Raw genomic sequence first — 115,343 nt, 5'->3', positions numbered from 1 at the left:
CCATCTGCGGGGCGGCGTCGAACAGGCCAGGGGACATGTCGCCGACCTCGGTCTCGACGTGATCATCCCGATCGGCGGAGAGGGCACGCTGAAGGCGGCCAATCTGCTCTCCGAGGCGGGCCTGCCGATCGTCGGGGTACCGAAGACGATCGACAACGACATCGCCTCCACCGATGTGACCTTCGGCTTCGACACCGCCGTCGGCGTCGCCACCGAGGCACTCGACCGGCTGAAGACGACCGCCGAATCGCACCAGCGGGTGCTGATCGTCGAGGTGATGGGCCGCCACACCGGCTGGATCGCCCTGCACTCGGGCATGGCCGCCGGTGCGCACGCCATCGTCGTACCGGAGCGCCCCTTCGACATCGACGAACTGACCGAGGTGGTCGGCAGGCGATTCTCGGCCGGCAAGAAGTTCGCGATCGTCGTCGTCGCCGAGGGCGCCAAGCCGCGCGAGGGCTCCATGCAGTTCGAGCAGGGCACCAAGGACATCTACGGCCACGAGCGCTTCGCCGGCGTGGCGACGCAGCTCTCCACCGAGCTGGAGCAGCGCCTCGGCAAGGAGGCCCGCCCGGTGATCCTCGGCCATGTGCAGCGCGGCGGCACCCCGACCGCGTACGACCGCGTGCTCGCCACCCGCTTCGGCTGGCACGCGGTGGAGGCCGCGCACCGCGGCGAGTTCGGCATGATGACGGCGCTGCGCGGGACGGACATCGCGATGGTGCCGCTGGGCGAGGCCGTGGAGACCCTGAAGACGGTCCCGGCCGAGCGGTACGACGAGGCGGAGTGCGTGCTCTGAGCGACACCCCTGTCCGACGAACCGCCCCCGGTCGCAGCCGCGGCCGGGGGCGGTTCTAGTCTGGTCGGGACAACCGGCACGAAACGGGGATGTCCCCAGCGGGAGTGAACAGATGGATCACAGCGGGCACGGCATGAACATGGATATGCCGCCGTTCACGCTGGGACGTGGGCTCCAGTTCTCCGCGGAGCCGTTCTTCCTCATCGGCTGCGTCCTCGCCATCGGGCTGTACGGGTACGCCGTGCTCCGTCTGCGCGGGCGCGGCGACAGCTGGCCGGTCGCCCGGACCGCCTTCTTCGTCGTCGGCGTGCTGAGCATCGCCCTGGTCATGTGCACCAAGCTCAATGACTACGGCATGGTCATGTTCAGCGTGCACATGGTGCAGCACATGGTGATCAGCATGTTGTCACCGATCCTGCTGCTGCTGGGCGCCCCGGTGACGCTGGCACTGCGCGCGCTCCCGGTCGCGGGGCGTGGCCGGACCGGCCCGCGCGAGCTGCTGCTCATGCTGCTGCACAGCCGCTACATGAGGGTCATCACGCATCCGGTCTTCACGATCCCGATCTTCATCGCCAGCCTGTACGCGCTGTACTTCACCCCGCTCTTCGACTTCCTGATGGGTTCGAAGACCGGGCACATCGCGATGATGGTGCACTTCCTGGCGGTCGGCCTGGTGTTCTTCTGGCCGATCATGGGCGTCGACCCGGGACCGCACCGGCCCGGCTATGTCATGCGGATGCTGGAGCTGTTCGCCGGGATGCCGTTCCACGCCTTCTTCGGCATCGCGCTCATGATGGCGTCGACGCCGATGGTGGAGACCTACAAGCATCCGCCGGCCTCGCTCGGCATCGACGCGCTGAGCGATCAGAACTGGGCGGGCGGCATCGCCTGGGCCTTCAGCGAGATCCCGTCGGTGCTGGTACTGATCGCGCTGGTCTTCCAGTGGTACCGCTCCGAGCAACGGACGGCGAAGCGCTCCGACCGGGCGGCCGACCGGGACGGGGACCAGGAGCTGCAGGCGTACAACGCCTATCTCGCCTCGTTGCAGGCACGCGGGCAGTAGCGGCGGGCATGCCTCCCGGGTGACGATGGCATCCACGGCCGCGTGGCCGACGAGGAGGGTGCGGGCATGTCCGGATCCACGAAGACCATGGGAATGATCACCGTGGTGGCCCTGGTCGTGGTCACCTGCTACACGGTGGCGCTGGGCAGCAGCGGCTGGCTCTGGTTCGGGTGGGTGGTGCTCGGTCTGATCACCCTCGCCATGGCCACGACGCGCGAGTCCTGAGCCGGCCCTCCCACCCGGTTCGGGACGAGCGGAGTCAGAAGCGGAAGACCGGCCCGGTGAGCGTGTCCGCCTCACAGGCGCTGGGGAACGTCTTCCGCCAGATGACGGGGCGCCCGTCCCACGCGCCGATGGCCGTGACCGTCACCGGGTCGTACTCCTTGGTGCACAGGTGCGGGTCGCCGGGCAGACGGTCCAGGTCGCCGGACGCCGCCACGAGCGCCGCGCAGGCGGTTGCCGCGTGAGGATGGCGCGCGTCCGGGGCGGGCGGGCAGGACAGCGCGACACCACGGATCCAGGTGTTCTCACTGCCCGAGACCGTGAGGAAGAGACCGCGGTCCGACGTGGGTTCCTCGGACCGGGCAGCCGCGGCGGGCACCGCGGTGGTCAGGGTGAGCAGGGCAGCGACGGCAAGGCTCGCGCGCAGGCGCATCGGGGATCTCCTGTGTCTCGGGAGGCGGGGTGGTCCGGGCTCGGGCCGGGTGCGTCTCAGCCGCGCGTCCCGGCCACCCCGGGATCCCGCTTCGGGACCCCCGCAAGGTGATCCCGGAAGTCCGTGCCGGGCAAGCAGCCGCGCCGCCGGTCCCACGGTCCAAGGCCGTCGGCGGGTCCGGCTGGAGTACCGCCCGGAGAAAGTGCCGCACCCGGACGGTTTCGGCCGGTGGGGCCCCGGGCGTCTTCCCGTTCTCCTGCCGTGCGACTCCTGACGTTCGGCCGAGGTGTCGCCGGACCGGCGGCCGGATCCGAGGAGCTCTTGTGACGCGGAACCATGTCAGGCCGGCCGCCGCCGTGATCGAGACGGTCCTGTTCGCCGCCGTCGCCGGCGGTTGTTCGAACAGTGGCGGCGGCAGCTCGTCGCCCTCCGGTGCCACACCGCCCGAGGCAGGCACGTACCCCTGCACCTGCACCCTCCACCCGTACATGACGGGTTCATTCGTCGTCCGGTGACGCGTATCTGTCCCCGCGCGGGCGCAACACAGGGGCCGGGCCCCGACGCACCCCTTCCCACCTGCGGTCGTACGCCGGGGGGCCGATCCCCCCGCCGGGCCTTCACGTTGCCGAACCCGTAGAGCAGTTGTGATTTGACTCTTGACAGGTGCGCATCATCACGCCACCTTGGGAGCGCTCCCACAATCAAGACTTGCACACAACGGCCGTCGCGCACCACGACGGTGAACCCTTCCCACGGCATCGGGTCCCGCACACCGCCCGGCTCCGCTCTGCATCACCGCGCCTCGACCTCCTCCACCCCACCCCTCCCCCACGACACCCGTCACTGGAGGATTTGTGTCGATATCTCGTAGAACGTTCAGCAGCGCCCCGGGCGGTGGTCTGCTCGCCATGGGCCTGTCCCAGGGACCGACCGGTCCGGCTTCGACGAGACCGACGACTGCAGCCACGCCACCAACACCGCCTGCGCCGACGCCTCGAAGGTCCCGGCGTACCTCGGTGACCCCCTTGCCTGGGGCGTCGAGCCCTGAACGGCCGCCCCGGGACCGGCGCACCGGGGCTCACCGTCCGCGTCGCCGTGGACCTGGCGGCGGGCATCGCGCCCGACCGGGCCGCCACGCCGCGCAACACCCCCACGAACCCGTCTGCGGGGCACCTCCGCGGACGTACGAGAGGAGCACGGAGCCGCAATGAGAATCAGAGGCACCACCCTGCACGGAGTACGCCGAAAACTGGCCGCGCTCTCCGCCCTGGCGATGGGCGCGGCGCTGGCGGTGGCCATACCCTCGCCGGCGTCGGCGGCAGCCCGGGTCGACAACCCGTACGTGGGTGCCACCGCGTACGTGAACCCCGACTGGTCCGCCAAGGCGGCGGCCGAACCGGGCGGCAGCGTGATCGCCGACGAGCCCTCCTTCGTCTGGATGGACCGCATCGCGGCCATCGAGGGCGCGGGCGGCGCGATGAGCCTGCGCGAGCACCTCGACACGGCCCTGGACCAGGGCGCGAACCTCTTCCAAGTGGTCATCTACGACCTGCCGGGGCGGGACTGCGCCGCGCTGGCGTCCAACGGCGAGCTCGGCCCCACCGAGCTCGGCCGGTACAAGACCGAGTACATCGACCCGATCGCCGCGATTCTCGCCGACCCGGCCTACGCGAGCCTGCGCATCGTCACCGTCATCGAGCCGGACTCGCTGCCGAACCTCGTCACCAACGCGGGCGGCACGGCCGGGTCGACCGAGGCGTGCGCGACGATGAAGGCGAACGGCAACTACGAGAAGGGCGTCGGCTACGCCCTGCACACCCTCGGTGCCATTCCCAACGTCTACAACTACATCGACGCCGCCCACCACGGCTGGCTGGGCTGGGACTCCAACTTCGTCCCGGCGGCCCAGGAGTTCAAGAAGGCCGCGACATCCGAGGGCGCCACGGTCGCCGATGTCCAGGGCTTCATCGTGAACACGGCCAACTACTCGGCCCTGAAGGAGCCGTACTTCAAGGTCACCGACACGGTGAACGGCACCACGGTGCGCCAGTCCAAGTGGGTGGACTGGAACTACTACGTCGACGAGCTCTCCTTCGCGCAGGCCCTGCGCACGGAATTGGTGAGCCAGGGATTCGCCTCCGACATCGGCATGCTGATCGACACCGCCCGCAACGGCTGGGGCGGTTCCGCCCGGCCCACCGGCGCGGGTCCGCTGACCGGCGTGGACGACTATGTCAACGGGGGCCGCGTCGACCGGCGCATCCACGCGGGCAACTGGTGCAACCAGAGCGGCGCGGGCATCGGCGAGCGGCCGGCCAGTGCCCCCGAGCCCGGCATCGACGCCTATGTCTGGGCGAAGCCGCCGGGCGAGTCGGACGGCAACAGCCAGCCCGTCGACAACGACGAGGGCAAGGGCTTCGACCGGATGTGCGACCCCACGTACACCGGTAACGGCCGCAACGGCAACAACCTGACCGGCGCCCTGCCGAACTCCCCGCTCGCGGGGCACTGGTTCTCAGCGCAGTTCCAGGAACTGGTGCGCAACGCCTACCCGCCGCTGAACGGCAGCGGCGGTGGCGACGACACCCAGGCCCCGAGCGCACCCACGGGTCTGAAGGTCACGGGCAGGACGAGTGGCAGTGTCTCGCTGTCCTGGACGGCGTCGACCGACAACGTCGGTGTGACCGCGTACGACGTCTACCGCGCGGGAGTCCGGGTGGGCTCCTCCGCGTCGCCCTCCTACACGGACACGGGTCTGACGGCCTCGACCACGTACAGCTACACGGTCAGGGCCCGGGACGCGGCCGGTAATGTCTCGGCGGCCTCCGCGGCGGTCTCGGCCACGACCGACCAGGGCGGCTCCACCGACGGCGGCACGCTCAAGGTCCAGTACAAGAACACCGACTCCTCGGCCACCGACAACCAGATCCGGATGGGTCTGCAGCTGGTCAACACCGGGACGGGTGCGGTGGATCTGTCGACGGTGAAGGTGCGGTACTGGTTCACGCCCGAGGCCGGTGCGAGCACCTTCGGCACCGCGTGCGACTACGCGGTGCTCGGCTGCGGCAATGTGACCCACGGCGTGTCCTCCTCGGGCGGTGCGGCCCCGGGGGCGAGCCACTACCTGGAGGTCGGCTTCGGCAGCGGCACGCTGGCCGCGGGCGCCTCGACCGGGGAGATCCAGCTGCGGCTCAACAAGAGCGACTGGTCGAACTTCGACGAGACCGACGACTACAGCCACGCCACCAACACCGCCTACGCCGACGCCTCGAGGATCGCCGTCTACACGGCCGGCACCCTCGTCTGGGGCACCGCTCCCTGACCCGGTCCCCCGTCGCCGTCCGGACGGACGGCGACGGGGCCGGGGCACCGGGCCGGGGACGGGCCCGGCACGGTCGCCCCCTGCCGCTCCCCCGGCAGGGGGCGACCGGCTCTCAGGCGGACTGGATCCCGGGCCGCCCCGCCTCGGTCACGAGCGAGGTGCGGGTCGAGACGGGGGCTCCGGGGGTGGTGACGTACGGAAGCACCCGGAAGTCCGCACGACAGCGCTCCGGGGTCAGCGAGCAGCGCACGTAGCCGCGCTGGAAGTTGGTGAACTTGATGTGCTCGTTGGCCGCGAGCAGTCGGGCGCCGGAGGGGTCCAGATCCATCCCGTCCTTCGTGGTGGAGATGGAGGAGCCGACGAACTCGACGCCGAGCGTGGGCGATCCGGGGTCGTCGAAGTCCTGTTTGAGATCGGCGGCGAGGTGGCGGTGCATGTCACCGGTGAGTACGACGGGGTTGCTCACGCTGCGGTCGGTGATCTCCTTGAACAGCCGTCGGCGCGCGTCCACGTAGCCGTCCCAGAAGTCCATCACGAAGGCCTGGCCGGGGCCGGGGTCGGTGTCGACCTGGGTCACGGGAATCTGCTGGGAGATCATGTTCCAGGTCGTGTCGGAACGTCCGAGGCCGTTGTAGAGCCACCGCTCCTGTTCGGGGCCGAGGATCGTACGGCCGGGTTCGAGCCGTTCGTCGCAGCCGCTCTTCGTTCCGTCGCCGCAGGGCTGGTCGTCGCGGAAGAGCCTCGTGTCGAGGATGTGGAACGTGGCCATGCGGCCGTAGCGCAGACGGCGGTACATCCGGGCCTCGAAGCCGTTCGGTTTGTTCGGCAGTCGCAGCGGCAGGTGCTCGTAGTACGCCTGGAAGGCAGCCGCGGCGCGTTGCCGGAAGACCGCCGGGTCCTGGTCGGGTTCGTTGTCGGCCTTGGACTTGTCGCGCGCCCAGTTGTCCTCGACCTCGTGGTCGTCCCAGACGACGGCGAACGGGTGGACCCGGTGGGCGGCGATGAGATCGGGGTCGAAGCGGTGCAGGGCGTGACGGTTGCGGTACTGGACGAGGTCCATCGGCTCGGGGCGCAGTTCGGCGGCGACGGGGACGTTGCGTACACCGCCCATGGCGTCGATGGCGTTCTCGTAGATGTAGTCGCCCAGGTGCAGGACCAGGTCGACGTCCTCCTCGGCGAGGTGCCGGTAGGCCGTGTAGAAGCCCTCGAACCACGCCTGGCAGGAGACGAAGGCGAAGTCGAGCTCCTTGGGGCGGCTGTGCGGCGGGGGTGCGGTGCGGGTGCGGCCGACGGGGCTGTGCACGCCGCCGGCGCGGAAGCGGTAGTAGTAGTGCCGGCCCGGCTGGAGTCCGGAGATCTCGACGTGGACGGAGTGGGCGAGTTCGGGCACCGCGCGGACGCGGCCCCGGCGTACGACGGACCGGAAGCGTTCGTCGCGGGCGACCTCCCACTGGACGTCGACGGAGTACGGCGGCATGCCTCCGGCGCCGTCGGGAGCCAGGGGCTGGGGAGCGAGGCGGGTCCACAGCACGAATCCGTCGGGCCAGGGGTCGCCGGAGGCGACTCCCAGGGTGAACGGGTCCTCGTGGAAGGGCGTGTCGCCCCGGGCGCTGCCTGCCGACAGGCCGGCAGCGGCAAGTGCCATCCCGACCGTTCCACCGAGCATCGCCCGTCTCTTGAATCCTCCGACGCCGCCTGACCCACTGTTCATTGGCATGAGACTCGTCCCTTCGTCGGGCGGGATCCCGTCCGGTACGAGGTGGGATCGGCACGTGATTTCACGTCCACCCATGTGGTAATCACAGGCTGAATATCACAGGGGAATCGCACGCCACAAGACCGCACACAGGTGGTCACAATGCCGTTCACAGTGGTTAGTTGGGGATACATCACCCCTTCCTTGAGACGACCGAGGGAGGGATCGGCAACACCCTTGACACCCCTGAGGGGGCCTCATAGTCTCCACGCCACAGAATTAACGTTAGATTTCACATGAGGAAAATCGGGGCGACGGAAGGACGTGCTCGTGTCCGGTTCCTCGGCGGCGGACGTGTCCGCCCCCGGCCCCGCCGGGGGCACGGCGGCCGACACTCCCGAAGACCGGGCGCTGCGGCCGTTCGGTCTGCGGTGCGAGCACCGCGCCACCCCGCTCGGGATCGACGAACCCGCGCCCCGGCTCTCCTGGCGGCTGGCCTCCGAGTACCGCGGGGACGACCCCGTGGCCTATCGGGTCCGTGTCGCCGAACACCCCGAGGACCTGGACGAAGGCGGTCAACTCCTCTGGGACACGGGACGGGTGTCCGATCCCGGCGCGCTCGCCGTCCAGTACGCCGGCCTCGCGCTCCGGGGCCGCACGCGCTATCACTGGCGGGTCTCCGTCTGGCCGGACGGGCCCTCCGCGCCCACCGAGGCGACGTCCTGGTTCGAGACGGCCTTCACCGACGCGGGGGCATGGCGGGCGTCGTGGATCGCTCACGACCCGCATCGGGTAGACGTCATGGACGCCCCCACCGAGGGCGAGTTCGCCCTCGACGACCACGGGCTCTCCCCGTGCCCCGTGCTGCGGCGCACCTTCACCGCCTCGCCCGGCACACACGCGCGGCTCCATGTCAGTGCGCGCGGCCTGTACGAGGTCCGGCTCAACGGCGTTCGGGTCGGCGACGCCGAACTCGCCCCCGGCTGGACCGATTACCGCAGACGCGTCCAGTACCAGACGTACGACGTGGGCGAGTTGCTGCGTGAGGGCGAGAACGTTCTCGCCGCGACCCTCGCCGACGGCTGGTGGAGCGGATTCGTCGGCTTCGAACCACGCAGGGCCGGAGCCCACTACGGCTCGTTCCCCCAGTTCCTGGCCGAACTCCACCTCACCGGCCCGGACGGCCGCAGCACCGCGATCGTCACCGACGACAGCTGGCGCACCGGCACGGGAGTCGTCCGTCACGCGGATCTGCTGATGGGTGAGTGTCATGACCTGCGGCACGCGGCCGACGGCTGGGAGCTGCCCGGGTTCGACGACTCCGGATGGCCCCCGGCCCTGATCACGGACACCGATCACCGATTGCTCGTGGCGTCCGTGGACGAGCCCGTACGGGCGATGGCCGAGTTGCGCCCGCGCTCGGTCACCCGAACGTCGGCGGACACCCATCTCGTCGACTTCGGCCAGAACCTCGCCGGACGGGTGCGGCTGCGGATCGCCCGACTGGCCCCCGGGGCCCGGGTGGTGATCCGGCATGCCGAGGCGCTGGACGCCTCGCACCGTCTGTACACGGCCAATCTGCGCACCGCCGCCGCGACCGATGTGCTCGTCGGGGACGGACGCCGCGACATCGTGTTCGAACCACGCTTCACGTACCACGGCTTCCGTTATGCCGAGATCAGTGGCGTCCCCGAGCTGGCCGAGTCCGATGTCGTCGCCGTGGCACTGCACAGCGACACCCCGTGGGCCGGGGAGTTCGACTGCTCGGACGCCGAGCTCCGACAACTCCACGACTGCGTGGCGTGGGGGCAGCGCTCGAACTTCGTCAGTGTGCCCACCGACTGTCCGCAACGTGACGAGCGGCTCGGCTGGCTGGCCGACGCGCAGGTGTTCCTGCCCACGGCCGCGCTGAACGCCGACGTCGCCGCGTTCTTCACGAAGTGGCTGCGCGATGTCGATGACGCCCGTACGCCCGACGGCGGCTTCACCAATGTCGCCCCGCGCCTCGTGGGGGTCGCCGACGAGGGAGCGCCCGGCTGGGGCGATGCGGGTGTCATCATCCCGTGGCACCTCTACCGCACCTACGACGACCCGCGGTTCCTCGAACGGGCGCTGGCCGGCATGTGCGCCTGGGTCGATCTGATTCATCGTCATAACCCGGAACTGGTCTGGCGCAAGCGGGTGGGGCCGCACTTCTCCGACTGGCTCGCCCCCGGCACCCCCACCCCGCGCGATGTCGTCGCCACGGCCTGCTTCGCGCACAGTGCCCGTCTCACGGCGCGGGCGGCCGATGTCCTGGGGCGGAACGAGACCGGGAACCACTACCACCGGCTGGCCGCCGACATCCGCCGCGCGTTCACCGAGCATTTCGTCACCGTCGGCCGGGGCGCCGACGGGCTCCCTGTCGTGCGTGTCGAAGGAGACACCCAGAGCGGCTATCTCCTCGCGCTGGGCTACGAGTTGCTGCCCGCGGAGCTGGTCGATCCCGCCGCGCACCGCCTCGCCGAACTCGTCGAGTCGGCCGGACCCGCCCTGCTGACCGGCTTTCTCGGGGTCGCGCTCGCCGCGCCCGTCCTCGACGCGCACGGCCGGGCCGATCTCGCCCATGCCCTTCTGCGCCGCGACGAAGTCCCCTCGTGGCGGTTCCCGCTGCGGCACGGCGCCACCACGATCTGGGAACGCTGGGACGGGTGGACACCCGGGGCGGGGTTCCGTGCTCCGTCGATGAACTCCTTCAACCACTACGCGCTCGGCTCGATCGGCGAATGGCTCTACCGCGGTGTCGCGGGCCTGGACCAGGTACCGGACTCCACCGGATACCGCCATCTGCGAGTACGGCCCCGCCCCGGCTCCCTGCGACACGCGAGCGCCCGTCACGCATCGGTCCGCGGCACCGTCGAGGTGGCCTGGGAAAGGAACGGCGGCCTGCTCGCGCTGCGCGTACGGGTGCCGCCCGGCGCCCTCGCCGACGTGCACGTGCCGACCACGGACCCCTGCTCGGTCCAGGAATCGGGGGCGGTCCCGAGCGCCGACGACCCCCACGTCACGTTGATCGCGACCCGCCCCGACCACGTTCTCTACCGCGTGTCCTCGGGCGTCTACCGCTTCTCCGCGGCCTGTCCGCCGGCCGACGACCCCGCCGGGACGCCGCACGCGGAATCTCTTCGGCCGTCGCCCACCCCGATCCCACGTACACCGGGAACGGCGGCGAAACCATCGTTCGCCCGTTCGCACGAGGAGGACACACCATGACGACGGGTTCTCACAGCCAAGCGGGCCGGAGCACGGTCGGACGCCGGGGATTCCTCCGGATCGGGGGCGGGGTCGCGGCACTCGCCGCTCTTCCCCCCGCGCTGACAGCCTGCTCCGATTCGAGCGGAGCCTCCGGCAAGCTGCGCATCGTCGGCGTCGCCGACCAGCAGAAGCCGATCGAGGAGCTCGTCGGGCTGTACCGCAAGTCCCGTCCCGGCGACGGGTTCTCCACCTCCTTCGCGCCCACGGACCAGGTGCAGACGGTGGTGCGCACCCAGCTCGCCGGGGGCAACGCCCCCGATGTGCATGTGCTCTATCCCGGCAGCGGCAGTGCCATGTCCATGGTCGAGCTGGCCAAGGCCGGGCTGCTCGCCGACCTGAGCGGCCAGTCGTGGACCAAGGAGGTCCCGGCGAACTTCCATCCGGCGTACCGGTACCAGGACAAGACGTATCTGTATTCGGCGGGCAGCAGCGTCATCGGCGCCATCTACAACAAGAAGGCCTTCGCCAAGGCCGGGGTCCGGCCGCCCGGGACGTGGGGCGAACTGCTCGACGTCTGCGCCGGGTTGAAGGCCAAGGGCGTGATCCCGATCGCGCTCGGCGCACAGACTGCCTGGGTCACCCAGCTGATCACCTACGCACTGGTGCCCAACGCGGTCTACGCGAAGAACCCCGGCTTCGACGCCGAGATGGCCGCGGGAAGGGCTCATTTCCGCGGCTCCGGGTGGGCCGACGCGATGGGCAAGTACAAGGAGTTGCAGCGCCGGGGCTTCTTCAACGACAACCCCAACGGGACGACGTACGAGCAGCAGACCTCGATGGTCGCGAGCGGCAAGGCGGCCATGGCCGTCCAGGTCTCCGCCGTGCTCGCCAACTTCCGGCAGGCCGCCGGGACACCGGACGATCTCGGCATGTTCCCGTTCCCCGGCGGTGACGACGCGGCGCGTCTGTGGATCCCGGCCGGCATCGTCGTCGGTCTCGGCGTCTCCGCGCGGTCCGAGAAGGCAGCCGGGGCGAAGGCCTTCATCGAATTCCTCGGGGAACAGAAGAACGTCGACCGCTGGGCGCAGTCCGTGGCCGCGATCCCGTTCAAGCGCGACGCGTCCACCAGGATCGACCCCGTCCTCGACGGCTTCCTGCCCGTCATCGACGACAACCGGGCCGTCCCGTTCATGGACCAGAGCTGGCCCAACGCCGAGGTCCAGCCCGCCCATTTCGCCGCCGTACAGAATCTGCTCGCGGGCAGGACGGATGTCGACGGCGCACTGGGACAGATGGACGAGGCCTACGGGAAGAAGTCGTGACGAGGACCTCCCGGAGGCCGGTCCCCGGCACGGCCGGCAAGGTCGCGGGCCCGTCCGCCGACCCGGTCCGCCGCGTCCGGCGCCGCGATCACACCACCCCGCCGTGGATCTTCGTGGTCCCGGCGCTCGTCGTGTACGGCGTCGTCGTCCTGTACCCCAGCCTCGCCGGGGTGATGTACGCCTTCACCGACTGGTCCGGCATCGGCGGCTTCTCCTTCACCGGGCTGGACAACTTCCGCACCCTGCTGGACGACAGCCGGGCCCTGGAGTCCGTCAGCAACACCCTGCTGCTCACCATCGCCGTGGTCGTCGTCCAGAACGGCGTCGGCCTGTTGCTCGCGCTCGGCGTCCACACCAACATCAGGTCCCGCGCCCTGCTGCGGCTGGTCTTCTTCGCGCCCGCCGTCGTCAGCCCCGTCATGGTCGCGATCCTGTGGAAGTACGTCTACAACCCCGACAACGGCGCGGGCCTCAACGGCGTCCTCGGTGCGATCGGACTCGGCGGTCTGCGCCAGGACTGGCTCGGAGATCCCTCGCTCGCCCTGTGGTCCGTCGCGGCGATGGTCGTGTGGCAGTACGCCGGCTACTCGATGGTCGTCTTCCTCGCCGGTCTCCAGGGCGTCCCGGCCGAACTCCACGAGGCCGCGAGGATCGACGGCGCCGATTCCTGGCAGCGCTTCCGCCATGTCACCTGGCCGCTGCTGGCCCCGGCCCTGACGATCAATCTCATGCTGTCCACCATCGGTGGTCTCAAGCTCTTCGACCAGGTCTACGCCGCCACCAACGGCGGCCCCGGCACCGCGAGCGAGACGCTGTCGACCGTGCTGTACAAGGAAGCGTTCGTGTACGGGAAGTTCGGCTACAGCACCGCCGTCGCCCTCGTCCTCGCGTTGTTCGTCGCCGCGGTCTCCCTGGTCCAGCTCCATCACCTGCGCGCGAGGGAGGTCACCGCGTGAGCACCGCACCGCCCCGAGGTCCCGTGGGACGGAAACCCGAGCACGCGGGGCGCCGACCGCGCTACGGGCGATACGTCCTCGAACTGGTCATGATCGCGGTCGCCGTGGTGTTCCTGTTCCCGGTGTACGCCCTGATCACCCTGGCGATGAAGGACCCCCGGCAGATCTCGGAGTCCCCCCTCTCGCTCCCCTCCCCGCCCACTTTCGCCAACTTCGGCCATGCCTGGTCCTCCGCGTCCCTGGGGCCCGCCCTGCTCAACAGCACGATCATCACCGTCGCGAGTCTGCTGCTCCTGGTCGTCCTGGGCTCCACGGGGGCCTACTGCCTCGCGCGGCGTGCCCGCGGCCTCGGCTACGGGGTGTACATCCTCTTCCTGCTGGGCATCGTGCTGCCGTTCCAGCTCGGCATGATCCCGCTCTACGAACTCGTCGACGATCTGGGCTGGCTGGGCACCTACCAGGGCATGGTGTTCTTCTACACGGGCATCCAACTGCCCTTCACCGTCTTCCTCTACACCGGATTCATCCGGGCCCTGCCGCAGGACTACGCACAGGCCGCGCTCATCGACGGCTGCAACCACCGGCAGGCGTTCACCCGGATCGTCTTTCCCCTGCTGCGCCCGATCACCGGCACCGTGATCATCCTGAACGCCGTGTTCGTCTGGAACGACTTCTTCACCCCGCTGCTGTACCTGGGCGGCTCGGGCAAGGAGACCGTGCCCGTCGGTGTGTTCGCGTTCGTCGGCCAGTACGTCTCCGACTACGGACTCGTCTTCGCCGGACTGGTACTGGCGGCGCTGCCGATCCTGGTGGTGTTCGTACTTCTCCAGCGCTATGTGATCAAGGGCTTGGCGGGCGGTCTCAAGGGCTGAGGACATCTCATGACACACCCGGTGCATCCGTCGCTTCCCCCGAGCATCGCCGCGATCCTCGCGGAACCCCCGCGTGCCTTCTCGCCCACGGCCATCTGGTGGTGGAGCGGGGAACGGCTCGACCGCACACGGCTGCGGTCCCAGCTGGAACGGTTCGCGGAAGGCGGCGTGCACAACCTCGTGCTCCTCAATCTGGCGCCGTCGGGTCCCCTGTTCGGCTCCGACGCCGACGACCCGCCTTTCATGTCCGACGCGTGGTGGGATCTGCTCGACGGCGTGTGCGACGACGCCGGCGAACTCGGCGTCAGCCTGTGGTTCTACGACCAGCTCGGCTTCTCCGGCGCGGACCTCCAGGCGCGTCTGGTCGACGAGCACCCCGCGCACGCCGGCCGCCGGCTCGTCCGGCTGTGTGCCGTCGTCGATTCCGCGGCGATGCCGACCGGTGAGCTGCGGTGTCCCCCGGACGGACGCCCGCTGGCGGGCCGCGCCGAACCGGTCGACGCCGTCGGCCGGACCGTCGGCCCGGCGGTCCCGGTCGCGGTGGACGACGGGGTGGTGCGGGCGCCGGGCGCGGGCCGCTGGCGCCTGACGCTCCATCATCACGTGCCGCTCGGCTTCGACTACCTCGGCACCCGGGCGTGTGCGGCGCTGCTGGACCGGGTGCACGGCGAGTTCGAGCGCCGGCTGGGCGACCGGCTGGGTACCGTCGTCGTGGGCTCGTTCCAGGACGAGCTGCCGTCCCTGCCCACCTGGTCCCCCGGTTTCACCGACGCCTTTCTCCGTCTGCGCGGTTACGACATCACCGCACGGCTCGACGCCCTGTACGACGACAGCACGGATGCGGACGCCCACCGGGTCCGGCGCGACTACCAGGTGACCCGGGCCGAACTGGCCGAGGAGGCGTTCTTCCGGCCGCTGGCGGCCTGGCACGACCGGCACGGCCTGCTCATCGGCTGCGACCAGCAGGACCCGGCGCGTGCCGGACACCCCGTCGCAGGTGTGGAGCTGTACGCCGACTACGCGCGCACCCACCGTTGGTTCTCGGCCCCCGGCTCCGACCACCACGGGGACGCCCGCATCCACTCCTCGCTCGCCCATCTCCACGGCCGCCCCCGCACCTGGATCGAGGCCTTCCACTCCACCGGCTGGGGCGGCACACCGGAGGAGACGTTCGACTGGCTGCTGCCGTGGCTCCGCGCCGGAGCGACCCTCTACAACCCGCATGCCGTCTACTACACGACCAAGGGCGGCTGGTGGGAGTGGGCACCGCCCGCGACGGACTGGCGTCAGCCGTACTGGCGCCACCATCGTGTCTTCGCCGATGCCGTGACCCGGCTGTGCGCGATCCTGAGCCTCGGCCGCCATCTGTGCGACACCGCGATCCTGCTGCCGACCACCACGGCCCAGGCCGGTACCGCGCCGGACGGAATCACGGGCGCGGCGAGGCGGGCCCAGGCGACGTATCTGGAACTCGTCGGCGACATGGCCTGGTTCCGCACCCGTCCGGGTCTCATGGACCGACTCGGCCTCGACGCCGACGTCATCGACGACGCGTCCCTGGCACGCGCCCGGGTCGCGGCATGTGACGGCGACGTGCGGCTGAGGGTCGCGAACGAGGCGTACGCCACGGTCGTGCTGCCCGCGTGCACGGTCCTGGAACAGGAGACGGCACGGCGTCTCGTCGAATTCGTGCGGGCCGGTGGGAAGTTGATCGCGGTCGGCGCCCTCCCCGAGCACGTCGTGGGCCCCGGCCCGGACACGGTGCCGGCCGAGCTGCGCGCGTGCTTCGCGGACGGCAGGGCCCTCTTCGTCGCCGGAACGGACGATCCGACGGGTTCACTGGCCGCCGCGCTCACGGGACCGCACCCGGTGGTCCGGGCCCCGGTCCCCGCGCTCGCGCGTCGAGCGGAGGGCGCCACGGTGGTGTTCCTGACCGCGGGATCCCCACGGGCCACCCGGGCGGCCGTCGCGGCACCCGACGAGCGCGGTGCCGCACTGGGCTGGCTGGATGCCCGGTACGACTTCGACCCCGACCGCTACGCGCGCCGCGCACGGGTACGGGTGCGGGTGCCGGACGCGGTGGGCCCGGCCCTCCTCGTCGACCCCTTCGGCGGCGCGCCCCGGACGTTGCCGGTACGGCCCGTCGACGACGCCGGATACGCCGAGGTCGATGTGCCCTTCGACCGGGGGCCCGCGGCGTTGCTGGTGATTCCGGACCGCGCCGGGGAGGCGGCCCCGACCGAGGTGTCCGGGACGCCCGGTGTCGCGTCGGCCGTCACCACCGTCGGGATCCCTCCGGAGGCGGAGTGGGACATGACACTCGTCCCGACCCTCGACAACACCTGGGGCGACTTCGCCCGACCCGCCACCGGCCCGCCCGGCGGCCCGGCCGTCACCGAGTACCGGACCTTCCGGCACCGGGTGGAAGCGGCCGGGGAGGACGGCGTACGGGACGGCTGGGCCCTGCCGGACCGAGCCGACCAGCAGGCCGGGGACACGGTCCACGCGACCTTCGGTCCGCACGCGCTGCTGCTCCGCGACGACGCCGGAACCGACGGCGCGTCGACCCTCGTATGGTCCGACACCCTGGGAGTGCGCAAGGACCCTGTCCACCGTGCCGTGCTGGGGCCCAAAGGGCATGTGCCGGAGGAGTTCGTCCACATCGGCCCCTCGGCCGCCGGACGGACGGCGCTGCTGTGCACGGAGTTGTTCCTCGACAAGGACTTCGACGGACATCTCGCGGTCGGTGCCGCGGCGGCGAAGCGGGTCCGGATCGACGGTGCGCCCGTCGCGCTGGACGACGGGGGCCACCTCGCGATGGGGCCGCTGCGGCTGGAGTCGGGCCGCCACCTGCTCGAACTGGAACTGACGCCCGATCAGGACTGTGCGCTGCGGGCGCATGTGGCACTCGTACGCGATCCGGGGCGCTACCGGCGCCCGGAGTGGATTCACGCTGCCGGACCGATGCGCACGACGCTGCGTCTGGCGGCCCTCCCCGTCCGGGCCGTCGTCCAGGTCGCCGCGCGGGTGCCATGTCTCCTGCGCGTCAATGGACATGTCGTGGGCAGACAGGGCGGGTTCGATCCGTACGCCGAACACGCGGTGCCCCGCGTGCGACGGCATGACGTGACGGCGGCCCTGCGCATCGGTGACAACGACATCACGGTCGATGCGTCGGGCGGCGGCGACCGCGCGGTCCTGGTGGACGCGGCCTTCGACGACGGGAACGGCGACCGGGTCGCGACCCTGCACAGCGATGCCCGGTGGTGGGCCGGGAGCGGGCGGGGACGCGTGCCGGTCGCGGTGCGTCGCGAGCCGGTGGGTGACCCGGCCGCCCTGTATCTGCGTCGCCGCCCTCATCCGCTGCCGGGCGCCGCGTGGCTGGACCCGGATGCGGACGACGGCACGGTGGTGCCGGTCCGGTTCGCCGTACCGGGGCGCCGGGGAGCGGTCGAGTGGCTGTGGTGGGAACTGCCGCCCGGGGCGGTCGGGCTGACGGTCCGCGTGTACGGCGAGGCGACGGTCTTCGTGGACGGCTGCGAGTGCGATGCGGCGGTCACCGCCATCGACGCCCGGGGCATGCGGACCGTCACGGTCGGCCTCGCGACCGGTGCACCCTGCGGCCCTCGGACCGCGGCCCTGCGTGTCCGGACGCTTCCCGGTCGTGAGGGAGGCGCCGCCCTGGCCGGTCCGGTGCGCTGCGAGGTCGGCCCCGGGAGGATTCGCCTCGGCGACTGGGAGACGCGCGGCCTCGCCGAGTACAGCGGCGGCGTGCGGTACCGCCGGTCGGTGAACGTCCCCGCAGGCGTCGCGGAGGGTCCCGTGTCGCTGGATCTCGGCCGGGTCCGGGGGACGGCGGAGGTGCGCGTCGGTGACGTCGGGGCCGGGGTGCGGGTGTGTTCCCCGTACGTGTTCGATCTGACGGGTCTGGTCGGGCCCGGGGCCAATACCCTCGACATCACCGTGTTCGGGACGCTGGCACCTCACCTGGACGCGGCGAGCCCGACCCACTTCGTCTTCCCGGGACAGCGGGTCAGCGGACTGCTGGGTCCCGTCCGGCTGCGAACCGGTGGTGGCGAGGGGGGCGAGGTGCGGGTGTGACGCCGTCGTGGTCGCCGGCCCGGAGCGGAGGGCCGAGCTCCGGGGATGTCAGCGGCGGCCACTACGGTCGTGTCCATGGAACAAAAACCTGCCCGGCGCTTCGATCCTCCGCCCGGCCGGATCGCCCATGTCGGCGGTATCGAGTCCCTCGTGCTCGACGGGCATCACCACTGCTTCGGCTTCGAGTGCGGCAGCGACACCGTCCTGTCGCCGCTGATCGACGGCCCGGAGGCGATGGCGGCCTTCGCGAGCGAACACATGCGGCAGACGACCGCTCCGCGGCCCGCGGCCCGTACCGGGGCAGGGCGCTTGCGTTCGTCCTGTTCAGCGGAACCACGTTCAGTCATGATGAAGCGTCAGCAGCCGGCCCGCTCCCCAGTTCCTGAGGGCTGTCCCGTAGAACCGCGCAGAAGCCGCCGCTCGCCGAGGAAGCCGGGCCCGGCGTGATCCGAACGAGAGGCCCCAGGAGCCGCCCCGTGTTCTATTACGTGCTCAAATACGTCATCCTCGGGCCGCTGCTACGGCTGTTCTTCCGGCCCAGGATCGAGGGCCTGGAACACATTCCGAAGGACGGCGCGGCCATCGTCGCCGGGAACCATCTGTCGTTCTCCGACCATTTCCTGATGCCCGCGATCCTGAAACGGCGCATCACGTTTCTCGCCAAGGCCGAGTACTTCACCGGACCGGGGGTGAAGGGGCGGCTGACCGCCGCCTTCTTCCGGAGCATCGGGCAGATTCCGGTGGACCGGTCCGGCAAGGACGCGGGGAAGGCGGCTATCCGTGAAGGGCTCGGGGTTCTGGCCAGGGGCGAGTTGCTGGGGATCTATCCGGAGGGCACCCGCTCGCACGACGGACGGCTCTACAAGGGCAAGGTCGGCGTGGCCGTGATGGCGATCACCGCGCAGGTGCCGGTGGTGCCGTGCGCGATGGTCGGTACGTTCGAGATCCAGCCGCCGGGACAGGTCGTCCCGCGGATCAGGCGGGTCACCATCCGCTTCGGCGAACCGTTGGACTTCTCGCGCTACGCCGGTCTGGAGAACCAGAAGGCGGCGATCCGGGCCGTCACCGACGAGATCATGTACGCGATCCTCGGCCTCTCCGGACAGGAGTACGTCGACGAGTACGCAGCCAAGGTGAAGGCCGCACAGGACGAGCAGGACGCGCAGCCGCAGAAGTTCCCGAAGCTGCGACGCCGACGGCGAATCCGCGCTCGGTGAACTCCGCTGGTCCGGGCTCCGGCCTCGGCCTAGCGTGCTCCTCATGAGCAAGGGAAGCGCATGGGTTCTGGGAGCGACGGGACAGATCGGGCGGGCCGCCGTGCAGGCGCTCGTCGAGGACGGCTGGGAGGTGACGGCCGCTTCGCGGGGCGGCGGGCGGGACGCGGGGTGGGACGACGCGGTGCGCGCGACGGCTCTCGACCGGGACGCGGACGGGGCGCTCGCGGCGGCACTGGGTGAGGGCTGTGACGTACTGGTCGACATGGTGGCCTACGGCGGGGGCCACGCCCGTCAGCTGACCGGTCTCGCGGACCGGATCGGTTCGGCGGTGGTCATCTCCAGCGGCGCGGTGTACGAGGACGACCGGGGCCGCGGCTTCGACACCCAGGACGAACCCGACGGGTCTCCGCGATACCCCGTGCCGATCCCGGAGACCCAGCGCACCGTGGCGGCCGGCGACGCCACCTACGGGACCCGGAAGATACGACTGGAGCAGGATCTGCTGGCGGCGGGGGACGCGCTGCCGGTGACGCTGTTGCGGGCCGGCGCGATTCACGGGGTGCACTGCCGGTCGCCGCGCGAGCTGTACTTCGTGAAGCGGCTTCTGGACGGCCGCGGGCGGCGGGTGCTCTCGTACGACGGGACGTCCAGGTTCCACCCGGTCCATGTCTCCAATCTGGCCGAGCTGATCCGGCTCGCGGCCGGCCGGCCCGGTTCGCGGGTGCTCAACGCCGGGGACCCGCAGGCGCCGACGGTCTCGGAGATCGGCGAGGCCGTCGACGCGGTGTTCGGCCGGAGGACCGAGACCGTGCTGATGGCGGGCGCGCCCGGTGAGGACGGCGTCGGCTCGACGCCGTGGAGCGCCGCCCATCCCATCGTGTACGACATGACGGCCGCGGAGCAGGAGCTCGGATACCGGCCGGTGACGGGCTATGCGCAGTCGCTTCCGGCGACGGTCGAGTGGATCTGCGCGCAGTTGGAGGGAAGGGACTGGAGGGAGGCCTATCCCGTCATGCTGCGGGCGTACGGGGAGAAGCTCTTCGACTACGCGGCGGAGGACGCCTGGCTGGCGACGTACGACCGGAAGGGATGAGACGGACCCCGCACACGGGAACGGGCGGCCGGGGGTTCGAGACCACCGGCCGCCCGTTTCCGTCGGCTGTGAGTGCTACGGCTTCGGCGTGGCGTGCGGGGCGCACGTCACATCGTCGCGGTCGGTCCCACCCGTGAGCAGGTAGGTGTCCACCCGCTCGTTGATGCAGGGGTTGACCAGACCGGTGACGCCGTGCGAACCGGCGTCCCGCTCCGTGATGAGGCGCGAGCCCTTGAAGCGCTTGTGCAGTTCGACGGCGCCCTCGTACGGGGTGGCGGCGTCACGCGTGGACTGCACGATCAGCACCGGCGGCAGACCCTTGCCGGTCTTCACGTTCAGCGGGGTCTGCTGCTTCGCCGACCAGGTCGCACAGGGCAGGTTCATCCAGGCGTTGGCCCAGGTCATGAACGGGTATTCCTTGTGCAGCCGGCTGTTGTCGCGGTCCCACTTCTGCCAGCTGGTGGGCCACTTGGCGTCCGTGCACTCGACCGCCGTGTACACGGCGTTGCCGTTCTCCGAGGAGATGTTCCCGGCGGTGTCGGACATGTCCGGGCCCGCCGCGTCGACCAGAGCCTGGGTGTCGCCGCCCCGGTAGGCGCTCCAGATCCGGGCGACGGGCGCCCAGGAGGAGTCGTAGTACGGCGCGCTCTGGAAGAAGCCGATGAGCTCGGCGGGGCCGACGACGCCGCCGATCGGGTTCTTCTTCGCGGCGGCGCGCAGTTCCAGCCACGCCTGCTCGACCTTCGCGGGGGTGTCGCCGATGTGGAAGACGGAGTCGTTCTTGGCGACCCATGCCTTCCAGTCGTCCCAGCGCTTCTGGAAGGCGATGTCCTGGTTCAGGTTGGCCTGGTACCAGATGTTGTCCTTCGCCGGGTTGACGACACTGTCGACCACCATGCGACGGACGTGGGTCGGGAAGAGCGTGCCGTAGACCGCTCCCAGGTAGGTGCCGTAGGAGACGCCCAGGTAGTTGAGCTTCTCCTCACCGAGAGCGGCGCGGATGACATCCAGGTCGCGAGCGGTGTTCGGCGTGGTCATGTGCGGCAGCATGTCGCCGCTGCGCTGGGCGCAACCGTCCGCGTATTCGGCGGCGAGCTTGCGCTGGGCGCGCTTGTCGGCCTCGGAGTCGGGTACGGGGTCGGCCTTGGGTGCCTTGACGAACTCCTGGGGGTCGACACAGGAGATCGGCGCGGAGTGGCCGACGCCGCGAGGGTCGAAGCCGACGAAGTCGTACGCCTTCGCCGTGTTCGCCCAGATCGGGTTCTTGTTGGTGATCCGGGTCGGGAACCGCATCCCCGAACCGCCGGGGCCGCCAGGGTTGTACAGCAGGGCGCCCTGTCGCTCGTCCTTCGTGCCGGTGCTGACGTGCCGGTCGACGGCGATCTTGATCTGCTTGCCGTCGGGCCTGGCGTAGTCGAGCGGCACGGTCACCCAGCCGCACTGGATCGGCTTGGCCAGGGCCCAGTCGGCCGGACAGTCCTTCCAGTCGATGCCGGACCTGGCCGCCCGTGCCGCGGCGACCTGTACGCCACGCGCCTCGGAACCGTTGTGATGACGGCCTTCGGCCGTGGCCGCCGGTGCGGTCACCGCGCCCGCTATGAGCGTGCCCGCGATCAGAGCGCCGGCTGAGCCGAGCACTGCTGTGCGTCTCAAGTGGAACCTCCCCCACATCTGAAGCGCCGCCGGTGGCGGCGCGTTTCGTTACATGACCTCCCGCGGATCCTGTCGTCTGTGAGGTTCCTGAGAACAGGCCGTACGCACACTTCTTTACCGAATCGATAACCGGACACCCGTGTCCCGCTGAGCGGTGTTCATTCCGCTGAGGCACCGAGTACGTCGTTCATCGCGCTGTCCAGGGTGGCGCGCAGCAGACGGGCGTCGGGAGCGAGGGCCGTCACCAGCACGGCCGGTCCGGCGAGCGGGGTGAGGACGGCGGTCGCTCCCAGCAGGCGCACTTCGGGGCATTTGTCGTCGAACGACGGGTCGACGAGCAGAAGTTGACCGACAGCACGGTGCCCGCCCAGGACGGCCGGACCGTCCCAGCCGCCGGGCGCTCCTGGACCGTACGCCGTCTGCTGGTCGATCAGCGGGCGGCCGGCGCGGTGCACGGTGAGACGGCTGGTGAGGGTGCCGCTGCTCTCGCCGTGGCGGCCGAGGATCTGCTCGTCGCGCAGCACCAACCGTGCGGTGGGGGCGAGTTCGACCCGTGTGGTCATGCGCAGGGAGCTGCCGTGCGCCGAGACGAGCTGCTCCGGCAGCCAGCGGAGCCGGCCCCGCTCCCCCACGCTCAACTCGATGTCGTAGGTGGCGGGTTCGGCAGCCTTGCCCGTCCCCGGCAGGGCTACGGTCGCCGCCGCCGAGTCGACGGTGAGCCATGCGTCCTCCTCCACCCGGGCCTCGATGGCGAGCCGGTCGCCGCCGAGCGGCGCGCTCATGGCCCCGACGACGGTGACCCGGGCGTACGGCCGGCGCGGGGCCCTGGTCCGGCGCAGGGCGAGCGGTCCGTCGCTCTCCAGCACGGGGAGCGAGGTGGCGCCCCGGCTGTCGACGGCCGCGCCGATCCTGGCGACGGCCCGGACGCTCACGCGGTCCAGGCGGCGAGCCGCCCCCGTACCCAGTCCGCGACGGGCCCCACGCCCTTGCCGGAGGTGAGCGAGGTGAGGACCACGGGGAGCGGGCCACGCTGCCGAGCGGCATCGTGGGCCATCCGGTCCAGATCGGAGCCGACGTACGGGGCGAGGTCGGTCTTGTTGATGACGAGCAGGTCCGAGGTGGTGACACCGGGGCCGCCCTTGCGCGGGACGTCGTCGCCGCCTGCGACGTCGATGACGAAGATCTGGGCGTCGACCAGTCCCTTGGAGAAGGTGGCGGTGAGGTTGTCGCCGCCGGATTCGACCAGGATCAGATCGAGCGGCCCGACGGTGTCCTCCAGGTCCTCGACGGCTTCGAGGTTGGCGGAGATGTCGTCCCGGATGGCGGTGTGCGGACAGGCGCCGGTCTCCACCGCCTGGATGCGTTCGGGCGGCAGGACGGCATGGCGCAGCAGGAAGGCGGCGTCCTCCCTGGTGTAGATGTCGTTGGTGACCACGGCGAGGGAGAGCTGGTCGCGCAGGGCGCGGCAGAGGGCGGCGACGGTCGCGGTCTTGCCGGAGCCGACCGGTCCGCCGAGCCCGATGCGCAGGGCGCGGTGGGTGCCGTCGGGTCGGGCGGCATCGGTACTCACGGCGGCGGGTCCGTGCTGGGTGTGGTCGAGGTGCATGTGCGGCTCCTGGTCGTTGCGGGGCTACGAGGCGAACAGGCGGACCGGCCAGGCCGCGTGTGCCTCGGCGGTGATGTCGAGGAGGGGGGCGGAGAGGGCGGGGAGCGCGTCGACGGGTCCGTGCGCCGCGGCGGCGGCCTGTTGGGCGATGTGGTCGAGTTCGGGCGCGAGTCGGGCGAGGACGGCGGTGGCCTCGAAGGGGTCGAGGGAGAGCAGGCGGACGACGGCGGTGGCGGGTCCGCTGACGGTTTCGTGGGCGACGCAGTAGGCGGCGTCCTCGGGCCCGAGTCCCGCCGCGCGGGCGGTGAGGCCGAGCACGACGGGCTGGTGGGCCCCACGCGGCCTGCACCTGGCGAGCGCGGCGAGTTCCGGACTCGGCCAGATGGCACCGGCCGCCCGCATCAGTTGCCGTCCGAGCCTGCGCGCGACGGCACGCAGCGCGGGCGACGGGGTGCGGGCGTCGGCGGCTTCGTCGAGCAGGAGCGGGTCGTGGCCGTGGGCGGCCGCCGCGGCGAGTGCGGCGGCCGTGAGTGCGGTGGTGTGCAATCGGCCCCGGCAGAACTCCGCAAGGTCCTCGGCGTCACGGATGCGTCCTTCCTTCACGGCCGGCTCGGCGCCTCCGGAGTGGGCGTGGCCACCGGCGGGGAACCGGCCGTCGGCGAGGACGAGCAGGGCTGCACGGGTCATCGCACGGTCCGCATCAGAAGAGGAAGTAACGCTGGGCCATGGGCAGTTCGGCGGCCGGTTCCGGCTCGACGGGTTCGCCGTCGATCGTCACGGCGAAGCTGTCGGGATCCACATGGACCTGCGGCAGCGCGTCGTTCTCCCGCATGTCGGCCTTCGTCACACCACGCGTGCTGGTGATCGGCACGAACCGCTTCCCGAGAGCGAGGCGCTCGGGAAGCCCGCCCTCGATGGCCGCGTGCGCGACGAAGTTGAACGAGTTGGCCGCGGGGGAACGGCCCACCGCTCCGAACATCGGGCGGGGCAGCACCGGCTGCGGGGTCGGGATGGAGGCGTTGGCGTCGCCCATTTGCGCGTACGCGATCTGGCCGCCCTTGATGACGGTCTGCGGCCTGACGCCGAAGAACGCCGGTTCCCAGAGAACCAGATCCGCGAGTTTTCCCGTCTCCACCGACCCGATCTCCTGGTCCAGGCCCTGGGCGACCGCCGGATTGATGGTGTACTTGGCGACGTAGCGACGCACCCGGTGGTTGTCGGCCCGCCCGTCGCCGGGCAGTGCGCCACGGCGCCGCTTCATGACATGGGCGGTCTGCCAGGTACGCAGGACGACTTCGCCGATGCGCCCCATCGCCTGGGAGTCGGACGAGATGATCGAGACGGCCCCCAGGTCGTGGAGGATGTCCTCGGCCGCGATGGTGGACGGCCGGATCCGCGACTCGGCGAAGGCGAGGTCCTCGGGCACGGCCGGGTTGAGGTGGTGACAGACCATCAGCATGTCGAGGTGTTCCTCGATGGTGTTGACGGTGTGCGGCCGGGTCGGGTTGGTCGAGCTGGGCAGGACGTTCGGCTGGGAGACGACGCCGATGATGTCGGGGGCGTGCCCGCCGCCGGCGCCCTCGGTGTGGTAGGCGTGGATGCAGCGCCCGGCGATGGCCGCGAGGGTGTCGGCGACGAATCCGGCCTCGTTGAGGGTGTCGGTGTGAATGGCGAGCTGGGCGCCGGTCTCCTCGCAGACGCTCAGGCAGGCGTCGATGACGGCAGGGGTGGCGCCCCAGTCCTCATGGATCTTGAATCCGAGTGCACCGGAGCGCAGTTGGGAGTGCATGGCCTCGCGCGACATCGTGCTGCCCTTGCCGAGCAGACCGATGTTGACGGGGTAGGCCTCCAGAGCCTCGAACATGCGGGCGAGGTGCCACGGGCCCGGGGTGATGGTGGTGGCCCTGGTTCCCTCGGCCGGTCCGGTTCCGCCGCCGACCAGGGTCGTGACGCCGGAGGAGAGCGCCTGGTCGATCAGGGTGGGCGAGATGAAGTGGACATGGGCGTCGATGGCGCCCGCAGTGAGGAACTTGCCGTTGCCCGCGATGATTTCGGTCTCGGGGCCGATGACCAGATCGGGATGGACACCGTCCATGGTGTCGGGGTTGCCGGCCTTGCCGATCCCGGTGATCCGGCCGTCCCGGATGCCGAGGTCCGCCTTGACGATGCCCCAGTGGTCGATGAGCACGGCTCCGGTGATGACGGTGTCCGGAGCTCCTTCCGCGCGGGTCGTGCGCGCCTGGCCCATCGACTCGCGGAGCACCTTGCCGCCTCCGAACACGGCCTCGTCGCCCGCGAGTCCGGGGCCGCCCGAGCGGTCCTCGTCGATCTCGACGAGCAGATCGGTGTCGGCCAGCCGGATGCGGTCCCCTGTCGTGGGGCCGAACAGATCGGCGTGGACGGCGCGGTCGAGTTCAGCCATCGAGGGCACCTCCGGTCTCGCCGCGCAGGCCGGGCACGATGCGCCGCCCGGCGAGCGGAACGAGTTCGATGTCGACGGGGATACCGGGTTCGAAGCGCACTGCGGTCCCGGCGGCGATGTTCAGTCGCAGGCCGTGGGCGGCCGGACGGTCGAAGTCCAGACCCGGATTGGCTTCGGCGAAGTGGTAGTGCGAGCCGACCTGGACGGGCCGGTCGGCGGTGTTGAGAACAGTGAGGCGGGTGACGGCACGGCCCTCGTTGAACGGCACGGGCCCGTCCCCGTAGAGGATCTCTCCGGGAATCATCGTCGCCACGCCCGGTCAGACGATCGGTTCGTGGACGGTGACGAGCTTCGTGCCGTCGGGAAAGGTGGCCTCGACCTGGACGTCATGGATCATCTCGGGCACTCCGTCCATGACGTCGTCGCGGGAGACCACCGTGCGGCCCGACGCCATCAACTGGGAGACCGTGCGGCCGTCGCGGGCGCCCTCCAGCAGATGTGCGGTGATCAACGCGACCGCCTCGGGATGGTTCAGCCGCAGGCCGCGCACACGGCGCCGATGAGCCACGTCGGCAGCCACATGGATGAGCAGGCGTTCCTGTTCATGCGGGGTCAGTTGCATGCCTCCACCTCACAGTCCTGTGCCAGGTACCGGCCCTGGGCGCGGCGGACACGAGCCGCCGTCGGCGGACTCCTGAACGCCGAACGGGTGCCTCGCGGCGAGGTATGCACGCTAGAGCCGAAGTTTTTCCGGCGCGTTAACTGAGGGCTGCCTCGTAGCCCCTGGCGGGCGCACGACGACAGCCACGGCGCTTGGCCGCGTCGTCGGAACGTCCGCATCCATCCAGCATGCGGGCATCCCTGCATCTTGCGATGCACCGCATCCGACGCCGCGGTCGGCGGGGCAGCGCCTTCGGCGCGACCCTCCTGCCGTCGGGCGGCCATCGGTGTCCTCCCCGGAGCATGGGGATCGCGGCCACGTACCGGCCACCCTCGCGGCGCCCACGCGCCGCGGACCTCGGCCGACGCTCAGCGGCCCGGCTCGTCAGGCCCCCGGTGCTCCGCCGCGATACCGAAGCGCCGCCGTTCGCCGGGAGCGGACACCGAGGAGCCGATCGAGGAGACGGAGCTGATCACCTGCTCCTCCGCGGCCGCCTCATCGTTCTCCAGTCGCTCCAGGTCAGCGGCCGATACGAGGGCCACGAGCGGCTTGCCGTGCCGCGTCACGACCACTCGCTCACCGCCGTAGACGACGCGGTTGATCAGTTCGGCGAGCTCAGCTCGGGCTTGCGTCACCGGAATCTCGTAGGCCATGCTCCCCAGCCTATGTAATGTCCACCAGGTCCGCCGTGGTCCGTGGCGACAGCGATCATCCAGGCCGGAGTCGCTCGCGTGCTCCCGTGCGCTCTCGTCTGCGAGAGATGTGGGAGACGAGGTGAGACGAAGCGTGTTCCGGTCGCCCTGAATCCTGGCGGGTCTCAGCGGGGATCGACGCCTCACATGACGCGATCGGGCCGGTGCAGCCGGATGTCCTGGCCGTGAGGTCTCCCGGCCGGCCCGAAGGCGTCGGCGGGCGGCTCACCGAGGCCGACATACCGGGCGCACATGGCGGGCGATCTCCGAGGCGAGCGCGGGTGGCGGCCGGGGCGGCACCCCACCGGGCAGGCTGGACAGCGCAGTCTCGAGCTCCGCCGGTACGGGGCGTTCGGCCGGGTCCCAGGCCGGACAAGCACGCAGCAGGCCGGCCACGGGCGGATCGAGGCCCTGCTGCACCGGGTCAGCCCCCTGGTCCGGGCCGACCATCGGCGACTTCACCGTGCGGACGGAGGCGAAGGGCTTGAACCGACCCCTCAGTCGGTCGGCAACGACCTGTGCCGCTGTGCTGCGCGATCGTTACGGGACAGCCTTCTCTTGCTGACCTGGCCCCGGGGCAGGTGACCTGTCAGCGGTCGAAGTCGATGGGAAGTCGTCCCGGTCGAAGCCTTCGTTCCTGCGGCGCCGGCGGGTGGGGTTGCCCGGCAGTGGCCCGCTGACGGTGTTCTGGTGTTCGCGGGCGGCTCGTTCCAGGTGGACCAGAGAGGTGTAGCCGCCGTCGACCAGGTGTTCGGCAGGCAGCAGCCCGCGACGCGCCAGACGGGTGTGGATTCCGGGCAGGGCCTGGCCGTCGTTCGCGGCAGCCGAGGTGGTGGCCACGTCCGTGATCACGTTGACGCTGTCGGAAGCACATGTCTCGGTGACATGCGCGGAAACCCCCTTCCATCTGATGATGTGCCCGCCGGTCAGCGGGTGCGAAGCGGTGCGGGCCACCTCTTCCAGCACGGCACGGACAGCTTCGGTGACCAGTTCCGGCCGGGTCAGGTCGCGCACCGCGGCCGGAACGTGGGTGGAGTCGGTGCGCCGCGTGGTGCGCTCGCGCACGAGTCCGGCCTCCTTCAGGCGCGCGAGCGCCAGATCGAACAGGCGGTCGGCGCGGTCGCACGGGCGAGGCGATCACAGAGGTCGGCCGGCACGCTGCGGTGGAAGCCGGGATCGGCCGGCTCCGTGGCCAGGGCGTACTTGAAATCGATGCGGCAGCGGGCCGCTTCCGCTGCCTGACGGTCCCGCAGGCCGCGCTGGAACTGCAGCACACAGACGGTGGCCGGTGGGGCGGGCAAGATGCCGGGGAGTCCGTCACGCGGGTACCAGCCCGCGAAGTCCTCGTCGGACCACAGCCCGTCCAGCCGGTCTCCCACCCACATCGCCGTCGTACCGGCTGGGTTGCTCGCCCGCGCGATCTGCGCGGTCGGAGAGGGGACCTGCTCACCGGAACGAGGACAGGGCGACAACTGACGCCTCGACAACTGCATCGAACTTCGAAACAGCCACGGGCACGCCCGCTGATCAGGCCGGCGCACCGGGAAACTCCGAGGTTCCCGACAGAGTCAAGTCGGCGCCGGGTCCCAGCCCTTGCGACCGGGTGGCGAACGGCATGGGAAAGGGCTGATCCACATCGAAATGGTGCAGGCCCGTGGCCGTCCGGCGGTACCGAGCCGCCATCCGCTCGCACAAGACGGGCCACTACTACCTTCGGGTGATACGCGGTTATGAGCCTTGCTCCTCAAATCTCCCTGTGGGTCACTGAAATGGTGAACGGGCGGGGTGCACATCCCTAGCCGAGGAAGTTGAGAATAGACAGCGCTTGCCGGTACTTTTTCGTGCCCGGGAAGAAGTTCCGGCAACCGGGGCCCGGGGCCGGGTCCCAGCCTTATGCGCCCGCTCCCCCCGGACTCTCGGCAGTGCCGACAATTGCGTGCTACCACACGTGGCGTCACTTGACTTCGTCGACATCCGACCTTTCCGGCGGAAGCCGAATGCTTGGGCCGGGCGCGCTCCGCCGGTCCCCTTACGTTCCATCGGAGAACAAGGAGCGTTGTACATGTCTCTCTCCCAACCAGGGCGACACCGGCGGCGGAACCATGGTGACCATCACGGCAACGAACCTGCCCAACACGACCAAGGTGGAATTCGGCAGCAAACCGGCCGCCGGTTTCACCCAGGTATCCCCGACCCGGGTCACGGCTGTCTCCCCCTCGGGCATGGGCACGGTCGGGGCCACCGTCACCGCCCCATACCCCGGCGCAACTCCTCCCGGATCAGGAACGGACCACTCGCATGCAGCACGGCGAGTCGCACGCGCAACTCATCACCGTCCCGCCGGGCAGGATCCTGAGCGAGGAGTGAACCGGGAGGGCCACTACGGGGCCATGCGACCGAGTTCGAGTGGCAGCCCGACGGTGGACAGCCAGGACCGAGGCAGCGGTTCGGGATCCGGACGGCAGACCCCGACCTCGTGATTCCCGGACCACTCGCTCCAGCCATCGAAAATCGCGAGTACGAAGCGCCCACCATAATGGCGACGGTACTCGACAGTTCCTCAAGGAGCTCTGCATGGAGGAGAAATCCCACGACGTCCTGACGTCCGGGCCGGATGAATCCGCAATCGATACAAGCAGATTCACCGGTCCGGAGACCGGCATCGAGGAAAGCCTCGCCCAGGTGCTGGCCGACGTCATGTGCGTCGAACAGGTGTCGATCGACAGCCATTTCTTCGACGACCTCGGCGCCAACTCATTGGTGATGGCTCATTTCTGCGCACGGGTCAGAAAGCGAGCAGACCTTCCCTCGGCGTCGATGAAGGACATCTACCGGCACCCGACGATCCGCAGTCTGGCGACGGGGCTCGCGAAAGCAGCTCCCGTCGAGCCGTCGGTCCCGACGCCGTCCGAGGTGGTGACCCCAGTCGGCACGGTGCGGTACGCCCTCTGCGGAACCCTGCAGTTCCTGCTTTTCCTGGGATACTTATTCCTCGCCGGACTTGTTGCCAACCAAGGCTACACATGGGTCTCCGCCGGGTCGGATGTGATCGATGTCTACCTGCGGTCGTTCGTTTTCGGAGGCATCGGCTTCGTCGGTCTGTGCACCTTCCCCATCGCAGCCAAATGGCTCCTCGTCGGCCGGTGGACACCACGAAGTTTCCCGGTCTGGGGTCTGACCTATCTGCGCTTCTGGACCGTCAAAGTGCTGATCCACGCCAACCCGATGATCTTCTTCGTCGGCAATCCCTTGTACGTGCTGTACCTGCGAGCGCTGGGCGCACGGATCGGCAAAGGGGTCACGATCCTCTCCCGCAACGTTCCGGTGTGCACCGACCTCCTCACGGTCGGCGCCGGCACCGTGATCCGCAAAGACTCGTTCTTCCTCTGCTACCGGGCACACGCCGGGCGTATCCAGACCGGCCGGGTCACCCTCGGCCGGGACGTGTTCATCGGCGAGAAGACCGTGCTCGACATCGACACGTCGATGGGCGACGGGGCCCAGCTCGGCCACACGTCCACGCTGTACAGCGGCCAGGCGGTCCCGGACGGTCAGAGCTGGCACGGGTCCCCGGCACAGGTCACGCAGCACGACTACCTGAGGATCGGGCCGGCCGCATGCGGCACGCTGCGCCGGGCCGGCTTCGGCCTCATCACCGTGCTGCAGCTGCTCTTCGTCTACGTGCCACTGTTCGTCGGGGGCGCGTACATGCTGGTGCCCCTCCTCCCGGCGCTGCACAACCGGCTGGGCTCAGGCACGGTGGAGCTCACGTCACTGGATTTCTACATCGACGCGCTGCTCCTTTCCCTGCTGCTGTTCTTCGGCTTCGTCGTCGTGGGCCTGGCCGTGATGTTCACCGTTCCGCGCCTGCTGAACCTGGTTGTCAAGCCGAACAAGATCTATCCGCTGTACGGGTTTCATTACTCGGTGCACCGGGCGATCGGGCGCATGACCAACATCAAGTTCTTCACATGGCTGTTGGGTGACAGCTCCTACATCGTCCACTACTTGCGCGGCATCGGATACGACTTGTCCCGGGTCGAGCAGACGGGGTCGAACTTCGGCACGGAAGTGCAGCACGACACCCCGTTTCTGTGCTCGGTCGGGAGCGGAACGATGGTCGCCGACGGGCTCTCCATCATCAACGCCGACTATTCGAGCACGTCCTTCCGGGTGTCCCGGGCCTCGATCGGGTCACACAACTTCCTCGGGAACAACATCGCCTTTCCCTCGGGGGCGAGGACAGGTGAGAACTGTCTCCTCGCGACGAAGGTGATGGTTCCGCTCGAAGGCGAGGTGCGCGAGGGGGTGGGCCTGCTCGGCTCGCCGTGTTTCGAGATTCCCCGGTCGGTCGAGCGCGATTCCCGGTTCGACCATCTCCGCGCCGGCGACAAGTTGCGCCGCAACCTCGCTGCGAAGAACCGCTACAACATCCGCTCGATGATCTTCTTCCTGCTCGTGCGGTGGCTGCACTTCTTCGTGCTCACGATGCTCGGCCTGGCGAACGCCGAGCTGTACGACTCCTACGGGCATGTGCTGATCGCCGCGTTCCTGGTGCTCAGCCTCGGGTTCACCGCTGTCTACTTCGTACTGGTGGAGCGCGGCATCGCGGCATTCCGCGCGCTGCAACCGCAGGTGTGCTCCATCTACGAACCGTACTTCTGGTGGCACGAGCGCCTCTGGAAGGTGCCCGACACCTACCTGGACATCTTCAACGGCACCCCTTTCAAGAACGTGATCTGGCGGATGCTGGGGGTTCGGATCGGCAGCAGGGTCTTCGATGACGGTTGCTATGTGACGGAGCGGACGCTCACCACCATCGGGAACGACTGCACGCTCAATGCGGGAAGCAAGATCCAGTGCCATTCGCAGGAGGACGGCACCTTCAAATCCGATCGCAGCACCCTCGGCGCCGGTTGCACCATCGGCGTGGGAGCCCACGTCCATTACGGCGTGACGATGGGCACGGGCGCGGTGCTCGCACCCGACTCCTTCCTCATGAAGGGCGAGGAGGTCCCGCAGCACGCACGCTGGGGAGGAAACCCCGCCACGGAGATGCGAGACGCCCCTGATCAGCCCGAGGCGCTGACGCGGACGAAATAGCAGCTCCGCCCTTGTCGGCGCTGAACAGCACGATGGCGAAGGCGAATGGAGAGGTACGACCAGATGGGAATGCAAGCGCAGGCCGACCGGGAGTTCTGGCGCGATGTGCTCGTCGCCGGAGGATCCACCGAAATCCCGCGGTGGACGCTCAATCCGGAGAAGGGTATCGGCGAACACGAGGCGCCGATCCCGGACGACGTCGTCGCGGCGTTGGGCCGACTGGCCGAGGACCTGGCGGTACCACTCGACTCGGTGCTGCTGGCAGCGCACTCCAAGGTGCTCGCCGCGCTGTCCGGCGAGCACGAGGTCGCAACCGGATACGTCACCGCTGAGGGCGGCCGACCGCTGCTCTGCCGGCTGACGACCGAGCCCGACTCGTGGCGGACGCTGCTGCTGGACGCTCATCGAGTCGCGTCGGACCTGGTGTGTCACAAGGACTACCCGGTCGATGAGCTCAGATGCGAACTGGGCCTGGCAGAGCCGTCGATCGAGGCTGTGTTCGATCCGCACGGCGTGGGCGGCGAAGTCGCCGGTAGCACCATGCTGTGGGTGGGATTCTCGCAACGTGGCCGCCGCCTCGTGCTGCGGCTGCGCTATCGGACCGACGCGCTCGACGAGGACTGCGCCGTCAGGATCGCCGGTTATCACCTCACCGCACTCGCGTTGATCGCCGCCGATCCGGACGCCGAGCACGGGCGGCAGAACCTGCTCTCCGCCGGGGAACTCCATTTCCAGCTCGAATCACTCGCCGGCCCACGCCGGGAACTGCCGGACCACCGGTTCCACGAACTGTTCGAGCAGCGGGTGGCGGCACACCCGGACGCCGTCGCCGCGGTGCATGGGGAGCGGCAACTGACGTATCGGGAACTCAACGCACACGCCAACCGGGTGGGACGAGCCCTGCTGGCGCGGGGGCTGCGCCCCGAAGGTGTCGTCGCAGTGGTGACCGAGCGCAACCTGGACTGGATGGCCGCCGTCCTCGCGGTCTTCAAGGCCGGCGGCGTGTATCTGCCCATCGAGCCGCATTTCCCGGCCGACCGTCTCGCGACCATGCTGTCCCGCGCCGCGTGCGGGCTCGTGCTGACCGAACCCGGCAGCACTACCACGCTCGACCAGGCCCTCGACTCGCTGTCCGGAGTCCAAAAACTCTTCGTCCGCGCGGCCTACGAGGAAGACCACGCCGACGATGATCTGGGCCTCCGCATCGCACCGGACCAGCTCGCCTACATCTACTTCACCTCCGGCTCCACAGGTGAGCCCAAGGGTGCGATGTGCGAGCACGCGGGCATGCTGAACCACCTCTACGCCAAGATCGACGATCTGGGGATCGGCGAGGGACAGGTGGTCGCCCAGACCGCACCCCAGTGCTTCGACATCTCGCTGTGGCAGTTGGTGTCCGGACTCCTGGTCGGGGGGCGGACCCTACTGGTGGAGCAGGAGGTGATCCTGAACGTCCAGCGGTTCGTCGACAAGATCGTCGACGGCCGGGTCGCCGTCCTCCAGGTCGTACCCTCCTACCTGGACGTGGTCGTGTCCTGGCTGAAGCAGCACCCCCGCGAGCTGCCGGACCTGCGGTGCGTGTCGGTCACGGGCGAGGCGCTGAAGAAGGAGCTCGTGCAGCGCTGGTTCGCCGCCCAGCCCGGGATCAAGCTGGTCAACGCCTACGGGCTGACCGAGACCTCGGACGACACCAATCACGAGGTCATGGAATGCGTGCCCGACGGAGACCGGGTCCTGCTGGGTCCCGCGGTCAACAACGTGCATGTCTACGTCGTCGACGAGCACCTGATCCCGGTGCCGCTCGGTGCCCCCGGCCTGATTGTCTTCTCCGGCGTCTGCGTCGGCCGCGGATACGTCAACGACCCCGAGCGCACCCGGCAGGCCTACCTGGCCGATCCGCACCGTGAGGGCGCCCGCCTCTACCGGGGCGGCGACTACGGCCGCTGGACGCCCGAGGGAAAGCTGGAGTTCCTCGGCCGCCGCGACACCCAGGTGAAGATCCGTGGCTTCCGGATCGAGATCGGCGAGATCGAGAACGCCCTGTTGAAGGTGCCCGGTGTTCGCGACGGTGCGGTCGTGGTCACCGAGCGGGCCGACCGGAGCAAGCACCTGGTGGCGTTCTACTCCGGTCGGCGGCCGCTCGATGCCGACGTCCTGCCGGACCGGCTCGGTGAGTCGCTGCCCGCGTACATGGTCCCGTCGGCCTTTCACTGGCGGGAGGCTCTGCCACTGACGGCCAACAGCAAGATCGACAGAAGGACCCTGCAGGCACTGGCCGGGGAACTCGACGTCGTCCGGGACGACTACCGCGCGCCGGATACGCCGACCGAACAGCAGTTGGCGGCCGCATGGGCGCAGGTCCTCGGCATCCCGCAGGACCAGGTCGGACGGCGGGACCACTTCTTCGACCGGGGGGGCACGTCGCTGTCGGCAGTAAAGCTGGCCATCGTCCTGGACCGTGCGGTGTCCCTCAAGGATGTCACCGGTCACCCGATCCTCGCCGATCTGGCCGGGCTGATCGACGGCAGGTCCGTTCGGCGTACCGGGCTGCTTCAGCCGCTGTCGGAACCGGACGGTGCGCAGACCGCAGCCCTGGTGTGCTTCCCCTACGCCGGCGGCAACGCGGTGAACTTCCAGCAGATGGCCGGAGCGCTGCCGGACGGTGGGCCGGCGGTCTACGCCGTCGAGCTGCCCGGTCACGACGTGACCGCCGACAGCGAGTCGCTCGTGCCGATGACGCAGGTGGTCGAGCAGGTCGTCGACGAGATCACCGAGCGTGGCCTGACCCGGGTCCTGCTGTGGGGCCACTCCTCGGGAACCGCGCCGGCCGTGGAGACTGCCAGAAAGCTGCGGGAGCGCGGGGTGGACGTCCAACGGGTGTTCCTCGGCGCGCAACTGCTCGGTGACGCCGACGACCGGCGCGCCACCATCGCCGAGCTGACCGGACGGAGCAACGCCGAGATCGCCGCGAGCCTGAGCACGCACGGCGGCCACACCTCGCTCGGTGAGCTGAGTGCGCAGCACGCCGAGCACGTCGGCGCCGCCTACCGGCACGACTGCCTGTCCGCGCACCACTACTTCGCCGACGTCCTGGAGCACCCGCCGGCGCAGAAGCTCTCCGCGCCGGTCACCGTGGTCGTCGCCGCGGACGACCCGCACACGGCGGAGTACCTGCGCCGGTACCTCGACTGGCTGCTTCTTGCCGAGCAGGTCGACCTGCACGAGCTCCCCGACGGCGGCCACTACTTCCTGCGTACCCGTCCGGCCGAGGCAGCAAAGGCCGTGCTGCAAGCCGCCGAATTGTCCGCTTCTTCCTGAATATCAGCTGAAAGGAAAACGAGATGCCGTTCACATCCACGGCGTTGCTGGCCGACGTGGAACTGAATTCCGGCGCACCCCCACGGGTGCGGGCCGAGGCCACCGGCGACGCGCCGGCCTGGGCGGCCGAGCACCGGAACGCGCTGCGCGCAGTCGTCGCCGAGCATGGTTCGGTCCTGGTCCGTGGCCTCGGACTGCGCGATGCGGCCGAGACCGGAGCCGTCTTCTCAAAGCTGGCCACCGGACTGATGACCGAACAGGAGGCCTTCGCACCCCGGCAGGCCTACTCCGACGGGCTGTACTCCTCATCGAAGTGGCCGTCGAACCAGCCCATGTGTATGCACCACGAACTGAGCTACACGCTCGAGTTCCCCGGCCTGATGATGTTCGCCTGCCTCAGCGCGCCCACCGACGGCGGGGCGACCGCGGTGGCCGACTCACCGACCGTGCTGAACGCGCTTCCCACCGAGTTGACCGAGCGGTTCGGGCGCGAGGGCTGGCTGCTCACCCGCAGCTACAACGACGAGATCGGCGCGTCCGTCGCCGAGGCCTTCGGCACTGACGACCGGGGCGCCGTCGAGCGCTACTGCCGCGCCAACGCAATCGCGTTCGAATGGCAGCCCGACGGTGGACTGCGCACCAGACAGCACCGTAGCGCCGTGGTCCGCCACCCGGTCACCGGCCGACGCTGCTGGTTCAACCAGATCGCGTTCCTCAACGAGTGGACGATGGCCCCCGAGGTGCACGAGTACTTGGTGGACGTCTACGGCGCCGACGGGTTGCCGTTCAACACCCGATTCGGCAACGGCGACCCGATCGGCGAGGACGTCGTCCAACTGCTCAACAGCGTCTACGAGACGAACACCGCACGCGAACCGTGGCAGGCCGGCGATCTGATGCTCGTCGACAACGTCCGCACCGCACACAGCAGGGAGCCCTTCGAGGGACCGCGCGAGGTGCTCGTCGCCATGGCCGAACCCGTGCGTCTGGCCGACTGCTCACCGACCGTGGAGGTGACCACGCGATGACCACTGTCGATTCCACCGCGAGTGAGTCCGCAAGCGTCGCACCGATCACCGTGCCACCGTTCGCGGTGATCTCCGGTGCCCAGGTCCGGCGCACGCTGCACGGATGCGAGAAGCGGATCACGGAGTTGGTCGAGGCCACCTACCGGGTGCACGGCGCCGGTGATTCGGTGAACCCGCCGTCGTACTTCCTGCGTTTCCCCGACCGCCCGTCCTCCCGGATCATCGCGCTGCCCGCCTCGATCGGTGGGGACACACGGGTGGACGGCCTGAAGTGGATCTCCAGCTTCCCGAAGAACGTGACGGCCGGCATCCCAAGGGCATCGGCCGTGCTGATCCTCAACGACCATGACACCGGCTACCCGTTCGCCTGCCTGGAGAGTTCGATCATCAGCGCCACCCGGACGGCCGCGTCGGCGGCGTCGGCGGCCGACTGGCTCAGCCGCGACCGGTCGCGACCGACGCGTGTCGGGTTCTTCGGGGTGGGCCTGATCGCCCGCTACATCCACACCTTCCTGGTCGGTACCGGCTGGTCGTTCGACGAGATCGGCGTACACGACCTCTCCGCCGACAGCTCGGCAGGCTTCCGCTGCTACCTGGAGCAGTCGGGCACCAGCGGCCGAATCACCGTGCACGACAGCGCCGAGCAGTTGATCCGAAACAGCGACCTGGTGGTCTTCGCCACGGTCGCCGGTCAGCCGCACGTCAGTGACCTGTCATGGTTCGCACACAACCCGCTGGTGCTGCATGTGTCGCTGCGCGACCTCGCGCCGGAGATCCTGCTCGCCTCGACCAACATCGTCGATGACGTCGAGCACTGTCTCAAGGCCGACACGTCGCCGCATCTGGCCGAGCAACTCACGGGCAACCGGGACTTTCTGCACGGCACGCTGGACGACGTGATGGCCGGGCGGGTGACGGTGCCGACGGACCGGCCGGTGGTGTTCTCGCCCTTCGGCCTCGGGGTGCTAGACCTCGCGGTGGGCAAGTACGTGTACACCGAAGTGGCTCGCCGCGGCGAGTTGCACGTCGTCGACAACTTCTTCCACGAACTGCGCCGGTACGGATGAGCAGGCCGAGAGTCCAGGAGGCTCCTTCAAGGCTGATCCCAGGAGAGACCGCCGGTCACGTCGCGGCAGGTCCTGACACATGAGACAGCGACCGCTGACGCAGGGCCCCTTCCCGCCTGGTTGGACACGGGGTCTCGCCCGCGCAAGCGAGGAACGCGCCCACGGCCGGATGGAAGTTCCGATAGTGCTCTGCTCCAGACAGAGGAGACCATCGTGCCTGTCATTACCGCTCCCTACGCCTTCAACGAAGAGGATCTCTATGTCGACCTCCGGTCGATCTTCGGGCACTCGCTCTTCCTGAAGTGTGAGGGCTTCAACTTCGCCGGCTCGATCAAGTTGAAGGCCGCGACCGAGATGGTGGAGGACGCTGAGCGGGATGGAATCCTGACGCCGGAATCGATCCTGGTCGAGTCCTCGTCCGGAAACCTCGGCGTGGCGCTGAGCGTGATCGCGGCGAGCAAGGGCTACCGGTTCCTGTGTGTGACGGACGCCCGCGTCAATCTGTCCAACAGAATGATGATGGAGGCGTTGGGCAGTCAGGTGCACGTGATCGCCGAACAGGAGGCCAACGGCGGATTTCTCGGCGCACGGCTGGACTACGTCCGCGCGCTGTGCGCCTCCGACGACCGGTATGTGTGGCTCAGCCAGTACACCAATCCGAGCAACTGGAAGGCGCACTACCGCACGACCGCGCCGGAGATCGCACGTCAGTTCCCACAGCTGGACGTGCTGTTCGTCGGAGCCGGCACCACAGGGACCCTGATGGGCTGTGCGCGCTACTTCCGGAAATGGCATCGTCGGGTGCGGATCATCGCGGTGGACAGCGTCGGCTCGGTATCCTTCGGCGGTTCGCCGGGCCGCCGGATGATTCCCGGCCTGGGCACGAGCATGCGCCCACCGCTGCTCGACGAGTCCTATGTCGACGAGGTGATTCGTGTCGAGGAGGCGGACACCATACGTGCCTGCCATCGTCTGGCCAGGCGCGGATTCCTGTTCGGCGGCTCCACCGGCACGGTGATCAGCGCCGCAACGGACTGGATGGCCCGGCATGACGCGCGCGAACTCACCGCAGTGGCCATCGGCCCGGACCTCGGCGAGCGCTACCTCGACACCATCTACCAGACCAAATGGCTGCAGGGTCTCTACGGCGAGAACGTGCTCGACTCCGACAAGGGGGCCGCCGATTCCTGGGCAGCCGCCCCCTCGCCGGTGACACCGTAGGGCCGCCGGCCGGACCCCGTTATGAGCTGTCCCGTAATCCGCGGTGGATCAGCGCGCGGCGTCGGATGCGGTGCATCACAAGGCGGAGGGATGTCCACATACTGGATTTATGTGGACGTTCCGACAACGCGGCGAGGTGCCGTAGCTGTCGTCGCGTGCCCGCCGGGGATTACGGGACAGCCCTTGGTCTTCCGAGTCAGGAATTCTGTTCAGACAGCTGGCGAGGCGTTCGAGGATCTCGTCTGCGGTCTTGGTCCGGACGTAGGGCCTGGGGTCGGTGTTCCGGGCGGCGCTCCAGGTCCGGATGTCCTTCTCCAGGGACTGGAGAGATCTGTGGACGCCTCGCCATATCTGCTTGTTCGTCAGTTCGGCGAACCATCGCTCCGCCAGGTTGAGCCAGGACGATCCGGTGGGTGTGAAGTGCAGGTGGAACGCGGGTGTGCAGCAGCCGGGTGTTGATGGCCGGGGCCTTGTGGGTGGCGTGGTTGTCCGGCACCAGGTGGGCCTCGAGGCCGACCGGGACTTCCTTGTCGAGCTTGATGAGGAACTTCTTGAACTCCTCGGCACGGTGGCGGCAGTACGGGGAACCGATCACCTTGCCGATGACGACGGGCCCTGACCCCGGATCGGTGCTCGCGAGGCAGAGGGCGAAGCCCCAGGTAGCTGGCGGATCCGCCGTAGCTCGGGCGTATCTGTTCGCCGTCATTCAATCGAGGCGTTCGACAGTGAACCCAGTCGTTCAGGCTTCCTTGTCATTGAACCTGGTCGTTCTTGGGTCCGATGCCTTCGATCCTGGTCAAAGTTCCCTCCGGGTCGAACGAGTGGTGGAAGGTGAAGGCGTGCGGCGCGGAGCCGTGGTCGTGGAGGTGTTCCAGCCTGGAAACCCCGTCCTGCCAGGTGGGTGTCACGCCGTCGGAGACCCACCAGAACACGTGACTCGGGTGTCCTGTCCTCTCGAACCAGTCGTAACGCCTGTTCAGCGCCTCACGGTGCAGACCGGTGTAGATGGCGTCGAAGGCGGGGCGCAGGTCGGTCCAGAGTGAGAGGGTCGCGGCCAGGGCGGTGGTTTCCACCGTATGGCCCTTGCCGTACCAGGTCGGTACGGCGAACTCTCCCCATGCACCCCAGTCCAAGTCGAAGTGTGTGCCCGTGTCGCCGTCTGCCGCTTCGGCACGAGCGACGTATCCGGGGTGCTGGCTGATCTTCCGGTAGATGGCCTCGCCGCTGTCGTGGAGTTCGCGCGTGAGAGGTGCGGGATCGGCGAGAGGTGACTTCAGGACGCCGAATGTGTACAGCGCAAGTTGGGGCATGCGTCTCTCCCTGGTCGGGGGGCTTGGTGTGGACCCTGTTCGGTGGCTTACGCATGGGGGGCCGAGGATTCGTGGGGCGTCACCAACTCGTCCCGTCGCGCGTGGCTCAGCCTGAAGGAACTCCTGTGCGACCGTGGGCGATCGCCGAGGACCAGGTGAAGGTAGCTGCCTCCGCGGGCCCTGTCGAAGTTGCGTTTTCCCTGTCCAAGTGGCCTCTTGCTCCGGTCATTGCGGGGGTCGGTGCAGGGTGATGCGCCGTGCGGCGCGGGCGATCCGGGCCGGGACGTGGATCAGGTGGGCACGAAGGGTCGCGATGGTGGCCCTGCTCCCACGCTCCAGGCGGAGTCGGCTGCCTTGCCGCGGCGCGTCCGCACTCCGGCGATCATCGGCCGGGACTGTGGAGTGCAGATCGTGGCCAGCAGCGGGTGGAGGGTGCGGATGCCTTTGAACCGGCCGTACTCGGCGCTCTGCTTGGTCCGGCCGTAGACGCGTTTGTGGGTGGAATCGACATCGATGAACGCAATCTGATCGGCCCCGGCCAGCAGCGGGGTATGCGCGGCCGGCGCGCACCCTGGAACCTCCTGTGCGGGGCGTGAAGTTGGAGGGCATGGCCGCGGGTGAACGCGCGCAGGAAAGTGCCGAGCGTGGAGGCGGCACGGATACCGCCGAACATGGCCGGCATCGCACCGTGCCGCGGGACGTCGAGGTCACCGATGCTGTCCTCGCCTGCGGCCCACAGGCATCAGCCGTGGATCGAGGTTAAGACCGACCGGCAAATGGGGGGCGGCGTCGCAGGGCTGGGCACGCGCATCTGCGGCGTTGTCGTCGGTCGACAACTCCCCCATAGCCCGAAAGGCATGGGAGGGGCCCCCTCCGCGTTGCCTCCCTCCTCCGCCTTGCAGCCGCACGCACCCGGCGCCGCTCCTTCTTCCACCCCCCATGTGCCGGTCGGTCTTAGTCTCAGGAGAGTTGATGCTCCTCGGCTTCGGGAGGATGACCCATGGCAGCCGTGCACGTGACCGTGTGGGACGACCGCGATCGGGTCAAAGGAGGCCGGGCCCCGACAGCTTCGGGGGCCCCGGTGACCCCGGCGGCCGCTGCTGCCCCCGCCCTCTTCATCCACAACATCTTCACCTGGGGCAGCGACTCCACGTACGGGTTTGCCGGGCAGCGGCCCCTCGCGGACAGCCGGCGGCTCCTCCTGGTGGATCGCCGGGGCTACGGCGACAGTCCGGACACCGCGCGCAGCGATTTCGACGTCGACGCCGAGGACATCGTGGAGGTTCTCGGCGACGAGGCCTCCGCCGTGGGGCTCGGCGGAGCCCACCTCGTGGGGCACGGGAACGGCGCCGTTGCCGCGCTCATCGCCGCCGCGCGCCGACCCGACCTCGTCCGCTCCCTTGCCCTCATCCAGCCCTCCGCCTTCACCGCCGCCGCGCACCATCCAGTCGTCGCCGACCTCCTCGACCGGGTGCGCGACGGTGCCCCGGGCATCCCGCACGGCGTCACGCCGGAGCAGTATCTACGTGCGTCCACCGAGGGGTTGGGGATGACCATGCCCGAGCCCACGTCGCGCCGGCTCCGTGCCGTTGCCACATCCATGAGGGAGCGGCCCGTCTGGGAGGCGGAGATCCCGCTGGAAGTGGTCCGGGGCGCCGCCCTGCCGATTCTGGTGATCTGCGGAACCTGGGAGCGCGCGCCGGCCACGTATCGCGAGCACGTGGGGCTCCCCCTCATGGCCGTGGCCGAGTCCCTCACGGACTCCCTCGGGGGCCGCTTCCTGCGGGTGCCCGGTTACTACCCGCACACCCAGGAGCACGCCGCCGTCAACGCCGCCCTGCGGGAGTTCTGGGGCTGACCCGGTTCCGCATCGGCTGTCGGTCCCGCGCGGCCCACCCTTGCCCGGCGGTCCGTCTCACAAGAGCGTCCGCCAGTAGGCGTGGTGTCCGGGGTGTGTGATGGCGCAGTGGCAACGGGGGTGATCTCTTCCCCGCCCTGGCCGCCGCCGTCATCACCGTCCGCAGCCTGACCCGCCGCGCTTGGTTCACTCACCGCCGGCATACCCGCCCCCGCAGCCACCGCATCCGATGGTCTCGCCCCGCCCTCCAGGCGGGGGTTATGGACACGATCGGCAACGGGACTCCACGATGGTGCGCATGCTGAGCACCCTCTTCGCCTTTCTCGGCGCCTGCACCCTGATCGCGGCCTCGCCCGGCCCGAGCACGATGCTGATCATCCGGCAGTCCCTGCACAGCCGGCGTGCCGGTTTCCTCACTGTGCTGGGCAACGAGACCGGCGTCTTCCTTTGGGGTGCCATTGCGGCACTCGGGCTCACCGCACTGCTCGCGGCCTCCCAGTTGGCGTACGACATCATGCGGATCGCCGGTGCCGTGACTCTGGTCGGCTTCGGTGTCAAGATTCTGCTGGACGCCCGTGGCGAGCGGGGACAAGAGGAGAGCCAGGATGCACGGGCCGTGCGCTCGGGGTGGGCTTCCTACCGCTCGGGCCTGCTGCTGAACCTCGCCAACCCCAAGGCCGCAGTGTTCGCGATGTCCTTCCTGCCACAGTTCGTGCCCGCAGGCGCCCCTCATCTGCCCACCATGATCGGCCTGGCGGCTGTCTGGGCCGTCTACGAGGTCGGCTACTACGGACTATATGTATGGTTCGTCGGCCGAATGAAGAAGATCATCTCCCGAGCCGAGGTACGCCGGCGCCTCGAGCGGGTCTCCGGCAGTGTGCTGGTCCTTCTCGGTGTTCGGATGGCTGTCGAGAGCTGACGACGGCTGACGCAGTGGTCAAGTCTGACCGGACCGCCGAGGCGTGACGTGCTCAACCGTTCTTTCCGCCACTACCTACTGTTGGAAGCTCTGAGGTGCAAAGCGCATGTGGAGCATGGGCTATCTGACGCCCGGACAGATTGCCTCGGTGAGAGGCCGGGATGCGGATGCCGCACAGGTTTCCGCCGGGGCTGCTGCTCCACGGGATGCAGCTGCCCACCCGGTCGCAGAGCTCCCCCAACGCGGAGGGGTGGGAGGCGGACGCCACCGCCGACGACCTCGCCGCGATCGCCCGCACATCGTGACCTGGGCGTCCGCCGCCGCACCCGCGCCGTTCCTCACCCCGGTCGACTCGGCCTTCTCCGTCACCGGTCGCGGCAGACCACACTTCGCCGTCTCACGCGCTCTCTCACCGATCTGTGACGGGAGCACGGCCGTACGGGCCTGACCAGGCGGAAGACTTCCCGGGCAGGAGGAATCGCGGCTTAGCGTAGGCACTTCAGGAAGCCTGCTGAAGCAGGCCGGTCAAGGGGGGTGCATGCCGCAGATCAAGAAGGTCACGTTGCAGAGCGGCAAGGTCCGTTACCGCGCCGTCGTCGACATGGGCCATGACGCCCAGGGCAAGCGCAAGCAGCGCACCGTCACGATGGACACTGCCACAGAGGTGCGTGACGAGATCGCCCGCATCCGCAATCAGCGGGCGACGGGCATGTCCGTCATTCCGAGCAGGATCACGGTGTCCGAGTGGCTCGACATCTGGCTGGCCAAGAAGGCCGAGGACCTGGAGGAGAGCACGGTCCAGGGGTACAGGAACGCTTTGGTCCACGTGCATTCCTACCTCGGCTGTATGCGCCTGCAGGAACTGACGGAGGAACACGTCGAATCCATGGTCGCCTGGCTGCTCGTCGGCGCCCGCAGGCGCGGCGGCCAAGCCGGCACGGGACTGCGCCCCTCGACGGCCCAAGGGGTGCTCAGTCGCCTGAAAGAGGCCCTCGGTCGGGCCGTCGTGCGGAAGTTGGTGCATGTCAACGTCGCCGCGTACGTGAAGATCCCTCGCCGCGCCCGCAAGGAGGACAAGCGCACCAACAAGCGTCCCGCCCCGTGGAACGTCGTCGAGGTCAAGGAATTCCTTCTCGGCATCAAGGACGAACGCCTGTCAGCTCCGCTGGTACTCAGCCTCATGGGCCTGCGTCCCGCTGAGGTCGCCGGGCTGCGCTGGCAGGACATCGACTTCGACGCTCAAACGCTGGTCATCGCCAACACCAGGACGATGATCGGCAACGCCCGGGTGCTGGAGAAGGGCACCAGAACCGAGGCGGGCGAACGCACACTGCCGCTGCCGCTGCCGGTGAAGCAGGTGATGCTCGCCTATCAGGTGACGCAAGAGGCAGAGCAGATGTCGATGGGCGCGCTGTATCAGCGCTCCGGATACATGTTCGTCGACCACCTCGGCCGGCCGCTCACGACTCGCCACCTGCGTGAGGCCGCGTACTCCCTGCAGCGGAAGCTGGGGCTGCGGAAGGTCCGGCTCTACGACGCACGCCACTCGTGCCTCACGTTTCTTGCCGTCAACGGCGTGCCGGACGTCGTCCTCGCCGCATGGGCCGGACATGCCAACGCCAACTTCACCAAGCGGGTGTACGTCCACCCGAGCCACGAGGACCTCCATGTCACCTCGGGCCACCTCGCTTCTCTACTCGGCAGTGAGGGCGAAGCGGCCTGATGGCCAAGACGGCGTGACAGATTGTGAGATATGCGCCCACGGCGAACAGCTGAAACAGCTTCTGACCTGGGACTCCGAGTGGATCACTAGATTGCGCTCTCCATTCTAACCGTCTGTACGTCCTGTACATTTTTTACAGAAGCTCGCGCAGGCCCCGCACAGACCTGGATACGCGGACTGCGTACAGACCCGGAGGAGAGGCATCACCCATGCTGTTCCGTCCCAGCGCCCGCTACGTACTGCCCGAGTTCACCGAGCGCACGACCAGCGGAACCCGCACCTTCGACCCGTACTCCAAGCTGCTCGCCGAGCGGATCGTGTTCCTGGGCACCCCGGTCGACGACACCGCGGCCAATGACCTGATCGCCCAGTTCATGTATCTGGAACATGACGCTCCGGACCGACCCGTCTCCCTCTACATCAACTCCCCCGGAGGCTCGTTCGGAGCCATGTCCGCGATCTACGACACGATGGAGTACCTCACCTGCGACGTGGAGACCTTCTGCCTCGGCCAGGCCGGTTCCTGCGCCTCGGTACTGCTCGCCGCGGGCGCTCCGGGCCGACGGCACGCACTGCCGGGAGCCCGGGTCGTCGTTCAGCAACCCGCGCTCGGCGAGCCGGTGCAAGGCCAGCCTTCCGACCTGGAGATCGAGGCCCGGGAACTGGAACGCATCCGCGAGATGCTCATCACACTGCTGGCCCGCCACACCGGCCGTGACGCCGAGCAGATCGCCACCGACATCGAGCGCGACCTCATTCTCGACGCGCCGGGCGCCAAGGCGTACGGCATGGTGGACCACCTCACGCAGAACCGGAAGTCATCGCTCCCCCCACACGGCACGAGGTGAACGCCCGGTGCAGCCACCACACTTGCCACAACTGCCCGCACTGACCCGCGCCGAGGGGGATTTCATCGACCGCTACCTCGAAGTCCTCGACCAGTTGGGCCGCATCAATCCGGCCCGCGGCAGCGACACCTATGGCGCGCTGCGCGCCGCGCAGGCACTGGTGTCCCGGGCGGGCGCGCTGCGAGATGCCCTCGCTTCGATGCATGAACGCGGCGAGGCACAGATCCACGCGGGAACCCTGGCGCGGGCCCTGCGCGTACTGGACGGGGAGCGGCGGGCCGGACGCGTCACCATACCCCCCGCTCCGCCGAGTTGATCAGCCTCCACCGGCCTCGCCGCCGCCGGGTCCCGGCCGGCTCCGACGGCCCGGCCGGCAGCCTGGATTCGGCCAACTCCCGTACACGACACGCCCGGTGGGCACGTCGAAATTCCTCGCTCGTTCGGCGTAGGAAGCCCCCCTCGCGCGGGATATCTCAACTTGCGCTTTTCAGATGACCAGTGACCGGAATCAATGATTCCACCGCTGGTACGGGAGGGTTCCCGGTGAGCGACCCGGCCTCCGAATTCATCACCTCCACCCGAACGGGTCAGTCGTGAGGAGCCTCACAAATCGCTGTTTCCCCTCGGAAATCCGGCAGTCGGTGAGTCAAGATCCCTGGGACGACAAGCCCCCGCCACCGCGACGGGGCGGTCCGGGCGGACGCCGAGTCCTGCCGCCGTCCGGATGCCTGGTCGACAGAAGTGGATCGGCAGGAGTGGAGGACCCGAGCACAACGGGTCGACCGGATCACCGGTCGACCCTCGGGGTGAAGCCGCCGAGCGCGGCCGGGCAACTTCGCCAGCCCGAACCCGACAGGTCATCCTTCACAGGCGGCTGACGAAGGGTTGCGCATGACTGCGCAGGTTCATGTCCCGTCTCTGCTCGTCCGGGCCGGTACGGCCTCGGTTCTGACTCTGGCCGCCGTCGGCGGCACCATGCTCGCCCCGGGCGCCGCGCCGGAGGCCCAAGCGGCGACTCTCTCGATGAAGGCGCTGAACATCGCCGCGTCGAAGAAGGGCGCGCCGTACGGGTGGGGGGCCACCGGCCCCAGCCGCTTCGACTGTTCGGGGCTGACGGTCTATTCGTTCAAGAAGGCGGGCAGGAGGCTCCCCCGCACCGCCCAGCAGCAGTACAACAAGACCCGCCATGTATCGGCCTCGCACAGGAAACGCGGCGACCTGGTCTTCTTCCATTACGGTCGCAGCGTCTACCACGTGGGGATCTACGCCGGCCACGGCAAGATCTGGCACTCGCCGAGGACCGGTGCGGTGGTCCGGCTGGAGAAGATCTGGACGAGGAGCGTCTACTACGGGCGGGTCGGCTGATCCGTCCGGCGGATCCTGGCCGTCCTCCGGCCGCGATCCGCCGGCGGTGCACCGTCCCGTGCCGCTGACCCGCCGTCACCGGTGTGGGGGCGGTCGCCTGGCCCGACGCGGCGCGCTCGCTCCCGCCCTCGGTCAGCCCTGCACGGGGATGCTCCAGGGAAGCGCGATCCAGACCGTCTTGCCGCCGTCGGCGGTGGGGGTGACGGTGAGCCGGCCGCCGCACTCCTTGGCCAGACATCGGATGATCACCATGCCGCGCCCATTGTCCTGCTGAACGGCGGCGGGCAGCCTACGGGGCCAGCGCGGGTGGCTGTCCGTCACCCCGAGATACAGCTGTTCCTCCTGCTCCAGTCTCAGTTCCACGGTGAAGGTGGGCGACTGTCCGAAGGTGTGCTGGACGGCGTTGGTCGCGAGCTCCGAGACGATGAGGCGGATACTGTCGGCGAACTCGGTGTCGGCGGTCAGGCCCCATTCGGTGAGCACCCGGGCCACATGTTTCCGGGCCGCCGAAACCGAGGCCGGATCGCTCGGCAGAGTGAGGCTTGCTTCTTGATGGTCTGCCATGGCGAGCCGTCCCTTTCCCACCCGGACCGATGCGGGATCGGTCCCGGTTGCGCTTCGCGCCAGATTGCCATCGATGCTGCCCTCCGCGACGGCGATCCACCAAGATATGCATATATCTGTCGCTCGATGCGGTGAACCCTGCCACGCGAAACCGGATGCGGGCGCCACACTGTCCGCTCGGCACGAGAGGGAGGGAGGCCGCGCATGCAGTACGGCCCTGCGGTACGACGCCGCAAGCTCGGGGAGGAGCTCCGGAGTCTGCGCCACGCGTCAGGACTGACCAGTCGGGACGCCGCGCGGATGCTCGGCTGGCACCAGTCCAAGGTGAGCCGGATCGAGACCGGTGTCAGTGGGGTGCGCCCGGCCGATGTGGCCGGACTGATGGACGCGTACGGCGTGGACGACACCCGGCTCCGGACGCTCCTGGAGGCTCTGGCGGGCTCGGCGGGCGGTGGCGGCACCGGGTGGTGGCATGCCTATCGCGGTCTGATTCCTCCGCAGTACCGCGACTTCATCAGCCTGGAGTCGCAGGCGCGGACCGCGCGGACCCTGGAGACTTCGGTGATGCCGGGACTTCTGCAGACGGCGGACTACGCCCGCGCGGTAACCCGGGCTTCGCTGGACGGTTTACCCGCCGGCCAGTTGGACTCCCTGGTGGAGGTGCGGCTCGCCCGCCAGGGGGTGCTGCGGACCGATCCGCCGCTGCGGCTGAGCGCGGTGCTCGACGAAGCGGTGCTGCGGCGCGAGGTCGGCGGGCGCCTGGTGATGAGGAACCAGCTGCGCCATCTGGCCCGGGTGGCTCAACTGCCCCATGTGGAACTCCAGTTACTGCCGTTCTCGGTCGGCGGATATGCCGGCCTCACCGGGCCTTTCGTTATCTTCTCATTTCCGAACACTTCTGATCTGGACGTGGTAGTTCTCGACCATTTGACGAGTAGCCTCTACCTGGAGCGGAAAGAAGACCTTGAGGCGTACAGCTCGGCCTTCCGCACCATGCAGGCACATGCGCTGTCGCCGCAGCACTCGTTGGAGCTGATCGCCGCGATCGACCGCGACGGTCAGTGACCCCGGACTGCCCGAGAGGGGCGTCATGTCGGATTGCCTCGCACAGCACGAGTTACGGTGGCGGCGCAGCAGCCGCAGCACGGGCATGAACAACTGTGTGGAAGCCGCGCCGTTCGGTCACGGGCGGCTGGCCGTACGGGACTCCAAGGACGTTTCCAGGCCACCACTGCGGTTCTCCGCGGCGGCCTGGACCACCTTCGTCTCCGGCCTGCACCGGCGTTCGGCCGGCTGACGGGTACGACCGCCCACAGAGGTGGTCCGCCCGCCCCATCGGCCGGCCGATGGGGCGGTTCCGAGGGGGGAGTCCGCCCCTGTATTCGGCAGGCTGACGGCCTCCGCGGAGGAGGCCGGTCGGCACGGCCGGTCGGCCGTCAGGGCCGGTCGACGGGGGCGGTTCGCCGCACGACCGCCACAGCCGTGGCGATCTGTTCGTCGGTCAGGTCCGCCCGCGCCGTCAGCCGCAGCCGGGAGACGCCGTCCGGCACGGACGGCGGCCGGAAGCAACCCACCGCGATGCCCGCGGTGCGGCAGTCGGCCGCCCAGCGCACAGCCGCCTCCGCCGAGGGCGCCCGCACCGAGACCACGGCCGCGTCGGGGCGTGCTGCGCGCAGTCCGCCCGCCGTCAGTCCCTCGTACAGCGCGGTGGCCACGGTCCGGGCCCTGGCGGCGCGCTCCGGCTCGCGGCCGATCAGCCGCAGGCCGGCCAGGGCGGCACCCGCGGCGGCCGGTGCCAGTCCCGTGTCGAAGATGAACGTACGGGCTGTGTTGACCAGGTGTTCGATGACCGGGGCCGGGCCGAGTACCGCTCCGCCCTGGCTTCCCAGGGACTTGGAGAGGGTGAGTGTGGTGACGACTCCCTCGCCGCCGGCAAGCCCGGCGGCGGCGAGCGCACCTCGACCGCCCTCCCCCAGCACACCGAAGCCGTGCGCGTCGTCGGCGAGCAGTGCGGCGCCCTCCGCCCGGCAGACATCGGCCAGTTCGGGCAGTGGCGCGGCGTCGCCGTCGACCGAGAAGACCGAGTCGGTGACCACCAGCGCGCGCCCCGCGTGTGCCCGCAGGGTCTTGCGCACGGCATCGGGATCGGCGTGCGGCACGACGGCGGTCTCGGCCCGGGAGAGCCGGCAACCGTCCACGATCGAGGCGTGGTTGCCGGCATCGGAGACGATCAGCGAGCCACGGCCGGCGAGCGCGGTGAGGGCGGCGAGATTGGCCGCGTAGCCCGAGGACAGCACCAGTGCCGCCTCGAAGCCGCAGAAGTCGGCCAGTTGATCCTCGAACTCGGCATGCAGCGCGGTGGAGCCGGTCACGAGCCGCGATCCGGTCGCACCCCCACCCCACCGGTGCGCGGCCTCCGCAGCGGCGGCGGTGACCTCGGGGTGCCGGGTCAACCCCAGATAGTCGTTGCTCGCGAGATCCAGGAGCTCCGGTTCGGCGGGCCGGGGGCGGAGCGTGCGGACGAGTCCGGCGTCCGCACGGCGGCGCGCCTCGTCGTCGATCCAGTCGAACGGGTCGAAGGGCATAAGCGGTCCCTTTTGTAGGCAGCTCACAGAGGCTAACCGGGGGAGCAGCCGGTCATGGTGTGGCAATACACACACCCTCGACGCGCGCTGTTGTCCGGTTCCTCCTTGGCCGCGGGCCGTGCCGTAGGCCAGGATCGATGCCATGGACCTCCTGAACACGCTGGTGGACAAGGGACTGCGGCGCGAACTGCCGACCCGTGAAGAAGCTCTCGCCGTGCTGGCGACCTCGGACGACGATCTGCTCGAAGTGGTGGCCGCGGCCGGAAAGGTGCGCCGTCAGTGGTTCGGGCAACGGGTGAAACTGAACTATCTGGTCAATCTCAAGTCCGGGCTCTGCCCCGAGGACTGCTCGTACTGCTCGCAGCGGCTGGGCTCGAAGGCCGAGATCCTCAAGTACACCTGGCTGAAACCGGACGAGGCCTCGAAGGCCGCCGCGGCCGGGGTGGCGGGTGGCGCCAAGCGGGTGTGTCTGGTGGCGAGCGGTCGTGGTCCGACGGACCGTGATGTGGACCGGGTGTCGGAGACCATCGAGGCGATCAAGGACCGACACGAGGGCATCGAGGTGTGCGCCTGCCTCGGTCTGCTCTCCGACGGACAGGCCGAGCGGTTGCGTTCGGCGGGCGCGGACGCCTACAACCACAACCTCAACACGTCCGAGGGCACGTACGGCGACATCACCACCACCCACACCTATGCGGACCGGGTGGAGACCGTGCAGCAGGCGCAGGCCGCCGGGCTCTCGGCGTGCTCCGGGCTGATCGCCGGGATGGGTGAGAGCGACGCCGATCTGGTCGATGTCGTCTTCTCGCTGCGCGAACTGGACCCGGACTCGGTGCCGGTGAACTTCCTCATCCCGTTCGAGGGGACCCCGCTGGCCAAGGAATGGAACCTCACCCCGCAGCGGTGTCTGCGCATTCTGGCGATGGTCAGGTTCGTCTGTCCGGATGTGGAGGTACGGCTCGCGGGCGGGCGCGAGGTGCATCTGCGTTCGATGCAGCCGCTCGCCCTGCACCTGGTCAATTCCATCTTCCTGGGCGACTACCTCACCAGTGAGGGGCAGGCGGGGCAGGCGGATCTGGACATGATCGCGGACGCCGGTTTCGAGGTGGAGGGGGCGGGGACGACGACCCTGCCCGCCCACCGCGCTCGGCCGGGCGGTGGCTGTGGTGCGCACGACGGCGGGTGCGCGCCCTGCGGCGACGGGCCCGGGGAGGCCGTCGCCGAGACCGATGAGGTCCCGGCCGCACGCACGGATCTGGTGGCGGTCCGTCGTCGCGGGGCGGGGACGGAGCTCGCCCCCAATGCCTGAGCTCCTCTCCCCGGCCGAGCTGCGGTCGCTGGACCGGGCCCATGTCTGGCATCCGTACGGCCCGATGCCCGGGCGTCAGGAGCCGCTGGTCGTGGAGTCGGCGTCCGGGGTCCGGCTCCGGCTCGCCGAACCGGCCCACGGGCGCGACGAACTGGTCGACGGCATGTCGTCCTGGTGGTCCGCGGTGCACGGCTACAACCACCCGGTGCTCAACGAGGCGGCACGCGGTCAGCTGGACCGGATGAGCCATGTGATGTTCGGCGGGCTCACCCATGAGCCCGCCGTACGGCTGGCCACCCGGCTGGTCGAGATCACCCCGGAGCCGCTGCGGCATGTCTTCCTGGCCGACTCCGGCTCCGTGTCGGTCGAGGTCGCGGTGAAGATGTGTCTGCAGTACTGGCGATCGGCCGGGCGGCCCGAGAAGCAACGGCTGCTGACGTGGCGCGGCGGCTATCACGGGGACACCTGGCACCCGATGTCGGTGTGCGACCCCGAGGGCGGCATGCACGGGCTGTGGTCGGGTGTGCTGCCGCGGCAGGTCTTCGCGGACGAGCCGCCGGCCGGTTACGACACGGAGCCGGATGCCGCGTACGTGCGCCACCTGCGGGAGCTGATCGCGGAGCACGCCGACCGGCTGGCCGCGGTGATCGTGGAGCCGGTGGTGCAGGGCGCGGGCGGGATGCGGTTCCACTCCCCCGCCTATCTGCGCGTACTGCGCGAGGCGTGCGACGCGCATGACGTGCTGCTGGTGTTCGACGAGATCGCCACGGGCTTCGGCCGTACGGGGAAGCTGTTCGCCGCCGGTCACGCGGGCGTCTCGCCCGATGTCATGTGCGTGGGCAAGGCGCTGACCGGCGGCTATCTGACGATGGCGGCGACGCTGTGCACCTCACGGGTCGCGGAGGGCATCTCCAGCGGCGAGGTGCCGGTGCTGGCCCATGGACCGACGTTCATGGCCAACCCGCTCGCCGCCTCGGTGGCGTGTGCCTCCATCGACCTGCTGCTCGGCCAGGACTGGGAGCGGGAGGTCCGGCGGATCGGTACGGGGCTGCGGGAGGGTCTCGCCCCGGCGGCGGCGCTGCCCGGGGTCCGGGATGTGAGGGTGCTGGGCGCCATCGGTGTCGTACAGCTCGATCGCGAGGTGGACATGGAGACCGCCACCCGGGCCGCGGTACGGGAGGGCGTGTGGCTGCGGCCGTTCCGCGACCTCGTCTACACGATGCCGCCCTATGTGACCGGTGATGACGACGTGGCGCGGATCTGCCGCGCCGTGTGCGCGGCTGCGCGGGAGGGCTGAGATGACGGTTCTGGTGGTGACGGGTACGGGCACGGAGATCGGCAAGACGATCGTGACCGCGGCCGTGGCGGCGGCGTGCCGGGATCGCGCCGTCGCGGTGCTCAAGCCCGCGCAGACGGGGCTGGCGCCCGGCGAGCCGGGGGACGCGGCCGAAGTCGTACGGCTGGCGGGCGGCCACGTGACCGCGGTCGAACTGGCCCGGTTCCCCGATCCGTTGGCCCCGGACACGGCCGCCCGCAGGGCCGGACTCCCACCGGTACGGCCGTACGAGATCGCCGAGGCGGCCGGGAAGCTGGCGGCCGAACATGATCTGGTGCTGATCGAGGGCGCGGGCGGACTGCTCGTACGCTTCGACGAGGAGGGCGCGACCCTTGCCGACGCGGCCCGGCTGCTGGCCGCGCCGGTCGTGGTGGTGACGCCGGCCGGACTGGGCACGCTCAATACCACCGCGCTGACCGCGGAGGCCCTGCGGGCGCGGGGGCTGGAATGCCTCGGCGTGGTGGTGGGCAGTATGCCCGCCGAGCCGGACCTCGCGGCGCGGTGCAATCTGGAGGATCTCCCGGTAGTGGCGGACGCCCCGCTGCTGGGTGTGGTGCCGGCCGGTGCGGGCGCGCTGGCGCCCGCCGACTTCCGTTCCCGGGCGGGGAGTTGGCTGACCGCGCAGCTGGGAGGGAATCGACCCGCCGGATGAGCGGCTGAGGAGCGCGGGACGGGGGAGAATCGGAGTAGTCGTACCTTTCTGGTCGAGCGCCGTGCGGTCGGGCGCCGTGTGGAGGAGGTCCGTCATGCGTCTGCGTGACACGAAGATCCCGGAGAACACGGTGCACCACCCCGTCTTCGCCCGGTTCTACGCCCGGATGAGCGTGGCCGCGGAGACGGGGGCGGGGCTGGCCGCGGTGCGCTCGGAGCTGCTGGCCGGCCTGTCCGGCCGGATCGTCGAAATAGGTGCGGGCAACGGCCTGAACTTCGCGCACTACCCGCCCGCGGTGTCGGAGGTGGTGGCCGTCGAACCCGAGCGCGTCCTGAGGCAGTTGGCGGTGCGGTCGGCGCTGCGCGCCGGAATTCCGGTGGACGTGGTGCCGGGCACTGCGGAGTCCCTGCCGGTGAAGAGCGAGGCGTTCGACGGGGCGGTCGCCTCTCTGGTGCTGTGCACCGTTCGGAATGTGGAGCGTTCGCTCGCGGAGATCGTTCGGGTGTTGCGACCGGGCGGTGAGCTGCGCTTCTTCGAGCATGTGCGGGCCGATGACCGGGCCATGGCAGCCGTCCAGCATGCGCTGGACCATACGGTGTGGCCGCTGGTGACCGGCGGGTGTCACACGGCACGCGACACCCTGGCCGCCATCGAGAGGGCCGGATTCGTGGTGGAGGCCTACCGCCGGGTCAGGATGCCGGACTGGGGAATCCGGCTGCCCACATCCTCCTGTGTGCTGGGTGTGGCGCGGCGGCCGACCGCGGTGGACTGACACGGCCGCCCACCACGGCGCACGGAGGCGTCACGGGCTCACCGGCACGTCCGCCCACCGCGGCGTACGGAGCCGTCACAGACTCCACCGGCACGTCCGCCCGCCACGGTGTACGGAGCCGTCACAGACTCCACTGGCGCAGTTCGTCGGCGATGGCCCGGACGTCCGCCTTGCCCTCCTTCACCAGCCTGGCCAGATCGCGCACCTGCTCCGGCGAGGTGATGACCTTCAGCCCGGAGGCGACGAGATAGCCGTACGCGACAGCGGAGGAGAACATCGCGTTGGAGTGTTCGAGCGCGGGGACGTGGAGCAGCAACTGCAGCAGGGCGGCGGCCCTGGAATGCGGGTCGCTGTAGACCGGGCTGCCGAAGATCTCGGCCTCGTGGCGGGCCACCGCGGCCACGAGCGCGCCCCAGTCGACGACCTGCGGATCGCCGGGGGTCTTGTGCTCGGCCACCATGAGCAGCCAGGAAAGGTCGATCTGGAGGTTCAACGCATGCCTTTGCGCTCCGGGCCGAACTCCTCGGCGAAGACCGACTCGTACTGCTTCATGAAGTCGGCCGCGGCCTCGACGAAGGTGTGTCCGACCTCGCCCGCGTCCTGCCTCACGAGCTCCTCTATGTACCGGTTCACGCTCATCCCCCTCTGCAGCGCGCGCTGTCGCGCGGCCTCGGCGGTCGCCTCGTCCACTCTCACGTTCAGCTGAGTCTTGGGCACGACAACACGCTAGCGCCGGTTCGCTAGCACCAGCAAGGGGAGCATCATGGTGCCCCGTACACCGGTCGCCAGGACGCCCCGAGTGCGCCCCTCCTGGCAGCCACGCGCTCCCCTCCGAAGGTCCTCCGCCGCCCTCACCTCACGCGCCGACGACCGTGCGGTGCTACAAAGGTCAATGTGGCCACACGTTTCGGCCGATTCCGGAACGCACCGGTTCGGTCACTCATGGACAGGCGCCCCTGGAGCCTCGCCGGGCAGGTCTTCGCCCTCCAGGTGGTCGTGGTGGTGTTCCTCGTGGCGGCCGCAGTGCTGGCGCTCGTACTCCAGTCCCGGCACGACAACAACGCGGAGGCGAGAAATCGTTCGATTGCCGTCGCGCAGACGTTCGCACACTCGCCCGGCATTCTGGCCGCGCTGAGGTCGCCCGATCCCTCCAAGGTGCTCCAGCCGCACACCGAGGCCGCGCGGAAGGCCGCGGACGTCGACTTCATCGTGGTGACGAACACGAAGGGGATCCGCTACACACATCCCCAGCCGAACGAGATCGGGAAGAGGTTCGTCGGCAACATCGGGCCGCCGTTGGCCGGCCGTGTGTACACGGAGAGCGTCAACGGCCCGCTGGGCCACGAGGTGCAGGCCCTCGTCCCCGTCTTCGATCACGGTGACAAGGTCGTGGCGGTGGTGGCCGCGGGCCTGAAGGTCAACCACGTGACCGGTGTGGTGGCCCGGCAGCTTCCGATCATCCTCGGCACCGGAGCGGTCGCACTCGCCTTCGCCACGGGCGGAACCGCGCTGGTGGCCAAGCGCCTGCGGCGACAGACCCACCGACTGGGCCCCGCCGAGATGACCCGCATGTACGAGCATCATGACGCGGTGCTGCACGCCGTGCGCGAAGGCGTACTCATCGTCGGCGCCGACAGTCGGCTTCTGCTGGCCAACGACGAGGCGAGACGGCTGCTGAATCTGCCGCGCGACGCCGAGGGACGGCACGTCGCGGACCTGCCCGGCCTCGATCCCGGCACGGTCGAACTGCTCGTCTCGGGCCGAGCCGCCACGGACGAAGTGCATCTTGCGGGAGACCGCTTGCTCGCGGTGAGCCAGCGCCCCACGGAACGTGACGGCGCCCGCGAAGGGACCGTCACGACCTTGCGCGACTCCACGGAGCTGCGGGCACTGTCGGGCAGGGCGGAGAGCGCCCGCCAGCGGCTGAGACTGCTGTACGACGCCGGGCTCGGCATCGGTACGACCCTCGACGTGGTGGGCACGGCCGAGGAACTGGCGCGGGTCGCGGTCCCCCGCTTCGCCGACTTCGTCACCGTCGATCTGGCCGACCCGGTCCTGCGCGGCGACGAGCCGACCCATACGAACACGGATCTGCGCCGCGCCGCCGTGCACGGCATCCGGGACGACCATCCCCTCTATGAACGCGACCGGCTGCACGACTTCCTGCCCACCACACCTCAGGCACGGGCCCTGAGGAAGGGCCGGTCGCAGCTGGTGCCCGAACTGTCCGGCGCACCCGACTGGCTCGCCCAGGACCCGGAGCGGACACGGTCGATCCTCGACTACGGAATCCATTCGCTCATCGCCGTGCCGCTGCGGGCACGCGGCGTCATCCTCGGCGTGGTCGACTTCTGGCGCTCGGAAAAGCCCCAGCCCTTCGACGCGGACGACCTGTCCCTGGCCGAGGAACTGGTCGCCCGGGCGTCGGTCAGCATCGACAACGCCCGTCGCTACACCCGGGAGCACGCCTTGGCCGTGGCGCTGCAGCGCAGCCTGCTCCCCAGGGAGCTGCCCGAGCAGAGCGCCCTCGAGGTCGCCCATCGTTACCTGCCCGCGGTCTCCGGGGTCAGCGGCGACTGGTTCGATGTGATCCCCCTCCCGGGCAGCCGGGTGGCGCTGGTCGTCGGGGACGTCGTCGGTCACGGCCTGCATGCGGCCGCCACCATGGGACGGCTCCGGACGGCCGTGCACAACTTCTCCACCCTCGACCTGACGCCCGACGAGATCCTCGGCCACCTCGACGACCTGGTCGGGCGCATCGACCAGGAGGAGGTGGAGACGGCCGTCGGCGCGGGGGTGATGGGAGCCACCTGCCTGTACGCGATCTACGATCCCGTCTCACGCGACTGCGCCATGGCCCGGGCCGGTCATCCGCCGCCCGCACTGGTCCGACCCGACGGCGGCGGCGTGACGTTTCCCGACCTCCCGGCCGGACCGCCCCTGGGTCTGGGCGGCATGCCGTTCGAGACCGCGGAGATGAAGCTGGAGGAGGGTACCCAGCTCGTCCTGTACACCGACGGGCTCATCGAGGACCGCACCCGGGACATCGACGAAGGGATCGAGCTGCTGCGCCAGGTCCTGGCATCCCATCCCGGCCGCTCACCGGAGGAGAGCTGCCGGGCGGTGCTCGACGGGCTCCTGCCCGGTCGGCCGAAGGACGACGTGGCCCTGCTCGTCGCCCGTACCCGGGCGCTCCCGCCCGACTGTGTCGCCGAGTGGGACGTACCGTTCGATCCCGCCGCTGTGGCGGGGATGCGCGCCGCCGCGACCGAGAAGCTCGACGAATGGGGTCTGTCCGCGCTCTCGTTCGCCATGGAGCTGGTGCTCAGCGAGCTGGTCACCAACGCCATCCGCCATGGCTCCGCACCGGTCACGATGCGGCTGCTGAACGATCACGGCCTGACCTGCGAGGTGGCCGACGGCAGCAGCACCTCACCCCATCTGCGCTATGCCGCCGCGACGGACGAGGGCGGCCGCGGCCTGTTCCTCGTCGCACAGCTGACCGAGCGCTGGGGCACCCGATACACGCCTCAGGGGAAGGTCATCTGGGCCGAGCTGTCGCTGCCCGGATCCGAGGAGGACGTGGACGGCGCGGCATTGCTCGACATGTTCGACACGGAGCTCTGAAGGCCGGGATCCGAGGGTGACGCGGTCGGGACGGATGGGGTTCCTGGCCGACGGGGTTCGAAGCCGACGGATCTCCGAGCCCATGGGGTTGTGGACCGACGGGTCCGCGGCCGACGCCCTTTCCACGACGACGGAGCTTCCCGGCCGAAACGTGGGCAGTGCCCCCTGCCCGCGCCTCGGCAAGTGCTCGGCGGGGAAATAGTTGGCCGAGCGGGGCGGCGCTCTGCTTGGCTCGCACCATGAGCGATCTTCACATCCGTTGCGCCGGCCTCGCCGATATCGATGCGGTGCTGCGATTCTGGCGGGAAGCCGCAGAGGGTACGAGCATCAGCGACGACCACGACGGGCTGACCCGGCTCATCTCAAGAGACCCTCAGGCCCTGCTCCTGGCAGAACGTGACGGTCTTCTCGTGGGAACCGTCATAGCCGGTTTCGACGGCTGGCGATGCTCCGCCTACCGGCTGGCCGTACATCCGGACCGCCGGAGGCAAGGCATCGCCACCGCCTTGACGGCAGCGGCGGAACAGCGGTTCATCGCCCTGGGCGGGCGCCGGGTCGACGCCATGGTCCTGGAGGTCAACGACCGGGCCCACCGCACGTGGGCCGCGGCCGGCTACCACCGCGAGGATCACTGGCGGCGCTGGGTGAAGCCGCTCACGGACTGAGGTCGACCATCCGGGAGAGTGGTCGACTTTGCCGATCCTTTACGATGGACGGAGTCCTGACCGATCCTTCCGAAAGGTGTGAGCGTCCGCCCATGGGCGAGCCTCCCAGTAGTCGACATCGCCGACATCGAGCGATCCTCCTGCCCCTGCCCGATCATGGGACGGAGGTGAACCGATGACCGAAGTGCTTCTGCTGCTCGTGGCGGTACTGCTCTCGCTCGCCTGCGGCGCCTTCGTCGCGGCTGAGTTCTCCCTGACGACCGTCGAGCGCGGTCAGCTCGAACGGGCCGTGGAGCGGGGTGAGCGCGGCGCGGCAGGCGCCATGAAGGCCGTACGCAGCCTCACCTTCCAGCTCTCCGGCGCACAGCTCGGCATCACCGTCACCAACCTGGTGGTCGGCATGCTCTCCGAACCGTCGATCGCGAAACTGATCCGCGGTCCGGTGGAGGCCGTGGGCCTGTCCCCGAGCGTGGCGTCCTCCGTGGCCCTCGTCCTGGGAACGGCGCTGTCCACCGTGTTCCTGATGGTCGTCGGCGAGCTCGTCCCGAAGAACTGGGCGATCTCCTCCCCGCTCGCGGTGGCGAAGGCCGTGGCGACCCCGCAGCGGGCCTTCACCGCCGTCTTCCGGCCGTTCATCGGTCACCTCAACGGCACCGCAAACCGGATCGTGCGCCGTCTGGGCATGGAACCGGCCGAGGAACTCGCCTCGGCCCGCAGCCCCCAGGAGCTGGTGGCGCTGGCCCGGCACTCCGCGAAGGAGGGGGCGCTGGAGGCGGACACCGCCGAGTTGTTCGTCCGCACCCTCAACCTGTCGGAGCTGACCGCGGAGAACGTCATGACCCCGCGGGTGCAGGTCACCGCGCTGGAGGCGCAGGCGACCGCGGAGGACGTCGCGAATGCCACCCGCGCGACCGGTCTGTCCCGCTTCCCCGTCTACCGCGGCAGCCTCGACACCGTCGTCGGCGTGGCCCACATCAAGGACGTGCTGGCCGTCCCGGCCGAGCAGCGGCCCCGTACTCGCGTCTCGGAGATGCTGCACGAGCCGCTGCTCGTACCGGAGACCCTCACCGTGGACCGGCTCCTGGACCGGCTGTCCGGCAAGCTCGCCATGGCCGTCGTCATCGACGAGTACGGCGGTACGGCCGGTGTCGTGACCCTGGAGGACATCGTCGAGGAGGTGGTCGGCGAGGTGCGCGACGAGCACGACCCGCACGAGACGCCGGACCTGGCCCCGGCCGGCGAGGACGCCGACGGGCGGACCCTCTGGTCGGCCGACGGCGCCGCCCGACTCGACCAGCTCAAGAGAATCGGACTGCGCGTGCCGGACGGACCGTACGAAACGCTCGCCGGGCTCGTCGCCACCGAGGTCGGCCGCATCCCCGCGGTGGGTGACTCGATCGAGCTGGGCGGCTGGCGGGTCGATGTGGTGGACGCCTCCGGGCGCCGTGCCGCGCGGGCCCTGCTGCATGCACCGCTGCCCGGCGACGAGCGGGCGGAGGACGCACGATGATCGCCGTCCAGCTCTTCATCGGACTGATGACCCTGGTCGTCAACGCCTTCTTCGTCGGCGCGGAGTTCGCTCTGATCTCCGTGCGCCGCAGCCAGATCGAGCCCGAGGCCGAGACGGGCAACCGGCGGGCGCGGAGCGTCATCTGGGGCCTCGAACACGTGTCGGCGCTGCTCGCGGCGGCGCAGCTGGGCATCACGCTCTGCACGCTGGTCCTCGGCATCGTCGCCGAACCGGCCATCGCGCATCTGCTGGAGCCCGTCTTCGACGCGGTGGGCGTGCCGCACGGGCTGATCCATCCGATCTCGTTCGTGATCGCACTGTCCGTGGCGACGTATCTGCACATGCTGCTCGGCGAGATGGTGCCGAAGAACATCGCCCTGGCCGAGCCCGTACGGGCCGCACTGCTGCTCGGACCGCCGCTGGTCGCCCTCGCCAGGGCGCTGCGCCCGGTGATCTTCGCCATCAACGCCTTCGCCAACGCACTGCTGAAGCTCCTGCGGGTCGAGACGAAGGACGAAGTGTCCGCCACGTTCTCCGACGACGAGCTGGCCCGGCTGGTGAAGGACGCCGGGGACGCCGGACTGGTCGACGACCGGGCCGCCGAACGGCTGCACCACGCCCTTGAGCTGGGCCGTCGCCCGGTGCGGGATGTGGTGATGCCGGTGGAGCGGGTGATGTACGCCAAGGTCGGGACGACACCGGAGCAGCTGGAACAGCTCTCGTACGAGACCGGATTCTCGCGCTTTCCGGTGATGGACAGCGAGGCGCGCATCCTGGGCTACCTCCATGTGAAGGACGCCCTGGACGCCACACCGCGCGATGTGCCGTTCCCCGTGACGGCGATGCGCCCGATCGCCCGGGTGCGGGCCGCCACTCCGCTGGACGACGTGCTGACCGCGTTGCGGCGCAGCCGGACGCATTTGGCGGCGGTGGTGGACGAGGACGGCAGGCTGGCCGGGATGGTCACGATGGAGGACGTGCTGCGCGAACTGGTCGGGCGGTCACAGGCGCGCTGATCGGAGGGCGGGGCCTACGGGTGGCGGGCAGCCCGGTGCGGGTCCGGCCGCGGGCCGACCGTCGGGCGGCCGGGGGGCAGGTACGAACCCCGCCGCGCACGGGCCGACCGGCGGCCAGGGGCGCGGTGCGGGTCCGGCCGCGCCCCCTCCCCCGTGGAATCCAGCGCCACCTGCACGGTTAAGCTGACGGTCCATGGCAATCAGCACCGCACTATGGTCCTTCGCCCTGGTCGTAGGGCTCCTCACCCTCACTCCCGGTCTCGACACCGCTCTCGTCCTGCGCACCTCGGCACTCGGTCGCCGCAAGCGTGCGCTCGGTGTCGTCCTCGGCATCCAGAGCGGCACTCTCGCCTGGGGTGCGCTCACCTCGCTCGGCGTCACGGCGCTGCTCACGGCCTCGCACATGGCGTACGAAGCGCTGCGTTACGCCGGAGCCGCCTATCTGCTGTGGATGGGTGGACGCATGATCGTCGACACCCTGCGCGGCAGGCACACGGAGGAAGAGGCACAGGGGGCCGAAGCCCGTGCCGTTTCTCCTCAAGGGACCGACAGCCTCGCTGCCGGATGGCGGCAGGGCGCCCTGACCAATCTCCTCAACCCGAAGATGGGTGTGTTCTACGTCGCCGTCCTGCCCCAGTTCATCCCGGCGGGCGCCCCGCACTTCGCCACGGGCCTGCTGCTGACCGGGGTGCACATCGCACTCGGTCTCCTCTGGTCGGCACTGCTGATCGCCTTCGCCCAGGTCCTGCGGGGCTGGCTGCAACGCCCGCAGGCCCGCAGGCTGCTGGACCGGATCACCGGAACCGTGATCGCCGGATTCGGTCTGCGGCTGGCCGTCGGCGACTGAGGGGCCCTCGGCCCACAGCGCGCTGCCTCGCTCCGTACGGACCGCCCGCCCCCAGAGCCTGCGGCACCGCCCCGTCCGAAGCCTCCCGGATCCGTTCGGAGCGTTCCCGAACCGTCAGGGGCTGTCCGGTGGGGGTCGGATTGTGCCACGGTACGATCGCATCGCCATGGAATCGAATGCCTCGTACACCAGTCTTGTCGCGGTCGGCGACTCGTTCACCGAGGGCATGTCGGACCTGCTGCCCGACGGCTCGTACCGGGGCTGGGCCGATGTCCTCGCCGGACGGCTCGCGCTCCGTGAGCCGGGTTTCCGTTACGCCAACCTCGCCGTACGCGGCAAGCTGATCGGCCAGATCGTCGACGAGCAGGTCGATGCGGCCGCCGCCATGGGCGCGGATGTCATCACACTCGTCGGCGGTCTCAATGACACGCTGCGGCCGAAGTGCGACATGGGCATGGTCCGCGGACGGCTCGAAGAGGCCGTCGAACGTCTCGCCCCCTCGTGCAGGAAGCTCGTTCTGATGCGCAGCCCCGGTCGCAACGGGCCGGTGATGGAACGGTTCCGCCCACGGATGGAGGAGCTGTTCTCCCTGGTCGACGACTTGGCGGCACGGCACGGAGCCTCGGTCGTCGATCTGTACGGGGCAGCGGCTCTGGGTGATCCCCGTCTGTGGGACGTCGACCGGTTGCATCTGACGGCCGACGGGCACCGGAGGGTGGCGGAGGCGGTCTGGCAGTCGCTCGGGCTGCCCCCCGAGAACGGCTGGCGGACCCCGCTGCCCGCCTCGGTCCCACCGAAATGGGCGAGACGACGTGTCGATGACCTCCGTTTCGCCCGCCAACACCTGATGCCGTGGATCGGGCGCCGCCTGACCGGCCGCTCGTCCGGGGACGGGCGAACGGGCGCCCAGTACAGCACCGAACAGGGAAGGGCGTTCTGGGTCACCCCCGAGGATTCCCGCGCCCCCGGCCCGGTGGCGACGTGGCGCCGGGTGGACGCGCCGCCGCCCTCGTAGCGACCCACAAGCAGGACCGCGGCGTCGGCCCGCACAGACCGCCGGTAGAACCGGACGGCCTCGGTGTCCTTCTCCAATCCGGTCCGACCAGGACGGATGCCTGTCAGGCGTCCTTCTCGGCGCATCCGAGCGGCGAGTCGAAATATGCCCTTGCCCCCGATCTCTCCCACCGACACCCCGGTTCCGACCAGCAGTTCCGGGCCATGCCTGGGCCACGATCCCGCCGCGGAACCGTCCCTCGTCGTGCGTCGCCTCGCGGCCGGACAGAGCCCGGGAGCGTCGGTCGGCAACAATGTCGGCCGGAGTCGGTGGCGGCCTCGGGAACCGGGGCATTCCCCGGACTGATTGGAGCGCGGTAGATGAATTCGCAGTCGGTCGACGGCGTGACGGCGGCCGAGTTCGCCGTCCTCGACGCCTCGGAGCTGGCCGGCGATCCGGAGTTGGAGGCCGGGTTCGCGAAGGCGGCACACCGGATTCTGGCTGACCTGGTCGGCCGGGGCGCCGCTCTGGGATGGGTGGAACCGCCCTCCTTCGACGAGGTCGCGGTGCTGCTCGACCAGGTTGTCCGCGCGGTGCGGGCGGGGGACGCGGCCTTGCGTGTCGCCTACCTGGACCGGCGCCTTGTCGGACTGGGGTACTGGCTGCGGTACGCCCGGCCGACCCACAGACCGCACGCTGATCTGGAGAAGGTCGCGGTGGACAACGCCGTCCACGGTCGTGGCGTCGGCCGGGCGCTGACTGCTGCCTTGATCGGGGATGCCCAGGCCGCCGCTGTCGAAGTTCTCACCTTGGACGCCCGTGGCGACAACGCCGGTGCCCTGCACCTCTACCGCTCGCTGGGCTTCGCCGAGTACGGCCGCCTCCGCGACTTCGTCGCCGTCGGGCAACGTCGCTACGACAAGGTCTTCTACATGCTGGACTTCCGCCAAGAGGACTGACGGCCGCCACTCGCACACAGGTCCGCGGTGCGTCACCGGACGGCCCCCGTGGTTCTTACGGCCTGGTGACGTGCCCGCGCGGTGCCGGTGCGAAGGGGAGGGCGGAACCTAACGTGGCGTCATGCGTGTACTGCTCACCGGCGGAGCCGGATTCATCGGGACACACATCGCCGACACCCTGAAGGCACGGGGGCACGAGGTGGTGGTGTTCGACGCGTTGCTGACGTCGGCCCACGGCGGGGATGCCGGGCACGGCAGGGAGAACCTGATCGTCGCCGATGTGAGGGACCGGACGGCCGTGGCCGTGGCACTGCGAGGGATCGACGCCGTGTGTCATCAGGCCGCGATGGTGGGCCTGGGCAAGGACTTCGCGGACGCTCCGGAATACGTCGGCTGCAACGACCTGGGAACGGCCGCGCTGCTGGCGGAAATGGCCACGGCAGGGGTGCAGGACCTGGTGCTCGCCGGGTCGATGGTCGTCTACGGCGAAGGCCGGTACGACTGCCCGCGGCACGGGCGGGTCCGGCCGGGGCCGCGGGCCGTGGACGATCTGATGTCGGGCCGCTTCGAGCCACGATGCCCGGATTGCGGGAGCGGATTGACGCCGGGGCTCGTGGGCGAGGACGCACCGACCGACCCACGCAACGTGTACGCCGCGACGAAGCTCGCACAGGAACATCTGGCTGCCGCGTGGGCCCGCGCGACGGACGGGCGGGCGGTGGCACTGCGTTACCACAACGTGTACGGGCCCGGGATGCCGCGCGACACACCGTACGCGGGTGTCGCCTCCTTCTTCCGTTCGTCGTTGGCCAGGGGCCAGGCGCCGCAGGTGTTCGAGGACGGCGGTCAGCGGCGCGACTTCATCCATGTGCGTGATGTGGCCGCCGCCAACGCGGTGGCACTGGAGGCCGTGGGGCAACGGGGAGCCGGGAGCTTCGCCGCGTACAACACGGGGAGCGGTGAGCCGCACACGATCGGCGAGATGGCGGCGGCGCTGGCCTCGGCACACGGCGGTCCGGCGCCGGAGATCACCGGTGAGTACCGCCTCGGTGACGTACGCCATGTGACGGCGGACTCGCGGCGGTTGCGCGAGGAGTTGGGCTGGCGGCCGGAGGTGGGGTTCACCGAGGGGATGAAGGAGTTCGCGGGCGCGGCGTTGAGAGGCACGTCGAGTCCGCCGGGAGGCTCGGGCGGGGCGGCAACGGGCTCTCGCACCCCGAACGCACTCAGCCTGCCGCCGGGAGCGTGACCTCGAAGCGGCAGCCGCCCGTGACGTTACGGACCTCTGCTCGACCCTTGTGCGCTTCCACGATGCCGCGCACGATGGCCGGCCCGAGCCCGGCACCCGCCGGAGGCGTACGGGCATGGCTGCCGCGCCAGCCCATGTCGAAGACCCTCGGCAGATCCTCCTCGGGACATGCGAACGGTGCCGCAGGAGCCGCAGGGCCGGCGCGCCGAGGAGTCCGGCCGCCGCCGCGCCCAGGAACGCGAGGAGCGCGATGAGAAGGATGTCGGTCATACGGGCGCTGCCCCGGCGGCCCGGCCGGTGGCCGGGGCACTCGCGGTGCCGGACGGTGCGTCGGGCTCCGCGCCCGACTCCAGCCGGTAGCACACGCCCCACACCGCCTGGATCAGCCGCGGGCGGGCCGGGTCCGTCTCGACCTTGCCGCGCAGCCGCCGGACATGGACCGTGACCGTCGACAGGTCCCCGAAGTCCCGGCCCCAGACCTCCCTCATCAGCTCCTCCCGGGTGAAAACGCGCTCCGGGTGGCGCAGCAGAAAGGCGAGAAGGTCGAACTCCCTCGGAGTGAGGGCGATCTCATGACCATCGTGGGTCGCGCGCCGGGCCGCCGGATCGAGCCGGAGCCCAGCGCCCTCCAGCAAGGCCGGGGCGGTGTCCGCCGAAGGTGCCGACAGCTGGCTCCGGCGCAGCACGGAGTCGACGCGCAGCACCAGCTCGCGCGGGCTGAACGGCTTGGTGACGTAATCGTCCGCGCCTGTTTCCAGGCCCAGGATGCGTTCGTCCTCGTCCCCGCGCGCCGTCAGCATGATGACCGGAACGGGGCCGTGCGCCCGCATCCGGCGGCAGACCTCGAAGCCGTCCATGCCGGACAGCATCAGATCGAGGACCACCAGGTCCGGCCGAAGTCCGGCGAAGCGCTCCAGGGCCGCGGGGCGTCGCCGACGCGCCGTACCTCGTAACCCGCCCGGTCCAGATAGCCGACGACGACCTCGGCGACCGTCGGGTCGTCGTCCACGACGAGTACGTGGCCGCGCGGGGTACCGGAGGCGGGGCAGGGAGCCGGGGTGGCCGGGATGTTCTCCATACGACCACCCTGGCACCCCGCTGCCGGGCGGCGGTCCCCCGAAGGGTCGACGTCCGTCCTTCGTAAGAACCTGTCGCCCGAAATGCCGGGTTCTGCTCCGTAGTGTGAGCGAGGTGACAGACACCTCCCCCACCGAATCCCCCCGCGCCGATGTGGTTCTGCCCTGTCTGGACGAGGCGGCGGCGCTGCCCCAAGTGCTGGCAGGTATCCCAGCCGGCTGGCGCGCGATCGTCGTCGACAACGGTTCCACCGACGGCTCGGCGGACCTCGCCCGTTCCCTCGGGGCAACCGTCGTGCACGAGCCGCGGCGTGGCTTCGGCGCCGCGTGCCATGCCGGGCTGCTCGCCGCCCGGGCCGACTTCGTGTGCTTCTGCGACTGTGACGGCTCCCTCGATCCCGGGCTGCTGCCCGGTTTCGTGAGGCGGATCGCCGATGGGGAGACCGATCTGCTGCTGGGGCGGCGCCGCCCCGAGGGCCGTGGTGCCTGGCCGCTGCACGCTCGTGCGGGAAATCTGGCGCTGGCCCGGATGCTGTACCGGCGGACGGGGCTGCGGTTGCGGGACCTCGGCCCGATGCGGGCCGCTCGTCGTGCGGACCTGCTGGCGCTGGATCTCACCGACCGTCGCAGCGGCTATCCGCTGCAGATGGTGGTGCACGCTTCGGATGCCGGGCTGCGGGTCGCCGAGACGGATGTGCCGTATCTGCCACGTACCGGAAAGTCCAAGGTCACCGGCACGTGGCGGGGAACGTGGCACGCGGTGCGCGACATGCGCGCCGTCCTGAGTCGGCCACCACTGGGGAACGCGGCCCGGACGGCACGGCCGGGGGTGCCCCGATGAGCGCAACGCCCCGCCCCGACGACACGCCCGGCCCCTTCGCGCCCTCCGGCCCCACCGCACTCCTCGTGATCGCCAAGGAACCGCTGCCCGGCCTGGTCAAGACCCGGCTCACCCCGCCCTTCACCCCCGCCGAGGCCGCGCAACTCGCCGAGGCGGCGCTCGACGACACGCTGCGCACCCTCCTGGCCCTCCCTGCCCGACGGCGTGTTCTCGTGCTCGACGGGCGGCCCGGACCCTGGCTGCCGGACGGCATCGAGGTGGTCGCGCAGAGCTCCGGGCCGCTCGACGAGCGGCTCGCGGCGGCCTTCGCCGGCTGTACCGGGCCGACGCTGCTCATCGGCATGGACACCCCTCAGATCACCCCGGCGCATCTGGCGCCCGCGCTCGCGCCGGACGCCTGGGACGGTTGCGACGCCTGGTTCGGTCCTGCCGACGACGGCGGCTTCTGGGCGCTCGGCCTGGCCGTCCCCGACCCCGGTCTCCTGCGCGGTGTACCCATGTCCGTACCGCAGACCGGCGCAGTCCAGCGGCGGCGGCTCGTCGAGGCGGGCCTCACCGTGCGCGATCTCCCCCCGTTGCGGGACGTCGACAGCGCGGCGGACGCCGCACACGTCGCCGCCGCCGCACCGGACGGTCGGTTCGCCGCGACCCTCGCCCGGCTGACCGGGGTGGTGACCCGATGAGCGGTACGGCCGCGGACCACGTGGTGAGGAGGCCGGCGCCACCGGACCTCACCCCGTGGAGCGCCGACCCGTACACCAACGCCCTGCGCAACGGCCACGGTCCGCTGTTCCTGCGCCGTACCGACGGCTGGCTGCTTCCCCTGGATGTCGAACGCTGGTGCGCGGGCGCCGACGGCGCCGACCTGTCGGCGCTGCGCCGCTGCGAAGGACCGGTCCTCGACATCGGGTGCGGCCCCGGGCGCCTCGTCACGGAACTGGCCGGGCGGGGTCATCGGGCGCTCGGCATCGACGTAAGCGAGGCGGCAGTCGCGCACACGCTGCGGATCGGTGGCCCGGCACTGCGCCGTTCCGTCTTCGATCCGCTGCCCGGCGAGGGCCGTTGGGGCTCCGTCCTGCTCGTCGACGGCAACGTCGGCATCGGCGGCGACCCGCACGCTCTGCTGATGCGCACCGCGGAACTGCTCGCCCCCGGCGGGCTGCTCATCGCGGAGACCGCGCCGCTCGACATCGACGAACGGGTCCGAGTGCGGCTGGTCGACGGACACCTCGCGCCGGAGTCGGGCGGTGCGGCGGACCGGTCCGGCCCCGAGGACGTGGACTTCCCCTGGGCCCGGATCGGTGCCCCCGCGCTGCTCCGGTACGCACAGCCGCAGGGCTGGCAGCTCTGCGATCAGTGGACGGCGGACGGCCGCACCTTCCTCGCCCTGCGCCGCGGCCGGAGGGTCCGGACGGCGAGCCAGAGCGCCGACACGGCGAACAGCGCAGCCGTGATCAGCAGCCAGTTGCCGTTCGAGGAACGCCGGTACCCGCCCGGCGGTCGCGCCGGGCTCGGGACCGGGCGCGTGCGACGGGTCACGCCCCGCCCGGCCGGAGCGGAACGCGAAGCGGAACGCTCTGTTGTGACGCTTGTCGACCATGTCCCGAAGCTAAGGGCAATCGACCCGGCCGCCCGCGACTCCTGACGAAACTCTGACATCACTCCCCACTACGGCCAACCGGGCCAAGATCCGACGGATTGATGACGCGGCCCGGTGGCACCGCCGGTAACCGCCCCGTCCTGCATAGCGTGCCAGCGTGAAGACCGAGGAACACATCACCGGCAACCCCCCTGCCGGGCAGCGCACCACCATCGACGGCACCGGTCGTCGCCGCGATCTGATCGCCGCCGCCGCGGGTGTCCTGTTGATCACCGTCGCGGTGCTCGTCGGCCGCTGGATCGAGAACACGGACGGCACCCTCTTCGTCAACTGGCCGCCTCTGCTGGCGTCCTGGGACCCGCACCTCGGTCCCGGCACCCCGGCCGCGCTCGCCGTTGCGGCAGCCGTCGTCGCCCATGGCCCGCCCCTCGCCGACCGGCTGCCCTGGCACGGTCTCCTCACCACCGCCTGGGCCACCTCCCTCGCCTGGATCTTCTCCCTGGCACTGATCGACGGCTGGGACCGGGGCATCGCCGAGCGGCTCACCACGAAACACGAATACCTCCGGGCCGTCGCCCGGTTCGACGACATCGGCGCCGCCCTGCGCGGCTTCAACGACCACATCCTCATCGGCCCCCCGGGCAACTGGCCGACCCATGTCGCCGGCCATCCGCCCGGCGCCACGCTCACGTTCGTCGTGCTGGACCGCATCGGACTCGGCGGCGGCGCCTGGGCCGGGGTCTGGTGCATCGTGCTCGGCAGCACCATGACGGTCGCGGCCCTCACCACGGTGCGTGTCTTGTCGGACGAACGCCTCGCACGCCGGGCCGCTCCCTTCCTGGTCCTCGCCCCGATGGCCGTGTGGACGGGCGCCTCGGCGGACGGTTACTTCGCCGCGGTCGCCGCCTGGTCCATCGCCCTTCTCGCCCTGGCCGCGACCCGCTCGACCCGCCTCCCCGCAACGGCCGCCCTCGCCTCCGGCCTGCTCTACGGCCTGACCTGCTACCTCAGTTACGGACTGACACTCATCGCGGTCCTCCTTCTCGCCGTGCTCGTCCTCCCCCGCACCGCCCGCCCCCTGCCCCCCTTCCTGCTCGGCGCACTCCTCGTCCCCCTCGTCTTCACAGTGGCGGGCTACAACTGGTGGGAGGCCTACCATCTGCTCGTCACGCGCTATTACCAAGGGGCAGGCGGCATCCGGCCCTACTCCTACTGGATCTGGGCCAACCTCGCCTGCGCCACCATCGCCTCCGGTCTCGCCACCCTCGCCGGCCTCCGCCGTGCCACCGCCGGGGCCCCCACCGCCCTGCACGCCCTGCGCACCCGCACCACCACTCCCCGCCGACGACTCGTCCTCCTCACCCTCGCAGCCCTCCTCGTGCTCCTCGTCGCCGACTTCTCCGGCATGAGCAAGGCCGAGACAGAACGCATCTGGCAACCCTTCATCCTCTGGCTGCTCCCCGCCACCGCACTCCTTCCCCCGCACACCCACCGCAGCTGGCTCACCGCACAAGCCACCCTCCCCCTCCTCGTCAACCACCTGCTCCGGACCGGCTGGTGAGCAGCGGGGAACGGGTTCGCGCACCGCCTGACGCAGCGGGCGCAGGGGGTACACCGCCTGCCGCGCCTTTCCCGGGGCGTCCTCAGACTTGGCTGCCGAGCCACCGGTGGATGGCGAGTGCGGTGGTACGGGTGTGTTCCTCCAGCATGGTGAAGTGGTCCCCCGGCACCGTGACCTCGGCGTGCGGCAGGCTCCAGTCCGGGGCGGGGTCGGCGCCGGGCAGTGGGTCCCGGGCCCGTACGTACAGGGTGCGACAGGCGAGCGGTGCGGGTTTCCAGTCACCGAAGAGCTCGAAGTACCCGGCCATGGCGGTGAGCCGATCGGGACTGGCAGAGGCGAACTCCGCCGCCCGGCGCAGCATGTCCGACGTCATCGCGGAGAGCGCCTGCCCCTGGTCGCCGTGGCCGGGGGGATAGGTGTCCACCAGGACGACGGCCGCCGGGGCGGCCCCCTCGGACTCCAGACGCTCGGCCACCGCATGGGCCACCCAGCCACCGGCCGACCGACCGAGCAGTACCGGGGGGCCTTCGGTCGCGGCTGCGCGGACGGCGGTTGCCTGGGCGGTGACGAGAGCGTCCAGTGTGGCGGGCAGAGCCTCTCCGGGCTCGAAGCCCGGGTGCCGCACCGCGGAAACCGGCCGCAGCCCGCGCAGCCGGGCACCGAGGCGCGCGTACTCCTGCGGTCCGGACAGCGCGCTCAGCGCGGGGGAACAGACGAGCCGGGCCCCCGCACCGCCCGCCGCGAGCATGACGGGTTCGTGCGTCGCACCGGGCGCCCCGGTCCTGTCGAAGACCGGGCGCAGGCGCGCCGCGATGGTCAGGAGCGCCATGCCCTCCCAGCTCTTTCCCTGGGCGCATGCGGTACGAAAGAGCGCACCCAGGGAGTCCGGAGATCCCCCGGCGTGGGGTGCGTCGGCGGCCTGCGCCCGGGTGTCCGACGGACCGCCCGCCCCGCCTCCCGCACCGTCGTCCGCCGGTCGGCCGGAGGAGCCCGGAGCACCGGCGGCCTCGATCCGTGCCGGGCCGTCGGGCGCGGCGCCCGCGGGAGGTGCCTCGGCGGCATACCGCCGCGTCAGCTCGGCGGCGAGCGCGCGCGGCGTCGGGAAGTCGAACAGCAGCGTGGACGGCAGTGCCAGCCCCGTCCACGCCGCGAGCTCATTGCGCAGATCGACCGCGGCCAGGGAGTCCAGCCCCAGGTCCGCCAGCAGGGTGTCCTCGTCGATCTCGCTCGCCTCTTCCCGGTGGCCCAGGACGCGGGCCGCGAGGGTCCGGACCTTTGTGAGCAGCGAACCGCCGGGCTCACCGGGGGAAGCAGTCGCCGGCGCCCGGCCGGGTCGGTCCCCGCCCCCGTCGCCCGCGTCGGCAGCAGGGGTTCGGAGCCGGTTCGCCGCCGTGCCGCCGCGGAGAGCGGCCGGGGCGAGGCGGGCCGCCACCACCACAGGTTCGTCCCCGGCCACGGCGGCGTCGAAGAGGGCCAGGCCTTCTTCCGGCCCGAGCGGGCCGAACCCGGAGCGGGCCATCCGTTGCCGATCCGCGTCGCCGAGGTGCGCCATCATGCCGTCGTTCTGCTGCCACGGGCCCCAGACGATCGACGTGCCGGGCAGTCCGAGCCGCGTTCGGTGTCGTGCCAAGGCATCCAGCACGCAGTTGGCCGCGGCGTAGTTGGCCTGGCCGGCCGAGCCGAAGGTACCCGCCACCGAGGAGAACAGCGCGAACACGGCCAGGTCGTGTCCCCGGGTCAGTTCGTGCAGGGCGAGAGCGGCGTCCGCCTTGGGGTGCAGCACCCGCCTCAGACGGTCGGTGGTGAGCGCCGCGACGACGCCGTCGTCCAGGACCCCCGCGGTGTGCACGACACCGGTCAGCGGGTGGGCCGCCGGTACCGCGTCGAGCAGGGTGGCGAGCGCGGTCCGGTCCGCTACGTCACAGGCGTGAACGGTCACCCGGGCGCCCGCCTCCCGGAGTTCGGCGACGAGTTCCCGGGCCCCCGGAGCGTCCGGCCCGCGCCGGCCGGCGAGCAGCAGATGCCGGACGCCGTGGGCGGTGACCAGGTGCCGTGCCACCAGCATGCCCAGGGAACCGGTGCCGCCGGTGATCAGGACGGTGCCCTCCGGGTCGAGCGGCCGCCGCTTGTGCGGCTTCGGTGCCGTCTCGGCCAGTGGCACCAGCTTCGGCACGTACGCCGTCCCTCGACGTACGGCTGCCTCCGGCACCGAGGCGGCCGACAGGGCAGGCAGGGCACTCCAGGAGTCGGGGTGTTCGTCCACGTCGATCAGGGCGAAGCGGCCGGGGTTTTCCCGCAGGGCCGAGCGGACCAGTCCCCACACCGGTGTGTGCAACGGTACGGACGCGGTTCCGCCGGATCGGCCGTCATTCCCGCGATCGGCGCCATCCGCACGGAAACCGTCGTCGACCGGAGTGACGGCACCGGACGTCACGAGGACGAGACGGGAGCGGGACAGGTGTGGTTCGGCGAGCCATTCCTGCACGAGCCTCAGCGCCCAGACCGCTGCCCGCAGCAACCCGGCACCCTGGTCCTGCGCGCCGCCGGTCGTGCCCGGCGGGCACGGTGCCACGACGACGGCCGACGACGCGTCGCACGCCGCCGGGCCGGGGTACACCGGCACGCCGGAACCCGGGGGCGCGAGGGCGTCCACCAGCCGTGTGCCCGCCGTGCCCAGAACCCCCCATCGGGACATCGCCGCAGGCGCGGGCGGCTCGGCCAGCGGCACCCAGTCCGTCCGGTGGAGAGCACCGCTGACCGCGTCCGTCGTCGCCGAACCGGTAGGCGGAAGCGGCCGGAGCGTCAGCGAACGGACCGTCGCCACAGGTGAGCCCGTCTCGTCGGTGAGCTCCACTCCGGCCTGCCCGTCGGGCCCGGGGGTCATCCGTACCCGCAAGCGCTGAACGCCGGTGGTGTGCACGCGCACTCCGCTGAAGGCGAACGGCAGGGACAACCCGCCGGCCGCCGGACCGGATGCCGCGGAACCGTTCGTGACAAGGCCGTCCAGGGCCAGGGCGTGCAGCGCGGCGTCGAGCAGTGCGGGATGCAGGACGAACTCCGGGCCGTCCGCCTCCGGACGCGGGGCCGTGGCCGCTTCGGGCAGCGCGATGTCGGCGTACAGCTCCTCCCCGTGCCTCCAGGCAGTGTGCATCCCCCGGAAGGCGGGGCCGTAACGGAGCCCGTCGGCGGCCAGTTGCTCGTACGGTCCGGTCCCCGGACCGTCGGCATGCAGCGGCACCGCCGCCTCCGGCGGCCAGGACGCGTGCGGCCGGGGCGCGCCGCCGGTCCCGGCACCGGCCGCTCCCCCGTCCGCGGGCGGCTGCGCCGGCGAAAGAGTGCCGACGGCGTTCCGGAGCCAGGGCCGGTCACCCGCCGGAGTGTGCGGGCGGGAGTGGAAGAGCACGGCCCGCCGTCCCGTCTCGTCCGCCCCCGCCACCTTCACCTGCAAGGCGACGGCACCGTCCGAGGGCAAGGGCAGCGGCGCGGTCAGGACGAGCTCGTCCAGGACGGCCGCACCAACCAACTCGCCTGCGTACAGGGCCATTTCGAGGAAGGCGGTCGCCGGCAGCAGGACCTCCCCGGCCACCACGTGGTCGGCGAGCCACGGCTGGTCGCGCACCGAGAGCACCCCGGTCAGCAGCGCCCCGTCGTCGTCGGCCGTGCGGATGTCCGACCGCAGGAACGGATGGGTGGGCCCGGCCGTCGGGGACACGGGCGGATGCCCCGGGGCGGCCTCCAGCCAGTACCGGCGGCGCTGGAAGGCGTACGTGGGCAGTGCGACGCGCCACCCGCCGCGCCCGGCGAGGACGGTCCGCCAGTCGACGGGCACGCCGTGGGCGTGGAGCGCGGCCAGCGTGTCGAGCAGGGCGTCCGCCTCCGGCCGTGTCGCGCGCAGTGTCGGCAGGACCAGCGGTGCCGGGCCCCGCTTGCCGTCGCCCGCTTCGCCGGTGTCCGGGTCGGCCGGGGCCGGTCCGGACGGGGCGAGGCAGTCTCGTACCAGGCCGGTGAGCACCCCGTCCGGCCCCAGTTCGACGTAGTGTGCCGCGCCTCGCTCACCCAGGTAGGCCACCGAATCGGCGAAGCGGACCGGACGGCGGACATGGTCCACCCAGAACTCGGGTGTGCACAGCTCCTCGTCGGTGGCCGCCCGGCCCGGCACGGCGGTGACCAGAGGCAGCTGCGGCGCGGCGAAGGACAGCCGCCGGACGACGTCCGCGAAGTCGGCCAGCACGGGCTCCATCCGAGCGGAGTGGAAGGCATGGCCGACCCGCAGCGGTGTCACCGAGCGGCCCCGGTTCCGGAAGTACGCGGCGGCCTCGCGCACCGCGGCCTCGTCGCCGGAGACGACCACCGAGGCGGGCCCGTTGACCGCGGCGATCTCCACCGCGCACCCGGTCGCGGCGAGGTGGGCGGCCACCTCGTCCGCGTCGGCGGCCACGGCCGCCATGGCGCCGCCCGGAGGCAGCGCGTCCATCAGCCGGCCCCGGGCCGCCACCAGGGTGCAGGCGTCCGCGAGCGACAACACCCCGGCGACATGTGCCGCCGTCACCTCGCCCACCGAGTGCCCGGCCACCGGGCCGGGGCGCACCCCCCAGGCCTCGAACTGCCGGAACAGGGCCGTCTCCAGGGCGAAGAGCGCCGGTTGCGCGAACCGGGTCGTACGCAGCAGCGCGCCCGTCTCCGTACCGGGCCCGGCGAACATGACGTCCCGCAGGGGCACCGGCAGCAGCGTGTCGAGCAGGGCACAGGACTCGTCCAACGAACCGGCGAAGGCCGGATGCAGATCCCGCGACTCGTAGAGTTCACGGCCCATGCCGACGCGTTGGCTGCCCTGGCCGCTGAACAGCAGGGCCGGCGGGCCGTGGTGGCGGGACGTGCCCGTGTGCATGCCGGGCCGGCCGTCTCCCTCCGCCACGGCCCGCAGGGAGTCGAGCAGTTCGGCACGGTCCCGGGCCACCACCACGGCCCGGTGCTCGAAGGCCGCACGCGTGGTGGCGAGCGAGTGGCCGATGTCCACCAGGGACGCGTCAGGGGCGGCGACCACATGGTCGTGCAGGCGTCGAGCCTGGGCCCGCAGTCCCGGCACGCTCCTGGCCGACACCGGAAAGGCCACCGCGGCCCGTCCGGGACGTGCCGCACGTTCCAGCACCGCCCCGGTCCCGACGCGGCCGCTTGCGGCCCCGCCGTCCGCCGCGGCATTCGGCGGCGCGGTCTCCGCGCCGCCCGGAGGCTCTTCGAGCACCACATGGGCGTTGGTGCCACTGATGCCGAACGAGGACACCCCCACCCGGCGCCGACGGTCTGTCGCAGGCCACTCCACCGCCCGGGTCAGCAGTGCGATCCGCCCCGCCGACCAGTCGACACGCGGGGTCGGCTCGTCGGCGTGCAGCGTACGCGGCAGCACGCCGTACCGCATCGCCTGCACCATTTTGATCACGCCGGCCACTCCGGCGGCGGCCTGGGTGTGACCGATGTTCGACTTCACCGAGCCCAGCCGGAGGGGACGTTGCCGCGCCTGCCGCCCGTACGTCGCGAAGAAGGCCTCCGCCTCGATGACGTCCCCCAGCCGGGTGCCGGTGCCGTGCGCCTCCACCGCGTCGATGTCCCCGGGATTCAGCCCCGCGTCCACGAGCGCCTGCCGGATCACCCGCTGCTGCGCCGGTCCGTGCGGTGCGGTCAGCCCGTTGCTCGCCCCGTCCTGGTTCACCGCCGAGCCGCGCACCACGGCCAGTACCGGAAGTCCGGCGCGGCGCGCCTCGGACAACCGGCTCAGCAACAGCATGCCGGCGCCCTCGGCCCACCCGGTTCCGTCGGCGGACGCGCCGAACGCCTTGCAGCGGCCGTCCGGAGCCAGCGCCCGCTGGCGACTGAACTCCACGAACGACGAGGGCCCCGACATCACCGTGGCGCCGCCGGCCAACGCGAAGGCGCACTCGCCCCGGCGCAGCGCCTGGGCCGCCAGGTGCAGGGCCACCAGGGACGAGGAACACGCCGTGTCCACGGTGATGGCCGGGCCTTCGAGACCGAAGGTGTAGGCGATACGCCCCGAGGCGACGCTTCCGGCGTTGCCGAGGCCGAGGTACCCCTCGACCTGCTCGGGCGTCCTTGTCAGGTGGCGGGCGTAGTCGCTGTACATCAGCCCGACGTACACCCCGGTCGCCGAGCCTCGCAGGGTGCCGGGGACGAGACCGGCGTGCTCGAAGGCCTCCCACGCCACTTCGAGCAGCAGCCGGTGCTGCGGGTCCATGGCCAACGCCTCACGGGGAGAGATGCCGAAGAACCCGGGGTCGAAGCGGTCCGCACCGGAGAGGAAACCGCCTTCGCGCACATACGTCCGTCCGGGCCGCCCGGGGTCCGGGTCGTACAGTTCCCGGGTGTCCCAGCCCCGGTCGACGGGGAAGGGACCGATGGCGTCCCTCCCGTCGGCCACCAGTCGCCACAGTTCCTCGGGAGAGGTCACGTCTCCGGGATAGCGGCATGCCATCCCCACGATCACCACAGGGTCGTCGTCCGACCGGGTTGCACTGCGGTGCACGGGCCCGGCGCCGGCCGGCGCGGCGGCGTGCTGTTCCCCGAGGTGGGCGGCGAGCGCGGCGGCCGTGGGGAAGTCGAAGGCGACAGCCTCGGAGAGCGGCAGGCCGGTCACCGCCGACAACCGCTCCCGCAGCACCGTCGCTGTCAGGGAGTCCATGCCCAGGTCCCGCAGTGCCGTGCTCGGGTCCACGGCCTGAGCCGTACAGCCGAGCACGGCCGCCACCTCGCCCCGGACCAGGGCCAACAGGTCCTTCGACGACTTCCCGGCGGCCTGCGCGCCCAGCGCCCGCGCCGGCCGGCCGGCGAGCTCCCGTCGCAGGATCTTCCCGGAGGTGGTACGGGGGATGTCCGCCACCTCGAACAGTTCGACAGGCACCTTGGAGCCGGACAGTTCCGCACGGCAGGCAGCGAGGAGGCGCCCCCGGTCCAGCCCGCCGCCAGCGGGCTCGGCCACCAGATAGCCGACCGGCACCTCACCGAAGACGGGGTGCGGGCGTCCGGCCACGGCGGCGTCCGCCACCCCCGGCAGCCGCCGCAGCACCGCCTCCACTTCCGAAGGGTGGATGTTCACCCCGCCGCGAATGATCAGATCACTGGCCCGGCCGGTGATCGACAGTCCACCGAAGTCATCGATCCTCGCCAGATCACCCGTGCGGAACCAGCCCTCGCGCAGTACTTCCGCGGTGGCTTCCGGCCTCCCGTGGTAACCGGCCATGACCCCGGGTCCATTGACCCACAACTCGCCCTCGCCCGTGTCCCGGCCGTCGGCGCCCCCGCCGACCCGGACCCGGGTGCCCGGCAGCACCGTGCCGCACGTCCCGGGCACCGTCGCCCCGTCCGGCGCCGGCATGGTGACCGGGCCCGCCTCCGTGCTGCCGTAGTGCTCCAGATAGGGGACACGGCAGAGCGCCTCGAAGGACTCGCGGAACCCGGGCCCCGCCGCGGCGCCACCACTGACGCAGCCCCGCAGCGCGGGGGCGCCGAGCCCGCCGCCGTCCTCGCCGCTCTCCTCACCCCGGACGGCGTCGAGCAGCGCCGAGTACGTGGTCGGGACCCCGCCGAGCAGAGTGAACGAGGCGTCCTCGCGCCGCAGTTCGCCGAGCACGCCCGCCACCGAGAATCGGGGCAGCAGCATCGCGCTCGCCCCCACCGCGGTCACCCCGAGGAAGCACACGATCTGGCTCATCGCGTGGTGGAGTGGCAACGGCCACAGCACGCGGTCCCGTTCGGACAGGCCCAGGACACCGACGAGCCCCGCCGCGACCGGTGCGAGGCGGTTGCGCTGGGTGGACAGGACGCCCTTGGGTGTGCCGGAGGAACCCGAGGTGTAGAGCAGCCAGGCCACTTCGTCCAGCGCGAGATCGTCCCGGGCCGGCGTCCGCGGCTCCGTACCCGCCAACTCCTCGTACCGCAGAACGCCGCCCGCGACCGTGGCGGACCGGCCCCCGGCACCGCCGGCCTCTTCCGCCGGTTCCTCGAAGTCCGCTCTCGAAGGCGAGTTCACGCCCCCGTCCTCGTCGCCGCCTTCGGCCACCACCACGGTCAGTCCGGGGCGGAGCGGCAGCGTTCGCCGCCGCGTCAGGCAGGCATCATCGGTGATGAGCACCCGTGCCCCGCTGTCGTCCAGCAAGCGGGCCAGCTCGTCCTGCGAGTTCCCGGGGTCCAGAGGTACGCCCACGCCGCTCGCCCGGGCGACGGCGAGCAGGCTCTCGACCGCCTCGACCCGGTTGCCGAGCAGTACGGCCACCCGGTCACCGCGCGCCAGGCCGAGTCCTGCCAGATGACCGGCCAGCCGTGCGGTCCTCCGTTCCAGCTCCCGGTAGGTCACACGCCTGAGCCGGTCCTGGAAACAGACCTTGTCCCCGAGGCGCCGGGCGTGGTGCCCGAGCAGTTCCGGCAGCGGTGTGACGATGTCGGCGTGCGTACCCAACGCATGACCTCCCTGAAACGACCCGTCGTTGAGGACGACGGCACGGTTCACCGGGTTGCCTCCCGGCGGGGATGGCCGATCCGGCCGCGAAGGCGGCGCAGGGATCCGCGGCGTCATCATCGAGCAGCCGCACGTGACATCCGTGCGCGCCGGGACCGAACCGGTCGAGAACAGGCCGCAGCACTGGTGGCCGGCGCACTCATCCGGCTCATCCGGCTCGACGCGTGATCGGCAAGACGCTGCCCAGGGCGTAGCAATTCGATGACAACCAATGATCTGTTCCGTCGACTGCTCGCACCGACTTCGGTCCTGCGTGCCGTCCTATTGCCTCCCGGTGCCCGCGCGAGAGCGACCACGAGCCCGAGTAGGGCGGGTGGTGACGCTATGGCCTGGCGGATGCCGACCACGAACGCGACAAGCCTGCGGAGGCTTCGGCCGTTCTGGCCGGTGCGGTGTCGTGCGCGTCCTGGCAGGGTGCCGGGCCCGCGATCGAGGACCGCTCACGCTTGAGACACGTACCGTCACCATCTCGTTGCTCCACGTACTCGAAAGTCAAGGGCCGGAGTACGACGGTGCCCTCACCGGGCGCTGCACGCCGTCGTGGCCCGCGGCGCCGTGAGGCCTTGCCGGACATCCGGCGGGGCCTTGTCGTCTCACGCACCCTGCCGGAATCCGGCATGCGAACAGAAGGCCGCCCGGCTCGACGCCCAGGCTGCGTCCTGCATGGGGTCGGCTCCCTCGATCGGAAGGGATTCGGCTCAAGGCCCCGGCAGTGCCGGCATCACCGGCCCGGGGCCGTTTCGTCTCACGCATGTATCACATCCTGTGTGTGAGACGGTGGCCCAGGAGCCTCTGACCTGGACCTTATGGACTGGACGCTCACGAGCCGCTGAAGACGACAGGTAAACTCTGGACACGTGACTGCTGTGTCTGCGAAGCCTCGCATCCCCAATGTCCTGGCCGGCCGCTACGCCTCCACGGAGCTGGCCGTCCTCTGGTCCCCCGAGCAGAAGGTGAAGCTGGAGCGTCAGCTGTGGCTGGCGGTGCTGCGCGCTCAGAAGGACCTCGGGATCGAGGTACCGGACGCCGCCCTCACCGATTACGAACGTGTCCTCGACCAGGTCGACCTGGCCTCGATCGCCGAGCGCGAGAAGGTCACCCGTCACGACGTCAAGGCCCGGATCGAGGAGTTCAACGCCCTCGCCGGCCACGAGCAGGTCCACAAGGGCATGACCTCCCGGGACCTCACCGAAAACGTCGAACAGCTCCAGATCCGACTCTCCCTGGAACTGATGCGCGACCGCACCGTGGCGGTGCTGGCCCGGCTCGGCAAGCTGGCGGGCGAGTACCGCGAGCTGGTGATGGCCGGCCGTTCCCACAACGTCGCCGCGCAGGCGACCACGCTCGGCAAGCGCTTCGCGACTGCGGCGGACGAGCTCCTGGTCGCCTACGGGCGGCTCGACGACCTGCTGGGCCGCTACCCGTTGCGTGGCATCAAGGGCCCCGTGGGCACGGCCCAGGACATGCTCGATCTGCTGGGTGGCGACGCCGGAAAGCTCGCCGACCTCGAACAGCGCATCGCCGGACACCTCGGCTTCGCGCAGGCCTTCACGTCGGTCGGTCAGGTCTACCCGCGCTCGCTCGACTACGACGTCGTGACGGCACTGGTGCAGCTGGCCGCGGCGCCCTCGTCGGTCGCGAAGACGATCCGTCTCATGGCCGGGCACGAGCTGGTGACCGAGGGCTTCAAGCCGGGCCAGGTCGGCTCGTCCGCGATGCCGCACAAGATGAACACCCGCTCCTGCGAGCGCGTCAACGGCCTGATGGTCATCCTGCGCGGCTACGCGTCGATGACCGGCGAGCTCGCGGGCGATCAATGGAACGAGGGCGACGTGTCCTGCTCCGTGGTCCGCCGGGTGGCGCTCCCGGACGCGTTCTTCGCGTTCGACGGCCTGTTGGAGACCTTCCTTACGGTGCTCGACGAGTTCGGGGCGTTCCCGGCCGTCGTCGCCCGCGAGCTCGACCGCTATCTGCCGTTCCTCGCCACGACCAAGGTCCTGATGGGTGCGGTGCGCGCCGGTGTGGGCCGAGAGGTCGCCCACGAGGCGATCAAGGAGAACGCCGTCGCCTCGGCCCTGGCCATGCGTGAGCAGGGCGCCGAGCGCAATGAGCTGCTCGACAAGCTGGCCGCCGACGACCGCATCCCGCTGGGCCGCGCACAGCTGGACGCGCTGATGGCCGACAAGCTCTCCTTCACCGGAGCGGCGGGTGACCAGGTCACCGCACTGATCTCTCGCATCGAGGAGATCACCAAGCAGCACCCCGAGGCCGCCGGGTACACCCCTGGCTCCATCCTCTGACGCCCCGCGCCACAGCCGGATGACCTCCGAAGAGCTCCGGGCCGCCCGCGATCGCACCGTTCCCGATGTGGTCGCGGGCGGCCTGCGTGTGCTGTTCTGCGGGATCAACCCGAGCCTGATGACCGGGGCGACGGGCCACCACTTCGCCCACCCCGGCAACCGCTTCTGGCCCGTGCTCCACCGGTCCGGCTTCACCCCACGTCAGTTGAAGCCGGCGGAGCAGACCGAACTGATTCGATACGGCCTGGGCATCACCAACGTGGTCGCCCGCGCCACCGCGCGAGCGGACGAACTGTCCAACGACGAGTTCCGCGAGGGCGGACAGATCCTTGCGGCCAAGGTCGAGGAGTTGCGGCCGCAGTGGCTGGCGGTCGTAGGGGTCACCGCGTACCGCACGGCCTTCGGCAGGCGAACCGCCCGCATCGGTTTGCAGGACCACACGATCGCCGCCACCCGTGTCTGGGTCCTCCCCAACCCCAGCGGTCTGAATGCTCACTGGACCGTCCAGACGATGGCGGAGGAATACGGACGGCTCCGCGCCTCCGCCGAACTCGACGGCACCGACGTCACCGCGGAGACCTGACGCCCCCGGCGCCTGTACAGCGGCCTGCCTCCGCGCCCCTGCGGGCGGGTGCCCGGCCCGGACGAAGGGCCGATGTCCGGACTGGGCACGGCAGACGATCGCGGGGCTGTCGGCGCTCGTCTGCGCTCCGTATCGGATCAGCGGCCGCCTCACATCACGGCGGATCGATCTCCGTCACCACGACGCTCAACTCGCAGCCGGGGCCTTCCTCCTCCAGACAGAGCCCCATGGCGACCCATCGGTCCTCGATCCGCCAGAGCTCAAGGTGCTCGCAGCCCGCCACCGTCTCGGCCCATGCCTCCGGGATCTCCTCACCAGCCATCATCCGCTCCTGCGCACTCCACAGGCTGATCGTCTGTGGCTCACCCCAGCGGCTGGTGAGCAACGTCAGCAGCACATCGTGCTCCGCGAGGCACCGGGCCCGGTGTTCCAGCCGCACCACCTCGTCCTCGTCGTCGTCCCAGTGATCGGCGTCCGCGTGCAGGGATGCTGTGTGGTAGCCGGGCCCGCTGACTCCCGAGCCTGACCGGCTGCGCTCCGCGGGAAAGTTCCGGGTGCGCATCCCGTCGATGAGGCGGAGGTGATGTGCGGTGGTCATGCCGCCAGTAAACCGCCAGGCACTGACAATCCGCTCCGCTCACGCACTTTGAGTGGCTTTCAGCCGCCTCGCTCCGTCGTCGAGGACGACGGCATGGCACCGGGCGGTTCGACGCCAAGGGCTGTCCCGTAGTCCCCGGCGGGCGCGCGACGACAGCTACGACACCTCGCCGCGTTGTCGGAACGTCCGCATACATTCAGTATGCGGATGCCCCTCCGCCTTGCGATGCACCGCATCCGACGCCGCGCACTGCTCCACCGCGGATCACGGGACAGTCCTCAGGCGTCCCTGCGCCGGATCGCCCACCAGCCCGCCAGCAGGGCGGCCGCCGCCCACGCCGCGGTCACCGCGAGTCCGCTCCACGGTCCGAGGCTGCCCATGGCGTTCTGGTGGAGCACCAACTGTCCCGCCTTGTCCGGCAGATATTGCGCCACACCGCCTGAGGCGTCTCCCACCACGAAGGAGACGATGAGCACGAACGGAATGAGCAGGCTGAGCACCGCCACGGCGCTGCGCATCAGTACCGCCAGTCCGGCCGCGAACAGGGCCATCAGGGTCAGATAGATCCCCCCTCCGAACACCGCCCTCAGGACGCCCGGCTCCCCGAGGCCGATCGCGTACTCGCCCATGAACATCTGCCCCACCAGGAAGGCACCGAAGCTGGTGACAAGGCCGACCACGAGCGCCGATGTACCGACGAGCGCCATCTTGGCCGCGTAGAAGACATTGCGGCGCGGCACGGCGGCGAGCGATATACGCAGGGCGCCATTGAGGTACTCGGACGAGATCGCGGTTGCTCCGAAGCTGATGGCCGCGACCTGTCCGAAGTTCAGTGCGGAGAACGCGTTGAAAATCAGATCGGCGTCCGCCTTCTCCGCCTCGGTGCGACCGGCGATGGACAACGCGAGCACGGTCATGGCGAGTGTTGCCAGAAGGACCGCTATCAAGGATCCGGTCACCGATCGCACCGATCTGATCTTGATCCATTCGGATCGCAGCACTGCTGTGGTCGACATGGTCACGGCTCCTGACGGTAATGGGAAGGGTTCACCACGGACACGAAGTCCATGGCATCGGCGGTGAGGTCGAGGTATGCCTGCTCCAACGTGGTGCGTTCGTCGCTGAGTTCGAGGACGGCGATCCCTTCGGCCGCGGCTGTCGCACCGATCTCCCCGGCCTTCGCGCCTTCGACAGTCCAACACCCGTCTTCACCCTGCACAGGCTCATATCCTTTGCGGACCAGGACGTCACGCAGCCGGATGGATTCGGTCGTACGCACGCGCACCCGGGGTCTGCTGCGCGCGTCCAGGAATTCCTGCATCGGCAGATCGGCGAGGAGCCTGCCCCTGCCGAGAACCACCAGGTGGTCGGCGAACGACGATGTCTCGTTCATCAGGTGGCTGGACACCAGGACCGTGCGGCCCTCGCGGGCCAGCCGCTTCAGCAGCTCGCGGATCCAGATGATGCCTTCCGGATCCAGTCCGTTGGACGGTTCGTCGAGCATCACGACCTCGGGGTCCCCGAGGACTGCGGCCGCTATGCCCAGCCGCTGTCGCATGCCGAGGGAGAACGTCTTGATGCGCGCTCCCGCAACCGGGCCGAGGCCTGCCTCCTCCAGAACTTCCTCGACTCTGCGCGCGCCCATCCCGTTGCTGACCGCGAGAGCCAGCAAGTGGTTCCGCGCGGTACGCGAGCCGTGGGCAGCCTGTGCGTCGAGCAGGGCGCCCACGCGACGCAGCGGCTCGTCCAGCGTCGCGTAGGGCTTTCCACCGATCGTGGCCGTGCCACCGGTGGGCCGGTCCAGGCCGAGAACGAGTCGCATGGTCGTCGACTTGCCTGCGCCGTTGGGGCCGAGGAAGCCGGTGACCCGACCGGGGCGCACACTGAACGTGAGGCTGTCCACGGCGCGGGTCGTGCCGTATTCCTTCGTGAGTTCATGGACGTCGATGCTGGTCATGTCCTCAGCCTCGCGGCCTCACCGGGTGCCCGGCCTCCCCCGGTGGTGTGGATCGTCTCCCCCGCGCGGGGGAGCCGTCGGTCCCGCGCGGGCTGACACGATGGCAGCATGTTCCGCTTCCTCCGCCCGTTGAGCTCCTCCGTCACCTACACCCGGTGGCTGCATCTCCTCGTTCCGGCAGCGGTCTACAGCGTGTGGCTCTTCATCTCCATGGACTCACCGTGGGTACCCATGGTCCTCGCCGTGCCGGTGGGGTTGCTGCCCGGGATGCGACTGGCGGAAGGTGTTCAGGCCCAGCTCCTGCTCACGCCCGAGGAACGGGGCAGGCCCGATGCCGCAATCTCCACAACCGCCGCAACCACCTGGGCGGATCGCTGGCGAACCGTGCTGTGGCTGGAGATACGGCTGCTGCTCGCCGCGGTCGTGGGGTCGGCGACGGTGTGGCTGCCGGCAACCACGGTCGATCTCGTCCTCTCCTCCTCCGGGGCCGGCGCGAGCGGCCAATGGCTGGTCCGCACAGTGGAGCCGCACTGGTGGTACGCGTTGCTCGCGCCGCTGCCCATAGTGGTGCTGTTGGCGATGGTCGCGGCGTGCGGCGAGCTGATCACCGCGACCGCCCGTCGTCTCCTCGGCCCCTCACCGGTGCAGCGGTTGACCGCTCTGGAGGAGCGCACCGAACAGCTGCTGGAGCGCAATCGCATCGCGCGCGAGCTGCACGACTCGATCGGGCACGCGTTGACTGTCGCAGTCGTACAGGCGGGTGCGGCCCGGGCGGCTCACGACCCGGAGTTCACCGAGCGGGCTCTGACCGCGATCGAGGAGACCGGCAGGGACGCGCTCGACGATCTGGAGCGGGTTCTGCGGGTGCTGCGCGAGTCGGGAACCCCCGTGGGCCAGCGGCCGACGCTCACCGAAGCCGACCGGCTCCTGGACTCCGCGCGTGGTTCGGGGGCGCAGATCGATGCGGATGTGTCCGGTCCGCTGGAGCACGTTCCCGGAGCGATCTCCCGTGAGGGATATCGCATCCTTCAGGAATCCCTCACCAACGTGCTGCGTCACTCCGGGGCGGTACCCGTTCGTGTACGGATCAGCGTCGCGCACGGACGGCTGGAGCTGGAGGTGACCAATCCGATCACTGCATCGACGAGTACGCCAGGTGGTGGCAGTGGGTTGCGGGGCATCCGTGAGCGCGCCGCGCTGCTGGGAGGAAAGGCCAAGTCGGGTCCGCACAAAGGCGAATGGAGGGTTCATGCGAGCCTTCCACTGAGCGGGACAAGGGGTGCCCCGTAGTCCCTGGCGGATCCGCGCGCCGTCGGACGCATGCGGAGGGGTCCGCCTCGTACCGGGTGTGCTCGGGCGATTCGACGGCGCGGCGAGGAGTCCTAGCTGTCGTCCGCCCGTCCGGGCGCAAGTGCCGGCCCTTATAGGCTGACCGGATGCCGGTTACCGTTCTTCTGGTCGACGACGAACCTCTCGTCCGCGCGGGGCTGCGTGCGGTGCTCGAGGCCCAGCCCGATATCGAGGTGGTGGGCGAGGCGGGCGACGGTGCCGCGGTGATTCCCTTGCTGCGCCGGCTACGCCCCGATGTGGTGGCCATGGACGTCAGGATGCCGCTGATGGATGGCATCGAGGCGACCCGGGTGGTGCTGCGGACCGTACCGGATCCACCGAAGATCCTGGTGGTCACCACCTTCGAGAACGATGAGTACGTCTACGAGGCACTCCGGGCCGGAGCGGACGGCTTTCTCCTCAAACGTGCCCGGCCCGCCGAGATCGTGCATGCGGTGCGACTGGTCGCGGAGGGCGAGTCGTTGTTGTTCCCGGCGGCTGTCCGGCAACTGGCCGCGGAGTACGGGACGAGCAAGGCACGAGCAGCCATGGAACGGGCTTCGCTCACCGAGCGGGAGGCTGCCGTACTGCGGCTGATGGCCCGCGGACTGTCGAACGCGGAGATCGCCGCGAAGCTCGTGATCGGTGTCGAGACGGTGAAGACCCATGTCAGCGCCGTACTCGCCAAGTTGGGTGCGAGGGATCGCACGCAAGCGGTGATCGCCGCGTACGAGTCCGGCTTCGTCGCTCCGGGCTGATCGCCGCCGCCTCCGCACACCCGTTGCCGCCCGCAGTCGCCCTGCACCCGGGCAGCGAGTACGATCCGCCTGACATGCGCACGAGCTGGGAGGACACACCGTGGGCCGGCTGACCGGTGGGGATCCGTCGCTGTTGCGACGGATCAATTCCGCGGTGGTACTGCACGCCCTCCGGGGCGCCGACTCCCCCACCCTCACCGACCTGACCCGGATCACCGGTCTGTCCCGGCCGACGGTCGAGGGAGTCATGGAGGGGCTCTTCGAGGCCGGACTGGTCGTGGAGTCGCTGCCCGACGAGAGTGGGACGCGACGCCAGGGGCGGCCGGCCCGCCGCTTCCGGTTCCGCGCCGAGGCCGGGCACCTGCTCGGCATCGAGATCGGTCCGCACCGGATCTCGGCGCTGCTGTCGGGGCTGGACGGCCGAATCATCGGGGCGGGCTCCCGCGAGGTTTCGGAGACGGCCTGCGCCGACGACCGTCTCGACAAGGTCAGGGCCGTGGTCGCCGATGTTCTGCGGCGGACCGGAGTGGCCCGGAGCAGTCTGCGCGCGGTCGGGGCCGGCAGCCCGGGCATCGTGGAAGCCGACGGAACCGTACGGCTGGGCACCGCGCTGCCTGGCTGGACGGGTCTGGCGCTGGGTGAGCGGCTCAGGCGCTCCTTTCGCTGCCCCGTCCTCGTGGAGAACGACGCCAATGCCGCGGCGGTCGCGGAGCACTGGAAGGGGGCGGCCACCGAGTCCGACGACATCGTGTTCGTCCTGGCGGGACTGAGCCCGGGTGCCGGATCGCTGATCGGCGGACGGCTGCACCGCGGTTTCGGCGGCGCGGCCGGTGAGATCGGCGCGCTGCATCTCCTCGGCCGCGAGGCGACGCCGGAGAAGCTTCTGTCGACGACGGACACACCATTGGACCCGTTGGACGAACCCGCGGTCGCCGCCGTGTTCGCGAAGGCCCGGCACGGCGATGTCCGGGCGCAGGCGGCGGTCGAGCGGTTCATTCAGCGTCTGGTGCACGATGTCGCGGCGCTGGTACTGGCGCTGGACCCGGAGCTGGTGGTGATCGGCGGCTGGGCCGCGGGGTTGGACGGTGTCCTGGACCCGCTCCGCCGTGAACTGGCCCGGTACTGTCTTCGGCCGCCGCGGGTCACCCTCTCGCTGCTCGGCGAGGCGGCGGTGGCCACGGGCGCTCTGCGGCTGGCTCTCGACCATGTCGAGGAGCAGCTCTTCGCGGTGGAGGGAACGGTGACGGCCCGCCGCTGAGAGCGACGGGCCGTACGTGTACATCACGCGCCGGTGGAGCCGACAGGGATCAGGAGGCCTGGCGCTCCTCGTTGTGATGGCTGATCTCCAGGTCGCCCGAATCGCCGAAGGTGAGCCGGCACGTGTCGGCGCGGTAGGTGGCGACGGAGAGTGCCGCCGTGCCACCGGCCGCGAGGTAGCGGGTGGTGACGACGAGAACGGGGGCGCCGGGAAGCCGGTCCAGTTCCTTGGCATCGTCCACGCGTGCCGAGCCGAGTTCCACCGAACGGTCCTGGCCGTCGAGTCCGAGACGGTGCAGTTCGCGCAGGACGCTGCGGGCGCGGGCAGGGCCGGAGGGGGCGTCGATCGCGGAGAGGTCGGGCACGGACGCCGACGGGACGTACAGGAGTTCCGCCGCGACGGCCTGTCCGTGAGTGACCCGGATCCGGCGGACGATGTGTACCGGCTCGTCGGGCTCCACGTCGAGTGCCGCCACCACGGACGCCGGTGCGACCGCCGTCGTGCAGTCCACCGGCTGCCATGCCTCGCCGGCGCCGCCACCGGACCAGTCCCGTTGTGCCGTGGAGACCGCGACCCCGACGCGCGGCGGGGCGACGGTGGTCCCGACGCCGCGGCGACGCTGGAGCCTGCCTTCGAGTTCGAGCTGCTCCAGAGCCTGCCGGAGCGTGGCTCGGGCGACTCCGAACCGGGCGGCGAGCTCGCGCTCGTTGGGCAGGATCTCGCCCACCGCAAAGTCCGAGTCGAGTGCCTCACTGAGTACGGTCTTGAGGTGCCAGTACTTCGGCTCCTGCACCGTTTCCAGCTGCGTGGTCCCCACCCTGTCCTCCGCAATCGCCCAGCGGCTTTTCCGCGACGTTATTTATTAAAGGTTCCTGTCTTAACGTTGAGACCATAGGACGGGACACCCCCTTGGTCAAGACCAATCCTCCATCGGTCACGCAGCGAAACGGACCTCTGCCGCACAGCGTTCACAGGACGTTCGTGGTGCCGTGAGCCGCCCGCAGCACAACACGTCCCGATCGGACGGGCGGCGGGACTCCGGCAGGGTCGGCAGGGTGTTCCTGCCGGGTGAACCGGAGGAGATCGCGTCGATTGCGAGCGCGACGAAAGGACGAGGATTCCGGCTACTCCCCGGCCAGACCGATCAGCTTGTCGGGGTTGCGCATGACATATACGGATTGAATGAGCCCGTTCCTGACGTCCACCTGGAAGACGGAGTCGGGCTTCCCACCCGAGAGCACCAGAAGGCCCGGCCCGCCATTGAGCTCCAGGAACCGGAAGTCGGGGTCCGGGATCCGACCGTGGGCGACCGCGAAGAGGAAGCGGCCGACCTTGTCGGCACTCTCGATGATCCGTAGCGGCGCCTTGGACTTTCCGCCACTGTCCCCGACGAGCCGCACATCGGGCGCCAGCAGTGCCAGCAGCTCCTGGATGTCGCCCCCCGCCGCCGCGACGAGGAACCGCTCCGTGAGGTCGCGACGCCGAGCCGGGTCGACGTCGTATCGCGCTTTGCGCTCATCGACGTGGCGCCGCGCACGTCCCGCGAGCTGGCGCACCGCCGCCTCGGACCGATCCAGCGCGGCGGCGATCTCGGCGTAGGGGAAGCCGAAGGCCTCGCGCAGGACGAAGACGGCCCGCTCCGACGGTGACAGCGATTCGAGAACGATCAGTACGGCGACGGAGACGGAATCGGCGAGAACGGCCTGTTCCGCGGCATCGGGAACGGCCGGGCCGAAGTCGGTGACAAGGGGCTCCGGAAGCCATGGGCCGACGTACGACTCACGCCGCGACCGCACCTGCCGCAGTCGGTCGATGGCAAGCCGGGTGACGACCCGCACGAGAAAGGCGCGCGGTTCCCGTACGTCCTCGCGCGAGGCGGACGACCAGCGCAGCCAGGCCTCCTGCACCACGTCCTCGGCGTCGGCGATCCCACCCAGCATGCGATAGGCGACCCCGATGAGCACGGGACGATGAACCTCGAAGACGTCGGTCGCGGTGTCGGCTGTCACCCCTCCATCCCAGCCGACGTGTCACACCGTGTCCAGCGCGAATGGCCCGGACCTCTTGAACTGCAAGCTACCGAGCGGTAATTGTTGTTGACGAGACGTCTGAGTCACCCTCAGGCATGGCTCGTCCATGCCGGATCACCCCGGGAGCACCAGCATGGCCACCACGGTCTCGTTCAGCGTCGACTCGTCGCGGGGGCCCCGCACCGTGTCCGTGGCGTACGAACGGAGCGGCTCCGGAGAGCCGTTGCTCCTGCTGCACGGGATCGGACACCACCGTCAGGCCTGGGATCCGGTGCTGTCCGCCCTCACCGCGGAACGGGATGTGATTGCCGTGGACCTACCGGGCTTCGGCGCTTCCCCGGGGCTGCCCGACGGTGTTCCGTACGATCTGGCGAGCGTGGTCCCCGTGCTCGGTGCGTTCTGCGAGTCCGTCGGCCTGGACCGGCCCCACGTCGCGGGCAATTCGCTCGGCGGGCTGCTGGCCCTGGAGCTCGGCAGGGAGAAGCTCGTGCGGTCGGTGACGGCCCTGTCGCCCGCCGGTTTCTGGACGGAGGGCGAACGCCGCTATGCGTTCGGAACGCTGCGGGCGATGCGGCAGGGCGCACTGTCGATACCGATGCCGGTGATCGAACGACTCGCAGGCAGTGCGGCCGGACGTGCGGCGCTGACCAGCACCATCTACGCCCGGCCCGGTCGCCGTTCACCCGGTGCCGTTGTCGCGGAGACCATCGCCCTGCGCGAGGCGGCCGGTTTCCACCAGACGCTTGCCGTCGGGCGGAGTGTCACGTTCACCGACGACGTGCCGGGGCTGCCCGTCACCGTCGCCTGGGGCAGCCGCGACCGGTTGCTGCTGCGTCGCCAGGGAATCAGGGCCAAGCACGCCATTCCCGGAGCCCGACTGGTGCGGCTGCCCGGTTGCGGACATGTTCCGATGAACGACGATCCGGCGCTGGTGGCGCGCGTCGTTCTCGACACCAGCCGCTGATCCGGCACCCCGCGCCGCCCCGCGCCGCGGCAGGACGCCCGAGCCGAGCACCACACCCAACCCGACCAGAAGGCTGCCGCCGGCCTGCGGGATCCCGTACGAACCGGTGCCGACGAGCGGTGCGGTGAGCGCGGCGGAGACCGGGATCAGGCCGGAGAAGAGTGTGGCCCGTTCGGCGCCGATGCGCTGCATGCCCATGTACCAGCAGACGAAGCCGGCAACGGTGACCACGGCTGCCTGCCAGAGCAGCGCCACAGCCTCGCCAGGCGTGGGCATCCGCAGAAGGGCTCCGCCGTCGAGCACCGCACCGAGCAGCACGGACTCCACGGTGGCGATGCCGCAGACCGTCGCCGACAGCAGTTTCGGCCCCAGCGGGCGCAGCACGGGTACGGCGAGGACGGCGAAGCCGACCTCGCCCGCCAGCGCGCCGGCCGAACAGAGGATGCCTGCCGGATCCGTACGGCCCCACCCCTGAACAGCAAAGGCCCCGGTGGCAACGAGCGCGGCCGCATACAGGACCGCGCGCATCGGCCGGCGGCCGTCGAGCAACGGCGCGAGAACGGCGACGAGGATCGGGGCGCATCCGACGAACACCCCTGGAACGGCGGGTTCCGCGGATCGTTCCGCGCAGAGTACGGCCAGGTTGAAGCCGACCATGCCGACGGCTGCCAGCAGCGCGAGCCGTCCCCACTCGCGCAGGGTGAGGGTGCGCAGCACGGCGGTCGGCCGGGGCTGCCCTCCGCGAGCCAGCAGCGGCAGGAACAGCAGCACGGCCAGGCCGTAGCGCAGCGCCTGGCCGCCCGCGTACGGGTAGTCGCCGAGCACACTGTTGGCGGTGAAGGAGGCTCCCACGAGGACGCAGGCGACGGCCGCGAGGAGTGCCCCGCGCAGGGAAGTGGCGTTCATGGAGCCGACGGTAGGCAGCCGGACGGTCCGGTTTAAGGTCCACTTTCATGATGTCTTCGGGGACCAGTTCGCCATCGGACGGCGTGGAGTCCGGGGAGTCCGTGTCCGCTGCCTGGGAGTTGCTGCTTCCGGCTGCCGCGACCCCGGCCCGTCGACGCGGCCGCGCACTCCAGTCGGCACTGCGCGAGGCCGTACGCTCCGGCCGTCTCGTGCCGGGTACGCGGCTGCCGTCCAGCCGTGCCCTCGCCGTCGATCTGCGGGTCTCGCGGGGACTGGTCACCGAGGCGTACGAGCAGCTCACGGCGGAGGGGTATCTGCGCAGCGGACGGGGTGCGGGCACGTGGGTGAGCGGGGCGGTCCGGGCCGCCACGCCGGGGGCGCGTGATCTGGCTCCTCGTGCCCCGGGCGCTCGTGCGGATTTCCGGCCCGGCACGCCCGATCTTTCGCTGTTTCCGCGCAGCGCCTGGGCCGCCACGTACCGCTCGGTGCTCGGCCGGCTTCCGCACAGCGCACTCGGCTACCCCGATCCGCGTGGCCTGCCCGAACTGCGGGAGGCCCTGGCCGCACTGCTTGTGAGGCGCCGGGGAGTGGTGGCCGACCCTGAGCGACTGGTGGTGTGCTCCGGCGTGGCGCAGGCGACGACTCTGCTCGGGTTCGTGCTGCGCGGTCGGGGTGTACGCACCGTCGGCGTCGAGGATCCCGGAAGCCCCGAGCACGCCGCGCTGTTCGCAGCCGCCGGAATCGCCACCACCGGACTACCGCTCGACGACGAGGGGCTGGCTGCCGAGCCCCTCGTACGTTCGGGCGTGCGCGCCGTCATGACCACTCCGGCGCACCAGTTCCCTACCGGAATCGCCTACTCCGCCGCCTGTCGCAGCAGGCTTCTGGACTGGGCGCGCGCCACGGACGGGCTGGTGGTCGAGGACGACTACGACGGCGACTTCCGCTACGACCGCGCGCCCGTCGGCGCGTTGCAGGGTCTCGACCCGGAGCATGTCGCGTACACCGGTTCGGTGAGCAAATCGCTCGCCCCCGGACTGCGGCTGGGCTGGCTGCTCGCCCCGGCGAGGATGACCGACGAGATCGTCGCCCGCAAACGCACGATGGATCTCGGCAATCCGGCCGTCGACCAGGCGGTCCTTGCCGACTTCATCAGCCGGGGCGGCTACGACCGGCAGCTGCGCCGCTGCCAGCGCACCTACCGCGGGCGACGCGACACGCTGACCTCGGCGCTGGCCGAGCACTTCCCCGGCACCGAGGTGAGCGGGATCGCCGCCGGTCTGCACATCATCGCCCGACTGCCCGAACGGTACGGCCCCGAGCCGGTGTTCATGGCGCGCGCGGCCGCGGCGGGAGTGGCCCTGCGGCCGCTGGGCGACTTCGGCACCGTACCCACCACGGACCGGGCGGTGAGCCTGGTTCTCGGCTATGCGCATCTGACCCCTCAGGACATCACGCGGGGTGTGCGGTTGCTGGCAGCGGCTCAGCGACACGAGAAACGGGCCGGACATCGGTGAGGGCCGGGGCCGGGTGTTCATCTGAGGTTGGTGTGCGCGCCGCCGACGGGCACAAGGGTGGGGTCGGTCGACCAGCCACCCGTTCGTCCGCTGTCCACTGCCCCGGAGGCGTCTCGATGTCGTACCGTCCGCGTATTCCGTCCCTCGACCGCCGCGGTGTGCTGCGCGGTTCGCTCGTCGCGTCGGCGGCGCTCGCGCTCCCCGCGGTGGGCGCCGCGGCCCCCGCCTTCGCGCTGTCCGGCAGGCCGCGCGCGGCATGGGGCGTGCAGGTGGGCGATGTCACCGCGTCGTCCGCGCTGGTCTGGGTCCGGTCGGACCGTCCGGCCCGGATGGTCGTGGAGACATCGGCGACGGAGTCCTTCCGGCGGGCCCGCACATGGCACGGTCCACTGGTCGGCTCCGACACGGACTTCACCGGGACGACACCGCTGTACGGGCTGCCACCGGGTGAGCAGGTGCACTACCGGGTGACGCTCTGCGACCCCGAAGACCCACGCCGCACCGGCGAGCCGGTGTACGGAACGTTCCGGACCGCGCCCGCCCGGCGCCGGGACGGGGTGCGGTTCCTGTGGTCCGGCGACATCGCCGGTCAGGGCTGGGGCATCAACCCGGACATAGGCGGCTATGTGGTGTACGACGAGATGCGTCGCCTGGACCCGGACTTCTTCCTGTGCAGTGGTGACAACATCTACGCGGACGGGGTGATCGAGCCGAGCGTGCCCCTGCCCGACGGGCGTGTCTGGCGCAATGTCACCACGCAGGAGAAGTCGAAGGTCGCCGAGACCCTTGCCGAGTACCGCGGTAACTTCCGCTACAACCTGCTCGACCACAACCTCCGCGAGTTCAACTCGCAGGTGCCCTCGATCATTCAGTGGGACGACCACGAGGTGCGCAACAACTGGTATCCCGGGCAGATCCTCGACGACGCTCGCTACACCGAGAAGAACATCGACGTGCTGGCGGCCCGGTCGATGCGGGCATTCCGCGAGTACTTCCCGGTGTCCACTCTGCGTGCCTCGTCGGACGAGGGCCGGATGCACCGCGTGGTGCGGCACGGACCGCTGCTCGACGTGTTCGTCCTCGACATGCGGTCCTTCCGCAACGCCAACTCCCCCGGCCGGCAGCCGGACGACACCACCGGCATCCTCGGTGCCCAGCAGCTCCGCTGGCTCAAGCACGAGCTGTCCCGGTCCCGCGCGGTGTGGAAGGTGATCGCGGCGGACATGCCGCTCGGACTGGTGGTCACCGACGGCGCCACGGACTTCGAAGCGGTTGCCCAGGGCGACCCCGGAGCGCCGCTCGGCCGTGAACTCCAGATCGCTGAACTGCTCCGCCACATCAAGCACCGGCGGATCACCGGCACGGTCTGGCTGACGGCCGATGTGCACTACACATCGGCGCAGCACTACGAGCCCGAGCGTGCGGCGTTCAAGGACTTCGCGCCGTTCTGGGAGTTCGTGTCCGGACCGCTGGCGGCCGGCCAGTTCCCGGCCAACGCACTCGATGCGACGTTCGGTCCCGACCGGGTCTTCGTGCGGGCACCCGACCGCGCGAACGTGTCACCGATGGAGTCTCCGCAGTTCTTCGGCGAGGTCGACATCGACGGCGACAGCGGCGAGTTGACCGTCCGGCTGCGGGCCCAGGGCGGTTCCGTGCTGTTCAGCAAGGTGTTGCAGCCGGGACGCGTCGGGCAGTGAACCGGCTCACCGGCGATCGGCCCCGCGCAGTGGGCCGGGGCCGATTGTCAGTGGTGGGTTCTACGGTTCTTGCATGACCCGATCCGTTCAGGCATTGGCTTACTCACGCCCCTCCGCGCTGGAATCGTCGCAGACCGGGCAGCTCCTCGGTCTGGAGACAGCCGGTGGCCTCACGCCGCGGGGCAGCGAGCCCCACCCCCGGTTCTTCTCCGGGTTCCTCACCTCACCGAGGATCGCCGCGCGCGGTCTGCTGGCGGTGGCGGACGTGGCATCCACGCGCTACTACCAGCGCACCCTGCCCGCCTCGCTCGACCCGGTGGTGACGGGCAACGGCGACCGGTTGCGCTTCGAGTCCTTCTCCGGCTGCTGCGGGGTGTACGCGCGCCTCGATGTGCTGCAGGACGGTCTGGACGGCGCGCGGACGGGTCATGGCACGACGAATGTGGATGTCAACAACCCACTCCGGGAGGCGCTTTCGCGGATAGCGGGTGACGATCCACTGCATATGCGCGTGGGACCGGACGAGTTGGCGGTCACGACCACGGACGGACCGGTCGTGGAGAAGAAGGTGCCCTTGCCCGACCGATGGCTGCGTGGCTTCGCCGAGGCGCAGGTGGTGTCAGCCGGTTTCGACCTGCGGGCCGAACTGCCGGCCGCGGAGGCCGTGCGGTTCCTGCGCACCCTGCCTCGCTCGTCGGGAAATGCCTCGCGGGGCGCCCGATGGGTCGTTCCCGTCGGCAAGACGTTGCGGCCGACGACCCGGCCGGTCGCGGGTGCGGTGTGTCTGCCGGGCCCCGAGCGGTTGGCGGCCTTGCAACGAGTGCTGCGTCATGCGACGGCGCTGCGGGTGTACGGACCCGTGGCCGACGGTGCGGCGACGGCGAGCGCCTGGGAGGCGGTGCTCCCCGGTATGCGGCTCACCCTGACGCTCTCGCCCGATGCCTCACGGGGGTTCTCCGGCGAGGGCGGAGTGCTCGACGCGTTGGCCACCGACGATGCCGCGGCCGACGCCGAGCTGGTGTCCGTGCTTCTGGCCTGGGAGCCGCGGATCGAGCCCGCCGATCTCGCGGAACAGTCGGGCCTGACGACGCAGCGGGTACGGGCCGCGCTCACCCGCCTGGGGACGGCGGGCCGGGTCGGCTACGACCTCGCCGACGCGACCTACTTCCACCGCGAACTGCCGTACGACGCCGACCGGGCCGAGCGGCACAATCCGCGGTTGGTGGCGGCCCGGCAGCTGGCCGGCTCGGGCGCCGTCGTACTCGACGGGGACGTGGCGACCGTGACCTCGACGGAACTCCGCTACCAGGTGAGGGAGAAGGACGGGGTGTTGAGCTGCACCTGCCAATGGTGGGTCGACTACCGCGGGCGCAGGGGCCCGTGCAAACACGCGCTTGCCGTCCGGATGGCCCGCCGCGGTGCGCCGCTTGCCGGAGGTGCGCGATGAAGGAGCTGCTCACCGCCGTACGGGAAGGACGCAAGAAGGATGTACCGGCCCTGCTGGCCCGACTCGACGCGGCCGAACGACGTTCGGCGCTGGCCGAGTTGAAGGCACTCCGCAAGGAGGCGCGGGGCTGGCACTGGCACGAGCAGGAGAGGATCCGGAAGGCTCTGCTGATCGCCGGCGCGGGCTGTCATACGGGCGCTGCGGGCTGCGCGACCTGGATCGGCGGCCGGGACCTGCTGGGCTGGACACGGTCGCCGTACCCTCTGGTCCTCGAAGTCCTGGCGGACCGTGACCCCGCCTGGCTCGGTGACGTCGCACACCGGCTGGCGGCGCGTCCGGCGACGGCGGTGACGACGTACGAGCTCATCGACGAACTGGTGAAGGTCGCGCAGTGCCCCGTGCCCACCACGGACGGCTTCGTGCGGGGCTGGGCCGAGACGGTCTCGACCCTACGGTGGCGACGACGCGGTGCAGGAGCCCTCATCGATCGCCTCCGTGCCGACCCGCATCTGGCTGTTCTCATTCCTCGGCTCTTCGAGCTGACGGAGCTGCCGCCGCAGGTGACCTGGTACGAGCGGCCCGACGACCCGGACCACTGGCCCCAGACGCTGGCCGTCCTGGCGGAAGAGGGTCTGCTGGAGCGGCGGGGCCTCGTCGACAGTTGTGTGACCCGGCTGCTGCGCGGCGGAAAGCCCGGCGACCTGCGCTTCTTCCTGACGGTGCTCCGCCGGCTCGCGCTGACCGAGCGGGAGGAGACCGAAAGGACTGCGGACTGGATCGCAATGGCCGCGGACGGGATCTCCACCGTGGCCGGCCATGCCCAGCAAGTGCTCGCCCGGCTGAATGAGCGGGGCGAACTACCCGTACGGACACTGGCGGATGTCTCCGGTTCCGTCCTGTTCCGTTCCGAGAAGAAGCTGGTCCGGGCCCAGCTCGTGCTGATCGGCAAGGTGCTGCGACGCGATCCGTCGACGGCCGGCGAACTGCTGCCCGTCGTCGCCGAGGCCTTCGGGCACGAGGACATCGACATCCAGGAGCGGTCGCTCGGACTCGTAGCACGCCACCTGCCCGCCGTCGCCGATCCGGTGCGCGAAGAAATCGCCCTGTCCGCATCGTTGTTGGGTCCGGCGCACCGCACGGCCGCGGCCGAGGTGTTCGGCGATCTGCTGGACGAACGTTCGGCCGCGGAACCGTACGAGGAGGTCCTGCCGCCCGTCCCCGCTCCGCAATGTCTCGAACCGGCGTCGACGACGCTGCCCGAGCTCGTCGAGGAGGTGGTGGTCCTCGCGAGATCCGCATCGCAGGAGAGCACCGCGTTCGAGCGGGCGCTGGACGGGTTGGTCCGCCATGCCCGCACCGACCGGCGGGCACTGGCCGACGCGTTGCGTGAAGCGCTGGCAGGACGGTGGTGGCTCGGCGACGAACCGCAGTCACGGGTGGAGCGGCGGCTGCGTTCGGAGGCGGGAATCGAGCTCGTCGTGGCCGTCCTGCTCGGGCGGGTACCGGCACAGGCCGTGCACGACGGGCGTGCCGCGTGGACGGGCACCGGGACCTGCGTCCACGCCGCACTCACGAAAGTGCTGAAGGCTCGGCTGTGGGAGGCCGCCGACGCTGTACTGAGCGGCACCGCACCGTTCCTGCTCGCGTTCCCGACGTGGCACACGGGCTCGATCGACCCTGCCGTGCTCGTCGAGCGACTGCGCACCTACCAGCGGCTCGGGATCCGGCCCGGGGAAGCCGACTTCGCCCAGGCCCTGCTGCGCGTACGGCGCAGCGGTCAGCGCGAGGCCGCAGCGGCAGCGGCCCTCCTGGGCAGCCCGGAGGGTGACCGGCTGGCCGCCTGGCTGCGGAGCGACGAGCCGCTCGCGCGCGTGTTCCGCTTCGATCTGGACAAGGGCAGTACCTCGACACGGGGCCGGCCGGAGCCGACCGACTGGACGCGACGCGTCCTGATGGCGAGCGAGGAACGCCCCGTCATCCAGCAGGAGTTCCCCCTTTCCTTCCACTGGCTCGGCCATCCGCATTCACCGGACCACCGCCTCTGCCACCACTGGGGCGACCGCTCGGGTACCTGGCTCGCCACGCTGCCCGAGGACGGCGAAACGCTGGCGGCGTGGCTGCTGCCGACCACTGCCACGTGTGCGACGGACGAATTGCGCGGCACCGCCGAACCGTTGCCCGGACTGGTCGAACTGGGCGGGCCGGCCGCCCCCGAGGCCATCCAACTGTCCGTGGCATACGGGCTGGGGGCCCGTCATCCGGAGGACCGGTTGTCGGCGGTGGACGCCCTGCTGATGCTCGCGGCCCAGGACCGGCTGGAGGCGGCATCGGTCGGCCGGAACCTGGCGATCCTCCTCGACCACAAGCTGGTGAAGCCCAACCGGCTCGCGGACTCCGCCCGCACCGCGGCGGTCACCGGCGCATACCGGATGGTGCTCTCCGTGCTGGTCCCCGTCCTGCCGGGGCTGCTCGCTCAGGAGAAGGCCCCTCGCGGACTGAGTGACCTGCTCTCCGTCGCCGCCGAGTGCGTGGAGCACTGTGGTCCGGTGGGCTCGGAGCCGATACCCGGCCTCACCGAAGTGGTGGCGCGTGGCGGAACCTCGCAGCTGGTACGACAAGCGATGCGCCTGAGGACGGCCTGGAAGCAGGCAGCCGAACCGGCAGACTCCGGACCGATGGCCTCCGCGCCGACGGAATCGGGAACGCCGGACCCCGGACCGACAGGGACCGGCGCGATCGATGTGACCGGCGAGGACATCGTGGCGTAACCCGCAGAGGCATGTCCGGGGCCGATGAGTGACGCCCGGACGGGACAGGGTCGTACCGGCGCGAACCGGACCGGGTCGGACCAGCGTCGTCCCGACCGACGGTTGTCGTCCGGCGCGCTGCTTCTCGCAGCGCACCCGGACGGCAGCTGCCCCACTGCGACCCTGCGACACGCGGACCTCCCTCACTGCCCCGGGCCCGGAAGGAAGCCGCCGTACCCCACCCTCACACCCCGGCCCTGGCCCTGACCCCGACCAAGAGCGACAGGACCTGCTCTACCGGCCGATCCAGAATCGATCAAGACAATAATCCGCCAAAACCGGCGATAGAGGTCCAGATCCTCACTTAACCCATCAGTCACAGAGCGTTCGCGGCCAGGCAACACCGCTCGGTCACAGTGATGGCATGACTGATGTGACATCCGCCAAGCCCACCCGCCGCTCCCACCACTGGCGGCGGGACGTGACCGAACTCGCCGCGCTGTTCACCGCGGTCGCGGTGGCCGACGCGATCGCCAACCTGATCGGGCACCAGCCGGACGGACCGTACCTCCTGATCGCCTCGGCCGTGGCCCTGGCCGTGACAGCCGCCTTCCACACCTGGTGGGCGCGGCGGCACAGCCACGCTCCGCCTCCGACCACCAGCGACCCCATCACGGACAGCGGCGGCGCGGCCCCGTCCCAGCACGCCGACCCCGTCGCGAGCACGCTTGTGACCCCACCCACCGCCACCGGCCCGGCCCGGTCCCCCGAGGACACGGTGCTGTGGCGGATGCGTACCACCGTGCGGGACGCCCCGGGCAGTCTGGCCGCGCTGTGCACAGCGCTGGCCCGGCACCGGGTCGACATCCTCACTCTGCAGACGCACCCGTTGGCGCAGGGCACGGTCGACGAGTTCCTGCTGCGCGCCCCTGCCCCGCTGCAGGCCCAGCAGCTGCGTCGGGCGATCTCCGCCGCGGGGGGTGGCTCGACGTGGATCGAGCGGGCCGACGCGCACGACCTGGTGGACGCCCCCACCCGTATCCTGAGCCTCGCCACGCGCACGGCCCTGGACGCGGCCGAACTCCCCCTCGCCCTGCGTCAGCTGCTGGGCCGCTGCACCATCCACTCGCTGCCCGCCATCTCGGTCACAGGCCGCTCCACCGGTGGGACGGCCCCCGTCGAGGGCATGCTGGAGGAGACGGTGATGCGGCTGCGCGACCCGTCCGGAGGCACCATCACCGTTGAGCGGCCCTACCTTCCGTTCACCCCGACCGAATTCGCCCGGGCCCGCGCCCTGGTGGAGCTGGACGCCCGGCTCGGCCCCCGCGTGCCACGCGGCGAGCACGTGCTGACCCTCCCCGAGGGCGAAGAGATCACCGTGCGCCGGGTGGATCGCGGCGATCTCGCGGCAGCGCGGGCCATGCACGACCGCTGCTCCGAGCAGACGCTGCGAATGCGCTATCACGGCCCCGTCCACGACGCGGACCGCTACCTCGACCACCTGCTGAGTCCCCGTTTCGGCCGCACCCTGGGCGTGAAGACGGCCTCCGGCCGGCTGGTCGCCCTCGGCCACCTCCTCTGGGACGGCGACGAGACCGAGGTCGCTCTCCTCGTGGAGGACGAGTGGCAGCGCCGCGGGATCGGCTCCGAGCTCCTCGGCCGTCTGGTGACGCTCGCCATCGAGGCGGGCTGCGAGAGCGTGTATGCCGTCACCCAGGCGTCCAACACCGGGATGGTCGCGGCCATGCGTGCCCTGTCCCTGCCGCTGGACTACCAGATCGAGGAGGGCACGCTGGTCGTCACCGCCCGACTGGACGCGACTCCGATCCGTTCGCTGCCACCGTACGAACAGGCCGGTCGCTGACCTCCTCACGCGGGAATTCCGCTCCGGGGACTCCAACCCCGGAGCCACGAAACCCCGGGGCCCACGACCTGCCCCTCCCTCGACGCCGCTCCTGCCGTCAGCTCAGTGCCTGGCACAGGTCGGCCCACAGGTCCTCGACGTCCTCCAGGCCGACCGACATGCGCAGCAGCCGGTCCCCGACGCCGGATGCCTGCCGGTCCCCCTCGTCCACAATGCGGTGGCTGATGGAGGCCGGATGCTGGATCAGGGTGTCGACACTTCCGAGGCTGACCGCGGGCGTGATGAGCCGTACGGCCGAGATCACCCGGTGCGGATCCCCGTACGTCTCGAACGAGACCATCGCGCCGCCCAGCTTCGGATAGTGGACCCGGGCGATGCGCGGATCGACCATCAGCCTGCGCGACAGTTCGGCGGCGCTCGCGGAAGCGGCACGCACCCGTACCGGAAGTGTGGCGAGGCCGCGCAGCAGCAGATACCCCGCCATCGGGTGCAGCACGCCGCCGGTGGCGAAGCGCACCTGCCGCAGCCCGGCCGCGAACTCCTCGTCACAGGCGACGACGCCGCCCATCACATCGCCGTGCCCGCCGAGGTATTTGGTGGCGCTGTGCAGCACGATCCGTGCGCCGTGCTCGACAGGACGCTGGAGTACGGGCGTGGCGAAGGTGTTGTCGACGAGCAGCGGCACGGAGCCGCAGGAGTGCGCGACGGCACGGATGTCGGCCTCGGCGAGTGTCGGATTGGCGGGCGTCTCCACCATGACCAGCCCGGTGTCCGGACGGATCGCCTCCGCGATGCCCGCCGGGTCGGTCCAGGTCACCTCGGTGCCCAGCAGACCGGTGCCGAGAAGGTGATCACTGCAGCCGTAGAGCGGACGGACGGCTACCACGTGGCGCAGTCCCATGCCCGCCCGGACCAGCAGGACGGCGGTGAGTGCCGCCATTCCGCTGGCGAACGACACGGCGCTCTCGGTCCCTTCGAGCCGCGCGAGCGCGGTCTCGAATCGGGTGGTCGTCGGATTGTCCAGCCGCGCGTAGACGGGCGGGCCTTCGAGTCTGGCGCCGGTGGCGGCGAAGGTGTCGATCCGCTCGGCCTCGCCCCTTGAGTCGTACGAGGGGTACGTGGTGGACAGATCGATCGGCGGGGCGTGCAGGCCCAGCGCCGCGAGATCGTCGCGGCCCGCGTGCACGGCTTCGGTGGCCAGCGCCCTGGACCGGGATGTCGTCCGGGGCGCCGTCGAGGCTTCAGTGTCCATGACACAACTCTGAACAAACACCGGGACTGTGTGCACATGTCCCGTGCTACGTTCGGCAGATGGCCGATTCCGTCGCTCTCGACCCGGTGGACCTGCATATTCTGCGGCTGCTGCAGAACGATGCCCGGACCAGTTACCGCGAACTGGCCGCCGAGGTCGGTGTCGCGCCGTCGACGTGCCTGGACCGGGTGGCCAGGCTGCGCCGCTCCGGCATCATTCTCGGCCAACAACTCCGTCTGGACCCGGCGCGGCTCGGCCGCGGTCTGGAGGCGCTGCTCTCCGTACAGGTCCGTCCGCACCGCAGAGAGCTCATCGGGCCGTTCGTCGAGCGCATCAGGTCGCTGCCCGAGTCCCGCGCGCTCTTCCATCTCACCGGGCCGGACGACTACCTGGTCCATGTCGCGGTCACCGACACCGCGGATCTGCAGCGACTGGTGCTGGACGAATTCACCTCACGCCGCGAAGTGGCCCGGGTCGAGACCCGCCTGATATTCCAGCAGTGGGAGTGCGGGCCGCTGCTGCCCCCGACCGTGGGACCGGCCGGGACAGGCCCCTGAGCCAGGATGATGGTGACGCGGAGGCCTCCGCCGTACGAGGATGTCCGCATGTCAGACATTCCCAGCAGCGCGCTGCCCCGCCAAGTCGCCGACGCCTACGTCGACGCGTTCATCGAACTCGACCCGATCGCCGGCACCTATCTCGGTGTCACGGAGAGCTCGCGCCGCCTTCCCGACTTCTCCCCCTCCGGGCAGGAAGCCGTGGCCGCACTCGCCCGCACCACCCTGGCGAAGCTCGACGCCGCCGAGCGGCTGCCCGGCGCGGACAGCGATGCCGAGCGCCGCTGCGGACGCCTCCTGCGCGAGCGCCTCACGGCGGAGCTCGCCGTCCACGAAGCCGACGAGGGGTTGCGAGCGGTCTCCAACATCTCCTCCCCGGCGCACAGCGTCCGCGAGGTGTTCACGGTGACGCCCACCGAGACCGACGAGGACTGGGCGGCGGTCGTGGACAGGCTGCGCGCCGTCCCGGCCGCGCTGGAGGGCTACCGCGAGTCGCTCGCGCTCGGTCTGGAGCGCCGGCTGTACGGCGGGCCCCGGGCCACCGCCACCTTCGTCGACCAGCTCGACGAATGGGCCGCCACCGACGGAACGGGTTTCTTCCGGGAATTCGCGGCAGCCGGCCCCGCCGCTCTGCGTGACGATCTGGACGACGCCGCCCGTCGGGCCACCGATTCCGTCGCGGCGCTGCGCGACTGGATGCGCGAGGTGTACGCCCCCGCGGTCGAGGGCGCTCCGGACACGGTGGGCCGTGAACGGTACGCGCGCTGGTCGCGCTACTTCAACGGCACCGACCTGGATCTCGACGAGGCGTACGCGTACGGCTGGTCCGAGTACCACCGGCTGCTCGCCGAGATGAGGACCGAGGCCGAGAAGGTGCTGCCCGGCGCCGGCCCCTGGGAGGCGCTGGCCCATCTCGATGTGCACGGCAAGCACATCGAGGGGGTCGACGAGGTCCAGGTCTGGCTGCAGAGTCTGATGGACGAGGCGATCGAGGCGCTCGACGGCACGCACTTCGAACTCGCCGAAAGGGTGAGGAAGGTGGAGTCCCGCATCGCCCCGCCGGGCGGCGCCGCGGCCCCCTATTACACGGGGCCGTCCGAGGACTTCTCACGTCCCGGCCGCACCTGGCTGCCCACCATGGGAGAGACCCGCTTCCCGGTGTACGACCTGGTCTCCACCTGGTACCACGAGGGCGTGCCGGGCCATCATCTGCAGATCGCCCAGTGGACTCATGTCGCGGACAGCCTCTCCCGCTACCAGGCGTCGATCGGCGGTGTCAGCGCCAACCTGGAAGGCTGGGCGCTGTATGCGGAGCGGCTCATGGACGAGCTGGGCTTCCTGCCGGACGCCGAGCGCCGGCTCGGTTATCTCGACGCACAGATGATGCGGGCCTGCCGGGTGATCGTGGACATCGGCATGCACGCCGGGATGGAGATCCCCGAGGACTCCCCCTTCCACCCCGGTGAGCGGTGGACCCCGGACCTCGCCCAGGAGTTCTTCGGCAACCACAGCGGCCGTCCGGCCGACTTCGTGGAGAGCGAACTCACCCGCTATCTCTCGATGCCGGGGCAGGCCATCGGCTACAAACTGGGCGAACGCGCCTGGCTGCTCGGGCGGGAGAACGCCCGCAAGGCACACGGTGACGCGTTCGACGCCAAGGCCTGGCACATGGCCGCGCTGTCGCAGGGGCCGCTCGGGCTCGACGACCTCGTGGACGAACTGTCCAGGCTCTGACCGCCGCTCCTGCCTCCTCCCCGCCCCTCCCGCACTCGCGTCCGCCCGCCGCGGAACGCCCGGACGAGAGCGGGCGGGGAGGAGGCACTCTCCCGGCCCGGCCGGTCAGCAGCCGCAGTCACCGGAATCGACCGGCGCGGTGAGCGGGTCGGCGTCACGCCGCTCGTGTCCCTCCCAGGTCTCGAACTCGAAGCCCTCCCGGACCCAGTACTCGAAGCCGCCGAGCATCTCCTTGACCTGGTAGCCGAGTTCGGCGAGCGCGAGTGCGGCACGCGCCGCGCCGTTGCAACCGGGGCCCCAGCAGTAGGTCACCACGGGCACGGCCGGGTCGAGAAGGTTCCGGGCCTGTTCGGGGATGAGGGCGGTCGGCAGATGGACGGCGCCGGGGACGTGCCCCTGGTCCCAGGAGGCGGTGGAGCGCGAGTCGAGGAGTACGAAGCCGGGGTCACCGTCGGCCGAGAGCGCGGCCTCGACGTCGGAGACATCGGCGTGAAAGGCGAGCGAGGCACCGAAGTGGGCGGCCGCCGCGGCCGGGGAGGCCGGCGGGACACGGAGGACGGGGTTGGCCGCGGGGGTGGGCTGCGTTGTCATGCTCAGAAATCTATGGTCGGCGCCCCTTCCCCGGAAGATGAGATCCCCGGCACAACTCTTGATCCACCGATGATTTCCCTGTTGTCTTCAGGCATGACCGACTATTCCCCGGACTCGACGGACTGGCGCATCCTCGATGTCCTGCAACGCGCGGGCCGTGCGACATTCGCCGAGCTGGCGCGGGAGGTGGCGATGTCCCCGAGCGCCGTCACCGAGCGGGTGCGCAGACTGGAGGAGGCCGGGGTGATCAGCGGCTACACGGCGGTGGTCGACCCGGAACGGCTGGGGCTGACGATTCTCGCGCTCGTACGGCTGCGCTACCCGAACGGCAATTACAAGCCGTTCCACGATCTGCTCGACACGACCCCGGAGATCGTGGAGGCCCACCACGTCACCGGCGACGACTGCTTTGTACTGAAGGTCACCGCCCGCTCGATGCGTCATCTGGAGGAGGTCTCGGGGAGGATCGGCACGCTCGGCTCCGTGACCACGAGCGTCGTCTACTCCTCCCCGCTCCCCCGGCGCGCCATCAGCCGCTGACCGCTCCCGGTGTGTGGTGCCGTACCGCCGATCCGTGCCGCTCCTTCACCACTTCGAGCTGAGCGGGGATGCGGCGGCGCAGATCCGCGACATGGCTGACGATGCCGACGCTGCGGTCCCGCTCGCGCAGCGAGTCCAGTACGTCGAGCACCTCGTCGAGGGTCTGGTCGTCCAGGCTGCCGAAGCCCTCGTCGATGAACAGCGTGTCCAGCCGTACGCCGCCCGCCTCGTCGGTGACGACGTCGGCGAGGCCTAGCGCGAGGGCGAGCGAGGCGAAGAAGGTCTCGCCGCCCGAGAGCGTCGCCGTGTCGCGCTCGCGTCCGGTCCAGGCGTCGACGACATGGAGGCCGAGGCCCGATCTGCGGCCGCCGGTGCGGGCGTCGGAGTGGACCAGCGTGTAGCGGCCGGACGACATCCGTTGCAGCCGTGCGGTGGCGGCCGCGGCGACCTGTTCGAGCCGGGCCGCGAGCACGTACGACTCCAGCCGCATCTTGCGTTCGTTGTCCGCGGACGTACCCGCGGTGAGCCCGGCCAGCCGTGCGACCCGGTCGTACTCCTCGCGCAGCGGGCCGAGTCCGCGCACCTCGTCCGCGGCGGCGCGCGACAGTCTGCCGAGCTCGGCGCAGCGCTCGCGGGCGGCGGCCAGCGTCGCCGAGGCGTCCCGCAGCAGCCGCTCGGCCGTGTCGTACGCGGCCGCGGCGACATCCACCGCGGCCGGGGGGCTCTGCGCGGCGGTACGGGTCGCGGTCTCGGCGAGCCGGTCGGCCACGGCGGCCGACTCGGACTGCCAGGCGTCGACCAGACGCTGGAGTTCGCGCTGCTCGGTACCGGCGAGGAGGCTCGCGGCGGCGGCCTGCGGGGTGGCGAACCCGGCCCGGAACGCGGCGTCCGCGAGCCGGCCGTCGGCCTCCTTGCGACGCAGGGCGGCCGTCTCCTCCTCGCGTACCGCCTCGGCGGCCTCGGCCAGCAGACCGACCCGGCGCTCCAGCAGGGCGGCATGCTCGGCGACGCTGCCGAAGTCACCTCGGGCGTTCACCAATTCCGCCTCCAGTGAAGCCTGTTCACGGTCCAGGCCCTCGCGCAGAGAGGTGCGGGCCGCAGCCCGGCGCTCGGCCAGCCGCAGACCCTCAAGACGCTCGGACTGTTCCCGCTCGGCGACCGCGAGGGCCTCACGCGCCGCGTGCATACCGGCGGCCTTCCGATGCGCCTGGGCGTGACGGTACGTCAGGTCACCGACGAGGGTGCTGAGTTCCACGACCGTGGGGTCGGTGGCGGGATCGGCGGCGGAAGCCGGAGGGGACTGCTCGCCACGGGCCGCACCGTCGTCGATCGCCCCGGACGCGGCCGAACCGGCGGCAGCGACCTGGGCGGGATGTGTGGCGTCGGCGCCGTCCCTGGGCTGCGGCACCACGGACTGTGCGGCGGCGCGGGCCGCGATGTGCTTCTCGCGTACGACCCCCAGCTCCCGGTCCGCCTCCGTGCGCGCCTGCTCGGCCCGCCGGTGGGCGTCCAGGGCCCTTTCCTCGGTCGCCCGGTCGACATGGCCGTCGGCCGCGCGTGCGGGCCTGGGGTGGTCGGCCGAGCCGCAGACCTTGCAGTCCTCGCCGTCGACCAGCTCGGCGGCCAGCTCCGCGGCGATGTCGCGCAGTCGTCGTTCGCGCAGCTCCAGCCACGACTCGTGGGCGCCGGCGGCCCTCTCACGGGCCACGGCCAGCCGCTCGGCGGCGGCCGACGCCTCGACGGCGAGCGCGTCCCGGCGGCGAGCGGCATCCAGCCGTGCGCGGGCCGGCTCCAGGCGGCCGGCGAGGTGTTCGGCGCGGGTCGCCGCCTCCTGGGCCTCCTCGATGCGTGCTCGCAGGCCGTGCCGGACGGATTCCCAGTCGGCCAGCCAGCCCTTCGCCTCGTGGATCAGTTCGTCGTCCGCGCGGGCCTGGCGCTCCAGCCCGGCCCGCTCGGCCTCGATCTCCGCGCCGCGCCGCTCGGCGCGCTGTGCGGCGTCGAGCCCGCCGAGCTCCTGCCTGAGCTTTCGTTCCAGCTCCGCCAGGTGTTCGGCACCGGCGTCGGCCAGGGTGTCGGGCAGCAGCGCACGGGCGCGGTCACGGGCTTCGCGGGCCGTGCGGTAGCCGCGCTCGGCCTCGTCGCGCAGCTCCAGCGCGGGGGCCACGAGGTCGGCGGCGCGGGCCTGCGCGAGCCGTTCCCGGTGCCGGTCGTGGTCGGCGCGGCCGGCTTCGAGCGCGGTGGCGCGGCGCTGCGTCTCCTCGTACCGCCGCTGGAGTCCGGCGAGTTCGCGTTCGGCGTCGAGGGTCAGTCGGGCGGCCGTCCGCCGGTCGTCGGCCGTGGTCAGCACGGACGCGGCGATGTCGAGCCGTTCGCGGGCGGCGCTACGGGCCGTGGCGGCCCACGCCAGCACGCCGTCGGCGAGCCCCGGCTCGCCGGGCTGGATGTCGGGCAGCGGCGATTCACGGGCGGCCGGACCGGCGGCCTGGGCGATCCGCTGGGCGACCGCGAGGACGCGTTCGTCACCGGCCCGCACCTGTGCTTCGGCGGTGCGGCGCAGTTCGGCCAGGCGTTCCTCGACGGCGGCGAAACGGCGGGTGTCGAAGAGCCTGCCGAGCAGTTTGCCGCGCGCCTCGGCATCGGCGCGCAGAAAGCGCGCGAAGTCGCCCTGCGGCAGCAGGACCACCTGGCAGAACTGGTCCCGGCTCATGCCGATGAGCCGGGTGATCTCCTCGCCGATCTCCTGGTGCGAGCGGCTGAGCTGCTGCCAGCCGTCGTCGGGGTCGTACACGCGCAGCCAGCTCTGGGCCTTCTCCGTCGTGAAGCCGCTGCCCTTCTTCTTGGGGCGGGGCTGTGCGGGACGCCGGGTGACTTCGAGGCGCCGGCCGCCGACGGTCAGTTCCAGCTTGACCTCGGTGGGGAGGTCCGCGGGGGCGTGGTCGCTGCGCAGCGAGGTGCCGGGGCTCTGGCGGGCGCCGGGCACCGCGCCGTAGAGGCTGTAGCAGACTGCGTCCAGGACCGAGGTCTTGCCGGCGCCGGTCGGGCCGTGGAGCAGAAAGATCCCGGCCGAGGAGAGGGCGTCGAAGTCGATGTCCTGGGTGACACCGAACGGTCCGAAGGCGGTGAGGGTGAGCCGGTGGAGTCTCAACGGTTCACCTCGCGCACGCCGTCGTCCACCCGTACGTGGTCGAATGCGCCGCGCAGTACCGTGCGCTCCTGCTCGTCCGCTGCGGACCCGCCCCGCACATGTGCCACGAAGTCCTCCGCGATCTGCTGGTCGTCGCGCCCCCTGAGACGCTGTGCGTACGAGGCGAGCGGGTCGTCGGGGGCCCGGTCGGGTTCGAAGACGAGGCTGAGTGTGTGCGGGAACCGCTCGACGAGGCGGGCCATCGGCTCGGCCGGGCGCACCGGGTCGGTGAGCGTGGCCTCCACCCAGGACTCCCGGTGCCGTTCCAGCGCGGGGTCGTCGACGAGGGTGTCGAGGCGGCCACGGAGCCTGGCGAGCGGACGGGGCACCGGACAGTCGAGGCGCTCGGCGGCGATCGTGCCCGAGGCGTCGAGGTCGATCAGCCACATCGTCTTGCGGTGGGCGGCCTCGGAGAAGGAGTACGCCAGCGGCGAGCCCGAGTAGCGGACCCGGTCGGTGACCGTCTGACAGCCGTGCAGGTGCCCGAGCGCGACATAGTCGACACCCTCGAAGACTCCGGCGGGCACGGCGGCCACCCCGCCGACGGTGATGTCGCGTTCACTGTCACTGGGCTCGCCGCCCGCGACGAAGGCATGGGCGAGCACCACGGACCTGGTGGTTCCGGGCCGGCTCGCGAGGTCGGCGCGGACCCGGTCCATGGCCGCGGTCAGCACCGCCTCGTGCCCGGCGCGCTCCGCCTTGAAGATGTCCTTCACCAGGGCCGGCTCCAGGTACGGCAGCCCGTAGAACGCCACATCGCCGTGTGCGTCGCGCAGGACGACAGGGGTGGCGCAGTGGGCGGGATCGGTACGCAGATGGATTCCGGCCCGCCCGATCAGTCCTGCGCCGACGCCCAGCCTGCGTGCCGAGTCGTGATTCCCGGAGATCATCACGGTGGGCACACCGGCGGCGGCGAGCCGGTGCAGCGCGTCGTCGAAGAGCTCGACCGCGGACAAGGGAGGAACGGCCCTGTCGTACACATCACCCGCGACGAGGACCGCGTCCACCTCGTGGTCGCGCACCGTCGCCACGAGGTGGTCCAGGTAGGCGGCCTGGGCTTCGAGCAGCGGGACCCGGTGGAACGATCGCCCCAGGTGCCAGTCCGACGTGTGCAGAATCCTCAAGAGTCGGCTCCGACCTGCATTGTTCTCTTCCTCCGCCCCCGGGGCCCGGGTCCGTCGCGCCGTGCTCGGCCCGTCCGGCGCGGAGCCTCGTTGTCCGCATCGGCCGCATCGACGGCGGTGAGCCCCTCTTCCCTCACCGACCACAGTGTCCCATCACCATCGGCCGCCACCGTGGCCTTCAGGCGAGAAGATCGATCCGCGTTCCGACGGAGAGCCGTTCCGCCCGACGGTACGCGGCCCAGGCGAGCGCCAGGTCCTGCCAGGGGAGCCCGACGGGTGCGTAGACGGAGCGGCTCGTGCCGGCGGTACGGCCGGGATGCGTGCCTCCGAGCAGCTCCCCGAGGGTGGCGTCCGCGGCGGTGGCCGGAAGTCCCGCCGCGGCCAGGGCCCCCATCGCCGCCGCCTGCTCGCGGTCGTCGACGACGAGGAGGGCGGAGGCGAGCAGATCGGCGGAGAGCTCCTGCTTGCCGGGCTCATCGGCACCGAGCGTGGTGAAGTGCTGCCCGGGGCGGCTGTCGGCGAGGTGCAGCAGGGGTGCGCGGGACCAGGTGGAGAGCAGGACGACATCGGCGACGGCGGCGATCTCGCCGGCGGAGCCGAGGACCCGTCCGTGGTGCCGGGCGGCGAATCGCGCGGCGCGTTCCGGATCGGTGTCGTGCACCACGAGTTCGCGGAAGCCGCGCAGACTCCGTAGCCCACGGACCATGATCTCGGCCTGTGCACCCGCGCCGACGATGCCCAGCACCGCTTCCCCTGCGGGGTCGGGTACGGCGAGGACGTGAGTGCCGAGGGCCGCGGCCAGTCCGGTGCGCCAGGCCGTGACGGTGGCGGAGTCGAGAAGGGCGAGGAGTTCGCCGTCCCGGCCGCTGTGCAGACAGATCACACCGCGCAGCGCCGGCCGGGCACCGGGGAACTTGGCGTTGACCTTGACGGTGTACGCGTCGATGCCCGGCAGCAGTCCGGGTATGAGGGCCGTCGCCGTGCCCGGGAACGGCAGATCGGTGCGCACGCGCTGCCCGGCAGGCGTCGGAGGGCCGGCATGACGAAAGCCCTCCCGCAGCGCGGCCAGGGAGGCTTCCGGATCGAGCACGGCCAGAAGGTCACTGCTGGTCAGGAGACGGGTCATGGGCCCATTGTCCGGCGCGGCCGTCCAAGGCCCGAGAATGCCCCGCGACGCGGGGAAAGTGCGGTGGGGGCGTGCGGACGGGCGCGGTCAGGCCTCCTCGTACGCCTCGCCGCCCAGCTCCAGCTCGGCCTCGCCCGCCGTGGCATCGGCAAGCCAGCCCCGGAACGACTCCACATCGGCGTCCGGCAGCCCGATCCCGATGACGACGGCCTCCGCGTAACGGACCTCGCGCACGGTCCGTCCGGTGGCCCGGAGGTCGTTCTCCAGCTTGCCGGCGCGCTGATGGCCGACGGTGATCGTCGCAAGGCGGAACCGCCGACGGGTGATGGTGCCGAGTGCGTCGAGAGCCTCGCCGACCACCCCTCCGTACGCCCTGATCAGCCCGCCCGCACCGAGCTTCACGCCCCCGTAGTAGCGGGTGACGACGGCGACGACGTACCGCATCTCCCGGCGTGTGAGCATCTGCAGCATGGGGACGCCGGCGGTACCACCGGGCTCTCCGTCGTCGCTCGCCTTCTGCACGGAGGCGTCGGCGCCGATCACGTAGGCGAAGCAGTTGTGGGTGGCGGTCGGGTGTTCCCTGCGGACGCGTGCGACGAAGTCCTGCGCCTCCTGTTCGGTGGCGGCGGGGGCGAGCGCGCAGATGAAGCGCGATCGGTTGATCTCGGTCTCGTGCACGCCCGCTCGGGCGACGGTCCGGTACTGCTCCTGCATCCGGCCACCCTATGCCCCGGCCGGGAATGGTCCCGGTCCCCCGTCCGTTGTCCCGATCATGTACGCAGACGAAGAGACCATCAGCAGGATTCTCCGGAACTCCGGCGAGACCTGGGCCGTGGTGGGCCTGTCCGGCAACCGGTCGCGCGCGGCCTACCGCGTCGCCGAGGTGCTTCAGCGCTTCGGCAAGCGCGTGGTCCCGGTGCACCCGAAGGCGGAGCGGGTCCATGGCGAGGACGGCTATGCGTCGCTGGCCGACATTCCGTTCCCGGTCGATGTGGTCGACGTCTTCGTCAACAGCGAACTGGCGGGCGCCGTGGCCGACGAGGCGGTGGCGACCGGGGCGAAGGCCGTCTGGTTCCAGCTCGGCGTGGTCGACACCGAGGCGTACGAACGCACGCGCGCGGCCGGGCTCGACATGGTCATGGACCGCTGCCCCGCGATCGAGATTCCCGCGCTGGACCGCTAGTGCTGCGACCGGAAGGGTTCACCAACTCGCGACGCCCGGTCCGGCACGGCACCTCGCCGCGTTGTCGTATCACCCGAGTACGTCCCGTACGAGGGCGATCCTCCGCCTTGCGATGCACCGCACCGGACGCCGCGAGCTTCCCGGCAAACCTTTCCGGCCACAGCACCAGCGGCAGCACGTCCGTCTCCCGTGCGGATGTGCGCGGTGTCACATTCGGCGCCCGGCTGGGAGAATGACGGACCGTGGGTACTACTGCTGCGACTGCGACGACCGTCCGCCACGGCCGCGCCGGCCTGTCCGGACAGCTGACCGATCTGGGCGTGGAGCGGAACGGTGTTCTGCTGGTGCACGCGTCGATGCGTGCGGTGGGGCCGGTGAGCGGCGGGCCCGGGGCGGTGGTCGATGCGTTGCGGGACGCCCTCGGAGCGGGCGGCACACTCGTCGTCCCGGCGTTCACCCCGGAGAACTCCGACACCTCCACGCACTACCTCGACCGCGTGCGCGGTCTCACCGAGCAGGCCCGGGAGGCCGTGCGGGCGAGCATGCCGCCCTTCGACCCGGCCACCTCCCCCGCGCCGTCGATGGGTCGTCTCGCGGAGACCGTACGGCTCACCGAGGGGGCGGCCCGAAGCGACCACCCCCAGACGTCCTTCGTCGCACTCGGCCCCTCGGCCCGGGAACTGGTGGCGCACCACCGCCCCGACTGCCACCTCGGCGAGGACTCGCCGTTGGCCCGCCTCTACGGCCTGCGGGCCCAAGTGCTGCTGCTGGGAACCGGGTTCGGCACCTGCACCGCGTTCCATCTCGGTGAGTACCGGGTGCCCGCGCCGCCGCGCCGCACCTATCGCTGTGTGGTGACGGCCGCGGGCCGGCGCCGGTGGTGGGAGTACGAGGACGTCGCGCTGGACGACAGCGACTTCGCGGCCCTGGGGGCGGATTTCTCCCGCGCGGACGACGGCGCGGCCGTGCGCACCGGTCCCGTGGGCTCGTCGACGAGCCGTCTGTTCCGCATCACCGATGCCGTCGACTTCGCGTCCCACTGGCTGCCGTCGCACCGGGGCGGCGCACCGGTCCGGGCGCTCGGGTGTGCGCACCGCTGAGCTCAGCCCCGGACGCCCAGCCCCTCGACGACCACCGCTCCCGGCAGCGCCGCCAGTGCCTTGCCCGGGACGATCAGCTTGCCCCGCCGACTGCCGCTGCCGATCAGCACCCATGCCTCGTCCACGACGGCGGGATCGATCAGCAGCGGCCAGGCGGCCGGGAGTCCGATGGGGGTGATTCCGCCGTACTCCATGCCGGTCTCGCCGACCGCCGTGTCCATCGGGGCGAACGACGCCTTGCGGGCACCGAGGTGCTTGCGGACCGCGCCGTTCACATCGACGCGGGAGTGGGAGAGGACGAGGCAGGCCGCCAGCGTCACCTCGCCGCCGCGCTTGCCCGCCACCACGACGCAGTTGGCCGACCGGTCGAGGAGCTCCGCACCGTGGTGCTCGACGAAGACCGCCGTGTCGGCGATCGCCGGATCCGTGTCGACATGAATGATCTGCTCGGCGGGGACACCGCCCCAGCCCTCGCGCACAGCGGTGGCGACGGGCGTGGTGAGCAGGTCGAGGCGGTCGGCCGCCGGTCCGGCGTTCTCGAAGGATCCGATGGGTGCGCGCATGTGCGCCACGCTAACAGCGCCCCGAAGGCCGTCGGTCGAGCGTCTCACCGTACGGGCGGGATGGACACCGCCATGGTGATCTCGGCGGGCTCGGAGCCGTCATTGCGGTAGACGTGCGGGTGGTGCGCCTCGAAGGTGGCGGAGCCGCCGGTGGGTACGGCGTATGAGGTCCCGTCGACGACCAGGGTGAGCTCGCCCGCGGTGACGTGGAGCAGCTCGACGGTGCCTTCGGGGTGCGGGTCCGAGGCACTGCTGTCGCCCGGCATCAGGCGCCACGACCAGAGTTCGAGGGGCCCCCTGGCCTCCGTGCCGACGAGCAGGGTGGTCGAACTGCCCGCCTCCGTCGACCACATGCGTACCGCCTGACTCTCGGGCACCAGCCGCACCGGTGAGCCCTGCTCGTAGTCGAGCAGGGTGGTGATGCTGACGCCCAGCGCGTCGGCGAGCTTGACCGTGGTGCCGACGCTCGGGTTGGTGCGGGCCTGCTCGATCTGGATGATCATGCCGCGGCTGACCCCGGCACGGGCGGCGAGTGCGTCCAGAGTGAAGCCGCGTTCCCCGCGCCAGCGCTTCAGATTGCGCGCGAGCGACTGGGTGAGCTGATCGAGGTCAGACACATTCCGTCCAATATTTTGGATAACAGGGTCGAAAATACTGCACTACGGTGTGGTGTACCCACCATTCACCGCACTGTACTGCGAGGCACGCAATGACAGCAGTCTTCGCCTTGGCCACCAGCCTTCTCTGGGGGTTGGCCGACTTCGGCGGCGGGCTGCTCACGCGACGCGTGCCCGCGCTCACCGTGGTGGTCGCCTCGCAGACCGTCGCCGCCGTGGTGCTGGGCACCGTCGTGATCGCGACCGGCGGCTGGAGCGAGGCGGGACCGCAGCTCTGGTTCGCCGTAGCGGCCGGGGCCGTCGGACCGATCGCGATGCTGAGCTTCTACAAGGCCCCGGCTCTCGGCCCGATGGGGGTGATCTCCCCGCTGGGATCGCTGCGGGTCGCCGTACCCGTGAGCGTCGGGATCATCGTCGGGGAACGGCCGGGGCTGCTGCAGTTCGCGGGCGTCGCCGTCGCCGTGGTGGGCATCGTGCTGGCCGGCGGACCGCAGTTGCGCGGGGCGCCGGTGCAGCGCCGGGCGGTGCTGCTGACGCTGCTGGCCGCGTTCGGCTTCGGGTCGGTGATGTCCTTGATCGCGGAGGCGTCCACCGACGTCACCGGACTCTTCCTGGCGCTCTTCGTCCAGCGCCTGACCAATATCGCGGTGGGCGGTACGGCCCTGTACGCATCGGTGCGCCGCGGGGCACACGCGCTGCCGGAGGAGGGCGGGGGTGCCGCGGTGCTGTCCGCCCTGCCCGCCCTGGCGTTCGTCGGGCTCGCGGATGTCGCGGCCAACGGCACGTACTCGCTGGCCGCGCAGCACGGCCCCGTCACCGTGGCCGCCGTGCTCGCCTCGCTCTATCCGGTGGTCACGGCCCTGGCCGCGCGCGGAGTGCTGGGGGAACGGCTGCGCGGGGTGCAGGCGGCGGGGGCCGGCCTGGCCCTGGTCGGCACGGTGCTGCTGGCAACCGGTTGAGGGACCGGATCCCGACGGCGTCAGTCCCCCGACGGACCCGGTGCCTC

The 115,343-nt window shown here is 70.6% G+C and carries 93 protein-coding genes, 4 pseudogenes and 1 riboswitch (2 of these 98 cut by a window edge); of the genes and pseudogenes, 61 read left to right on the top strand and 36 right to left on the bottom strand.

Annotation, left to right across the window (positions count from 1 at the left end):
- The 3 genes from ACIQCZ_RS28320 to ACIQCZ_RS28310 all read left to right on the top strand — a co-directional run.
- Positions 1-799: the 3' portion of a 6-phosphofructokinase gene (locus ACIQCZ_RS28320; RefSeq protein WP_402286045.1), read on the top strand. 227 nt of this gene lie to the left of the window's left edge; 799 of the gene's 1,026 nt are visible here — the last part of the coding sequence; its start codon lies beyond the left edge, outside the window; the stop codon is at positions 797-799.
- 112 nt (positions 800-911) lie between these two features.
- Positions 912-1,862, top strand: a complete 951-nt coding sequence (locus ACIQCZ_RS28315) for a cytochrome c oxidase assembly protein (RefSeq protein ID WP_402286044.1) — start codon at positions 912-914, stop codon at positions 1,860-1,862.
- 66 nt (positions 1,863-1,928) lie between these two features.
- Entirely contained in the window at positions 1,929-2,087 is a 159-nt protein-coding gene (locus ACIQCZ_RS28310; protein WP_402286041.1) for a hypothetical protein, read from the top strand.
- A gap of 34 nt (positions 2,088-2,121) precedes the next feature.
- Here the strand turns inward: ACIQCZ_RS28310 and ACIQCZ_RS28305 are convergent, their stop codons facing one another.
- Positions 2,122-2,517 (bottom strand): SSI family serine proteinase inhibitor, encoded by a 396-nt coding sequence (locus tag ACIQCZ_RS28305; protein WP_402286039.1) that lies wholly within the window; start codon positions 2,515-2,517, stop codon positions 2,122-2,124.
- A 323-nt stretch (positions 2,518-2,840) separates the two neighbouring features.
- Here ACIQCZ_RS28305 and ACIQCZ_RS28300 point away from each other — a divergent pair, with 323 nt between their 5' ends.
- Together ACIQCZ_RS28300 and ACIQCZ_RS28295 are read left to right on the top strand one after the other, a co-directional pair.
- On the top strand, positions 2,841-3,032 hold the full coding sequence (locus ACIQCZ_RS28300; protein ID WP_402286037.1) for a hypothetical protein: 192 nt from the start codon (positions 2,841-2,843) through the stop codon (positions 3,030-3,032).
- A gap of 692 nt (positions 3,033-3,724) precedes the next feature.
- Positions 3,725-5,839: a glycoside hydrolase family 6 protein gene (locus ACIQCZ_RS28295; RefSeq protein WP_402286036.1), complete on the top strand. Its 2,115-nt coding sequence runs from the start codon at positions 3,725-3,727 to the stop codon at positions 5,837-5,839.
- 112 nt (positions 5,840-5,951) lie between these two features.
- Here the strand turns inward: ACIQCZ_RS28295 and ACIQCZ_RS28290 are convergent, their stop codons facing one another.
- Positions 5,952-7,484 carry an alkaline phosphatase D family protein gene (locus ACIQCZ_RS28290; RefSeq protein ID WP_402286034.1) on the bottom strand — a complete coding sequence of 511 codons (1,533 nt, stop codon included), beginning with the start codon at positions 7,482-7,484 and terminating at the stop codon, positions 5,952-5,954.
- A 381-nt stretch (positions 7,485-7,865) separates the two neighbouring features.
- On the opposite strand from ACIQCZ_RS28290, the gene ACIQCZ_RS28285 reads away from it, so the two are divergent.
- Genes ACIQCZ_RS28285 through ACIQCZ_RS28265 form a run of 5 tightly spaced genes read left to right on the top strand, consistent with a single transcriptional unit; the run spans position 7,866 to position 18,020 of the window.
- A complete protein-coding gene (locus ACIQCZ_RS28285; RefSeq protein WP_402286031.1) occupies positions 7,866-10,787 on the top strand; it encodes a family 78 glycoside hydrolase catalytic domain in 2,922 nt (973 codons plus the stop codon).
- The gene (locus ACIQCZ_RS28280; protein WP_402286028.1) at positions 10,784-12,091 is read left to right on the top strand and encodes an extracellular solute-binding protein; all 1,308 of its coding nucleotides are present in this window, start codon (positions 10,784-10,786) and stop codon (positions 12,089-12,091) included. Before ACIQCZ_RS28285 ends, ACIQCZ_RS28280 begins: the two co-directional genes overlap by 4 nt.
- Positions 12,088-13,047: a carbohydrate ABC transporter permease gene (locus ACIQCZ_RS28275; RefSeq protein ID WP_402286026.1), complete on the top strand. Its 960-nt coding sequence runs from the start codon at positions 12,088-12,090 to the stop codon at positions 13,045-13,047. The genes ACIQCZ_RS28280 and ACIQCZ_RS28275 overlap by 4 nt, the downstream gene beginning before the upstream one ends.
- Positions 13,044-13,919 (top strand): carbohydrate ABC transporter permease, encoded by an 876-nt coding sequence (locus tag ACIQCZ_RS28270; protein WP_402286024.1) that lies wholly within the window; start codon positions 13,044-13,046, stop codon positions 13,917-13,919. Before ACIQCZ_RS28275 ends, ACIQCZ_RS28270 begins: the two co-directional genes overlap by 4 nt.
- Before the next feature lie 9 nt (positions 13,920-13,928).
- Positions 13,929-18,020: a hypothetical protein gene (locus ACIQCZ_RS28265; protein WP_402286022.1), complete on the top strand. Its 4,092-nt coding sequence runs from the start codon at positions 13,929-13,931 to the stop codon at positions 18,018-18,020.
- A 164-nt stretch (positions 18,021-18,184) separates the two neighbouring features.
- Here ACIQCZ_RS28265 and ACIQCZ_RS28260 read toward each other — a convergent pair whose 3' ends face one another.
- Positions 18,185-18,367, bottom strand: a complete 183-nt coding sequence (locus ACIQCZ_RS28260; protein WP_402286019.1) for a hypothetical protein — start codon at positions 18,365-18,367, stop codon at positions 18,185-18,187.
- 129 nt (positions 18,368-18,496) lie between these two features.
- Between ACIQCZ_RS28260 and ACIQCZ_RS28255 the strand changes: the two genes are divergently transcribed.
- The gene (locus tag ACIQCZ_RS28255) at positions 18,497-19,237 is read left to right on the top strand and encodes a lysophospholipid acyltransferase family protein (RefSeq protein WP_402286017.1); all 741 of its coding nucleotides are present in this window, start codon (positions 18,497-18,499) and stop codon (positions 19,235-19,237) included.
- A gap of 43 nt (positions 19,238-19,280) precedes the next feature.
- Positions 19,281-20,330 carry an NAD-dependent epimerase/dehydratase family protein gene (locus tag ACIQCZ_RS28250; RefSeq protein ID WP_402286016.1) on the top strand — a complete coding sequence of 350 codons (1,050 nt, stop codon included), beginning with the start codon at positions 19,281-19,283 and terminating at the stop codon, positions 20,328-20,330.
- A 75-nt stretch (positions 20,331-20,405) separates the two neighbouring features.
- Here ACIQCZ_RS28250 and ACIQCZ_RS28245 read toward each other — a convergent pair whose 3' ends face one another.
- The 10 genes from ACIQCZ_RS28245 to ACIQCZ_RS28200 form a co-directional block, all read right to left on the bottom strand.
- Positions 20,406-22,001 carry an alpha/beta hydrolase gene (locus tag ACIQCZ_RS28245; protein ID WP_402286014.1) on the bottom strand — a complete coding sequence of 532 codons (1,596 nt, stop codon included), beginning with the start codon at positions 21,999-22,001 and terminating at the stop codon, positions 20,406-20,408.
- Positions 22,002-22,141: 140 nt separating this feature from the next.
- Positions 22,142-22,915 carry an urease accessory protein UreD gene (locus tag ACIQCZ_RS28240; protein WP_402286012.1) on the bottom strand — a complete coding sequence of 258 codons (774 nt, stop codon included), beginning with the start codon at positions 22,913-22,915 and terminating at the stop codon, positions 22,142-22,144.
- The gene (gene ureG, locus ACIQCZ_RS28235; RefSeq protein ID WP_402286010.1) at positions 22,912-23,589 is read right to left on the bottom strand and encodes an urease accessory protein UreG; all 678 of its coding nucleotides are present in this window, start codon (positions 23,587-23,589) and stop codon (positions 22,912-22,914) included. Before ureG ends, ACIQCZ_RS28240 begins: the two co-directional genes overlap by 4 nt.
- 24 nt (positions 23,590-23,613) lie before the next feature.
- Positions 23,614-24,276, bottom strand: coding sequence for an urease accessory protein UreF (locus ACIQCZ_RS28230; protein WP_402286009.1), 663 nt, complete (start codon positions 24,274-24,276; stop codon positions 23,614-23,616).
- Positions 24,277-24,289: 13 nt separating this feature from the next.
- Positions 24,290-26,011 (bottom strand): urease subunit alpha, encoded by a 1,722-nt coding sequence (locus ACIQCZ_RS28225; RefSeq protein WP_402286006.1) that lies wholly within the window; start codon positions 26,009-26,011, stop codon positions 24,290-24,292.
- Complete coding sequence (locus ACIQCZ_RS28220; RefSeq protein WP_402286251.1) at positions 26,004-26,315, bottom strand: urease subunit beta; 312 nt, start codon at positions 26,313-26,315, stop codon at positions 26,004-26,006. Before ACIQCZ_RS28220 ends, ACIQCZ_RS28225 begins: the two co-directional genes overlap by 8 nt.
- Before the next feature lie 15 nt (positions 26,316-26,330).
- Entirely contained in the window at positions 26,331-26,633 is a 303-nt protein-coding gene (locus tag ACIQCZ_RS28215; protein ID WP_402286003.1) for an urease subunit gamma, read from the bottom strand.
- 407 nt (positions 26,634-27,040) lie between these two features.
- On the bottom strand, positions 27,041-27,325 hold the full coding sequence (locus tag ACIQCZ_RS28210) for a type II toxin-antitoxin system Phd/YefM family antitoxin (RefSeq protein WP_376272286.1): 285 nt from the start codon (positions 27,323-27,325) through the stop codon (positions 27,041-27,043).
- Between the two features lie 579 nt (positions 27,326-27,904).
- Positions 27,905-28,429 (bottom strand): hypothetical protein, encoded by a 525-nt coding sequence (locus ACIQCZ_RS28205; RefSeq protein ID WP_402286001.1) that lies wholly within the window; start codon positions 28,427-28,429, stop codon positions 27,905-27,907.
- A 14-nt stretch (positions 28,430-28,443) separates the two neighbouring features.
- Complete coding sequence (locus tag ACIQCZ_RS28200) at positions 28,444-28,743, bottom strand: transposase (protein ID WP_402285998.1); 300 nt, start codon at positions 28,741-28,743, stop codon at positions 28,444-28,446.
- 618 nt (positions 28,744-29,361) lie between these two features.
- Here ACIQCZ_RS28200 and ACIQCZ_RS28195 point away from each other — a divergent pair.
- The 7 genes from ACIQCZ_RS28195 (at position 29,362) to ACIQCZ_RS28165 (ending at position 39,720) form a co-directional block, all read left to right on the top strand.
- Positions 29,362-29,844 carry an IPT/TIG domain-containing protein gene (locus ACIQCZ_RS28195; RefSeq protein WP_402285996.1) on the top strand — a complete coding sequence of 161 codons (483 nt, stop codon included), beginning with the start codon at positions 29,362-29,364 and terminating at the stop codon, positions 29,842-29,844.
- A gap of 94 nt (positions 29,845-29,938) precedes the next feature.
- Positions 29,939-32,467: a Pls/PosA family non-ribosomal peptide synthetase gene (locus ACIQCZ_RS28190; protein ID WP_402285994.1), complete on the top strand. Its 2,529-nt coding sequence runs from the start codon at positions 29,939-29,941 to the stop codon at positions 32,465-32,467.
- A gap of 63 nt (positions 32,468-32,530) precedes the next feature.
- Positions 32,531-35,785 (top strand): amino acid adenylation domain-containing protein, encoded by a 3,255-nt coding sequence (locus ACIQCZ_RS28185; RefSeq protein WP_402285993.1) that lies wholly within the window; start codon positions 32,531-32,533, stop codon positions 35,783-35,785.
- Positions 35,786-35,808: 23 nt separating this feature from the next.
- Positions 35,809-36,813, top strand: a complete 1,005-nt coding sequence (locus tag ACIQCZ_RS28180; RefSeq protein ID WP_402285990.1) for a TauD/TfdA family dioxygenase — start codon at positions 35,809-35,811, stop codon at positions 36,811-36,813.
- On the top strand, positions 36,810-37,880 hold the full coding sequence (sbnB, locus tag ACIQCZ_RS28175; RefSeq protein ID WP_402285987.1) for a 2,3-diaminopropionate biosynthesis protein SbnB: 1,071 nt from the start codon (positions 36,810-36,812) through the stop codon (positions 37,878-37,880). Before ACIQCZ_RS28180 ends, sbnB begins: the two co-directional genes overlap by 4 nt.
- Before the next feature lie 213 nt (positions 37,881-38,093).
- Positions 38,094-39,101: a 2,3-diaminopropionate biosynthesis protein SbnA gene (gene sbnA / locus ACIQCZ_RS28170; RefSeq protein WP_402285984.1), complete on the top strand. Its 1,008-nt coding sequence runs from the start codon at positions 38,094-38,096 to the stop codon at positions 39,099-39,101.
- A 439-nt stretch (positions 39,102-39,540) separates the two neighbouring features.
- Complete coding sequence (locus ACIQCZ_RS28165) at positions 39,541-39,720, top strand: hypothetical protein (protein WP_402285982.1); 180 nt, start codon at positions 39,541-39,543, stop codon at positions 39,718-39,720.
- 133 nt (positions 39,721-39,853) lie between these two features.
- Here ACIQCZ_RS28165 and ACIQCZ_RS28160 read toward each other — a convergent pair whose 3' ends face one another.
- Positions 39,854-40,411 (bottom strand): DUF3291 domain-containing protein, encoded by a 558-nt coding sequence (locus ACIQCZ_RS28160; RefSeq protein ID WP_402285980.1) that lies wholly within the window; start codon positions 40,409-40,411, stop codon positions 39,854-39,856.
- A gap of 1,000 nt (positions 40,412-41,411) precedes the next feature.
- On the opposite strand from ACIQCZ_RS28160, the gene ACIQCZ_RS28155 reads away from it, so the two are divergent.
- The 7 genes from ACIQCZ_RS28155 (at position 41,412) to ACIQCZ_RS28125 (ending at position 47,124) form a co-directional block, all read left to right on the top strand.
- Positions 41,412-42,269: an alpha/beta fold hydrolase gene (locus tag ACIQCZ_RS28155; RefSeq protein WP_402285977.1), complete on the top strand. Its 858-nt coding sequence runs from the start codon at positions 41,412-41,414 to the stop codon at positions 42,267-42,269.
- Positions 42,270-42,567: 298 nt separating this feature from the next.
- On the top strand, positions 42,568-43,188 hold the full coding sequence (locus ACIQCZ_RS28150; protein ID WP_402285975.1) for a LysE family translocator: 621 nt from the start codon (positions 42,568-42,570) through the stop codon (positions 43,186-43,188).
- A gap of 167 nt (positions 43,189-43,355) precedes the next feature.
- The gene (locus ACIQCZ_RS28145; RefSeq protein ID WP_402285972.1) at positions 43,356-43,493 is read left to right on the top strand and encodes a hypothetical protein; all 138 of its coding nucleotides are present in this window, start codon (positions 43,356-43,358) and stop codon (positions 43,491-43,493) included.
- A gap of 233 nt (positions 43,494-43,726) precedes the next feature.
- A complete protein-coding gene (gene xerC / locus ACIQCZ_RS28140) occupies positions 43,727-44,911 on the top strand; it encodes a tyrosine recombinase XerC (protein ID WP_402285970.1) in 1,185 nt (394 codons plus the stop codon).
- A 212-nt stretch (positions 44,912-45,123) separates the two neighbouring features.
- Entirely contained in the window at positions 45,124-45,759 is a 636-nt protein-coding gene (locus tag ACIQCZ_RS28135) for an ATP-dependent Clp protease proteolytic subunit (protein WP_402286249.1), read from the top strand.
- 7 nt (positions 45,760-45,766) lie between these two features.
- Complete coding sequence (locus ACIQCZ_RS28130) at positions 45,767-46,075, top strand: hypothetical protein (protein WP_402285968.1); 309 nt, start codon at positions 45,767-45,769, stop codon at positions 46,073-46,075.
- Positions 46,076-46,474: 399 nt separating this feature from the next.
- A riboswitch (cyclic di-AMP (ydaO/yuaA leader) is annotated at positions 46,475-46,647 on the top strand.
- 3 nt (positions 46,648-46,650) lie between these two features.
- A complete protein-coding gene (locus tag ACIQCZ_RS28125) occupies positions 46,651-47,124 on the top strand; it encodes a C40 family peptidase (RefSeq protein WP_402285966.1) in 474 nt (157 codons plus the stop codon).
- A gap of 132 nt (positions 47,125-47,256) precedes the next feature.
- Here the strand turns inward: ACIQCZ_RS28125 and ACIQCZ_RS28120 are convergent, their stop codons facing one another.
- Positions 47,257-47,688, bottom strand: coding sequence for an ATP-binding protein (locus ACIQCZ_RS28120; protein ID WP_402285964.1), 432 nt, complete (start codon positions 47,686-47,688; stop codon positions 47,257-47,259).
- A 204-nt stretch (positions 47,689-47,892) separates the two neighbouring features.
- Here ACIQCZ_RS28120 and ACIQCZ_RS28115 point away from each other — a divergent pair, with 204 nt between their 5' ends.
- Positions 47,893-48,753, top strand: coding sequence for a helix-turn-helix domain-containing protein (locus ACIQCZ_RS28115; protein ID WP_402285961.1), 861 nt, complete (start codon positions 47,893-47,895; stop codon positions 48,751-48,753).
- A gap of 25 nt (positions 48,754-48,778) precedes the next feature.
- On the top strand, positions 48,779-48,985 hold the full coding sequence (locus ACIQCZ_RS28110) for a DUF397 domain-containing protein (RefSeq protein ID WP_402285958.1): 207 nt from the start codon (positions 48,779-48,781) through the stop codon (positions 48,983-48,985).
- Positions 48,986-49,124: 139 nt separating this feature from the next.
- Here the strand turns inward: ACIQCZ_RS28110 and ACIQCZ_RS28105 are convergent, their stop codons facing one another.
- Positions 49,125-50,273, bottom strand: coding sequence for an 8-amino-7-oxononanoate synthase (locus tag ACIQCZ_RS28105; protein ID WP_402285956.1), 1,149 nt, complete (start codon positions 50,271-50,273; stop codon positions 49,125-49,127).
- 142 nt (positions 50,274-50,415) lie between these two features.
- Here ACIQCZ_RS28105 and bioB point away from each other — a divergent pair, with 142 nt between their 5' ends.
- The 4 genes from bioB to ACIQCZ_RS28085 all read left to right on the top strand — a co-directional run bounded on the left by bioB (position 50,416) and on the right by ACIQCZ_RS28085 (position 54,342).
- Complete coding sequence (gene bioB, locus ACIQCZ_RS28100) at positions 50,416-51,582, top strand: biotin synthase BioB (RefSeq protein WP_402285953.1); 1,167 nt, start codon at positions 50,416-50,418, stop codon at positions 51,580-51,582.
- The gene (locus tag ACIQCZ_RS28095) at positions 51,575-52,879 is read left to right on the top strand and encodes an adenosylmethionine--8-amino-7-oxononanoate transaminase (protein WP_402285950.1); all 1,305 of its coding nucleotides are present in this window, start codon (positions 51,575-51,577) and stop codon (positions 52,877-52,879) included. The genes bioB and ACIQCZ_RS28095 overlap by 8 nt, the downstream gene beginning before the upstream one ends.
- A gap of 1 nt (position 52,880) precedes the next feature.
- Complete coding sequence (gene bioD, locus ACIQCZ_RS28090; protein WP_402285948.1) at positions 52,881-53,570, top strand: dethiobiotin synthase; 690 nt, start codon at positions 52,881-52,883, stop codon at positions 53,568-53,570.
- Positions 53,571-53,664: 94 nt separating this feature from the next.
- The gene (locus ACIQCZ_RS28085; RefSeq protein ID WP_402285947.1) at positions 53,665-54,342 is read left to right on the top strand and encodes a class I SAM-dependent methyltransferase; all 678 of its coding nucleotides are present in this window, start codon (positions 53,665-53,667) and stop codon (positions 54,340-54,342) included.
- Between the two features lie 121 nt (positions 54,343-54,463).
- On the opposite strand, the gene ACIQCZ_RS28080 is transcribed toward ACIQCZ_RS28085, so the two are convergent.
- Positions 54,464-54,835 carry a fic family toxin-antitoxin system, toxin component gene (locus ACIQCZ_RS28080; protein ID WP_093551070.1) on the bottom strand — a complete coding sequence of 124 codons (372 nt, stop codon included), beginning with the start codon at positions 54,833-54,835 and terminating at the stop codon, positions 54,464-54,466.
- Positions 54,832-55,059 (bottom strand): antitoxin, encoded by a 228-nt coding sequence (locus ACIQCZ_RS28075; RefSeq protein WP_384969178.1) that lies wholly within the window; start codon positions 55,057-55,059, stop codon positions 54,832-54,834. Before ACIQCZ_RS28075 ends, ACIQCZ_RS28080 begins: the two co-directional genes overlap by 4 nt.
- Before the next feature lie 225 nt (positions 55,060-55,284).
- Between ACIQCZ_RS28075 and ACIQCZ_RS28070 the strand changes: the two genes are divergently transcribed.
- The 8 genes from ACIQCZ_RS28070 to ACIQCZ_RS28035 all read left to right on the top strand — a co-directional run bounded on the left by ACIQCZ_RS28070 (position 55,285) and on the right by ACIQCZ_RS28035 (position 65,209).
- On the top strand, positions 55,285-57,969 hold the full coding sequence (locus ACIQCZ_RS28070; RefSeq protein ID WP_402285944.1) for a SpoIIE family protein phosphatase: 2,685 nt from the start codon (positions 55,285-55,287) through the stop codon (positions 57,967-57,969).
- A 239-nt stretch (positions 57,970-58,208) separates the two neighbouring features.
- The gene (locus tag ACIQCZ_RS28065) at positions 58,209-58,634 is read left to right on the top strand and encodes a GNAT family N-acetyltransferase (RefSeq protein WP_402285942.1); all 426 of its coding nucleotides are present in this window, start codon (positions 58,209-58,211) and stop codon (positions 58,632-58,634) included.
- A 175-nt stretch (positions 58,635-58,809) separates the two neighbouring features.
- A complete protein-coding gene (locus ACIQCZ_RS28060; protein WP_402285940.1) occupies positions 58,810-60,144 on the top strand; it encodes a hemolysin family protein in 1,335 nt (444 codons plus the stop codon).
- A complete protein-coding gene (locus tag ACIQCZ_RS28055) occupies positions 60,141-61,160 on the top strand; it encodes a hemolysin family protein (protein WP_351077669.1) in 1,020 nt (339 codons plus the stop codon). The genes ACIQCZ_RS28060 and ACIQCZ_RS28055 overlap by 4 nt, the downstream gene beginning before the upstream one ends.
- A 193-nt stretch (positions 61,161-61,353) precedes the next feature.
- Entirely contained in the window at positions 61,354-62,007 is a 654-nt protein-coding gene (locus tag ACIQCZ_RS28050; RefSeq protein WP_402285938.1) for a LysE family translocator, read from the top strand.
- 166 nt (positions 62,008-62,173) lie between these two features.
- Positions 62,174-63,022: an SGNH/GDSL hydrolase family protein gene (locus ACIQCZ_RS28045; protein ID WP_402285936.1), complete on the top strand. Its 849-nt coding sequence runs from the start codon at positions 62,174-62,176 to the stop codon at positions 63,020-63,022.
- A gap of 359 nt (positions 63,023-63,381) precedes the next feature.
- Positions 63,382-63,960 carry a GNAT family N-acetyltransferase gene (locus ACIQCZ_RS28040; protein ID WP_402285934.1) on the top strand — a complete coding sequence of 193 codons (579 nt, stop codon included), beginning with the start codon at positions 63,382-63,384 and terminating at the stop codon, positions 63,958-63,960.
- A gap of 121 nt (positions 63,961-64,081) precedes the next feature.
- Positions 64,082-65,209 (top strand): NAD-dependent epimerase/dehydratase family protein, encoded by a 1,128-nt coding sequence (locus tag ACIQCZ_RS28035; RefSeq protein WP_402285932.1) that lies wholly within the window; start codon positions 64,082-64,084, stop codon positions 65,207-65,209.
- Here the strand turns inward: ACIQCZ_RS28035 and ACIQCZ_RS28030 are convergent.
- Together ACIQCZ_RS28030 and ACIQCZ_RS28025 are read right to left on the bottom strand one after the other, a co-directional pair.
- Positions 65,187-65,375: pseudogene (locus ACIQCZ_RS28030) on the bottom strand (sensor histidine kinase); the annotation flags it as partial. The gene ACIQCZ_RS28035 and the pseudogene ACIQCZ_RS28030 overlap by 23 nt on opposite strands.
- 100 nt (positions 65,376-65,475) lie before the next feature.
- Positions 65,476-66,287 (bottom strand): annotated as a pseudogene (locus ACIQCZ_RS28025) (response regulator transcription factor).
- A 113-nt stretch (positions 66,288-66,400) separates the two neighbouring features.
- Between ACIQCZ_RS28025 and ACIQCZ_RS28020 the strand changes: the two are divergent.
- The 4 genes and pseudogenes from ACIQCZ_RS28020 (at position 66,401) to ACIQCZ_RS28005 (ending at position 70,287) form a co-directional block, all read left to right on the top strand.
- Positions 66,401-67,126: a glycosyltransferase family 2 protein gene (locus ACIQCZ_RS28020; RefSeq protein WP_402285930.1), complete on the top strand. Its 726-nt coding sequence runs from the start codon at positions 66,401-66,403 to the stop codon at positions 67,124-67,126.
- Positions 67,123-67,809, top strand: coding sequence for a DUF2064 domain-containing protein (locus ACIQCZ_RS28015; protein ID WP_402285928.1), 687 nt, complete (start codon positions 67,123-67,125; stop codon positions 67,807-67,809). Before ACIQCZ_RS28020 ends, ACIQCZ_RS28015 begins: the two co-directional genes overlap by 4 nt.
- Positions 67,806-68,597, top strand: a pseudogene (locus ACIQCZ_RS28010) (class I SAM-dependent methyltransferase); the annotation flags it as partial. The gene ACIQCZ_RS28015 and the pseudogene ACIQCZ_RS28010, both read left to right, overlap by 4 nt.
- Before the next feature lie 286 nt (positions 68,598-68,883).
- The gene (locus tag ACIQCZ_RS28005; RefSeq protein ID WP_402285927.1) at positions 68,884-70,287 is read left to right on the top strand and encodes a hypothetical protein; all 1,404 of its coding nucleotides are present in this window, start codon (positions 68,884-68,886) and stop codon (positions 70,285-70,287) included.
- A gap of 82 nt (positions 70,288-70,369) precedes the next feature.
- Here the strand turns inward: ACIQCZ_RS28005 and ACIQCZ_RS28000 are convergent, their stop codons facing one another.
- Complete coding sequence (locus ACIQCZ_RS28000; protein ID WP_402285924.1) at positions 70,370-78,751, bottom strand: type I polyketide synthase; 8,382 nt, start codon at positions 78,749-78,751, stop codon at positions 70,370-70,372.
- A 917-nt stretch (positions 78,752-79,668) separates the two neighbouring features.
- Here ACIQCZ_RS28000 and purB point away from each other — a divergent pair.
- Entirely contained in the window at positions 79,669-81,111 is a 1,443-nt protein-coding gene (gene purB, locus ACIQCZ_RS27995; protein WP_402285923.1) for an adenylosuccinate lyase, read from the top strand.
- 19 nt (positions 81,112-81,130) lie between these two features.
- Entirely contained in the window at positions 81,131-81,694 is a 564-nt protein-coding gene (gene mug, locus ACIQCZ_RS27990) for a G/U mismatch-specific DNA glycosylase (protein ID WP_402285921.1), read from the top strand.
- A gap of 154 nt (positions 81,695-81,848) precedes the next feature.
- On the opposite strand, the gene ACIQCZ_RS27985 is transcribed toward mug, so the two are convergent.
- The 3 genes from ACIQCZ_RS27985 to ACIQCZ_RS27975 form a co-directional block, all read right to left on the bottom strand.
- A complete protein-coding gene (locus ACIQCZ_RS27985; protein ID WP_402285920.1) occupies positions 81,849-82,292 on the bottom strand; it encodes a hypothetical protein in 444 nt (147 codons plus the stop codon).
- Between the two features lie 278 nt (positions 82,293-82,570).
- Positions 82,571-83,308 carry an ABC transporter permease gene (locus ACIQCZ_RS27980; protein ID WP_402285917.1) on the bottom strand — a complete coding sequence of 246 codons (738 nt, stop codon included), beginning with the start codon at positions 83,306-83,308 and terminating at the stop codon, positions 82,571-82,573.
- Between the two features lie 2 nt (positions 83,309-83,310).
- Positions 83,311-84,249, bottom strand: coding sequence for an ABC transporter ATP-binding protein (locus ACIQCZ_RS27975; protein ID WP_402285915.1), 939 nt, complete (start codon positions 84,247-84,249; stop codon positions 83,311-83,313).
- A gap of 108 nt (positions 84,250-84,357) precedes the next feature.
- Between ACIQCZ_RS27975 and ACIQCZ_RS27970 the strand changes: the two genes are divergently transcribed.
- From ACIQCZ_RS27970 to ACIQCZ_RS27960, 3 genes are all read left to right on the top strand, one after another.
- Positions 84,358-85,539: a sensor histidine kinase gene (locus ACIQCZ_RS27970; protein ID WP_402285913.1), complete on the top strand. Its 1,182-nt coding sequence runs from the start codon at positions 84,358-84,360 to the stop codon at positions 85,537-85,539.
- A gap of 146 nt (positions 85,540-85,685) precedes the next feature.
- Entirely contained in the window at positions 85,686-86,336 is a 651-nt protein-coding gene (locus ACIQCZ_RS27965; RefSeq protein WP_402285911.1) for a response regulator, read from the top strand.
- Positions 86,337-86,436: 100 nt separating this feature from the next.
- The gene (locus ACIQCZ_RS27960; RefSeq protein WP_402285910.1) at positions 86,437-87,594 is read left to right on the top strand and encodes an ROK family protein; all 1,158 of its coding nucleotides are present in this window, start codon (positions 86,437-86,439) and stop codon (positions 87,592-87,594) included.
- Between the two features lie 49 nt (positions 87,595-87,643).
- On the opposite strand, the gene ACIQCZ_RS27955 is transcribed toward ACIQCZ_RS27960, so the two are convergent.
- Positions 87,644-88,411 (bottom strand): GntR family transcriptional regulator, encoded by a 768-nt coding sequence (locus ACIQCZ_RS27955; RefSeq protein WP_376272214.1) that lies wholly within the window; start codon positions 88,409-88,411, stop codon positions 87,644-87,646.
- Between the two features lie 307 nt (positions 88,412-88,718).
- On the bottom strand, positions 88,719-89,603 hold the full coding sequence (locus ACIQCZ_RS27950; RefSeq protein WP_402285908.1) for an RNA polymerase sigma-70 factor: 885 nt from the start codon (positions 89,601-89,603) through the stop codon (positions 88,719-88,721).
- Between the two features lie 154 nt (positions 89,604-89,757).
- Here ACIQCZ_RS27950 and ACIQCZ_RS27945 point away from each other — a divergent pair, with 154 nt between their 5' ends.
- Positions 89,758-90,588, top strand: coding sequence for an alpha/beta fold hydrolase (locus ACIQCZ_RS27945; protein WP_402285905.1), 831 nt, complete (start codon positions 89,758-89,760; stop codon positions 90,586-90,588).
- A gap of 57 nt (positions 90,589-90,645) precedes the next feature.
- Here the strand turns inward: ACIQCZ_RS27945 and ACIQCZ_RS27940 are convergent.
- Positions 90,646-91,494, bottom strand: a pseudogene (locus ACIQCZ_RS27940) (DMT family transporter); the annotation flags it as partial.
- A gap of 47 nt (positions 91,495-91,541) precedes the next feature.
- Here ACIQCZ_RS27940 and ACIQCZ_RS27935 point away from each other — a divergent pair.
- The 5 genes from ACIQCZ_RS27935 (at position 91,542) to ACIQCZ_RS27915 (ending at position 100,766) form a co-directional block, all read left to right on the top strand.
- Positions 91,542-93,011: a PLP-dependent aminotransferase family protein gene (locus tag ACIQCZ_RS27935; RefSeq protein WP_402285903.1), complete on the top strand. Its 1,470-nt coding sequence runs from the start codon at positions 91,542-91,544 to the stop codon at positions 93,009-93,011.
- Positions 93,012-93,127: 116 nt separating this feature from the next.
- Positions 93,128-94,708, top strand: a complete 1,581-nt coding sequence (locus ACIQCZ_RS27930; RefSeq protein WP_402285901.1) for an alkaline phosphatase D family protein — start codon at positions 93,128-93,130, stop codon at positions 94,706-94,708.
- 73 nt (positions 94,709-94,781) lie between these two features.
- Positions 94,782-96,155: an SWIM zinc finger family protein gene (locus tag ACIQCZ_RS27925; protein WP_402285898.1), complete on the top strand. Its 1,374-nt coding sequence runs from the start codon at positions 94,782-94,784 to the stop codon at positions 96,153-96,155.
- The gene (locus ACIQCZ_RS27920; RefSeq protein ID WP_402285895.1) at positions 96,152-98,923 is read left to right on the top strand and encodes a DUF6493 family protein; all 2,772 of its coding nucleotides are present in this window, start codon (positions 96,152-96,154) and stop codon (positions 98,921-98,923) included. Before ACIQCZ_RS27925 ends, ACIQCZ_RS27920 begins: the two co-directional genes overlap by 4 nt.
- Positions 98,924-99,326: 403 nt before the next feature.
- Entirely contained in the window at positions 99,327-100,766 is a 1,440-nt protein-coding gene (locus tag ACIQCZ_RS27915) for a GNAT family N-acetyltransferase (RefSeq protein ID WP_402285893.1), read from the top strand.
- Between the two features lie 97 nt (positions 100,767-100,863).
- Here the strand turns inward: ACIQCZ_RS27915 and ACIQCZ_RS27910 are convergent, their stop codons facing one another.
- The gene (locus ACIQCZ_RS27910; RefSeq protein ID WP_402285891.1) at positions 100,864-102,018 is read right to left on the bottom strand and encodes a trans-sulfuration enzyme family protein; all 1,155 of its coding nucleotides are present in this window, start codon (positions 102,016-102,018) and stop codon (positions 100,864-100,866) included.
- A gap of 59 nt (positions 102,019-102,077) precedes the next feature.
- Between ACIQCZ_RS27910 and ACIQCZ_RS27905 the strand changes: the two genes are divergently transcribed.
- Both ACIQCZ_RS27905 and ACIQCZ_RS27900 read left to right on the top strand, forming a co-directional pair.
- Positions 102,078-102,575, top strand: coding sequence for an Lrp/AsnC family transcriptional regulator (locus tag ACIQCZ_RS27905; protein WP_402184649.1), 498 nt, complete (start codon positions 102,078-102,080; stop codon positions 102,573-102,575).
- A 48-nt stretch (positions 102,576-102,623) separates the two neighbouring features.
- Positions 102,624-104,309, top strand: a complete 1,686-nt coding sequence (locus ACIQCZ_RS27900; RefSeq protein WP_402285889.1) for a DUF885 domain-containing protein — start codon at positions 102,624-102,626, stop codon at positions 104,307-104,309.
- Between the two features lie 105 nt (positions 104,310-104,414).
- Here the strand turns inward: ACIQCZ_RS27900 and ACIQCZ_RS27895 are convergent, their stop codons facing one another.
- Positions 104,415-104,900 (bottom strand): rhodanese-like domain-containing protein, encoded by a 486-nt coding sequence (locus tag ACIQCZ_RS27895; protein ID WP_402285887.1) that lies wholly within the window; start codon positions 104,898-104,900, stop codon positions 104,415-104,417.
- Positions 104,901-104,993: 93 nt separating this feature from the next.
- On the opposite strand from ACIQCZ_RS27895, the gene ACIQCZ_RS27890 reads away from it, so the two are divergent.
- On the top strand, positions 104,994-105,440 hold the full coding sequence (locus ACIQCZ_RS27890; protein ID WP_402285886.1) for an Lrp/AsnC family transcriptional regulator: 447 nt from the start codon (positions 104,994-104,996) through the stop codon (positions 105,438-105,440).
- On the opposite strand, the gene ACIQCZ_RS27885 is transcribed toward ACIQCZ_RS27890, so the two are convergent.
- The 4 genes from ACIQCZ_RS27885 to ACIQCZ_RS27870 all read right to left on the bottom strand — a co-directional run bounded on the left by ACIQCZ_RS27885 (position 105,430) and on the right by ACIQCZ_RS27870 (position 111,588).
- A complete protein-coding gene (locus tag ACIQCZ_RS27885; RefSeq protein ID WP_402285884.1) occupies positions 105,430-108,585 on the bottom strand; it encodes an AAA family ATPase in 3,156 nt (1,051 codons plus the stop codon). The genes ACIQCZ_RS27890 and ACIQCZ_RS27885 overlap by 11 nt on opposite strands.
- Entirely contained in the window at positions 108,582-109,748 is a 1,167-nt protein-coding gene (locus tag ACIQCZ_RS27880) for an exonuclease SbcCD subunit D (protein WP_402285882.1), read from the bottom strand. The genes ACIQCZ_RS27885 and ACIQCZ_RS27880 overlap by 4 nt, the downstream gene beginning before the upstream one ends.
- Before the next feature lie 178 nt (positions 109,749-109,926).
- On the bottom strand, positions 109,927-110,874 hold the full coding sequence (locus ACIQCZ_RS27875; RefSeq protein WP_402285880.1) for an ornithine cyclodeaminase family protein: 948 nt from the start codon (positions 110,872-110,874) through the stop codon (positions 109,927-109,929).
- Positions 110,875-110,961: 87 nt separating this feature from the next.
- Positions 110,962-111,588: a YigZ family protein gene (locus ACIQCZ_RS27870; protein WP_376217748.1), complete on the bottom strand. Its 627-nt coding sequence runs from the start codon at positions 111,586-111,588 to the stop codon at positions 110,962-110,964.
- Positions 111,589-111,646: 58 nt separating this feature from the next.
- Here ACIQCZ_RS27870 and ACIQCZ_RS27865 point away from each other — a divergent pair, with 58 nt between their 5' ends.
- A complete protein-coding gene (locus ACIQCZ_RS27865) occupies positions 111,647-112,057 on the top strand; it encodes a CoA-binding protein (protein ID WP_402285877.1) in 411 nt (136 codons plus the stop codon).
- A gap of 242 nt (positions 112,058-112,299) precedes the next feature.
- Positions 112,300-113,157, top strand: coding sequence for an aminoglycoside N(3)-acetyltransferase (locus ACIQCZ_RS27860; protein ID WP_402285876.1), 858 nt, complete (start codon positions 112,300-112,302; stop codon positions 113,155-113,157).
- Between the two features lie 2 nt (positions 113,158-113,159).
- Here the strand turns inward: ACIQCZ_RS27860 and ACIQCZ_RS27855 are convergent, their stop codons facing one another.
- On the bottom strand, positions 113,160-113,720 hold the full coding sequence (locus tag ACIQCZ_RS27855) for a YbaK/EbsC family protein (protein WP_376280732.1): 561 nt from the start codon (positions 113,718-113,720) through the stop codon (positions 113,160-113,162).
- A 44-nt stretch (positions 113,721-113,764) separates the two neighbouring features.
- Positions 113,765-114,337 carry a helix-turn-helix domain-containing protein gene (locus tag ACIQCZ_RS27850; RefSeq protein WP_402285875.1) on the bottom strand — a complete coding sequence of 191 codons (573 nt, stop codon included), beginning with the start codon at positions 114,335-114,337 and terminating at the stop codon, positions 113,765-113,767.
- A gap of 92 nt (positions 114,338-114,429) precedes the next feature.
- Here ACIQCZ_RS27850 and ACIQCZ_RS27845 point away from each other — a divergent pair, with 92 nt between their 5' ends.
- Complete coding sequence (locus ACIQCZ_RS27845) at positions 114,430-115,296, top strand: EamA family transporter (protein ID WP_402285873.1); 867 nt, start codon at positions 114,430-114,432, stop codon at positions 115,294-115,296.
- 20 nt (positions 115,297-115,316) lie between these two features.
- On the opposite strand, the gene ACIQCZ_RS27840 is transcribed toward ACIQCZ_RS27845, so the two are convergent.
- Positions 115,317-115,343, bottom strand: the 3' end of a protein-coding gene (locus ACIQCZ_RS27840; protein ID WP_402285871.1) for an acyltransferase. The gene runs 729 nt beyond the window's last position; 27 of the gene's 756 nt are visible here — the last part of the coding sequence; its start codon lies beyond the right edge, outside the window; its stop codon occupies positions 115,317-115,319.

The sequence above is a fragment of the Streptomyces sp. NPDC093149 genome (assembly GCF_044754145.1).
Classification (GTDB): Bacteria; Actinomycetota; Actinomycetes; order Streptomycetales; family Streptomycetaceae; genus Streptomyces.
This window is presented reverse-complemented; position numbering and strand designations above follow the sequence as displayed.

Excerpts from the sequence above, each read along its gene's own strand:
- ACIQCZ_RS28085 (WP_402285947.1), top strand. The coding sequence starts at position 53,665 with ATGCGTCTGCGTGACACGAAGATCCCGGAGAACACGGTGCACCACCCC.
- ACIQCZ_RS27910 (WP_402285891.1), bottom strand. The coding sequence starts at position 102,018 with ATGGACACTGAAGCCTCGACGGCGCCCCGGACGACATCCCGGTCCAGG.
- ACIQCZ_RS28220 (WP_402286251.1), bottom strand. The coding sequence starts at position 26,315 with ATGATTCCCGGAGAGATCCTCTACGGGGACGGGCCCGTGCCGTTCAAC.
- ACIQCZ_RS27870 (WP_376217748.1), bottom strand. The coding sequence starts at position 111,588 with ATGCAGGAGCAGTACCGGACCGTCGCCCGAGCGGGCGTGCACGAGACC.
- ACIQCZ_RS28155 (WP_402285977.1), top strand. The coding sequence starts at position 41,412 with ATGGCAGCCGTGCACGTGACCGTGTGGGACGACCGCGATCGGGTCAAA.
- ACIQCZ_RS28060 (WP_402285940.1), top strand. The coding sequence starts at position 58,810 with ATGACCGAAGTGCTTCTGCTGCTCGTGGCGGTACTGCTCTCGCTCGCC.
- ACIQCZ_RS28190 (WP_402285994.1), top strand. The coding sequence starts at position 29,939 with ATGGAGGAGAAATCCCACGACGTCCTGACGTCCGGGCCGGATGAATCC.
- ACIQCZ_RS28295 (WP_402286036.1), top strand. The coding sequence starts at position 3,725 with ATGAGAATCAGAGGCACCACCCTGCACGGAGTACGCCGAAAACTGGCC.
- ACIQCZ_RS28245 (WP_402286014.1), bottom strand. The coding sequence starts at position 22,001 with ATGTGGGGGAGGTTCCACTTGAGACGCACAGCAGTGCTCGGCTCAGCC.
- ACIQCZ_RS28180 (WP_402285990.1), top strand. The coding sequence starts at position 35,809 with ATGCCGTTCACATCCACGGCGTTGCTGGCCGACGTGGAACTGAATTCC.
- ACIQCZ_RS28305 (WP_402286039.1), bottom strand. The coding sequence starts at position 2,517 with ATGCGCCTGCGCGCGAGCCTTGCCGTCGCTGCCCTGCTCACCCTGACC.
- ACIQCZ_RS28280 (WP_402286028.1), top strand. The coding sequence starts at position 10,784 with ATGACGACGGGTTCTCACAGCCAAGCGGGCCGGAGCACGGTCGGACGC.
- ACIQCZ_RS27945 (WP_402285905.1), top strand. The coding sequence starts at position 89,758 with ATGGCCACCACGGTCTCGTTCAGCGTCGACTCGTCGCGGGGGCCCCGC.
- bioB (WP_402285953.1), top strand. The coding sequence starts at position 50,416 with ATGGACCTCCTGAACACGCTGGTGGACAAGGGACTGCGGCGCGAACTG.
- ACIQCZ_RS27980 (WP_402285917.1), bottom strand. The coding sequence starts at position 83,308 with ATGTCGACCACAGCAGTGCTGCGATCCGAATGGATCAAGATCAGATCG.
- sbnB (WP_402285987.1), top strand. The coding sequence starts at position 36,810 with ATGACCACTGTCGATTCCACCGCGAGTGAGTCCGCAAGCGTCGCACCG.
- bioD (WP_402285948.1), top strand. The coding sequence starts at position 52,881 with ATGACGGTTCTGGTGGTGACGGGTACGGGCACGGAGATCGGCAAGACG.
- ACIQCZ_RS28050 (WP_402285938.1), top strand. The coding sequence starts at position 61,354 with ATGGCAATCAGCACCGCACTATGGTCCTTCGCCCTGGTCGTAGGGCTC.
- ACIQCZ_RS27965 (WP_402285911.1), top strand. The coding sequence starts at position 85,686 with ATGCCGGTTACCGTTCTTCTGGTCGACGACGAACCTCTCGTCCGCGCG.
- ACIQCZ_RS28110 (WP_402285958.1), top strand. The coding sequence starts at position 48,779 with ATGTCGGATTGCCTCGCACAGCACGAGTTACGGTGGCGGCGCAGCAGC.
- ACIQCZ_RS27985 (WP_402285920.1), bottom strand. The coding sequence starts at position 82,292 with ATGACCACCGCACATCACCTCCGCCTCATCGACGGGATGCGCACCCGG.
- ACIQCZ_RS27930 (WP_402285901.1), top strand. The coding sequence starts at position 93,128 with ATGTCGTACCGTCCGCGTATTCCGTCCCTCGACCGCCGCGGTGTGCTG.
- ACIQCZ_RS27920 (WP_402285895.1), top strand. The coding sequence starts at position 96,152 with ATGAAGGAGCTGCTCACCGCCGTACGGGAAGGACGCAAGAAGGATGTA.
- ACIQCZ_RS28290 (WP_402286034.1), bottom strand. The coding sequence starts at position 7,484 with ATGGCACTTGCCGCTGCCGGCCTGTCGGCAGGCAGCGCCCGGGGCGAC.
- ACIQCZ_RS28310 (WP_402286041.1), top strand. The coding sequence starts at position 1,929 with ATGTCCGGATCCACGAAGACCATGGGAATGATCACCGTGGTGGCCCTG.
- ACIQCZ_RS27970 (WP_402285913.1), top strand. The coding sequence starts at position 84,358 with ATGTTCCGCTTCCTCCGCCCGTTGAGCTCCTCCGTCACCTACACCCGG.
- ACIQCZ_RS28195 (WP_402285996.1), top strand. The coding sequence starts at position 29,362 with ATGCTTGGGCCGGGCGCGCTCCGCCGGTCCCCTTACGTTCCATCGGAG.
- ACIQCZ_RS27890 (WP_402285886.1), top strand. The coding sequence starts at position 104,994 with ATGACCGACTATTCCCCGGACTCGACGGACTGGCGCATCCTCGATGTC.
- ACIQCZ_RS28070 (WP_402285944.1), top strand. The coding sequence starts at position 55,285 with ATGGACAGGCGCCCCTGGAGCCTCGCCGGGCAGGTCTTCGCCCTCCAG.
- ACIQCZ_RS27900 (WP_402285889.1), top strand. The coding sequence starts at position 102,624 with ATGTCAGACATTCCCAGCAGCGCGCTGCCCCGCCAAGTCGCCGACGCC.
- ACIQCZ_RS28145 (WP_402285972.1), top strand. The coding sequence starts at position 43,356 with ATGCCGCACAGGTTTCCGCCGGGGCTGCTGCTCCACGGGATGCAGCTG.
- ACIQCZ_RS27935 (WP_402285903.1), top strand. The coding sequence starts at position 91,542 with ATGATGTCTTCGGGGACCAGTTCGCCATCGGACGGCGTGGAGTCCGGG.
- ACIQCZ_RS27865 (WP_402285877.1), top strand. The coding sequence starts at position 111,647 with ATGTACGCAGACGAAGAGACCATCAGCAGGATTCTCCGGAACTCCGGC.
- ACIQCZ_RS28115 (WP_402285961.1), top strand. The coding sequence starts at position 47,893 with ATGCAGTACGGCCCTGCGGTACGACGCCGCAAGCTCGGGGAGGAGCTC.
- ACIQCZ_RS27905 (WP_402184649.1), top strand. The coding sequence starts at position 102,078 with ATGGCCGATTCCGTCGCTCTCGACCCGGTGGACCTGCATATTCTGCGG.
- ACIQCZ_RS27925 (WP_402285898.1), top strand. The coding sequence starts at position 94,782 with ATGACCCGATCCGTTCAGGCATTGGCTTACTCACGCCCCTCCGCGCTG.
- ACIQCZ_RS27845 (WP_402285873.1), top strand. The coding sequence starts at position 114,430 with ATGACAGCAGTCTTCGCCTTGGCCACCAGCCTTCTCTGGGGGTTGGCC.
- ACIQCZ_RS28095 (WP_402285950.1), top strand. The coding sequence starts at position 51,575 with ATGCCTGAGCTCCTCTCCCCGGCCGAGCTGCGGTCGCTGGACCGGGCC.
- ACIQCZ_RS28150 (WP_402285975.1), top strand. The coding sequence starts at position 42,568 with ATGCTGAGCACCCTCTTCGCCTTTCTCGGCGCCTGCACCCTGATCGCG.
- ACIQCZ_RS28225 (WP_402286006.1), bottom strand. The coding sequence starts at position 26,011 with ATGGCTGAACTCGACCGCGCCGTCCACGCCGATCTGTTCGGCCCCACG.
- ACIQCZ_RS28315 (WP_402286044.1), top strand. The coding sequence starts at position 912 with ATGGATCACAGCGGGCACGGCATGAACATGGATATGCCGCCGTTCACG.
- ACIQCZ_RS27855 (WP_376280732.1), bottom strand. The coding sequence starts at position 113,720 with ATGCGCGCACCCATCGGATCCTTCGAGAACGCCGGACCGGCGGCCGAC.
- ACIQCZ_RS28065 (WP_402285942.1), top strand. The coding sequence starts at position 58,209 with ATGAGCGATCTTCACATCCGTTGCGCCGGCCTCGCCGATATCGATGCG.
- ACIQCZ_RS28055 (WP_351077669.1), top strand. The coding sequence starts at position 60,141 with ATGATCGCCGTCCAGCTCTTCATCGGACTGATGACCCTGGTCGTCAAC.
- ACIQCZ_RS28120 (WP_402285964.1), bottom strand. The coding sequence starts at position 47,688 with ATGGCAGACCATCAAGAAGCAAGCCTCACTCTGCCGAGCGATCCGGCC.
- ACIQCZ_RS28210 (WP_376272286.1), bottom strand. The coding sequence starts at position 27,325 with ATGGCCTACGAGATTCCGGTGACGCAAGCCCGAGCTGAGCTCGCCGAA.
- ACIQCZ_RS27975 (WP_402285915.1), bottom strand. The coding sequence starts at position 84,249 with ATGACCAGCATCGACGTCCATGAACTCACGAAGGAATACGGCACGACC.
- xerC (WP_402285970.1), top strand. The coding sequence starts at position 43,727 with ATGCCGCAGATCAAGAAGGTCACGTTGCAGAGCGGCAAGGTCCGTTAC.
- ACIQCZ_RS28105 (WP_402285956.1), bottom strand. The coding sequence starts at position 50,273 with ATGCCCTTCGACCCGTTCGACTGGATCGACGACGAGGCGCGCCGCCGT.
- ACIQCZ_RS27895 (WP_402285887.1), bottom strand. The coding sequence starts at position 104,900 with ATGACAACGCAGCCCACCCCCGCGGCCAACCCCGTCCTCCGTGTCCCG.
- ACIQCZ_RS28230 (WP_402286009.1), bottom strand. The coding sequence starts at position 24,276 with ATGACCCGTGCAGCCCTGCTCGTCCTCGCCGACGGCCGGTTCCCCGCC.
- ACIQCZ_RS27875 (WP_402285880.1), bottom strand. The coding sequence starts at position 110,874 with ATGACCCGTCTCCTGACCAGCAGTGACCTTCTGGCCGTGCTCGATCCG.
- ACIQCZ_RS28265 (WP_402286022.1), top strand. The coding sequence starts at position 13,929 with ATGACACACCCGGTGCATCCGTCGCTTCCCCCGAGCATCGCCGCGATC.
- ACIQCZ_RS28250 (WP_402286016.1), top strand. The coding sequence starts at position 19,281 with ATGAGCAAGGGAAGCGCATGGGTTCTGGGAGCGACGGGACAGATCGGG.
- mug (WP_402285921.1), top strand. The coding sequence starts at position 81,131 with ATGACCTCCGAAGAGCTCCGGGCCGCCCGCGATCGCACCGTTCCCGAT.
- ACIQCZ_RS28125 (WP_402285966.1), top strand. The coding sequence starts at position 46,651 with ATGACTGCGCAGGTTCATGTCCCGTCTCTGCTCGTCCGGGCCGGTACG.
- ACIQCZ_RS28035 (WP_402285932.1), top strand. The coding sequence starts at position 64,082 with ATGCGTGTACTGCTCACCGGCGGAGCCGGATTCATCGGGACACACATC.
- ACIQCZ_RS28160 (WP_402285980.1), bottom strand. The coding sequence starts at position 40,411 with ATGCCCCAACTTGCGCTGTACACATTCGGCGTCCTGAAGTCACCTCTC.
- ACIQCZ_RS28015 (WP_402285928.1), top strand. The coding sequence starts at position 67,123 with ATGAGCGCAACGCCCCGCCCCGACGACACGCCCGGCCCCTTCGCGCCC.
- ACIQCZ_RS28185 (WP_402285993.1), top strand. The coding sequence starts at position 32,531 with ATGGGAATGCAAGCGCAGGCCGACCGGGAGTTCTGGCGCGATGTGCTC.
- ACIQCZ_RS27915 (WP_402285893.1), top strand. The coding sequence starts at position 99,327 with ATGACTGATGTGACATCCGCCAAGCCCACCCGCCGCTCCCACCACTGG.
- ACIQCZ_RS28215 (WP_402286003.1), bottom strand. The coding sequence starts at position 26,633 with ATGCAACTGACCCCGCATGAACAGGAACGCCTGCTCATCCATGTGGCT.
- ACIQCZ_RS28260 (WP_402286019.1), bottom strand. The coding sequence starts at position 18,367 with ATGACTGAACGTGGTTCCGCTGAACAGGACGAACGCAAGCGCCCTGCC.
- ACIQCZ_RS28045 (WP_402285936.1), top strand. The coding sequence starts at position 62,174 with ATGGAATCGAATGCCTCGTACACCAGTCTTGTCGCGGTCGGCGACTCG.
- ACIQCZ_RS28040 (WP_402285934.1), top strand. The coding sequence starts at position 63,382 with ATGAATTCGCAGTCGGTCGACGGCGTGACGGCGGCCGAGTTCGCCGTC.
- ureG (WP_402286010.1), bottom strand. The coding sequence starts at position 23,589 with ATGCACCTCGACCACACCCAGCACGGACCCGCCGCCGTGAGTACCGAT.